Origin of the sequence: Chitinophaga sp. LS1, assembly GCF_034274695.1 — a bacterium.
Taxonomy (GTDB): Bacteria; Bacteroidota; Bacteroidia; order Chitinophagales; family Chitinophagaceae; genus Chitinophaga.
Genome location: NZ_CP128362.1, coordinates 519,042 through 634,384 on the forward strand (window position 1 = coordinate 519,042; position 115,343 = coordinate 634,384).

At 42.2% G+C, this 115,343-nt stretch carries 80 protein-coding genes, 1 tRNA gene and 1 pseudogene (1 of these 82 only partly in view); 25 read left to right on the forward strand and 57 right to left on the reverse strand.

All coding sequences use genetic code 11. The features are described 5' to 3' along the window. Positions 1–984 precede the first annotated feature (984 nt). From QQL36_RS02240 to QQL36_RS02255, 4 genes and pseudogenes are all read left to right on the forward strand, one after another. A complete protein-coding gene (locus QQL36_RS02240; protein ID WP_321568749.1) occupies positions 985–1,461 on the forward strand; it encodes a hypothetical protein in 477 nt (158 codons plus the stop codon). Between the two features lie 1,068 nt (positions 1,462–2,529). After that, positions 2,530–4,230 carry a group II intron reverse transcriptase/maturase gene (gene ltrA / locus QQL36_RS02245; protein WP_321568750.1) on the forward strand — a complete coding sequence of 567 codons (1,701 nt, stop codon included), beginning with the start codon at positions 2,530–2,532 and terminating at the stop codon, positions 4,228–4,230. A 150-nt stretch (positions 4,231–4,380) separates the two neighbouring features. Continuing rightward, positions 4,381–5,571: pseudogene (locus QQL36_RS02250) on the forward strand (IS701 family transposase); the annotation flags it as partial. 61 nt (positions 5,572–5,632) lie between these two features. After that, complete coding sequence (locus tag QQL36_RS02255; protein WP_321568751.1) at positions 5,633–5,911, forward strand: hypothetical protein; 279 nt, start codon at positions 5,633–5,635, stop codon at positions 5,909–5,911. 1,320 nt (positions 5,912–7,231) lie between these two features. Here QQL36_RS02255 and QQL36_RS02260 read toward each other — a convergent pair. Further along, the gene (locus QQL36_RS02260; RefSeq protein WP_321568752.1) at positions 7,232–7,447 is read right to left on the reverse strand and encodes a helix-turn-helix transcriptional regulator; all 216 of its coding nucleotides are present in this window, start codon (positions 7,445–7,447) and stop codon (positions 7,232–7,234) included. Positions 7,448–7,969: 522 nt separating this feature from the next. Between QQL36_RS02260 and QQL36_RS02265 the strand changes: the two genes are divergently transcribed. After that, positions 7,970–8,263 (forward strand): hypothetical protein, encoded by a 294-nt coding sequence (locus QQL36_RS02265; RefSeq protein ID WP_321568753.1) that lies wholly within the window; start codon positions 7,970–7,972, stop codon positions 8,261–8,263. Positions 8,264–8,640: 377 nt separating this feature from the next. Here the strand turns inward: QQL36_RS02265 and QQL36_RS02270 are convergent, their stop codons facing one another. The 9 genes from QQL36_RS02270 to QQL36_RS02310 all read right to left on the reverse strand — a co-directional run bounded on the left by QQL36_RS02270 (position 8,641) and on the right by QQL36_RS02310 (position 15,995). Then, positions 8,641–8,772 carry a hypothetical protein gene (locus QQL36_RS02270; RefSeq protein ID WP_321568754.1) on the reverse strand — a complete coding sequence of 44 codons (132 nt, stop codon included), beginning with the start codon at positions 8,770–8,772 and terminating at the stop codon, positions 8,641–8,643. A 170-nt stretch (positions 8,773–8,942) separates the two neighbouring features. Next, a complete protein-coding gene (locus QQL36_RS02275) occupies positions 8,943–10,277 on the reverse strand; it encodes a type IV secretory system conjugative DNA transfer family protein (RefSeq protein ID WP_321568755.1) in 1,335 nt (444 codons plus the stop codon). A 37-nt stretch (positions 10,278–10,314) separates the two neighbouring features. After that, positions 10,315–10,974 (reverse strand): YWFCY domain-containing protein, encoded by a 660-nt coding sequence (locus QQL36_RS02280; protein WP_321568756.1) that lies wholly within the window; start codon positions 10,972–10,974, stop codon positions 10,315–10,317. A 46-nt stretch (positions 10,975–11,020) separates the two neighbouring features. Then, positions 11,021–12,514 (reverse strand): relaxase/mobilization nuclease domain-containing protein, encoded by a 1,494-nt coding sequence (locus QQL36_RS02285; protein ID WP_321568757.1) that lies wholly within the window; start codon positions 12,512–12,514, stop codon positions 11,021–11,023. Continuing rightward, the gene (locus tag QQL36_RS02290; RefSeq protein ID WP_321568758.1) at positions 12,499–12,903 is read right to left on the reverse strand and encodes a plasmid mobilization protein; all 405 of its coding nucleotides are present in this window, start codon (positions 12,901–12,903) and stop codon (positions 12,499–12,501) included. The genes QQL36_RS02285 and QQL36_RS02290 overlap by 16 nt, the downstream gene beginning before the upstream one ends. Positions 12,904–13,799: 896 nt before the next feature. Beyond that, positions 13,800–14,021 (reverse strand): hypothetical protein, encoded by a 222-nt coding sequence (locus tag QQL36_RS02295; RefSeq protein WP_321568759.1) that lies wholly within the window; start codon positions 14,019–14,021, stop codon positions 13,800–13,802. 406 nt (positions 14,022–14,427) lie between these two features. Next, the gene (locus QQL36_RS02300) at positions 14,428–14,817 is read right to left on the reverse strand and encodes a hypothetical protein (RefSeq protein ID WP_321568760.1); all 390 of its coding nucleotides are present in this window, start codon (positions 14,815–14,817) and stop codon (positions 14,428–14,430) included. A 54-nt stretch (positions 14,818–14,871) separates the two neighbouring features. Further along, positions 14,872–15,129, reverse strand: a complete 258-nt coding sequence (locus tag QQL36_RS02305; RefSeq protein WP_321568761.1) for a hypothetical protein — start codon at positions 15,127–15,129, stop codon at positions 14,872–14,874. An 11-nt stretch (positions 15,130–15,140) separates the two neighbouring features. Beyond that, on the reverse strand, positions 15,141–15,995 hold the full coding sequence (locus QQL36_RS02310; RefSeq protein WP_321568762.1) for a DNA cytosine methyltransferase: 855 nt from the start codon (positions 15,993–15,995) through the stop codon (positions 15,141–15,143). Positions 15,996–16,726: 731 nt separating this feature from the next. On the opposite strand from QQL36_RS02310, the gene QQL36_RS02315 reads away from it, so the two are divergent. Further along, a complete protein-coding gene (locus QQL36_RS02315) occupies positions 16,727–17,410 on the forward strand; it encodes a hypothetical protein (RefSeq protein WP_321568763.1) in 684 nt (227 codons plus the stop codon). Positions 17,411–17,800: 390 nt separating this feature from the next. Here the strand turns inward: QQL36_RS02315 and QQL36_RS02320 are convergent, their stop codons facing one another. Further along, positions 17,801–18,244, reverse strand: coding sequence for a hypothetical protein (locus QQL36_RS02320; protein WP_321568764.1), 444 nt, complete (start codon positions 18,242–18,244; stop codon positions 17,801–17,803). Positions 18,245–18,383: 139 nt separating this feature from the next. Between QQL36_RS02320 and QQL36_RS02325 the strand changes: the two genes are divergently transcribed. Both QQL36_RS02325 and QQL36_RS02330 read left to right on the forward strand, forming a co-directional pair. After that, positions 18,384–18,758: a transposase gene (locus tag QQL36_RS02325; protein ID WP_321570536.1), complete on the forward strand. Its 375-nt coding sequence runs from the start codon at positions 18,384–18,386 to the stop codon at positions 18,756–18,758. Positions 18,759–18,830: 72 nt separating this feature from the next. Continuing rightward, positions 18,831–19,166 (forward strand): transposase, encoded by a 336-nt coding sequence (locus tag QQL36_RS02330; RefSeq protein WP_083730701.1) that lies wholly within the window; start codon positions 18,831–18,833, stop codon positions 19,164–19,166. 11 nt (positions 19,167–19,177) lie between these two features. Here QQL36_RS02330 and QQL36_RS02335 read toward each other — a convergent pair whose 3' ends face one another. The 6 genes from QQL36_RS02335 to QQL36_RS02360 all read right to left on the reverse strand — a co-directional run bounded on the left by QQL36_RS02335 (position 19,178) and on the right by QQL36_RS02360 (position 31,977). After that, complete coding sequence (locus QQL36_RS02335) at positions 19,178–20,134, reverse strand: RHS repeat-associated core domain-containing protein (protein ID WP_321568765.1); 957 nt, start codon at positions 20,132–20,134, stop codon at positions 19,178–19,180. A gap of 381 nt (positions 20,135–20,515) precedes the next feature. Continuing rightward, a complete protein-coding gene (locus QQL36_RS02340; protein WP_321568766.1) occupies positions 20,516–20,686 on the reverse strand; it encodes a hypothetical protein in 171 nt (56 codons plus the stop codon). 113 nt (positions 20,687–20,799) lie between these two features. Continuing rightward, a complete protein-coding gene (locus tag QQL36_RS02345) occupies positions 20,800–21,135 on the reverse strand; it encodes a hypothetical protein (protein WP_321568767.1) in 336 nt (111 codons plus the stop codon). 30 nt (positions 21,136–21,165) lie between these two features. After that, positions 21,166–25,545, reverse strand: a complete 4,380-nt coding sequence (locus tag QQL36_RS02350) for a DUF6443 domain-containing protein (protein ID WP_321568768.1) — start codon at positions 25,543–25,545, stop codon at positions 21,166–21,168. A 4-nt stretch (positions 25,546–25,549) separates the two neighbouring features. Further along, a complete protein-coding gene (locus tag QQL36_RS02355) occupies positions 25,550–30,664 on the reverse strand; it encodes a DUF5977 domain-containing protein (RefSeq protein WP_321568769.1) in 5,115 nt (1,704 codons plus the stop codon). Positions 30,665–31,521: 857 nt separating this feature from the next. Then, on the reverse strand, positions 31,522–31,977 hold the full coding sequence (locus QQL36_RS02360) for a helix-turn-helix transcriptional regulator (RefSeq protein WP_321568770.1): 456 nt from the start codon (positions 31,975–31,977) through the stop codon (positions 31,522–31,524). Between the two features lie 92 nt (positions 31,978–32,069). Between QQL36_RS02360 and QQL36_RS02365 the strand changes: the two genes are divergently transcribed. Further along, on the forward strand, positions 32,070–32,462 hold the full coding sequence (locus QQL36_RS02365) for a hypothetical protein (RefSeq protein WP_321568771.1): 393 nt from the start codon (positions 32,070–32,072) through the stop codon (positions 32,460–32,462). An 826-nt stretch (positions 32,463–33,288) separates the two neighbouring features. Here QQL36_RS02365 and QQL36_RS02370 read toward each other — a convergent pair. From QQL36_RS02370 to QQL36_RS02380, 3 genes are read right to left on the reverse strand one after another with little or no spacing between them, the layout of a single operon-like run. Next, a complete protein-coding gene (locus tag QQL36_RS02370; protein WP_321568772.1) occupies positions 33,289–33,696 on the reverse strand; it encodes a hypothetical protein in 408 nt (135 codons plus the stop codon). Beyond that, positions 33,686–34,165, reverse strand: coding sequence for a hypothetical protein (locus tag QQL36_RS02375; RefSeq protein WP_321568773.1), 480 nt, complete (start codon positions 34,163–34,165; stop codon positions 33,686–33,688). Before QQL36_RS02375 ends, QQL36_RS02370 begins: the two co-directional genes overlap by 11 nt. A gap of 24 nt (positions 34,166–34,189) precedes the next feature. Next, positions 34,190–34,642, reverse strand: a complete 453-nt coding sequence (locus QQL36_RS02380) for a hypothetical protein (RefSeq protein ID WP_321568774.1) — start codon at positions 34,640–34,642, stop codon at positions 34,190–34,192. Between the two features lie 619 nt (positions 34,643–35,261). On the opposite strand from QQL36_RS02380, the gene QQL36_RS02385 reads away from it, so the two are divergent. Further along, the gene (locus QQL36_RS02385; RefSeq protein ID WP_235643404.1) at positions 35,262–38,294 is read left to right on the forward strand and encodes a SusC/RagA family TonB-linked outer membrane protein; all 3,033 of its coding nucleotides are present in this window, start codon (positions 35,262–35,264) and stop codon (positions 38,292–38,294) included. Between the two features lie 27 nt (positions 38,295–38,321). Next, the gene (locus tag QQL36_RS02390; protein WP_083720249.1) at positions 38,322–39,959 is read left to right on the forward strand and encodes a RagB/SusD family nutrient uptake outer membrane protein; all 1,638 of its coding nucleotides are present in this window, start codon (positions 38,322–38,324) and stop codon (positions 39,957–39,959) included. 191 nt (positions 39,960–40,150) lie between these two features. Here QQL36_RS02390 and QQL36_RS02395 read toward each other — a convergent pair whose 3' ends face one another. Next, positions 40,151–42,280 (reverse strand): elongation factor G, encoded by a 2,130-nt coding sequence (locus QQL36_RS02395; protein ID WP_321568775.1) that lies wholly within the window; start codon positions 42,278–42,280, stop codon positions 40,151–40,153. Positions 42,281–42,511: 231 nt separating this feature from the next. On the opposite strand from QQL36_RS02395, the gene QQL36_RS02400 reads away from it, so the two are divergent. Further along, entirely contained in the window at positions 42,512–44,269 is a 1,758-nt protein-coding gene (locus tag QQL36_RS02400) for an ABC transporter ATP-binding protein (protein WP_321568776.1), read from the forward strand. A 722-nt stretch (positions 44,270–44,991) separates the two neighbouring features. On the opposite strand, the gene QQL36_RS02405 is transcribed toward QQL36_RS02400, so the two are convergent. Next, positions 44,992–45,399 (reverse strand): DUF983 domain-containing protein, encoded by a 408-nt coding sequence (locus QQL36_RS02405; RefSeq protein WP_083720246.1) that lies wholly within the window; start codon positions 45,397–45,399, stop codon positions 44,992–44,994. Between the two features lie 114 nt (positions 45,400–45,513). On the opposite strand from QQL36_RS02405, the gene QQL36_RS02410 reads away from it, so the two are divergent. After that, entirely contained in the window at positions 45,514–45,981 is a 468-nt protein-coding gene (locus tag QQL36_RS02410; RefSeq protein ID WP_321568777.1) for a hypothetical protein, read from the forward strand. Positions 45,982–46,169: 188 nt separating this feature from the next. Here the strand turns inward: QQL36_RS02410 and QQL36_RS02415 are convergent, their stop codons facing one another. Further along, a complete protein-coding gene (locus tag QQL36_RS02415) occupies positions 46,170–48,614 on the reverse strand; it encodes a TonB-dependent receptor (RefSeq protein ID WP_083720244.1) in 2,445 nt (814 codons plus the stop codon). An 85-nt stretch (positions 48,615–48,699) separates the two neighbouring features. After that, complete coding sequence (locus tag QQL36_RS02420) at positions 48,700–49,038, reverse strand: hypothetical protein (RefSeq protein WP_083720243.1); 339 nt, start codon at positions 49,036–49,038, stop codon at positions 48,700–48,702. 39 nt (positions 49,039–49,077) lie between these two features. Here QQL36_RS02420 and QQL36_RS02425 point away from each other — a divergent pair, with 39 nt between their 5' ends. After that, positions 49,078–49,341: a hypothetical protein gene (locus tag QQL36_RS02425; RefSeq protein ID WP_321568778.1), complete on the forward strand. Its 264-nt coding sequence runs from the start codon at positions 49,078–49,080 to the stop codon at positions 49,339–49,341. On the opposite strand, the gene QQL36_RS02430 is transcribed toward QQL36_RS02425, so the two are convergent. Both QQL36_RS02430 and QQL36_RS02435 read right to left on the reverse strand, forming a co-directional pair. Further along, the gene (locus QQL36_RS02430) at positions 49,319–50,902 is read right to left on the reverse strand and encodes a DUF1501 domain-containing protein (RefSeq protein ID WP_083720242.1); all 1,584 of its coding nucleotides are present in this window, start codon (positions 50,900–50,902) and stop codon (positions 49,319–49,321) included. The genes QQL36_RS02425 and QQL36_RS02430 overlap by 23 nt on opposite strands. Before the next feature lie 28 nt (positions 50,903–50,930). Next, complete coding sequence (locus QQL36_RS02435; RefSeq protein ID WP_083720241.1) at positions 50,931–52,574, reverse strand: DUF1800 domain-containing protein; 1,644 nt, start codon at positions 52,572–52,574, stop codon at positions 50,931–50,933. A 285-nt stretch (positions 52,575–52,859) separates the two neighbouring features. On the opposite strand from QQL36_RS02435, the gene QQL36_RS02440 reads away from it, so the two are divergent. Beyond that, the gene (locus tag QQL36_RS02440) at positions 52,860–53,369 is read left to right on the forward strand and encodes a hypothetical protein (protein ID WP_321568779.1); all 510 of its coding nucleotides are present in this window, start codon (positions 52,860–52,862) and stop codon (positions 53,367–53,369) included. A gap of 61 nt (positions 53,370–53,430) precedes the next feature. Here the strand turns inward: QQL36_RS02440 and QQL36_RS02445 are convergent, their stop codons facing one another. The 4 genes from QQL36_RS02445 to QQL36_RS02460 all read right to left on the reverse strand — a co-directional run bounded on the left by QQL36_RS02445 (position 53,431) and on the right by QQL36_RS02460 (position 55,999). Next, positions 53,431–53,838 (reverse strand): hypothetical protein, encoded by a 408-nt coding sequence (locus QQL36_RS02445; protein WP_083720239.1) that lies wholly within the window; start codon positions 53,836–53,838, stop codon positions 53,431–53,433. Next, complete coding sequence (locus QQL36_RS02450) at positions 53,835–54,395, reverse strand: DUF6934 family protein (RefSeq protein WP_321568780.1); 561 nt, start codon at positions 54,393–54,395, stop codon at positions 53,835–53,837. The genes QQL36_RS02445 and QQL36_RS02450 overlap by 4 nt, the downstream gene beginning before the upstream one ends. A gap of 499 nt (positions 54,396–54,894) precedes the next feature. Continuing rightward, entirely contained in the window at positions 54,895–55,566 is a 672-nt protein-coding gene (locus QQL36_RS02455; protein ID WP_321568781.1) for a hypothetical protein, read from the reverse strand. 360 nt (positions 55,567–55,926) lie between these two features. Next, positions 55,927–55,999 (reverse strand) — tRNA-Lys (locus QQL36_RS02460). Between the two features lie 138 nt (positions 56,000–56,137). Here QQL36_RS02460 and QQL36_RS02465 point away from each other — a divergent pair. The 4 genes from QQL36_RS02465 (at position 56,138) to QQL36_RS02480 (ending at position 60,738) form a co-directional block, all read left to right on the forward strand. After that, on the forward strand, positions 56,138–57,313 hold the full coding sequence (locus QQL36_RS02465; protein ID WP_083720236.1) for a thiolase family protein: 1,176 nt from the start codon (positions 56,138–56,140) through the stop codon (positions 57,311–57,313). A gap of 273 nt (positions 57,314–57,586) precedes the next feature. After that, the gene (locus tag QQL36_RS02470; RefSeq protein WP_321568782.1) at positions 57,587–59,170 is read left to right on the forward strand and encodes a glycoside hydrolase family 71/99-like protein; all 1,584 of its coding nucleotides are present in this window, start codon (positions 57,587–57,589) and stop codon (positions 59,168–59,170) included. Positions 59,171–59,560: 390 nt separating this feature from the next. Beyond that, positions 59,561–59,902, forward strand: a complete 342-nt coding sequence (locus QQL36_RS02475) for a hypothetical protein (protein WP_321566369.1) — start codon at positions 59,561–59,563, stop codon at positions 59,900–59,902. Further along, positions 59,818–60,738: an IS110 family transposase gene (locus tag QQL36_RS02480; RefSeq protein ID WP_321570537.1), complete on the forward strand. Its 921-nt coding sequence runs from the start codon at positions 59,818–59,820 to the stop codon at positions 60,736–60,738. Before QQL36_RS02475 ends, QQL36_RS02480 begins: the two co-directional genes overlap by 85 nt. Before the next feature lie 267 nt (positions 60,739–61,005). Here QQL36_RS02480 and QQL36_RS02485 read toward each other — a convergent pair whose 3' ends face one another. From QQL36_RS02485 to QQL36_RS02530, 10 genes are all read right to left on the reverse strand, one after another. Continuing rightward, the gene (locus QQL36_RS02485; protein WP_321568783.1) at positions 61,006–61,371 is read right to left on the reverse strand and encodes a hypothetical protein; all 366 of its coding nucleotides are present in this window, start codon (positions 61,369–61,371) and stop codon (positions 61,006–61,008) included. Between the two features lie 144 nt (positions 61,372–61,515). Further along, on the reverse strand, positions 61,516–62,676 hold the full coding sequence (locus QQL36_RS02490) for a carboxypeptidase-like regulatory domain-containing protein (RefSeq protein WP_321568784.1): 1,161 nt from the start codon (positions 62,674–62,676) through the stop codon (positions 61,516–61,518). Positions 62,677–63,055: 379 nt separating this feature from the next. Beyond that, a complete protein-coding gene (locus tag QQL36_RS02495; protein ID WP_083720232.1) occupies positions 63,056–64,735 on the reverse strand; it encodes a RagB/SusD family nutrient uptake outer membrane protein in 1,680 nt (559 codons plus the stop codon). Between the two features lie 27 nt (positions 64,736–64,762). Continuing rightward, positions 64,763–68,041 carry a SusC/RagA family TonB-linked outer membrane protein gene (locus QQL36_RS02500; protein ID WP_321568785.1) on the reverse strand — a complete coding sequence of 1,093 codons (3,279 nt, stop codon included), beginning with the start codon at positions 68,039–68,041 and terminating at the stop codon, positions 64,763–64,765. A 521-nt stretch (positions 68,042–68,562) separates the two neighbouring features. Further along, the gene (locus QQL36_RS02505; protein WP_083720230.1) at positions 68,563–69,288 is read right to left on the reverse strand and encodes a hypothetical protein; all 726 of its coding nucleotides are present in this window, start codon (positions 69,286–69,288) and stop codon (positions 68,563–68,565) included. A gap of 5 nt (positions 69,289–69,293) precedes the next feature. Further along, on the reverse strand, positions 69,294–70,571 hold the full coding sequence (locus tag QQL36_RS02510; protein WP_321568786.1) for a hypothetical protein: 1,278 nt from the start codon (positions 70,569–70,571) through the stop codon (positions 69,294–69,296). Between the two features lie 204 nt (positions 70,572–70,775). Beyond that, entirely contained in the window at positions 70,776–72,590 is a 1,815-nt protein-coding gene (locus tag QQL36_RS02515) for a beta-galactosidase family protein (RefSeq protein ID WP_321568787.1), read from the reverse strand. 168 nt (positions 72,591–72,758) lie between these two features. Further along, complete coding sequence (locus QQL36_RS02520; protein WP_321568788.1) at positions 72,759–74,420, reverse strand: RagB/SusD family nutrient uptake outer membrane protein; 1,662 nt, start codon at positions 74,418–74,420, stop codon at positions 72,759–72,761. Positions 74,421–74,438: 18 nt separating this feature from the next. After that, on the reverse strand, positions 74,439–77,537 hold the full coding sequence (locus QQL36_RS02525) for a TonB-dependent receptor (RefSeq protein WP_321568789.1): 3,099 nt from the start codon (positions 77,535–77,537) through the stop codon (positions 74,439–74,441). Positions 77,538–77,669: 132 nt separating this feature from the next. Then, entirely contained in the window at positions 77,670–81,647 is a 3,978-nt protein-coding gene (locus QQL36_RS02530) for a two-component regulator propeller domain-containing protein (protein WP_321568790.1), read from the reverse strand. A 158-nt stretch (positions 81,648–81,805) separates the two neighbouring features. Between QQL36_RS02530 and QQL36_RS02535 the strand changes: the two genes are divergently transcribed. Continuing rightward, on the forward strand, positions 81,806–82,174 hold the full coding sequence (locus tag QQL36_RS02535) for a VOC family protein (protein ID WP_321568791.1): 369 nt from the start codon (positions 81,806–81,808) through the stop codon (positions 82,172–82,174). A 95-nt stretch (positions 82,175–82,269) separates the two neighbouring features. On the opposite strand, the gene QQL36_RS02540 is transcribed toward QQL36_RS02535, so the two are convergent. Then, a complete protein-coding gene (locus tag QQL36_RS02540; RefSeq protein ID WP_083720224.1) occupies positions 82,270–82,494 on the reverse strand; it encodes a hypothetical protein in 225 nt (74 codons plus the stop codon). A gap of 222 nt (positions 82,495–82,716) precedes the next feature. Here QQL36_RS02540 and QQL36_RS02545 point away from each other — a divergent pair, with 222 nt between their 5' ends. Further along, on the forward strand, positions 82,717–82,947 hold the full coding sequence (locus QQL36_RS02545) for a helix-turn-helix transcriptional regulator (RefSeq protein WP_321568792.1): 231 nt from the start codon (positions 82,717–82,719) through the stop codon (positions 82,945–82,947). Here QQL36_RS02545 and QQL36_RS02550 read toward each other — a convergent pair. Continuing rightward, complete coding sequence (locus QQL36_RS02550; protein ID WP_083720222.1) at positions 82,937–84,211, reverse strand: MFS transporter; 1,275 nt, start codon at positions 84,209–84,211, stop codon at positions 82,937–82,939. The genes QQL36_RS02545 and QQL36_RS02550 overlap by 11 nt on opposite strands. 250 nt (positions 84,212–84,461) lie before the next feature. Here QQL36_RS02550 and QQL36_RS02555 point away from each other — a divergent pair, with 250 nt between their 5' ends. Next, the gene (locus QQL36_RS02555) at positions 84,462–84,893 is read left to right on the forward strand and encodes a MarR family winged helix-turn-helix transcriptional regulator (protein ID WP_083720221.1); all 432 of its coding nucleotides are present in this window, start codon (positions 84,462–84,464) and stop codon (positions 84,891–84,893) included. Positions 84,894–85,148: 255 nt separating this feature from the next. Beyond that, positions 85,149–86,129, forward strand: coding sequence for a tetratricopeptide repeat protein (locus QQL36_RS02560; RefSeq protein WP_321568793.1), 981 nt, complete (start codon positions 85,149–85,151; stop codon positions 86,127–86,129). A 694-nt stretch (positions 86,130–86,823) separates the two neighbouring features. Here the strand turns inward: QQL36_RS02560 and QQL36_RS02565 are convergent. From QQL36_RS02565 to QQL36_RS02580, 4 genes are all read right to left on the reverse strand, one after another. After that, positions 86,824–88,929 carry a GH92 family glycosyl hydrolase gene (locus tag QQL36_RS02565; protein ID WP_321568794.1) on the reverse strand — a complete coding sequence of 702 codons (2,106 nt, stop codon included), beginning with the start codon at positions 88,927–88,929 and terminating at the stop codon, positions 86,824–86,826. A gap of 153 nt (positions 88,930–89,082) precedes the next feature. Then, a complete protein-coding gene (locus QQL36_RS02570; RefSeq protein WP_083720341.1) occupies positions 89,083–90,003 on the reverse strand; it encodes an endonuclease/exonuclease/phosphatase family protein in 921 nt (306 codons plus the stop codon). A 25-nt stretch (positions 90,004–90,028) separates the two neighbouring features. Then, positions 90,029–91,852, reverse strand: coding sequence for a RagB/SusD family nutrient uptake outer membrane protein (locus QQL36_RS02575; protein ID WP_321568795.1), 1,824 nt, complete (start codon positions 91,850–91,852; stop codon positions 90,029–90,031). A gap of 18 nt (positions 91,853–91,870) precedes the next feature. Next, positions 91,871–95,080: a TonB-dependent receptor gene (locus QQL36_RS02580; protein ID WP_321568796.1), complete on the reverse strand. Its 3,210-nt coding sequence runs from the start codon at positions 95,078–95,080 to the stop codon at positions 91,871–91,873. A 225-nt stretch (positions 95,081–95,305) separates the two neighbouring features. Here QQL36_RS02580 and QQL36_RS02585 point away from each other — a divergent pair, with 225 nt between their 5' ends. Next, positions 95,306–97,861, forward strand: a complete 2,556-nt coding sequence (locus QQL36_RS02585; protein ID WP_321568797.1) for a hypothetical protein — start codon at positions 95,306–95,308, stop codon at positions 97,859–97,861. Between the two features lie 29 nt (positions 97,862–97,890). Continuing rightward, positions 97,891–98,994: a DNA polymerase IV gene (dinB, locus tag QQL36_RS02590; protein ID WP_321568798.1), complete on the forward strand. Its 1,104-nt coding sequence runs from the start codon at positions 97,891–97,893 to the stop codon at positions 98,992–98,994. 124 nt (positions 98,995–99,118) lie between these two features. Here the strand turns inward: dinB and QQL36_RS02595 are convergent, their stop codons facing one another. The 11 genes from QQL36_RS02595 to QQL36_RS02645 form a co-directional block, all read right to left on the reverse strand. Next, complete coding sequence (locus tag QQL36_RS02595; RefSeq protein ID WP_321568799.1) at positions 99,119–100,750, reverse strand: RagB/SusD family nutrient uptake outer membrane protein; 1,632 nt, start codon at positions 100,748–100,750, stop codon at positions 99,119–99,121. 25 nt (positions 100,751–100,775) lie between these two features. Continuing rightward, positions 100,776–103,748, reverse strand: coding sequence for a TonB-dependent receptor (locus QQL36_RS02600; protein ID WP_321568800.1), 2,973 nt, complete (start codon positions 103,746–103,748; stop codon positions 100,776–100,778). Positions 103,749–104,392: 644 nt separating this feature from the next. Beyond that, on the reverse strand, positions 104,393–104,902 hold the full coding sequence (locus tag QQL36_RS02605; protein ID WP_321568801.1) for a DinB family protein: 510 nt from the start codon (positions 104,900–104,902) through the stop codon (positions 104,393–104,395). Between the two features lie 177 nt (positions 104,903–105,079). Further along, complete coding sequence (locus QQL36_RS02610; protein ID WP_321568802.1) at positions 105,080–106,108, reverse strand: sialidase family protein; 1,029 nt, start codon at positions 106,106–106,108, stop codon at positions 105,080–105,082. Positions 106,109–106,187: 79 nt separating this feature from the next. After that, entirely contained in the window at positions 106,188–107,825 is a 1,638-nt protein-coding gene (locus QQL36_RS02615) for a SusD/RagB family nutrient-binding outer membrane lipoprotein (RefSeq protein ID WP_321568803.1), read from the reverse strand. Between the two features lie 32 nt (positions 107,826–107,857). Next, the gene (locus tag QQL36_RS02620) at positions 107,858–111,484 is read right to left on the reverse strand and encodes a SusC/RagA family TonB-linked outer membrane protein (protein ID WP_083720209.1); all 3,627 of its coding nucleotides are present in this window, start codon (positions 111,482–111,484) and stop codon (positions 107,858–107,860) included. Positions 111,485–111,778: 294 nt separating this feature from the next. Further along, positions 111,779–112,840 carry a FecR family protein gene (locus QQL36_RS02625; protein ID WP_179090950.1) on the reverse strand — a complete coding sequence of 354 codons (1,062 nt, stop codon included), beginning with the start codon at positions 112,838–112,840 and terminating at the stop codon, positions 111,779–111,781. Positions 112,841–112,934: 94 nt separating this feature from the next. Next, positions 112,935–113,564: an RNA polymerase sigma-70 factor gene (locus tag QQL36_RS02630; protein ID WP_083720207.1), complete on the reverse strand. Its 630-nt coding sequence runs from the start codon at positions 113,562–113,564 to the stop codon at positions 112,935–112,937. A 206-nt stretch (positions 113,565–113,770) separates the two neighbouring features. Further along, on the reverse strand, positions 113,771–114,268 hold the full coding sequence (locus tag QQL36_RS02635) for a ferritin (protein ID WP_083720206.1): 498 nt from the start codon (positions 114,266–114,268) through the stop codon (positions 113,771–113,773). Positions 114,269–114,298: 30 nt separating this feature from the next. Further along, positions 114,299–114,643 carry a cupin domain-containing protein gene (locus tag QQL36_RS02640; RefSeq protein ID WP_083720205.1) on the reverse strand — a complete coding sequence of 115 codons (345 nt, stop codon included), beginning with the start codon at positions 114,641–114,643 and terminating at the stop codon, positions 114,299–114,301. Positions 114,644–114,671: 28 nt separating this feature from the next. Continuing rightward, positions 114,672–115,343, reverse strand: partial view of a DUF4369 domain-containing protein gene (locus QQL36_RS02645; RefSeq protein ID WP_321568804.1) — the 3' portion only. It continues 9 nt past the right edge of the window; only the last 672 of its 681 coding nucleotides appear in the window; its start codon lies off the right edge, out of view; it ends in the stop codon at positions 114,672–114,674.

Here is a 115,343-nt window from a genome sequence, read left to right on the forward strand (position 1 = left end):
GATACGCAGACTGATAGACTAGCTCTTCCCCCTACTTCATACTGTTAAAACAGCTAGATTTCTTAATGAATACATAGATATCTGATGATTTATACATGACACCGAAAATAGATTACAAATGTACTGGATTTAAATTCAGCGATTTATATCATAACTAATTCAATAATGCACCAAAATATAATAGTATGAAAGAGAATCCATTAGAAGCTCACCGTAACTATACAATAAATAGTACCTCAGAGCTAAGGAATGAAATATGCAAATTGTTAGGTTGGTCTGACGGTCAATTTTATAAATCCTTTCATAACGGAAAGTATAAACGTTTAACTGAAATACAGCAAAGAGCGGTCTGCCTATTGATATGGGAAAAGCATATTACATTTCTAATGGAATTTATGAATCTGTATATAAAGCGATGAAAGCTAACATGATGGTCATATGTAACAAAGTATGCGCTGGATCTTCATCCAGCGCATACAAAAAACATACCTACCTGATCGTTAGATTTTCCTTACTTAAATATATGCTATAGATCTCGCAGTAATAGAATATAACACCTCGATAGTTTCCACCACCGATCTTTAAATAGATATTCAATTATAACCCACCTATATGAATGACCAGGGTCAAAAATTATTTCATTGATAAAATAATAATCAAACGGATCCAAGCACCATCAACCAGTTAATAACCAAAAAATTAAAACAACTTACACTTTAAATATTCATCAACAGCCAAAGGAACGCAAAGATGCACATCCCTTTAGCAAAATTTTAAAAAAATAAAACACTATTATATAAATAAAAGCAAGGGAAAAGCTTTGCACTATTACAGTTCCCAAGCTGGCTTTGAGCCCAATGGGGAGTTTTCGTTTCTTTTTCATATCGCGCCAGGATGGTTTCTACCTCCTGGTTTTAAATAAGCCTTAATAATTAACCTATGAAAAACCACAATTAAAATTCACAACCATTCAAACAATCTATTATGAGCAGGTTTAATGAAAATGATTATAAAGGAAATGGAGGTAATGAGTCGCAAAGAAAAGACGAAGAAAAGATTGAGGGGAAAGAGAAAAATAGAAAAAGATATAATAAGCCAATTAATCTTTTAAGTGGAAAGACGGGAGACTCACTGTATGCACTTAAAAATGAATTTGAATATCAAAAATCTCAACTAGATAAAGAGGGTAGGCAGAGAGACAGTATCTTCTATAAAATCGTCTCAGCAATAAATGACCTTCCCCGAGAACTTCGTGATGCAATCATAAAAGAATGTGGCTGGTCGGAAGCAACATATTATAATAAATTTCGCGCGGAAGTGAGTCCCGAAATTGTAAACGGATATAACGTAAAATTGGTGAGTAAAGCAGATCTGCAAAGTATTATGACGCTCTATGTAGACAGAGTAGGTGAGAAATTAAAATATCTTCAATCAGTACAACGAGACTTACTCAAATCCTGAAATATCTTTCCCTTTTAATTACAATATATGGCATCACTTGGATATTATATACGAGGAGATAAAGTACTAATAATTAAAGTACGTCTCCTTATTGGCGATGCGGCATTGCTGGATTATCATGAGACCCAATGGGGTATCTGGCTAGTCTTCAAGTACGCAATAGAACAAGAAATTAAAGATACGTTATATAAACTTCCACTAACTAATAGTAAACTTAAACTAACTCTATTCTGTCAAATTTAAAGTTCTTTGCATAACATAGTCGAAACTTTGCAGGGAAGCGGGATTTCATTAAATTTGCAACGACCAAAAAAGAAAGCCCAATCAGTAGAAACCGAACGGGCTTTAATACTAAAAATAAAAATTATGAGTCGAAAATAAACAATTTCCGGCTCATAGAGAGTCGGTTGTTTCAATTTCTTCTCCGCTTCACATTTTACTTCAAGGTGCGACCTGCTAAGGTTATAATTGAATTGTTTTATAAGGGTAAAACCTTAAGCTAAACCTTTCCCTCCACGGATAGTAGCCTATTAGAGCCTGCGAACCGGGTGACCAGATCGTGGGAAGCCTCTAAGACAATGTACCGAGCAGTTTAAACTGGCTTTAATAAGTCGTGAGAATATTTAAAGAATCGATAGACTTAATCGATGTAGGGCTAGGCTGGATGACATGCGTAAGATAACTGAACGAACGTTTGAATCATCGTGAAAAATAATGAGCCAAATAAGTTTGACAGGCTTTAACCAAAAGGTAATGATATGGGTTAAACTGCTTTTGAATCAGTTTACGTGGACAATCAACATATCCGGTGAATAGTTCGACGCTAACTCATCCTTGTTCAATTATGACAACAGGGGAACCCCGTGTACCGCTCTATAACAATAGGGCAGGCAACCTGCAAAGGAAGCTTATGGGAGGCGGGAGTAAGAACAGGCAAAAAGCGAAGGGCGTTCTGTAATGGAACGTATAGAGGTTGAAATATAACCTTACAGTGAAAACTGGCTGACGTGCCTATGGTCCGTGAAACGTAGTTAAGACAGAAGAACTTCATATTTAGAAGGCAAGCAAATGATCGTAATAAATAAAAAACCGGAAACTCCGATAAATAAAATATTTACGAATGCGGCCATCAGGTCCGCGGAAAGTTGGAACTCCATTAATTGGGGCTATATCCGCGTGATCGTCAAGAAGCTTCAGTTGAGAATTGCGAAGGCGACACTTGATAGGAAGTTCAGGAAGGTCAAAACCCTTCAATGGCTTCTCACCCATTCTTTATCTGCTAAATTATTGGCTACAAGAAAGGTTATGCAGAATAAAGGGAGTAAGACTCCTGGAATAGATGGCATCATTATTAAAACACCAGAAACCAAACTAGCCTTAGCTAAAAACCTGAAACGCAGAGGATATCAACCCTCACCTCTAAGACGCATTTATATTCCAAAGAAGGGCAACAAGAAAAAACTCAGACCTTTAGGTATTCCTACCATCACAGACAGATGCCAACAAGGCTTGCATGCACTGGCTCTAACACCTGTATCCGAGGTTACTGCAGATCTTAATAGTTATGGATTCCGACCATATAGAAGCTGCGCAGATGCTATAAGCCAGGTCTTCAATGCCTTATCAAGGAAAAATAGCTCTCCATGGATATTAGAAGGAGATATCAAAGGGTGCTTCGACCATATCAGTCATAATTGGTTACGCAATAATATATCCATGGACAAAACCATTATGAATAAATGGCTGAAGGCTGGATTTATCGATATGGGCAAACTATTCCCAACAATCGAAGGAACCCCGCAAGGCGGCCTTATTTCGCCATTAATGTGCAATATGGCACTTGATGGGATAGGTGATCTATTAAAGAATAAGTTCAACAAGCAGAAAGGCATTAATTTCATTCGCTACGCAGATGACTTCATCGTAACTTGCCGTTATAAGGAAACATTGGAGAAAGAAATCAAGCCAGCTATCACAGATTTCCTGAAACAAAGAGGATTGGAATTATCACAAGATAAAACCAGGATTACACATATCACTGAAGGCTTTGACTTTCTCGGTCAAAATGTTCGCAAATACAGCTCTGGAAATGAACTTAAACTCCTGATCAAGCCTTCAAAGAAGAATATTCATTCTTTTTTAAAGGATATCAGGAAAGTACTCCGCAAGGCACGTAGTATTACGCAATCCGAACTCATTAGGATACTAAATCCCAAAATCATAGGATGGGGAAATTACCATAAGAGTGTAGTATCTAAGGAAACGTTCACAAAGATTGACAACGAAATTTGGAAATTGACATATCAATGGGCGAAACGACGTCATTCCAAAAAGACGAAACCGTGGATTTTGCATAAGTATTTCAAAAGGTTTAAAGGAAGGAGTTTTAGATTTAGTTCGCCTGAAGTGCAGGAAAACGGAACAATACAGGAACAAAGACTCATGTTGATGTCCACCATTCCTATCCGTAGGCATGTAAAGATTCTTCAATCAGCAAATCCTTATGAGGAGAAATATGATGAATATTTTGAAAAGCGAATATCTGAAAAGTGGAAAAATAGTAGCAAAAGATTTTATATCGACCGCTATATCAATATGAATCAAAAAGGGAAATGCCTTTGTTGCTCTGAAGCCCTAATGATTAGTCAAAACTGGTGTATAAGTCTGAAAAGAAAAATCTCAAAGGGAGGAGGCCACCAATCAGATAATTTTGATGTTATTCATAAAAATGCTATGAAAAATGGCAATCTAAAAGAACTGCATAAGTGAAACCGGCCATCGTCATAAATAGGTGGCTTACAACGGGCTTGAGCCGGATGAGGCGAAAGCCTCATGTCCGGTTCTAAGGGGGCAAAAGGGTGGCAACACCCTTAGCTACCCGATAGCCAGACAAAAAATGGGACATGTAATGCGCATTCTTATTTGAAGGGCTTAATGACTTGTCGCCGACGCAATTGCCAGGTGATGGCGGAAGAACTTTCAGACGCCTCACAGCAACGCTTACATCATTTTATCACCGCTGGAAAATGGTGCTATAGAAAACTGATGGATAAGGTTACGGTTGACTTCTGGGATTTGTTAAAGGCAAATGGGCTGGAAGACGATACCTGCCTAATCATAGATGAAAGTGGTAATCCGAAAAAAGGAAAACTTTCAGCAGGTGTAAAGCGCCAATACTGTGGGCAAATAGGAAAAACAGACAACTGCCAGGTGGGTGTTTTCGGTGCATTATGTGGTGGAAGCCTAGTAAATCTTGTGCAAGCAAAACTATCATTAGGAGCCGAAGCAACTAAAATTGAGCTGGCAAAGGAAATTATAAATCACGTTGTCTTAGAATTGAAGGTAAAGGCTAAATGGGTATGTTTTGATGCCTTCTATGGCCGTGATGCACATCTATTATGTTCACTGATCAAAATGAAATTACCATTTGTAGCTGATGTTCCTGATAACCTTCAGATCTGGTTGGAGCCCTTTCAAATGAGAGTGCCAATCAAACTACCAGGAACCAGAGGGCGAAAGAATATTTATGCAAAGCCTAACCGTGATTCAGTATCCATCCGGCTGTACACGGAGAGCTTGAAAAAGAAAGACTGGACATGGATGAAGGTACGGCACCAGAGCAAAGGGAAAGTCTTGTTTGCATGGTTTCATTGCCAGGATATTTATATATACAACCCTATAACACAAAAAAGACAGTTACTTCAATTATTGATTAGAAAAGATGTTGACGGCACTATGAAATATAGTTTTTGTTACCATCCGGAGCCAACTCTAAGAACACTGGCATATATGCAATGTAAACGCTTCTTCATTGAGAAATCATTTAGAGAGGCGAAAAAAGAACTGGGATTAAATGAGTATCAGACAAGAAGTAGTGAAAGTTGGCATAAACATATGACGATGGTAATGTTAGGGCAGCTTTTTATAAATATTCAAAAAGTCGATTCCTATAATGAGGAGCTCTGGTTGACAACACAGGATTTTATATTACTTGTAAAATCTGTTCTCAAAATGACACTGAGAACCATAGAAAATATAATGGTGGCTATTCTTGCGAAACAGCCACCAGACAATAAAAAACTTAAGAAATTATTATTTATTCGAATTTGACAAAATCAAGTTAATTAACATCTATGAAAAATGCTTCAATATAGTATTATGCTTTTACCAGTTGGCAGAGGTTTTCAAAATAACAATAAATAGAGAAGGATATAAAAAAGCATATAGAATTACTGAAATTGATCTCAATGCCATTAAAGACTTCCTTCAAGTCCCTGCAAATGAATATATTGAATTACTGACAAATTTATCTGTAGATTATTGGGGTCCACCTGAAGAGAAATCTAAAGCGTCTATGATCAAACATGGTCCTAACACAATCATTCGTCTTGCGAAAGAGGTAGACCTTCTCCGGAAATGGTATAAAATACTAACAGAAAGGCAATATTAATACTGTCTTAGGTTAACACACAATCTAAAACTAGCGTAAAAGCGATAACTATGCCCTATTATAAAGAAAGAACATGTAGATAAAATTTTCCAGTTCCGGGAAAAAGGCATTACACCTGATGAATATTAAATATGGTAATGAATTGGAGAGGTTACCATGCGGGATAAAAAATTTTCAGTTTAAGTCAAAATGATAGATCAGGAATTGCGGGACTCTAGCGTCTTTTAATTAAACTTACAGATGTAATATATACAATAAGCTACCAATTTGACAAAGAGCCTCTAATTAAAAATCATTTATATCATCAAAAGGATTTCCTCTTTTTAAAGCACTATACTGATATAACTTCCTATCAGGTTTATAGGCAGGTAACTATAGAAATATTTCAAATTTACTATTCCTCATCTGCAGCAGAGAGACCTTTTAGAGGAGGACCGGTCAAAATGCCGAGACTGTAAAATTTCCTGTGTTAATGGCCTATGGTGGTGAATTATCTCAATAGGCCCCAAAACCGGTGAAGGCGCTGCTGCCGCGCTATTACCCCTTCTCCATCCCGGCAGAGTTTCAAACAATGGGGAAGGAGTTTACACAAAATATTTTACACTCCCAATACTCATTTTCCTGACGTTGACAGAAATATACAAGCCATTTTTCATTAAATTTATCGGTAGAGGTTCTTTTTTTGCATGCAGAAGCCATTCTGGGCTTACCATACCTCTTTTATCTCTATGTACGACCGTCACTCCAATGGTATGGCTAATTACACATTCTCCAAATAGGTTCATCTGTTAATCATTTCTCTGCCCTGTAGAGTATCTTTATTATACCCGCAGGATTTTACAACTTCAAAAAAAACTCGCTCTAAAGATTATTCCCTTCCTTCCACTATCTTTGTATAGTATCTAAAATACCATGGCGTCAGGCTGACTTCTGCTCCTGGCCCCGGGTCGCTATTTGCAGATCTCCCATGCTAAAGTCATAGTTCTCTCCTGTTAAACTAAACCGTATGATTTACTATTACTGAATACATCCAACTACAACTATAGAGCTTTGCAGTCTAACGCCAGCTAACCCACAGTAATAGCCGTATATTATATTTCTGTTTGTCGATTCAACAGTTTGTCCACCACTTCCTTCAGTTTCCAACTCGCGGTGGATACCCTTATTTTGGACTTACGATTCCCAATGGATAATTCGTTCAAGATTTACACTTTAATGAACTATGGAATGCATGACGCACAAAACTGGGGAAGGCGCCAATACCGCCCCGTTCCCCTTCACCATCTCCGCAGGGGTTTCAAATAATGAAGTTAACTTCCATTATTTTTCACGGGAAATCAGATCATTAGGAGCAATATCTAGCGCCCGGATCAACTTGATCAGGGTTTTCAGGCGAATATCAACCAGGCCATTTTCTATCTTACCAATCTGTTTACTATCCAGCTCAGATATCACTGCTAATTCATCAAGAGTCAGCCCTTTTTTCTTACGAGCATCCCTCAGGTTTTTTCCAAATTCTTTTAATTCGATTTCCATCCAGCAAAGGCAAAATATTTTTCTGGCACAAAAGGAGTATAATTATACTCTTTTTGAAATTTTATCAGTATATTTGTTCTCAGAATAAAACTGCTAATTGTGGATCACAGAAGTATATAATGTATTTTGGTGTTCCCACAAATATCATTGGCAATTCTGTTCAGTATCGCTGGAGAAAAGTTGGAAGATTTCAATGCGAAGTACTGAGGCAGGAACTGCCCATGCATTCTTTTGCGTGGGCTTCTTGTCCGTCATGCTTCGCGCCCACTTCCAACGGGTTCTCCAGCGTGCGGCAAGGAGTCCCACGCATTTTCTTTTACTCCTTCCCAAAAACATTCTTAACTCCGGTATAATACAAGGTCAGGTTTAATTAATCTGTTAAAATACTATTGTTAAGAATGTATTATCTGAACTAATAAACTTCTCTTCATTATTATCGGCATGACCGAATAGAAATCTTTGCCCCTTAAATTGGCATTGGGGTAATTATAAGATATTATATAACCAAGTAAACAAATGATTATGAGCGAACAACAATTTAACCTAATGAAGGTCATTTACAACGGGTTGTTTTTAGATTTTCCATTAAAATACAGGGAGGCAGCCTGTAAGGAGTTTTCGTGGAGCATTCCAACATTCTATAGAAAAATGCGGAAGTCCAGAAGAAGTTTGGAGCTTGTTGGAGGATTTAGTATCGCAGAATGGCAAATTTTAGAGCAAATTGGGCACAACGTTATTACTAATCTGACTCAGGCATACCAAACAGAAATGACTAAATACAAGCGATTACTTGATAACAATAATAGAAATATCTAATTTAGTTATGAAAGGGGCAGGAGAAGAAAATTCCAACCCCTTTCATTATTTTACAGCAAGCTCTAATGTTGGTGCATTATTAAATAAATTATATCCTTCTATGCTCCGCCATATTTCTCTAATTTTCATTCCAACTTCTTCCTGTGAGATTCGAATATATCTATAGAAATCTTTCTGACATTATGTCCGCTTATTTTCATTATCAATTCTGCCGGGGTACCAGACAGAAATTCGTTCGTACAAAAGAAGCTTTTGTACGTGTGAGAAGTAACCAAACTATATTGGGGCCTTACCGTTACGGTATTTCCCCTTTTTTATGGGGAAATTTAATCAGGCTAATGATGCACGCAACCTTTGATACCTTGGTAATACAACGATTAAAATTCTGGATTGATAACTACAGGAATATGTCCTTCAAATTTATTAATCAAGATTTCCTCAGCCTCACTCCATAGAGGAATTACAACCCAATGATCGAATTTTTCTTGTTCTTTATATATTTGATCCATTCCTGATGTCTTCGGAATTTACGACTGCAAAATCAAAGAAACTTAAGGCCGTAAGACAGCCTTAGATTTTAGAAAGTTGGGCAATTAATAAAATTTTTAACCCTTAACATAGCCTTTGAATATGATAATGTGTCTAAATTTATATCCTTAACATTTAGTTTAGTTGAAATCTAAGTTGTCTTATGACCATTATTATGCTCTGACTTTACGAAAAGCAGGTGTACCAAATCCGGATCTGATTTTATCCTCAGAATCTCACTTTCTATGATTTCGGCTACGTCATTTTTAATTCGTATATAGTTACTATCAACTTCATTATCAGCTAAATGCCTGATTATAGGCAATGGCTTATATGCAGCTTCCTCCTGCTTTATTGCTGAATGATCATTAATAATGCGAGAATGAAAGTTTTTTAACTTTACGATCTTCATTGGATCATCCGCCACTTGACCAACAAATTCACCTGAACTTAACGCAGAAATTTTACTTGGAGGGATTGCCGAATCCATTTGTGTCGATCTGCTAATACTAGTATCATTCCTGTTTATACTGATACTCTCACGTTCTTGTACAATCTTCCCAATCCGTTCGGACAACATCTTCGCGGTATCGCCAAGCACTTGACCCGAAATAATATTGCCACATACATTCATCAGAACTTCCGCCTGTTCTCTGCTATAATCCTTTTTCATCTGCGAATAATCCTGAATGCAGATTGTGTGTGAAACCAAATTTGATCTACTTACTGAAACACTATAATCCAAAGGTTGATAAATAGTGGGATATTCGTCGAAAATCAGACTAGATTTTAGCTTCCCCTTCTGATTAACCTGTTTTAACAACCGATTTGTATATAAAGACAACACTGCACCATATGTTTGTGTTTTAGATGGATTGTTCCCCACGCATACCACCTTCGGGGCCTCTGGATTATTTATGTCCAGAGTAAAATCATTCCCGCTAATCACATAATATATTGTAGGAGAACTTAACCTTGCTAATGCAATACGAGCTGAGGCAATCTGCCCTTCAAGTTGTTCAAGTGCCCTGTTCAGGTAAGCAGAAATAAAACTTTGTATCAATGATTCGCATTCCGGTTCAGTTCCCAAAACCGGAAAAAGGTCATCGTAATCTGCTGAAATTAATTCAATCACGTGAGCAAGGGTACAATACAGGCCGTTCTTGTACTTACGCAACCACCAAATGACGGCAGTAACAAAGATGACGGCACTTTCCGTGAAAAATTCGCCACTTTTTTTTACCCACTCCTTATTCAACGCCAAGAGAATACTGCGTGCTGATTCACTGGCGTCAGTAATATCAACCATCTGCGATGGTTCTAATGGATTACATCTATGTGTTCTTTGAAGATCATCAAAGTTGATTACATAAAACGACGGCTTATTTTTATACTTTTTTCTGTTCTTAAGAAATACATTATAGGCAATGCGTGTCAAATCATCAAACTTAAAATCATACACAAACATTGTGAAGCCTTTTTCCAAATGCTGTGTGATTACATGCCTGATGACGAAGTAAGTTTTACCGGATCTCTACTACCTCCCTTCGCCTGGACCCGGGCGTGCCCAGAATGAGCAACGCCCGGAAAGGATTTTGAATGTTAATCCACATCTTACGTACCTTACCTTTCAAATTGTATTCTCCAGGCAGGTTGATACTATATTCATTGTTAATCAACTCTTCTTGTTGGGGAAATGTTTCATTTGCCTCGTTGAAAATATCCTTTTTGAAATTGAGACTTATCAAACGGGATAATTTAGCTCCCCCGGAAAGCACTAACAAATAGCCAAGTATAACTATAAATACATAGCAAACCGCAACTACAGTTAAATCTGCATGCCAGTAAAACAGCAACGAACCTCCAAAGTAAAATAGTAATCCGATTGAAATATAGGCAACGATATTCTTGGGATTCAAATCCTCTTCCTTCTTACCTTTATTTCCAAAAAGGGAAATAGACAAAAGAATTAAAGAGAAAATTTTTGTATATACTGGCTTATTAAAAATGCCAGTGTCACCAATATTCATCAATACACGCTCTATAATATTGGCCGATAATCCAGCTTTTTCAAAAGCTGCGTAGCAAAATACATAGAAGTGTAAGGCCAGTAAAAAGACACTCCCCTTTCTCAAAAAGTCAATAATGCCACGTAGGCCCTGTTCATTTTCACCTGTACTCATACATATCACATTTTCAATTACACAATCAGGTGACGGTAAATTTGCCTTATCGTCTCCTATACCTTTTCTTTTTCTTTGCCTCTTTTAATAATTCTGATGAGATTCCATCATCATGAATTACCTCGAAAGCTGAATCTATCAAATTATTGAGTTGAACATTTAAGTAACTAGAAAATGCATGCATCGCCTCGATAGAAAATCTGTCAGGTAAAATCTTTGCCAAATTCCTATCTATATAGTTAGCTCTAGCTGGTGTCAATCCATTTGCAATTAGGTAATTGGTAACACGCCTATCCAACTTCCAATAGTATTCTGGTAGAATTTTAGAATGTCCCGCTAAAAAAACCGGCCCTGATTCATTATTGCCTGCATTAATATGCACTCCTGCACTTAGCCATTTACAAAGCACCCCCTTAATTCCAGGCTTATAATCAGTCTGTGAGATAATAGAATTCACGAATTGCTTATTCCAAGAAACTGCCGGAATATCTTCATCGGGCTGTAATCGGCTAAAGATTCCTTTTACGGAAAACGATCTTTCAATATCGCTACCCTTAAAAACCGTTAGTGTCAGATTGTCTACAAATGTGATTCCATAGGCAAGCCCCTCTTTATTTCGATGAATATGGACATAGATTCCATTATCACTTAGTTCTTTCAGAAATCGCTTTTCATCAACCCCTTTATTTAATACATCATCAATTATCCTGTAAATTCGCTCCCTATGTTCTGGCCTCGCCTTCTTCTTTTTAAACTGCCCTTGAAGAAAATCTAATTTTGGCTTTCCATAAATTGAACTTGATTTAATTCCTTTACCGATCAATTCTCCATTCGTTTGAATAGCGCGGTACACTAATCCGTTATGCTTTCTCATTCGACTATTTTCTTCACCCTGATCAGCAACAACATTGAATTGCCGTAATATTGAGTTGAATTCAGCCAAACTACCAAACTCGTAAAGAGAAATTACCGAACGGACTACACGAGATATTTCCTTCTTCGTCGGCTTCTCCCCATATTCAATAGCTTTAATGTCCGCCGCCTTAATTGCAATTGTTTCGTTAGATTTCTGCTCCTTGGCTTTTATTAACCCGTACTTTTCCTCTAAGTACTCTGTGGCTGGTATTGACTTTTTAATTCCAATAAAAGAGGTATCGATTGCCTTACCATCGTCTTTAATTTTAGTTGTTACAACATGCATATGCTGTATTGCAGTATCAAAGTGTTCGTACAATAGAAATGGTTGGTTACCGAAATCAATTTTTTCCATGTACTCAACAGCAAGTCTCCGCAATAATTCTGGCGATAATTTTTCCGACGGATGAAACCCAATAGAAATATGCGTACAAACATTATCTGCCCGTTGCGCTAAATCTGCTAAGTGTTGTAAACGAAATAGCTTTTCTTTGAACGAAAGGTTCGATGCTTCTTTAGCATATAAATGAGCATATAATAGTTCGGCAGCCCCCTTTGCTACCTTTTCCTCGTTATATTCGACTGCACCTCGTATTTCTTCTCCCTCAATTATCCTTGCAACCATTTCTCAGAAAATTGATCAATCCGGATCTGAATTTTTTCGATTTTTGATAAAAGTTGCGCTTGCAAATTTTCAGAAATCCCTAACCAGGTCAAATATTCTTTTGAGGGCGGAACGCTATTTAGCTTTTTTACGACTTGATTAAAATTATTTCCAAGGTAGTTAAGCTCCTGCCGCAAAGTAATCAACTCATTCATGAACTCATCCAGTGACTGGTTGCGAACCTTTACATTGACTGGCTTATTAAAAATAATGCTACGCAGGTAGTCGCTTAGTTTTCTATATGTGGTATCCTTCAGCTTTCCAAAAAGAATTTCATGTTCCTTTTCTGTTAACCTAATATTGCACCAACATGTGCGCTTGTCATGATTTTCCCTCACACTATTTTTCATTTCCATTCTCACTTTAATGAAGATTAATACTGCCGGCGCGACTTCGGAGCATAGCCCGCCAAGCGGGTTTGTGTAACAAACCCACAGCTTGCTGTGTGCAGCGGAGCAGGCACACAGGCACACTATTAGACATACAAACCATTGCCTATAAATTGGCTTCCTAATTAATAAAAAAGGAAATTTCACCTTTTCAATCCCCGATTCTGATTACTATCGTCTTTGATAATCCTTAGTGATCTTTGAGTTTGTAGCGATGTTTGAGTTTGTACAAACTGAATCAGTTCCGTAAAAGAGGGTAATAAATTTATCGAGTTTGCTTCAATACTTCCTTTTTGTCCTTCAATATTATAATCCAATCCGCGAAAATGTAAACCATTGACGCATCCGAATTCGTATTTGAAAGCTAATTGAATATCCTTTCCGTTATTTCGTCCGGACGTATGTATGCTAACCGGTGACGGATCAGCATCTCCCAAATAATATTCCCTACGACACTCATCAATGTATCCGCCATAGAAGAATTGACGCAATTGCTTTTCAGCCGTTCCGAGTTTATTATTGCAGTTAAGTTCCTCCGATAAATAGCCCTAACATTCAAACTTTTTCATCTCAAGGTAAATATCATGCTCGAATTCAAAATCCATACAACGGAAATAAAAGGTAATACAACAAATTGGCAATAAATCAAAATGGCAATCCACGTTTCTTTCTAACTGCTCCAAATGAATTCTTATTATCAAATAACCCTTTTTGTTTCTTTGCTTTGTTAATTATCCTCACAGCCCGATATGCAGAATTCAAAAGTTGTGATAATGAATTAGCAATAACCACATTATCATTTCGTAATGGTCTATTCGCAAGAAAGTGAATTAATCTGCCTCTATCATCAAGGTTATCTAATTCAGATAGTAAGATGGCGATTTAGGATGTACAAATATTTCATTGCCGGATTCGTTGAAATAAAATTCAATGCACCCAACTTGTTGTTTCTTATAACCATATTCTTTCATCGCAAAAGGAAAATAGTACGTATCCTCCACCTGCCTTAGTACTTTTAAATAAACATTTTCGCCGTTACCATCAAGCCATTTTGTACTATCCTTAATTAAATAAGCCATAATAATTAGATATTATCGTATTGATAAAATAATAAATACAATCCCAGCTCAAAAACATTTACGGCTTTCGCTTACTTTTCCCATTTGAGTTTGACTTTATTGTACGATCTGGTTTTGGCCTATTTAGACGTAAAAAAATTCGTTGATGCTTACTATAGTATTCTTTAAAAGTCGGGGTTAGTTTATAACCAGAAATTCCTTTAGTGCGAATTGCCAACCCGACGGGATCAAGATACCACAATCCAGGAACGTTTATTGTTGCCTTTAGCGCATTCTTGTCAGTTGAATTGCGTGCTAAATTTTTAATTCCATTGCAATAATTCATTTGAAACATATCCGTTTCATCATAAAGTCCCACAGATGAAAAGTCGATTTTGTTGCCTCTGTTAGATAGTTGGGTAAATTCTTAGTTTTTAGTATCAACAAAAAAGTCCACATCCAATACGGTGAGAAATGGAATTTCACGACCAATAAATTTATAATTACCAAATTCAACGTGGCCGATGTTTTTAGATTCATCTCGTTGGACTCCGGCCTCTGAATAACCTTCAGGATCAAGAATATACATTGGCGGAATCTCAATGTATGCTACTTCCATAGGCACTGAGTCTATTCCCTTAGGCAAATGGTATATATTTCTCGTATTATTATCAAATAGAAACCGACGCAATCCTGTATTGCCGTCTATTTCCATTTCTGATAAGAAAAGTTTGTTTTGCCCGTTTTCTTTTTCAGATAAACAGTTATTAACCGAATCTGGTATAAAATCTATACCTGTAATCACAATCTCACTCATAACTTATCTGTTTACTATCATTAATCGCTTCTACTGTCCAAAGAACAATGTTTGTTAAACCTTCAGTCCTTTATCATTGCCTGTTCCTTTGATTATTCGCTGTTTCTTGGAAATTTCTTCGGGCGTATATGGCTTCAACACATTACGTTTTGACATATCAGTCAAATAGAAATTGCTATACGTCTTCCCTTTATCCTGGTTTTTCATAAGCTGTTTTGCATATGCATCGGATTCAGAAATGCTGCCAACAGGATGAAATATTTCGAACTTTTCTTTCAAAAAATGCGGTTCGACATTGTAGTGTAAATACATTTTGAACAGTTTTAAGCATGATGAATAATATCTATTGCTCGGAAAATCTCATAAGCAATTGCTGGAACTATCGAATTGCCATATCCTTTTATCTCGTTTTTAACCAGCCTGGTGGAAAACCCATCATAATTCTCAATAAGTCCGGGTTTGGCAAGGATGTCTTTCTCGATCCGCTGTAGATTGAAAGTCTTGATCCGTGTAAGAAATGGCGCAGGTAAGATCTCTTCTGTTCTGCAAGTCCCGAACAGCCTCCTTTCATATCGGAAACGGTCGGAGTAGGCCAAAAACCAGATCCTATCTCGTCGGTGCCACGCACCAACGGCACAAGCTGGAATAATAATCGGCTGGACAGAATATCCCATTCTTTCAAAATCTTTGCAGATGGTTTCAATAATAAATTCTTCTTCGACTGTATAAGTTTTATCTTCTTCCCATAAAGAGGCTTGATCTGCCAGGCTAGTTGATAGACTGGATTGTACCATACTGGTGATTCCAACAACATTTTCACCAACAACCCAAGTGGGTCTGACCTCATTAATAATTCTGAGCATCTGCGGCCAGAGGTAACGGTTATCGCTGCTCCCTCTCCTTTTCCCGGCTGCTGAAAAAGGTTGACAGGGCCATCCACCGGAAATAACATCAATTGCTCCATAGTATTTTTTTGCATTTACCCTCCTTATATCGCAATATCTTACGCTACTTGGAAACCGCCTTCTAAGTACCTCCTGACAGAATGAATCTATTTCAATCTGAAAAACGTTTTCCCAATTTAAATAACTCGCTGCTAAGTCAAATCCGCCCACTCCCGAGAAGATACTCCCATGTTTCATTTTCACATTTTCATTTTCACATCTTCGTATGCCCATGCGTCGCATTGGCTGCCGCCAATGGAGTTTTTTTTAGCCATCCCTGCAAGAATAGCTAAGTCAGGAATCAGAGCGTTTATTTGACAGGGAAAAGGTATCCTGCCACTTTGGCACCGCAACTAGTCTTGTTTTTTAAAGGAATTGAATTCCTAAAACTCACGATCCAGTTGTAGGCAAGCACCTTCCAGTTTCTAAATTGCTCGCCCTTCTCATTACTCCATCTTTTTGATTCATAGAATAAATAGAATGCATCAGAATGTTTCTCAGACAGATTGAGTAACCGGAAGTAGATATAAACCTCATTTCGTGCTGGTGGGGTAAATTGATTACACTTTGTCATAAATGTCATTTTGCTATACCAAAGGTGGTGTAACAAAAAGGCGATTCTATACACCAAACATACAGGTGTACATTTTAAAATTGTCTTTTACGGAAGTAAGAATGCATATTCGTGATTGAAAAGGGGCTATGAGAACTTCTGTGAAATATTAGCAATTGTACATAATACTAAACAAGGTTTTGAAAGAAAAGGAAACTCTGTTTAATGACGAAACGGATAAATGGTTATTTGATCTGGATGCTCCGGTAGATATATGCCTTAATTTTTTACAAGATGGTAAAAAATTTTGAAGGGGTGGTCGCACCGGCTTGTGGAAACAGCCAGTATTTTTTTATATTTAGGTAGCCAATCCTGAATGTTTATCATGAATTACCTAAATTTCTTTCCATGTTTGCTGCAACTTAACCTCAACGATCCAAAGCTGTGGGAGGGGATAAAGATCACCGACTGGATCAGTGCCATGGGCGTGGTCATCGGTGTGCCTGTAGCTATTGTCAGTATCTTTAAGCTGTTCCAAAAGAATAAGGAGCATGAGCAGCAAATCGCATCTTTTACTTCCATGGTAATATCGCTTGATAAACAGGCCGCCGAATTACTGGAACAAAACAAGTTGTTGCAGCAGGATCTGCAACTCCGGGAGAACATCGCCAAAGCCAGCGTAAAACCTGAGCTATTCCTGGTTGAAGAGGAGAGTTATCTCTGCAAAGAAGGAGTTAGGATTTTTGTTCGTAATACCGGACAGCAGGCTTATTTCGAAGGTTTCGATCAGCCGGTGAACTTTGATAATTTTGAATGGCGTGTCCAGCCCAATTTACATGAACCTATTCGCCAAGGCGAGGAATGCCACTTCTTTGCCGCTTATCTTCCATTGGAGCAGAAACTACTGGAACCGCATAGTGACGATCTGGAACAGTATGACCTAATTAAACTTGCCGCACCTGTTCCCGAGGATTTGATCAGCGTTCGCCTGAACTTTAGAGACAGCTTAGGATACCGTCATGCCTATCGTATCTACCGCGATACGAAAGCTCTAAATAGCATGGCCAATCTGAAAATGCACCCTATATTATCGTAATAGCTAACCTGCCATAAAGTGTAATACCTGGTAAAATCCATGATAAGGTTTACCCTTTTCAATACACAGAATATAAGTTCGTTTATTTTTGTCTTTCACCTCCAATCTGGTAAAATCATTTTTATCCATTATCCGATTCTTATACTCCTCTTGCAGAGCAAATGACACGTTAGCAATATCATTATTAAAAATGATTTCATTTGATGAAGTGGCAATCTTCTTATTTGTCAACAATACCCACTCATCATCATTCTTATAATAGATTAGTAAGCCTTTTTCGTCATCGGCTAAAGAAGATAGTATATGTTTGTATTGGGAGCTGTTACTTTCATCTATAATTTTTGTGAATAGTCCTTCTCCTCCTTTCCTTTTTTAATATAATATTAGAACTCATATTTGTATCTGATTTACACACTCAATAAAGTCCTTCTTAAATTTCTCTTTATCAAAATCAGGAATTTCTAAAACATCAATTGCTACAATGGAATTAATAAGTTCGGTTTTAATTCGTTTGATTAATTCATCTCCTTGTGCATTTAATATACTTTGGAAATCAGCAATGAATTCGTACTCAACATTCCTTTCAATTATTGACTCAGGAAGTCCTTTAGTTTTAATAATTTTGGGCCCCAGGACATAACTAGGTTTTCTTAATTTCAAGATCTTTAAGCTTTTAGGGTTCATACATATAAACCCAATAACTAAATTTAATACACCACTACCATAATCTCTTTCCTTAAGAAAGGAACAAATTTTTTCATTAAAAATTGATATAACACTTAGGTTCGGGCCGACTTCGGGACTAATCATTTCACCTATATAAAAATTTTCCATTTGTTTTAAAGAAGTTATGGAAGTTGTTTAAACTTATTTAGGTAAAAAAAGAAGAGTCCCAGGAATTGTAGATTTTTGTTTTTGCGAAAAAAAAGGAACTACTCTGGGACTCATAGACGAAGATAAAATAAGAGAATGGATATTACCACATTTAAGTAAGGGAAAGCGAGGTTTTAAGCCGAGAATATGTCTGGTAAAAGTGGTACAGCTAATCTTAAAGCGTATGAAAACTGGGTGCCAATGGCGGGAACTAAGTGTTCGGGAGTACATTGAAGATCCCAAAGTAAGCTGGCAGCATATATATTACTATTTCAATAAATGGAGTAAAGATGAATCATTCAAGGCAGCCTGGAAAGCGCTATTGTCAAGCCACAAACAGCTCCTGGACTTATCGTGCGCCCAACTTGATGGTAGTCATACACCGGCTAAACGGGGAGGAGAACAGGTGGGATACCAGGGCAGAAAGGCCTGTAAGACAACTAACAGTTTGTATTTGAGCGATAACAATGGCTAAATACTGTCGGTAGGTAGTCCGCAAAGTGGGGAACATAATGATTTGTATGAGATCAGTAGCATTTTTGAAAAAATGATCAGTTTATTGGAGGAAGCGGGTATTAACAGTAGCGGCGTTTTTTTGAATGCAGATCCTGGTTTTGACAGTGAGGAGCTACGGAAGGCTTGTGATATAAAAGAAATAGAGCTAAATGTGAAACCCAATAAGCGTAACGGCAAAACCGCCAGTGAGGAGTATAGATATTTTGATGACCAATTGTACAAAAGGAGAACAAAAATTGAGCATGCCAATGCCTGGTTAGACGCGTTTAAAGCTCTATCTGTTCGCTATGAAACAAAAGTATTCACATGGATGGGGTTACATTGGCTTGCTCTTATTACATTATTCTGTCGAAAATTAAAAGTTTAAACAACTTCGTTTTATAATTTTAATTTCTCCGCAAATTTAATTTGCATCTGATTTCCAGGCACTTCATTATATTGTCTAACTCCTGGCCCAATTCTCTGTAAATCACTAAAAGAATATCTATCACTTGATGTCGTCTCCCCAATCTTCCATATCTGACCCGCATGTAAAAACACTGGCACTCCTGTTCTTACATTTGGATACACTCCATCCATCGTAGCTCTTAATGTATATTGCCAACCATCCGGACCAAATGGTTTTGCCAAAATGCCCCTCAGCTCTTTCAACTCTTTTTTAATTAAGTCCGCATTACTATACAGAAAAAAGCCAGTTGAACCAATCCAAACAGGTGGAATCGCAAGATCATCCCATACTCCAATACCTGTCGCATCATCACTTGCTAGAGCCACTGTTGTTGACATTGCAACTTGAAAAGCACTAAAGTTCCATTGGGATTTTGACTCCTTTTTTTTGGATATTGAATATTTGCCTTTTGTCGGAGGATCTTCTTCGTTTGCTACCTGAGACGCTTCTCCCTCACTATAATCTCCGTTTTGAAGTTTATATATCGCCCAGTTAAAAAATACAGAATTAGCTTCCTTTTCCTTTTTATCATCACTGAAGTTGTTGTATTTATCAACGGCGTCAATTGTAATATTTCCATCGGGGTCAATGAATCGAATTGGGTTAAGATTTGCATAATTATATGGCGAATACCTTCTTGATTTCTCACATAACAAGTCTACCCCTTGCCATCTGGATATCTGTACATCATACATCCTTCCACCGTAATCATACCAATCCAGTCCCTCTTCATCCAAAAATTCTTTCTGCTGTATTTCCTTGCCGTTATATTGTAGCAGATTTTTGTAGTATCCAGCTCCTTTCAACGCATTCGAACTAATCCCCGCCATCGTCAGCCCATATGGATAATAATGAGTTTCTTCCAATAATGGCCCACCATTATGCACAACCACTAAATTATCAAAATTAACATCTTCTCCACTTTCATTACTCAGTTAAATATACAAAAATCCCGTTTTCGTAATCGCAAATCTATCTACTGACAATGTCTGCAATTCATCCGGATTACCCCTGTACCGGAAGATCATATTTTCTATAATCTGCTTCTCTATATAAAATCTTATTATTTCCAGTAACTCCTGGCTGAAAAAGGACAATCATAGTAAATAATCCTTCTGACAGTATAAAAATCTGGACGTACTAAACGCGTATCCCCATCAAATTCTTTTCCATTGATAATAAACTTGTATTTAATCCTTCCAACCCCAGTTAGTCGCATTATCATATGATTGATAAGTCAACATCTGTCCGTTTACAATAGATTTATATTAACCTCCTTTGATGAAATATTCATTCTGCTCCCCTATCATCTTTGCCATCATCGCTATGGGAAAATTAGGGCTATCACTCGTGTAGGTAGTCTGGTAGAGGATCTTCCCTTCGAATGACTGGGCGAAAATAGAGAGCGAAAAAAACAGGAGGATAATGAGGAAACGCATGTAAGATAATTTTTTACAAAAAAAAGATAATAGATCAATTTTCACTACTACCTATTCAAAGGGTCCGGCTGTAAAAGCACGGACCCTTTGAATATCAATATCTAATCGAAAGATTATCTCTGAAACATTGGAGGTAATTTCTCATAATAATTTTTTTGATATTTGTCAGCTTCAATGGATACTAATCCAACCGAATATAAGAATAAATCGAATCTAAAATTAAAATCAATCTGTTTCCTTAGATATTCTTCATGCTTCAAATATAACTCTTCAGTAATAATATAACTACCAACATCGTCAAATAAAAAGCGCTGGTCCTCTGTAATATCATCTGCAAATATTTCTTCAAACTTTTTATAAGGAATATGGGAAATATTTACAAATCCCAGGACTTTGTCTTCCGTCTTCAAAAAAATTTCCAGAAGAATTTGATAATAGTACTTACTCATGACTAAATTATTAAAAAATCGACTTACAAATTAAGGAATCGGAATAACATTTCTAAGAGGAATTATCCTTGTTCCTTCCGATATGATGAAATAAACAACCAAAGCAGTACCAGTTAAGCCAGTCACCTCCGACACTTTCTGCACGAAAGCATTATCATATTGAACACCATCAATTCTCTTATAGCTTGGAATACGATTATCTTTCTGTTTACCTTCATTCTCATTGCCTGTTTCGGGATCCCAGGCGCCCTGATGCTTTCCTTTTTTATCATACACTTCTATCTCCCCATGCTGAGAATCCCATTCTCCCCACCATCCTTTAGGCGCCTTTTCGCCCAGGTCAAATGAAGGTCTTGCACCACTTTTAGGAGGCAACATTGATGAACCTGGAAATCCAGGTAACCCATCTTTTTTATACTCTTTGGGAACCGGTTTATATGAATCCTGTTGATATGGAGTTTTTTCTTTATTGCCTTCGCCTTCTGCTGGCTGCTGTTTATTATCTTTCTTTTTATTCTTATCCTTGTCCTGATTGTTATTGTTACTATTATTTTCAGCAAAAAATGCCTTTATTTCATTAGGATCGTTTGTTGATTGCCCTCCATTAGCATCTAAACTCCACATACCATCAGGGTCAACATTCCTTACCGGATTATTGAATGCGTAATTATACGGAGTATACCGTCTTCCATATTCAGATAACGGATCCATACAATCCCATCTTCCTACCTGAACATCATACATCCTTGCGCCATAATCATACCATTCAACACCTGTACCGTCAGCGAACTCATTATTCTGTTGTTCTTTTCCATTATACTTAACTTTGTTTTCGATATAGTCTTTCCCCTTTATTGCGGATGAGGAAATGCCCGCCATGGTAAGACCATACGGATAATAATGCGTCTCCTCCAATAACGGTCCTCTGTTATGGACTACCACCAGATTATCAAAATACACATTCTCCCCACTTTCATTGCTGGTATAAATATAAACAAATCCTGTTTTTTTAATAACAAACTTCTCTACCGTCAATGTTTGTAATTCATCAGGATTTCCCTGTACCTGTTTCACTCCACTATTATCATCTACCATGTTGAACAGGTCGTCAAAAAGTACATAGGAGAGATACGCCCTGGGTTTAGTGGCAAGGTTCTCATCAGCATCCTTGCTGATCAACTCTTCGTACTCACTGGATGTATATGCTGACGAAATAGCGGAATTTGTACCCGCAGCCGCATGTGTACCATCAGAGATAGTGGAAGAACTGAATGCCTGTATGAGTGCGGCTAGCATACTGCTTGTGGTAGTACTGGAGGTGCTCGCTGCCGTGCTTTTATAAAATGCTTTGACCCCCAGCTGCAGGGTATCCCCCGCCATGACCCGTAATACAATGGAAGGTCCTATTTTTTCACCACTTTCTGCATTCAGCCTGGCTACATATGCATTTGGATTGGTAGTTTCATCCGTTGGATAGCCAGCAGGAAGCGCCGTGCGGGTATTGTCTATGTTACTGAATAAAGCATTTTCAGTCGTACTGCTGGCAGTCTCCATGGTAGCGGCGTATACGCTGGTGTCTGCATTATCTCCCAATACTACCCGGACATTGCCCAGGTGATCTTTTTCAAAATAATCCCAATGATAAACGAGGGCTTTGCCGGAATCGTATTCCGGGCGAATACGGCCTTCTTCGTGAATAATATATCGTAAGGTGTCCCGTTCATACACTAATCCTTCTATGTAATCAGTCACAGTAGTTTTGACAGGAGATGTGGTACTGTCTACCACGGTTTTTTTCAGTTTCCTGCCATCTGCTGTATATAAATAATTAATTGTACCCTTGCCGCTGACCAGAATTTTTTCAGGAAGATTCAGCAGGTTATAACTGATAGAAGTGATTTGCTTATTCTGATCGGATATTAAATTGCCATTACCGTTGTATGTATAGTCGTTGCCTGTGTTTGTACCGTCATTAAAATCACCTAGTTTGGCGGTGCTTGTATTACTGGCATCTGTCACAGTCAATAGCTTATTACTATTGGCCTGGTAGGTATATGTCAGGTTATCCACATTACTGTTGGTAGTACCTATTAACCCCTGTTGTTTCATTGAGCTAATGTTACCATTTGCATCATAAGCGAGGTTGCTTACTGTAAAGTCAGCTTTGTCTGATGTCCATGCTGCTCCTGTAGTGTTTTGCTGGTTAAAGACAGCCTTTTTTAGGCGGTTGGCGCCATCATAACCAAACCCGTATGCCCTTGGTATGCCGTTGGACCTGGTTTTCCATTTGATGCCTGCAATGTTGCCATTGTATTGGCTGCTATCAAAGCCATTATCATAACTGATTTCTTCACCGAACCAGTTGTCTGTGCCGGTGGAATTGACGAATGCTTTGTTGATACCCGCTAACCAGCCTTTTATATTATAAGTATAGGTGAGGGTATCTAACTGCCCACTGGCAGCTACGCCTATTTTCCTTTGCTGCAATTGCCCCAGCTCATTATAGGTGTTCTCTGCGATCTTTTCCTCGAGGTTGGTGCTGTCATTCAGCCGCTTGACGAGTGAAATCAGGTGACCGGCTGCATCATAACCCATTTTGGTCAGTAAGGTTGTCTGAGGCGTAACAGTGCTGGAAGGGTTGGTATGCGTAAGGTAGGTGCTTAACACCTTGCCATTGTAGTCATATAGAAGGCTGGTCACATCTTTTCCACCTGTATGGTTATCTGCAATTGTCTGGATAGTCAGGGCATCATCGTCGAAGTAGTTCGTGGTGGTGAGCCATTGGTCTGTGCCTAATATGCGAACCTTTGTTCCTGTGGTGAGAGTGGCGACACGCGTACTGGAAGATGTATTGGCCTGGCTATAAGGATTGTCACCTGCTTCCGGTTTTGAAAGGCCTGTGTTCACAAGGCTATGTACACCAGTATAGTTATAATTATCATAGTAAGTGTAAGACAATGGTGAAAGTGCAGATGAAGAGATAACCGGAACGGGATTGGATGATGCAACACTGGTAATGCCATCATCATTGACGATGGAGGCTTCAACTTCAGCATTATCAGGAGTAGTGAATTCTGGATCAAAGGTAATGGAGTTGGTCGCCTGGTATGCACTGTCTGCACTGTTATAAGTAGTCACTACCAGGTCAGCAGTAAATGAAGATAGATTGATGACGGAAGTGTCATCTAAATTGGTGGTGATACTACATTGTAAATTTTCTCTGGTCAAAGCCGTTGTATAGATGGCTGTTTCGTAAGGACGATTCAGTCCATCGTAGAATGTTGTGATCCATTCAGGAGTAGATTTTTGCCTTTGTATGGAATCTTGCGTGAAGACGACTCTGTTTCGGCTATCATAAGCCATTAAAACAGCTCCTGCTCCGGGGATTTTTTTCGAAATCATGCGGCCACGTGCATCATATTGATACTGGAAGCAAAGTTCATCGGCGACGGTTGAAGTGATCTTCCAGTCAGACATGATATTTTGTACTGCCAGTGGCGGTATTACAAAACGAAGACTACCCAGATCGTCATACACATAGTAGGTGCATAACCATCCATCATGGGCTTTACCAGGACTATCGGCCAATTGTACTTTTTTGAGAATGAGTTGGCCGTCTTTGTCCTTGTATTCTATCACCTGGTGCCCTGCTTCATCGATTGAAATGTTTTTATTGAGCTGCCCGGTACTGTAAATGCCGGCAGTATCGGGAAGAGTTGCGGAACCGGAACCATAAGTAGCAGTGGTGGAACAGTTCTTTTTACTAATTGCAATTTTCCAGATCAGCACAGCATCGTCGCTGGTATTGTAATAGTACTGCATTTCTACCGGATGATTTCCGCCTGTTTGTGCCCAACTATCACCGGGGTCCCATTTCTTTAATACCCGGTTTAGTGGAGAGGCTTCATACTCAGTCTGGGTATAGTACACATGTTCATTTGCGATGCCTGGGTTGAGTGCAGTATTTTGATAAAAAGATGCTTGTGCCGCAAACGGATCTGACTTTATTTTTCCATTATGGGCACTATCCTGTTGAGGTATATAGGGCAGGTATTGATATTGTTGTCTGCCAAGTGAATCATATACTACAGCAGTGACCATGTCATTGCCGTTAGGACTGATTCTTCTGGCTACTGTTTGCATGGGTCTGCCCAACCCATCCAGATATTGAGTCATCAGCTTCACATCAGCTGTTGACCTGCTGGTATCAAATACCGCATTTGGATCTGTCGTAATCATACTGGGAATCCAGACCCGGATAGAACTTGCTTTTAAGGTATTTAGCGCAGCAGGACGCACTACAGGAGTAGCGGCAGTACGTGATGTATTGACCGGTACCTGTGCCATGCCGGGAACAATTGTTCCCAGCAGGCAGATATATAATAAATATATAAATTTTGATTGTCGCATTGATTTAGTTTTTCCAGACAAGGATGAATATTGTTGGTGTAACGCCGGTGAAAGTAGCTGTTGTACTTGCTGTAAATGTCTTTTCAACGCCATTGATACTGGCTGTACAAGATCCTGTTCCGGTTATCATTTGCATTGTAATAGTGTAAGTGACACCGGTCGCCACCGTTGTATAATAAGGCCATTCAGTCTTAGCTGTGGTATTGACAGCTGTTGCACTGGTTGAATTGTTAGTAGCTACGATGCTTAACGTGCCCGGCACTGTAGCTCCGCGTTTCGCTACGACCCCAAAATTTTTACCGGATGGTATACAGTAACCATACTGGTTAGCCGCAATCGGTCCCTGTTGATCAGCGTATGCCTGTGCCTGGGCATTTGCATCAGCCTGGGAGATTGTGGAAGTGTATAAACCTGCGGCTAACGTATAAATATAAGCTACACCCGTAGAATCCCCCGTACAGTTGGTTTTGGTATAAGACCCGGAACTGGCTCCACTGCTATATACTGTAGGTGCTACAGTGGATAAAACTACATTGATAGTAGGTGAAACTGCTGTCCATGTTTGACTACCATTGGTTGTAATCGTTTTGGTCGTACCATTTACGGTGATATATACCTGAGTTGTGGACGCCATTGTCACAGTATAAGTTGCCCCTGTTGGTATAATGGCACATGCTTTCAAGTCTTCGTCTGTAAGCGGACTAAAAGTTTTTTGATATACAACAGCACCGGTAGTAGTATTTGTGACGGTGATACTAAATGGATTCAGGCTACCAGAACCAGATTTTTTACTGAACAACAAATTGCAGGTCTGACATGTGCCATTTGTATTAGCATAGCTTTGCGCATTGGCATTAGCATATCGCAGGGCGATTGCATTGGCAGTATCCTTGCTGATTGTGGTAGAGTCATGTCTTGCAGCTACAACATAAGTTACATCGGTACCCACATATCCGGAATCACAGGCTTTGGTTTTGGTCACTTTTTGCTCATCACTGAAATAGTAACATATCCCTAATCTATTCGCCTGGGCGGTACCACTATCTTGCAATGCAGCCTTTGCCACTGCATTGGCACTATCCAGACTGACCAAAGTATAATAGGTGTTAGCCGGGATAGTAGCTGTTATCCATGAACCTTCTGCCTTGGAATCCGTACAATTTGTTTTCTGAAAACTACCGGTTTGTGCTGTATTATAGTAAACACAATTTCCTTTTAAATCTGCATAAGCCTGTCCTAATGACTGGAACTTTGCTTGCGCTTTTGCGTTGGCATCGTCCTGACTAATATAGGAAGTATCAGTTCCTCCTGCCAGTCTATATTCAATAGGATTGGATATTCCACCATTGGTACATTTAGAAGAGTAGAAGGTATCTACCAGTTGCTCACTCAGGTAATAACTACAATCGCCCATTTTATTGGCATAGCTTTGTCCATTCGCTGTAATGTCAGCCAGTGCTTTCGAATTTGCATCAGCTACACTTACACGGGAGGCATATCTGCCCGCTTCTACTGCATAATTCACGACAGAAATACTTCCGGATGAACAGGTCTTTGTAAAGTTTTGGCTCTGGTAATCATTATAATATACTGCGCCATCACACTGATCAATCTCACCTGCATAGTTGTAACAGTACATTTTCAGGATATTCCTATCCTTATTGCGAATCAGTTTCAGTCTGTTCAGACCATCAAATTCGTAATAGAGCGTATGGTTCCCTTCGTCAGACTTGCTGGTCATACCTTTAAGCGGATCGAAGGTATAAGTGCTCATCTGGGATGCTGATGGGCGTAATTTGATATCATCAAACCATACTTTCCCGCTACCATTATTTGTCAGACTGATAGTAATGTATGGGGTACCGGAAGGAACGGAGTATTCTTTTTCAATGTATACCCATTTACCAGTTTCGGACGTAGATATATTCGCTATATTGGTTGAGCCGGTGCTGGTTGCACTGGTTTTTGACAATAGATTTATAGTAGCAGAAGGGCCATTGCTGTACACCCATCCGGAGAAACGGAAGGTAGTCGTGTTTGAAAGAGATACATATAACCAGTTTGGATTGATGTATGTACTTGCACCACTAATGAGACCAGCATATTTACCAGTGTGAGAAACAGTGGCATCGCGGGTAACGCCTGTCCAGGAACTAATATCCTCAAAGCCATCATATAATACCTGATTGAGAGCAGCACCGGCAGTTTGGGAAACCGGATAGGTACCATCAGCAGTCCAGGTGTAAGCAGCCGTGATACCTTTATCATCTCTGATCTGGCGGATGTTACCATAAGGGCCATAGCTTTGGTAAGCAATGGTGGTAGCAGGCAGACTGTTGTCGTTACCTAATTGCCAGCTACTGTCCATTTTAGGCGCTATCAAACTATCATTAGTGCCCCAGCTGTTTCCAAACAGGGTATGTTTATAACTCAGTAATGTGCCATTAGTGTAGTTTCCCTGCCAGTAAGGTTGGCGGATCATGTTTCTGTATACCATGCTATTGAGAATGGATGCATTGCCATCTGTGGATGCATGTTCCCCAGGATAATACATCTTAGAGACAATCGTATCAGACTTACTATTGACTCTGGTAACAGATTTGGGGTAGTTCTTACTATTATACGTGTAATTAACTACGTTTTCAAATAGAGTTCCATTGTTATCATACTCGCGAACGGTAGTAGAAGCCAGGTTACGACCTCCGCTCTTTAAAGGAATATAGTTAAATCCAAAGCTATATATCCCAGATTCGCCTCCACACAGATCTATGTAATATATTTTGTCATACATCAGGATACCTGTATCCACTGAGAGATTAGATATACCATAAGAATTATAGGTCCATTTGATAAGGTCAAAGGTGCTATCAGCGGCATTGAACTTAAATATTTTTTCATTCGCGAGGAGATCTTCTGCTAAGGAGTTGTCTATTCTTTCTTTTCCGGCGAAAGTACCCGGGTTTCCAACAACTGTATAATCCGTTGGTAATAAGTATTGGTACATTGTTTTACCATTGGGAGTTTTATTATTGTATTCATATTTAGTTATATAGTTGTAAACAACATTTGCTCCCTGAAAATTGACAGTAGGGTAATATGACTGACCCATAAAATTGTACCTGTACCCCGCTATTGCGATACATTCTCCTGTTCCTCTGAATCTGTTTCTTTGTGTAATAACGCCTGTATAGTTTTTGTTCTTGATCTCATCAGCAGCAGTAATTAAATAGCCGCCTTCGTTTTCTGACGCACCATATTTATATACATCTTTTTTCTGTAGCGTATTGTCAATGTTGTAGGATTCAATAGATTCAATCCTGATACCTCCTCCCATGGAACTTGTTCCGCGTTGATTAAGTACGGACATGCTTAAAGTGGCCGTTATTGTGGTTGTACTATAGTCATTAATGTATAAGTACAACTTGTAAGTATGACTGGTATCGCAGATGTAGGAAGCAGCATAAGATTGTGCACTTGTATCAGTTTCGGTTTGCCAGTTAAGTACCGGCTGAGTCGTACTGGTAGTGACATCATATAAGTTGACGATCTGGGCGTAAGTTTTTGAATTAGGTGAATGTTTAGAAAGTGCAACATTTATGTCTATTGCATAATTCTTATCAGTATTGTTAGGAGGTCTTACCTGGAAGGTGATACTAGTGTCGCGCACTATTTGTTGTGTGGTGCTCTTACCTGCAAAGGTAATATCCACCAGTTTAGTTGTAGAGGAATAGGTGGTTACATCATAATATTGTGAGATACCAAAGTTATATTTTGTGTAACCTCCGGTAGGGTAAATTACTTTGTTAAGCGTTCCGGCCAGGATAGCTGTTGCCGAAGGGTTTCGGTCTGCAAACCCCAGATTACCATACGGTTGTAACGTTTCTACTTCTGGTAGTGCAGCAGGCAGCAGGGTAGCTTGATTAGCATTACCATTATAGAAACCCCACCAGTCGGCTCCATCTGAAGTAATATTAGGCAGTTTTGTATTATCATATTCAAAGCTATAACGTTCGGGTTGTTGCCCTGCCATGTCTTCTTTTGTAAAGGAGAGTAGTTTTAATCTATAATCTCCAAATGAAGGATAGCTATTACCAGTAAAGAAGTAGTCATATGCCAGCGTTACTTTTTTTACGCGCTGGTAAGTACCATTGTCCTTACTATAGACTATAATGCTGTCCAGTGCATTGTTACCATAATCAATTCGGACTGTATTGGCATAGAATTTCACTTTTCCCTGGCGGAAAGTGATTTCAGATATTTTTGGCGTATAACTATAGGAATAAGAATAGGATTTTACTGCATCATCCACCATCCAATTGCTTTCATCCGCATCTGAAGTATTCATATGATATGATCTGGTATAAGAATGTACTTCATCAGGGGATCTTTCGGCCGCCGTGCCAGTTGCATATGTAAAGGTGACGGTATCTTTTGCATCGTTGGAAATGATACTTGTCAGGTTCCAGCCTACAATATGTTGTTTTGTTCCCTGATTATCATTGAATGAATATAGCTTCTGTTCAAAGAGATAACGTGTGCCATCATCATCAGTCACCTGGTAGTTATTATTACTGGTATGTACTATGTTGACCGCCTGGTAAGGAGCTGTTACAAATTTCTTATCTCTTCTGGAGTAAAGGAACCGGCAGGATTTGCCTGGGATGCTTAAATTAAAGAAATCAGGTTGTAGATCAAAGGACGTACCCTCTTTTAAGGCAGCCATAGGCCAGTAGTCATTCATTGTCTCAATTGTGTCAATGTTATGAAAATGGTTGAACCACCCTCTTTCGGTTGTTTCATCTTCAATACCACGGATACTTCTTGAAATGTTTCCACCAGGCATACAGGTCCAACCAAGTCCTACCCAGGTAGCTTTTTGTCCGACTTTTATGCCGGAGGCGTGATAGCTAAGAGAAATAGGCACCTTAATCTTTCCGGTGTTGATTTCATAAATCGGGTAGGCAATCTGTGGTACACCGGTGAACAGACTTACGGGTGTACTGGTGTACTTGAATAATTCTGCCTGATCGGCCGGTAGCGGGACGATAGGGTTGTCTTGTGCATTGCTGGTAAGTGTTGTGATGAAGCATAGCAATAGGGGAAATAAAATCTTTTTCATTAAATGCTGATGTAATTATTGGGAATGGGTCGGGATGGTGTACAGATCATCACAGAACCAATGGTTTACGAAATGGGTATTATATGCACATAACAAAGCTATATAGGTAAAAGGTAAAAAGAACCCGGATCAACGTTAGGGTTATTTTGTAAAAGTATTCATAGTTGGAGATAAATGTTATAACACGTATGTGGTATAATTGAATGATTGACGTCTTACCGTATATATTCGATCTTCGAAATTCCAGATTACCTGTACTATGTTTGCTCCCTATGCATTGGCTATTAATAAATGAAGTTTTTTCTTATTCTGGACTAATCTAATTTAGTTAGGCTGCTTTCTTTTCCCAATATGTAGGCAAAATACTTTTAAGTTCATTTATAATCTTGAAGACGGTAGTAACCATCAACGATGGTTACTAAGAAGATATTTATTACCAGTCAACGCAGAAATCTGGGCTTTGTTTTTTAAACTAACCTCTTGTTTTCTGTTACCGCAAAACCTGCAATGCGTTTGTCTTTAAGGATAGCTTAAGTCTCGAATCTTTTAGCACTTGATATAGACAGGTTATCAGAATTAAAAAAGTCTTTTGCTGTATCTAAACACTTTGAATTTGGGAATTGGAGTGGCTAAGTCTGGTCATTCTCTGCGTTTTTAATTTTTAAAAGCGCTATATAAATTATGCAATGATATGATGGGTCAGATCAAAAGGGTCAGTATTTTAAAAAGATTAGCAGTAATGCCCTTGACTTCAAATGAGATATAGCAACCAAAATAAGATATACTTTGAGCTGAATCTTGGGATTTGAGATATAAACTTCGTATTTAATAGCAGTTCTACCGGCACATGCAAGACGTTAATTTTTTATATGCCGATCTACTTCGGAAAGTAAAAAAGATAAAATATGGCGCAGTCTACCTTTAGGTTTATGGGTTCCTTTCTCATAGTGAAAAACTGTTGATTCATTAACTCCCAAATTTTTAGCAAGATCCTCTTGGCTGAATCCATTAACATAACGATAATATTTAATCTTACCCGCGAGGCTAGAAGTATCTATTTCAAATGGAAAATAGCCTAAAAACTCTATGATTTTGGGATAGTATTTTACCGTTGGATTTGACCGGTTATTCTCCCATAATGTTACACAATCTTCAGTTACGCCTATAAAATTAGCTACCTCCTTTTGTAACATCCGCTTTTCCAACCGTTTATTAAGAATTTTCTCATTTAAAGTCCTAGGATTCTCTAAATATCTAAAATTCAACGGCTTAGGTACAATTTTGGAAAACGTGGAAAAAGGCAACGCATTCATGCCCCTGTGGATATTTTAATCATCCTGACAGGTCCTGCTCCTGCCCCGCAGGCGCTGTTCAACGCTATATGCGCAAAATCTCTGGTCCACTCATGGACAGAATAGATTTACATATAGAAGTGACACCTGTATCTCACCAGGAATTAACAAGCTTATCCACATCCGAATCCAGTAATAAAATAAGAGAAAGAGTGATCGCCGCCAGGAATATTCAAAAACAACGATTCAATAGACATAAAGGAATTTACAATAATGCACAAATGCATCCATCCTTATTAAAAAAGGTATCTCAACTGGATACCCAATGTGCTGATCTGCTCAAAAAAGCGATGCAAACGCTGAACCTTTCGGCCCGCGCTTACGACCGCATACTCAAAGTATCGCGCACCATCGCCGACCTGGCTCAAAGTGAACATATTCAATCCGATCACATTGCGGAGGCGATACAATTCAGGTCTCTTGACAGAGAGAATTACTGGATGTAAAGATCCATATACCCTTCCCAGGTAAGATAAATGAGACCTGGGTTGGTGACAAAAGAGAACCGGCACTGATAATATGTAAAGTTGGAACTTCTTCATAAAAGAAGCGTAGTAATTGAATTGCTTAGGGCATTCCTGTATTTCATCTATAAACAATAATGTATTTCCAATTTCTGCTATAGGTATATTGTAAGTCAGGAATAATGATTCACAAATTGCTTTTACATCGTCAAAGTCCTCAAAATATTTTCAATCTGTTCCTTTTTCAAGATTTAAGGAAATAAAATGGTCGTAAGAACTAGAGAAATCATTTACTAATGTAGTCTTTCCGACCTATCTAGCACCTCTGACAATCAGTGGCTTTCGAGAAGAACTAGCTTTCCAATTATGAAGATATTGTTCAAGATGCCATTTAAATGCCATACTACTTTGTTATATAACAAAGGTAAAAAATATAAATATTTGAAACAAAACAAACCAATTTTATCTTAAAATTGTAACAAAATAAACCAATTTACAAAATCAGGCCTTCTATTACATCTTAAACTTAGTATAATCATTTCATTATCAACCACCTATTAAAATGAGCTATTGTTTTCTAAATGCACATAGCGCTATTTCACGGCTACAAGTTCATCCGATCTCTTAGATCCGGTAAGAAATTTCTTCTATGAAGTTGATAGCTTATGACTATATAGTTAAAATCCTCCATCCAATAGTTCGACTTCCGTCCCCATCCCTGTACGAATAGAAAAAGGAACATCTTTCGATGTTCCTTTTTCTATTTAATATCTCAGCTTTATAAATCTTAATCCCCTTTATTACTTATTTAGTAAACCTTTAAAAGCACTAACAACTCATCCCATTCTGTCGTAGTGATCGCTTTTTTTCGAACCACTGCAAATAAATGCTCATGGTTAGATAGAGCTAAAAATTCTCCTTTTCTGACCGCTGCTATTTCACTTATGGTAAGCTTAACTTCTTTTCGCTTAAAAATAGAATTATTCACAAAAGAGAATTCTATCTTTTCTGCATCTGATTTAATAATCAGTACTTCATTCCTATTTAGATAAAAACTATAAATAATACCACCTAACACCAATATCGCGGTGATTGAATAGCTTGTAACTAAATCAACTGGAAGAAATACAAAAAGTCCAATTGCAAATAATAATCCTATGCTTACAATAATTTTAAAAAGCATATTCAAATAAACAGGCTTTAATTTAATCAACATATTTTAATGCTTTACTTTCTTGCAAATAATGAACAATAGCGTCAATTTCTTCTTTCTCCCAGCCAATATTGTACTGCTCTCTTAATTCAACAACCAGTGAGCCGTTTTTCCTAATTTGGATTGCCTGAGTAGAAACGTGACGGCCAACTGTTGTTTTTCCATATCGATAATTGATTTCTTCAAAGGAATACACTTTCCTTATTCGGATAAAAAAATAAATATAATAACCTATTTCACATAATTTCTTCTCCTCATCAAATGAAATCCGGTACACATTCCGCTCTTTTTTACTTAACATACTAAGCAACATCACTATAATGGCAACAACTTCTCCTAACAAAATATGATTCTTAAACCAGTTAGGGTTCATGACCAACACTATATGTACGAATCCAAATGCCATCACCGCCTTTAGTATTGAACTCAGCGACACAAGATTAGTTTCTTCCTTAACTTCAAAAACTTTCATCCTATTTTTTTATAAATTGTTTTATTATAATCCAAAGTGTATAAATTGACTGCCATTCGTCACCATATTACTCTTTGCTGGATCAGGTGCTTTCACACCATTACCAACTTTCACATTATTTTGTCCCCTGTTCTTTTTATCTTCATCTGACTTCACCGCGGCATTGACTGTATTGCTAATATCACCTGTATTGTAACCAGCTATGCCCGCCGCTGTGTAAATATCAAGCAATTTAGTTGGTAGCCCCCCTGCTTTCATACCTGCCCCAAAATCAGTCCACTCTCCAACTAGTCTCCCCCAGGCTGGTTTACTGGCATCTCCTTTATTTACTGCCTTATCTACTACCATTCCAGATACCTCAAAAACACCACCTGGAATGTTTCCGGAAACTTTATCCTTTTTGAACCCCTCAACCATCATTGAAATACCCAACCCTGCAGTAGGCACTCCTGTACTTACCAGATTACTTTCAGTCACCTTCCTCCACCCCGAAATAAACCACCCTTATTACAACCTGGATTACTCCAATACATTCCCCAATACCATCGACAAATCAACTATCCTCCAACTAATCCACCAAACAAACTCCTACCAAACCACCCCCACCATCCATCCTCATTATTAAGTGTTCTACCGACATTTATGTCCACCCCATTCACTACCCACCCCCAAAAATCATTTTTTTTGAAAAAAAATGCAGAATTTAAATATTCTCATTATCTTCAAACTGAATTCCATAGTTATAAGGAGATATACCGAATAGTAAAACAACCAATCAACAGTGGACGATGCGGTGGTAAACGCCTAAGCAAGCCGCAAATTAAAGAAGTGGTGTAGTAAATAACTCTGTAGAATTCCAGGTTAGGAGGGACGAATTCCTATAATCATTTATCAACAAAAAATGTGAACTGAAACTGGCCCGTATCTCACGATACCATCCAGTATGGCCTGCTATACTCACGTATGTGGCCAAACCAAAACTAAACGTGCGCACAAAACAACTATTTATAAACCTAAATACGGAAAAACTATGAAGCTGCCTGCTATTCGCAGAAATTGCAATCGATTGCAATTTAAACCAGGGACCACAATAAGAATGATGTCATTCTTATTGCTGACTGCCGGGATTCAGATCCAAGCCAGCGCATCTCCCCTCCGGATCACTCCCGGAAGCATCAATACCAACGCAAGGTTTGGCCCCCCAGTTAAAGGTAAGGTGACATCAGCTACTGGTGAACCTATGATCGGCGTGAACGTTATGGTAAAAGCTACTAAAAAAGGAACTTCCACAAACGAAAAAGGAGAATTCACTATCAACGCTTCTCCGGACGATATCCTCGTTATTACCTACATCGGATACGAAACCAAAGAAGTCAAAGTAGGTAACAATACTACGCTCAATATTGTTCTCTCTTCCGGCGCTACCCAACTAAACGATGTCGCCATCGTTGGTTATGGTAAACAAAAAAGACAGGCACTCACCAGTGCCATCACCTCCGTTAAACCAGGAGACCTCAATAGAGGCGCTATTACGGACCTCGGACAACTCCTGCAGGGTAAAGTCCCAGGCCTCAACATTACCGCCAGCGGTGACCCTAATAAGCCCGCTGCCGTTATCCTCCGTGGTGCCTCCACCCTCAACTCATCCCAGACACCTTTCTATGTAATTGATGGTGTGCCCGGTATGGATATCTCCCTCATCGCTCCCGATGATATCGCCAACATCGAAGTACTGAAAGATGCCGCCGCTACCGCTATCTATGGTAACAGAGCTTCCGCAGGCGTTATCATCGTAACCACCCGCAAAGGGAAATCCGGTAACCTACAGGTAAGCTACAATACCTATGTAGGTGCTGAAAAAATATCTAAAAACCTGGACGTGATGAGCGCCGATGAACTCCGCGCTTTCCTCACTAAAAATGGTTCCGGCTTCTCCCCTAACGATGACCTGGGTGCCCATACCAACTGGCAGAAAGAAATCGAAAGAGAAACCGCCGTGTCTCAAAATCATAACATCTCTTTCAGCGGCGGTTCTGAACATAGCAATTATATCGCTACGCTCAACTATGCCAACAAAGAAGGTATTATCAAGAAAACCTCTCTGGAACGTATGATCGCCAGATTAGCCGTTGAACAATATGCGCTGAACGATAATGTGAAATTCGGACTCAATATATCCAACTCTATCAGCAATGCGAAGGACGTTCCTTACAGAAACACCATCCTCCTGCAATCTGCTATCTATCTGCCCGTTTCTCCTGTAAAAAACACTGACGGCAGCTACTTCGAAAACTTCCAGTATAGCAACTACTTCAATCCTGTCGCTATGCTGAACAACAGCGACCTGGAAACAAAGAACAATAACTTCTCTGCCAACTTTACCACCAACGTAAAGCTGCCATGGGGATTCACATATGACCTCAGCGTGTCTTACATGAACGTATCCGCACTCTCCGGTCAGTATCTCTCCAAGTACTACACCAATGAATATAATGGTATGTACAACAACCCTGATCCAGGAACCTCCGGTCACACACAACAAACCTTCGGTACCAATGGTCAGGCTACCAGATCTTCTTATACCAACACATATAAAATTCTGGAAAGCTTCCTCTCCTGGAACAGACACTTCGGCGGCCATAACATCAACGCCGTTGCTGGTTATTCCTGGCAGAGCAACATCATCGGCGATGGCTTCTCTACTACCACTTACAACTTCGCCGTTGATAACACAAGTTTCAGAAACCTTGCACTGAGCAACCCTTACGCTTACTCTACCCACATCAACCTCGGCTCTGATGGCGTATACCAGGAAACTAAACTGATCTCTGACTTCGCACGTGTGAACTACGATTACAAAGAAAAATATTTATTACAAGCCTCCATTCGTCACGATGGTAGCTCCGTATTCGGTGCCAACAACAGATGGGGTTACTTCCCTTCTGTAGGTATCGGCTGGCGCATCGCACAGGAATCTTTCATGAAAGATCAACATCTATTTGATGACCTGAAATTAAGAGCCAGCTATGGTGTAACCGGTAACTCAAGTGGTTTTAGCGCATTCACTGCTCAATATATCATCGGTAGTAACGGTACCTTCTATTATGATGGTCAGCAACTGGCCGCTTACGGTCCTACTCAGGCTCAAAACGCTAACCTGAAATGGGAAAAAACAGCCACTACCAACATCGGTCTGGACTTCGCTATTCTGAAAAGCAGATTGACAGGCTCACTGGAAGTGTATAACAAAAACACCACCGGCATGATCTATTCTTATAGCGTAAATCCTGCCCTGGTTCCAACCGGTTCGATCGTTGCAAACGGTGGTAGCATGAATAACAAGGGTATTGAATTAAGCCTGAACGGCGCGATCATTGATCAGAAAGACTTCGGCTGGACCTCCTCCCTGAACCTCGCTACCAACAAAAACCAGATAACCAGCCTGAACAACCCACTGTTCTCAGGTGGTGACTCAGTTGCTGTCGCCTATCCTGAAGGTGCTTCTCAATCAGGTGCAAGTTTGCAATTGCTGAAAACAGGTAAACCACTGGGACAGTTCTTTACCTTCCAATATGCAGGCAAAAACACCAGCGGGATCTCTCAATACCTCAAAAGAGATGGTACCACTACCATCTCTCCAAGTAATGGTACTGACTACCACTACCTGGGCAGCGCACAGCCTAAACTGATCTACGGATGGTCCAATACCTTCAGGTACAAACACTGGGACCTGAACGTATTCGTGAGAGGTGTGTATGGCAACAAAATTTTCAATGCTACCAGGGCTGACCTGTTCCGCCCTGCCACTGCTCAATATGCGAACATCCTGGCAGATGCAAAAGATGAATCTGCAAGCGATATAAACTCTTACAGATACTCTTCCCGCTACATCGAATCAGGTAGCTACCTGCGATTCGATAACGCAACACTGGCTTATACTTTCGGAAATGTCAATCCTGCTATCAAAAAACTGAGATTGTACGTTTCCTGCAACAACCTCTTCGTCATTACTAAATATAAAGGGGTAGATCCTGAAGTAAATCAGGGAGGCATCGCACCTGGCGTAGATTATAACAACTTCTACCCAAAAACACGCACCTTCCTGATCGGTGCGAACCTGTCCCTCTAATATTTATCAATTCAACAAACGAGAAGTATGAAACGCTCAATCATAAAATATTTTCTTTCTTCAGTGCTGGTGGCTGCAAGCTTTGCCTGCCATAAGCTAGAAGTACCAGTGACTACTGAACTCACTACTGATACCTACCCACAGGACTCTGCTTCCTTCATCACCGCATCCGGCCCCGTGTATGTTGTACTGAGAGGTAACTACGGCGTTGAATGGCAAATGCAGAACTCTTTAAGTACAGACGAAACCATCATGCCCGCCCGTGGCGGTAACTGGTACGATGGTGGACAAAACGTTCAGATGCACTACCACACCTGGACCAGGGATAATGGTTATGTAAACGGGAACTGGACCTGGCTCTCCACCATCATCGGTGTAACTAACCAAACACTCGACATCCTCGGCACCACCGAAACAGATGGCGCTACTAAAAGCAGACATCTTGCCGAAATAAAAATGATCCGTGCCCTGGCTTATTTCTGGATGATGGACAACTACGGCCGTGTACCACTGGATACTGTAGCCGGTGACTATACTCCGCATGAAAATGTAGATCGCTCCGTTACTTTCAACTGGATTGAAAAAGAAATCACCAATGCACTGCCTTACCTGAGCAGGGCAACCGGTACCTCTACCTACGGCAGAGCGAACAAGTTCATGGCGTTTTCCCTGCTGGCAAAATTGTACCTGAATGCTGAATACTACACCGGCACTCAACGTTACAACGATGCAATCATTGCCTGCGACAGTGTTATTAACTCTAACCTGTACACCCTGGCCAGCAGCGGTAGCTACCTGGATATGTTCAAATACAATAACGGTCCTGCTACCCCTGAATTCATCTTCGCCGTTCCTTATGATCCTAACTTCAGCAACGGCTCATGGCCGTTCAGAGGCGTAAATATCCACAGCCGCTATGATGTGCCACGCTCTATGGGTAACGTAGCAGCAGGCGCCGGTTACAACTACTTCAGCATTCCATTCGTACCAGGTGCACCCAGAAGTACCATACCTTCCTACTATGCCTACTTTTATGATGACAATGATGTACGTAACGGTCAATGGCTGCATGGTAAACAATACAAACAGGATGGTACTCCTATCACCATCACCACTACTTATGCAGGTTATGATGCAATCACCTATGCAGGTAACACCGCTTCTTACACCTATCAGCTGGACCTGACTCCTGATGTAGTGCTGAGACAAAGTACTGACCTGTTTGATTGTGGTAATGACGAAGTAGCCTGGAACATGGGTTACCGTAATATCAAGTTCTATCCTGATGCAACATCTGCAAACCGTAACCAGAATAACGACATTCCTGTATTCAGATATGCCGACATCCTGATGATGAAAGCCGAAGCAATTCAGCGTGGTGGTAGCGCTACCAACGGTGCTTCTGCACTGAGCCTGGTAAACCAGGTAAGAGCTCAGCGTACTACCAGCGCAGCATGGACAAATATCACACTGGATTCTATCTACAATGAAAGAACCAGAGAGTTCGCAATGGAAGCATGGCATAGAAATGACATGATCCGGTTTGGTAAATTTGAAAACAGCTGGGGTTTCAAAACAGATGCTGATGTGAATCACCGTATCTTCCCGATCCCTACTAATGCAATTAAGTTGAATCCGAATCTGACACAGAATCCGGGTTATTAATAAAAGTTTGATAAAGGATAGCTGGCTCCTTTAGCTAACTGAATAAAAAGAGGGTGTATCTGAAATTAGATACACCCTCTTTTTATTCGGATACCTGATGAAGCCAGATTCCATTTTATGCGTTTCTCAGGAGTTTCATTTATTTATGATACACCTTCTTTTATTCCCCAATAAATTCAACATTTTTGTTTTTATCCCCCTACTAATTCTACACTCCTATACTCCTCCATCAGCTTCTTCTGTAATTCCCCCGGCACAGCTGCATACTCTGCAAACACCGCTTTCACCCTCGCTTTCCCCTGCGTCACATTTCGCAATGCTGCAAACAACTTATCCAATTCCGCCTGCGGCGTGCGCGCTTTAATAATCTGATATCCATTTTCAGAATCCATCCCTGTAATCAAACTTCGCCTGCTCTGCAACTCTCCCATCACATCGCCCGCCATATCATCCGGCGCAGTCGTCTCCACATCATACACAGGTTCTAATAATAACGGTGCCGCCTGGTGAAAAGCATCTTTAAACGCCATCATCCCCGCTATCTTAAATGAAATATCATTACTATCCACAGGATGCATTTTACCATCATATACACTCACTCTGATGTCCCGCACATAAGATCCTGTCAAAGGACCTTCATTCATCTTCTCCATAATCCCTTTCATAATAGAAGGTAAAAACCGTGTATCAATGGCGCCACCTACAATACAATTATTGAATACCAGCTTACCACCCCAGTTTAAATCTACCGTTTCCGTATCACGTACCGGATGTTCCTTATACGGAGGCATACCATCATAGTAAGGTTCTATTTTTATATACACCTCTGCAAACTGCCCCGAACCACCTGATTGTTTTTTATGCCTGTATGTAGACTGTGCACCCTGCCTGATCGTTTCCCTGTAAGGTATTTTCGCAGGAATAAAATCGATCGGCATTTTATAAATATGCTCCAGCCGCCATTTGGTCAATGCTAAATGTAATTCACCTTGCCCATGCAAAATCACCTGTTTCAATTCACGGTTATATTCAATTTCCAAAGTAGGGTCTTCCATATGAATTTCTGCCAGCACTTCGCTCAGTTTTTCATCATCTCCTTTATTCACAGGTTCGATCGCTACCCGCACATTTGGTGTAGGAAAATGAATCGCTTCCACCTGCACACTACCTTTCTCTCCCAATGTATGATTCGTCAAAGTATTTTTCAGTTTCAAAGTACAGCCGATATCTCCTGTACGCAGTACCTCCACATTATTGCGGTTCTTACCGTCAGCGATAAATAACTGATTCAACCGCTCTGCCGTATTCCCCTTCTCATTGTACAACTCAGCTCCCGCCTTCACTTCCCCCGACAACACTTTAAAGAACGATAGCTTTCCAATATGCGGTTCCAGCAAAGTCTTAAATACAAACAACACCGGAGGGCCTGCCGGATCACAGGCTATCGTTTCACCTTTTTCGCCTTTTTCAGGAGGCATATCCACCGCTGATGGGGCTACATTATCAATAAATCCCATCAGCCTTCCACTCCCCATATCATTCAAAGCAGATAAACAAAACAATGGAAACACATCGTGTTTCAACATCCCTATTTTCAATCCCTGCCGCAATTCATCTTCATCGAGATTTCCTTTTTCAAAATACTGTTCCATGAGGGTATCGTCATTTTCGGCGGCTTTTTCTACGAGTTCATTGTGTAGCTTTTCCGCCTGCTCCTTTTCACTCTCAGGAATGGGTAGTTTTTCTGGCTTACCACCTTTTTCCGGGAATTTGTACATCGTCATTTTCAACAGGTCGATCACGCTGTTAAAACCAGGTCCCTGGTTCACAGGGTATTGCATGACCGTAACGGCGTTTCCCAATACCCGTTTTGCGGATTCAACAGTGCGGGAAAAATTTGCCAGTTCTGCATCGAGCTGATTCACAGCCACGATAGTCGGTTTGCGGTACTTATCCACATAGTCCCAAATCAGTTCGGTACCCACTTCTACGCCGTGCTGTGCATTCAGCAGGAGGAGTGCGGTGTCACAGATGCGGATGGATGCAATTACTTCCCCGATAAAGTCTTCAAGTCCCGGGGTATCAATAATATTGATCTTGTAATCACGCCACTCTGTGTGCATACAGGTGGCGTAAACCGAGCTACCCCTGTCATGCTCTATATCATGGTAATCGGAGACCGTGTTCCCCTCTTCGACCCTGCCTCGTCGGGGAATGATGCCGGCCTCGAATAACATGGTTTCGCAAAGTGTGGTCTTACCGCTTTTCGCTGCTCCTAATAGGACAATGTTCCTGATGTGTTTCTCATCATAGGTCTTCATAACAATTTGATTAAGAAAAAATTGTGAAGTAAACGTGGAAAGCCGTTTTGGTGAATAGTGGCCGTAGCGGCGCTGCTGCCGAAGCGTTGCTGTTGATTTATAACCTTTTATAAGCTATATAAATCCCTCTCTGAGTATTAAGGTACTCAATTTTTATGACCTGTAGTATAGTCAAAGATGTTGCAACATTTATAATATCGTATATTTGCGATCTAGACTGTTCTTTGCATCATGAAATTGTTTTTACATTATCTGAAAAGATATAAATGGTTAATCGGATTGGCTTTATTATTAGCGACCATTAACCAGGTATTTTCCCTGCTTGATCCATATATTTTTGGAAAGCTGATTGATCGATTCGCGAATCACCCAAACACGACTGCTAAAGGAATACCACGCGGGCAGGGTGATTATATCAGCGGTGTTATTCTGCTACTGCTTGCTTCTATGGGTGTCGCTATGGTCTCGCGTATTGCCAAGGCCTTCCAGGATTACTTCACAAACGTGATTATCCAGAAGTTTGGCGCCAGTGTTTACACCGACGGACTGAAGCATTCCCTCCGCCTGCCATACCAGCAATTTGAAGACCAGCGTAGTGGCGAAACACTCGCTGTATTACAGAAAGTACGCACGGATAGCGAGAAGTTCATCACTGCCTTTGTGAATGTACTCTTCGTTGCCCTGGTAGGTGTCATTTTCGTGATGGTGTATGCTTACACGGTAAACAAAAGCCTGGTATTTGTATACACCGGCGGTTGTTTGCTCCTGTCCTGGCTCATGAACGTACTCAGCCGCAAGATCAAGACTATTCAGAAAACGATCGTCAAGGAAACGACCATGCTTGCAGGCGCGACCACAGAGTCCCTGCGTAACATCGAATTGGTAAAAAGCCTTGGCCTCACTAACCAGGAAATCCGTCGTCTCAATTCAACGACCATACGTATCCTCATGCTGGAACTGAAAAAGGTGCGTAGCATCAGAAGTATCAGTTTTGTACAGGGTACGTTTGTAAACTTCCTGCGCCAGGTGATCCTCTTCCTGCTCATGTACCTGATTTACGGAGGTTCCGTAACGGTAGGCCAGTTGTTCACCTTACAGCTGTATTCCTTCTTCATTTTCGGCCCTTTGCAGGAATTAGGCAATATCATCCTCGCTTACCGCGAGGCACAGGTATCTCTCCTGAACTTCCAGCGCATCCTGGAGACTCCTGTAGAAGAAACGCCCTCCAACCCTGTCAGGATCAGCAATATTGAGTCCCTCACATTTGAAAATGTAGGATTCCAGCACCTGACAGCGAGTACCAAAGCCCTCGAACAGATCAGTTTCACGGTGAAAACCGGTGAAACAGTGGCATTCGTCGGCCCTTCCGGCTCTGGCAAGACCACGCTGGTGAAATTACTTGTCGGTTTGTACAATCCTGCTGAAGGAAATCTGTACTACAACGGCATTAAAAGTTCCGGGATTGATATAGAAGAATTACGCGCACAGATCGGTTTCGTGACACAGGATACCCAGTTATTCTCAGGTACCATCCGCGAAAACCTCTTATTCGTAAATCCCCGCGCCACAGACGATGATATGCTGCGCGTGCTGAAACAGGCAAGTTGCGACACCCTGCTCGCCCGTGGTGATAATGGGCTGGATACCATGATTGGTGAAGGTGGTATGAAGGTATCAGGCGGTGAGAAACAACGTCTCTCTATTGCCCGTGCACTCCTCCGCCATCCGCGTTTGCTGGTATTTGATGAGGCGACTTCTGCGCTGGATTCTATTACTGAAGAAGCAATCTCTAATACGGTAAGAGCAATCACCGCTACCCGTGAGCATATTACTGTGATGATTGCACATAGGTTGTCCACGATTATGCATGCGGACAAGATTTTTGTGCTGGAAAAGGGGAGGATTATTGAGACGGGGAATCATATTGATCTGTTGGCTGAGAAAGGGCTGTATTATGCCATGTGGAGGCAACAGATCGGGGAAAGATAGTTTTGTCTTTTTTATAATGAAGAGGGGAAGTGATGTATCACTTTCCCTCTTTGTTTTATGATTCGATTGATCGTTTTTATGATTTGATCGATCTTTTTTATTTGCTGATTGATTTAAATAATCATTTTCTATATGTAAATACTTCTCTTCTTTTATGCTTAAATATCCGTCTTGCTCCTTCAAATACTCCGCTTCCAACAGCCGGGTTACCTCCTCCTCAATTACTCCCGCTTTCAATAATTTCGTCGCCTTCCCCGTCATCTCCCTATACACCCCATGCACCTTCTCTTCCAACTGCCTGTACACCCTGCTCGCTATCTTCGACGCCCTTCCCAACCGCGCAGCACTCCACCGCGTGCCCTCAAATGCAGGCAGCGTCATCACCTCTTCAGCCGTCAGGGAACTTTTCATTCTCATGTAATAATTCCCATTCGCTGAATAAAGTGTAATCTCTCCAAAAGTGCCCTGTAAAGGATTGGGATCAAACAATTTAGCCATACTATAAGTTAGGGATTTTCAGCGAACTGAACAAATCATTTTCCGCAGTTGCAGCAACCATTCTTCGCAGTTGCAATAACCATTCTTCAGCAATTCATTTGCTCCTTCCCCCCTCCTTCGACAGCCTTTCAATATCGTTTCTATCCCCCTTCTATATCACTCTACCGCCGCTTTACCGCCGCTTCGCCGTACATACTGCGCACTTTCATGACAATCATGACAAATCACAACTCCGCCGTATCCTCATCATAATACACAAAGAAATACAAATAAATCACCCTGCTTATCCGCATCATCCACGGCTGCAACAACACCAGCAATACCCCATTCACCCCCAGCCACCAAAACACACTGTCATCCTTCCAGGAAATCCCAACCAACACCCAGTAACAAATCAGCGTAAACACCGAAAACGCTACCCCCAAAGCATAACTCACATACCCGGTCCCAAACCAGAACCCCGTCTCCAACTCATACACCTGCCCACATACCGGACAACGTTCATTCATGTTGAAGATCTTCTTAAAACTCAAATGATACGGATTCTTATCCTTAAACATATCCCCTCTCCTGCAATGAGGGCACTTCATGGATAACATACTCAGAAAGTAGTTTGGTCTTTGATGGCTCATACCCCAAAATTACAATTATAATTTATTTATCCTTCCTCTTGTTATCCAGCCACAAACGCAATTTCCTGCTGGCCTGTATTTTGTGTTACTTTCCTCAAAACAAAATCACCCATTATGCGTCCATCAAATCTGCTCATCATCCTATCAATGGCCCTCCTCTCTGCCTGCGCCGCCGCCTCGCAGGAAGCAAGCGCCGATACCACCACTGTAAACAAAGTCATTGCCGAATCCACCCCCACTAATGCAGACATCAAAGATTCGACAAATACTACTCTCAAACCAAAATCCGGCTCCTATTCTCCTGAATGCTACAAAGCCATCACTGACATCGTCATGAGCTCCAGCTTCAAAACCGAAGCGGCAAAAAAAGAAAATATAAAAGTGAGAATAGACCGGGAAGAAGGTAGCAAACTCTTTCTACAACTCTTCGCCAGCGAAAAAGACCACGAGTCTACTTTAGCATGGCTCAGACTGGATAAGGCAAATGAAAAACTGGAAGATATTACTGTAGACCCGGCAAACCCGGTGGTATTGAGATATGACACTAAATTAATCAGTGCATTGAGACAGAACTGTCCATAAAGATGATCTGAAAAAATGGAAATACCAGTAATCCCCCTCAAACAAACAATGCATCAAACAAACAATGTCTACAAAACCAAAGCTACAATGGCAATAGCATATTTCATTATACACATTCCCCTTTTATAAAATCAGAAAGGTCGTCCACGCCCGGACGACCCTTCTTTCTCTATCTGTATACGCAACGACTATTTAAAATTCAACGGTATCGCCACTCTCACACTATAATTCCTCCCCATATTAAACACACCTGTTCTTCCTGTCACCTCATTCTCCGCCGCATATTTCAATCTGCTCAAATGATTCTGATAAGCTACATCCGTCAGATTATTTGCTGCCAAATGCAATGAGAACAATACCTTCTTATTCTTATTCACCACATCTGCACCAATCCCCGCATTCCACAATGTATATCCCGGTGTTGCTGTCTCCGTCTGATAAGCATAGTACACATTGTTCTGGTCAAACGTCCAATCCATCTGTATACCCGCATACGCATTCTGGAATATACCACCTACATGTTTGAACTTTCCTTTCAACTCTGACAACCATCTTGCCGCCGGAATATTAGGCAGATACTTTGTAGAATCTGAACCATTCGCTATTACCGCCTTCACATAGGAGAAAGTATTCTCAAAGTGCAACCAGTCTATCGGATGCGGATGTATATCAATCATCACCTCTCCTCCATACAAATTAGCTGTTGACTGCTGATACTTGAATGCCGCATACCCCTCATCATTATCAGTCGTAGGAATTGAATCCCCACCATTCACACTGCTCAGCTTACGGCTATAAATAAAGTTGGTAATGTGATTATAAAACAAGCTACCCGTCATTGACACGTGCTCTGAATTAAACTCCACGCCAATATCACCCTGTGTGCTCACCTCTGGCTTCAGCGACTCATTCCCATATTCATACTTGATCGTGCCTTCATGCACACCATTCGCGCCAATCTCTGAAATATTAGGCGCCCTGAAACCCCTTGCTACATTCGCTTTCAGCGTTACCTTATCACTCGCTGCATAACTCAGACCCGCACTACCAGAAATGTTGGAAAAATTCTTGCTCAGTGCATTGAACTTCTCTTCACCACCACTGCTTACCGGTTTACCATCTTCATCCAGCATCAAACCCTGCACACTGATATGTCTGTTGTCAAAACGCAGACCACCGCTGAATGTCAGCTTATCCCACGTCTTACTTGTCACCGCATAGATACCCGCGTCAAACAGGTTGTAACCTGGCACCAGGAACTCACTTCCTGAAAGAATATTATTATGCTGCTGCATACCGTTCACACCTATAGCAGTCTGCCATCCATTCATATCAGCAAATGAATATTTCACACCATAGTTGAACGTATTCAACTTCAGGTACAACTCAGGTTCATTCGGATTTAATACATCTCCAAACTCCTGACGTCTGTTCCACTGATAACCCAGTATCACATTCAATCTGCCACCATTGTGCATATAGAAATCGTTATCCCATACCAATTTCTGATGGTTGATCTGCTGACGTGGCAAACCGATTGTATATGATTTGAAATCCTTATCGGTAGCGACTCCTTCTCCTGCCACGCCATTATCATTGATAGGCTTGATGAACTGACCTAGTTCATTACGATCACCTTCTACCAAACCTAACTCCTGGTTAAAGGAAGTAAAGCGCAGTACAGAAGATCCCCAGTTTTTATTGAAACCAATGCTACCACCGTAGTTCGTGTTATGGAACTTAGAGTTATACACATATCCATCGTACTTATTCTTATAATCGTGTGCAAACTTCTGCGTACCATACACACTCCAGCTAAAACCATTTTGAGTTGTGCCTGCCAGATCTGCGTGATAGGCAATCATCCCATTGTTAGACAGATAATTGGCGGCTATGTTGCCTTTCACATGACCTGCCGGCTCAGGAGTTGGTGGTACGATATTGACCACCCCTGCCAGCGCATCGGAACCATATACCAGTGATGCAGGGCCTTTCAGCACTTCTATTTTACTTACATTATAATCGTCGATTTCTATACCATGCTCATCACCCCATTGCTGACCTTCCTGTCTGATACCATCGCCTATTACCACTACACGGTTGTAACCCAGACCACGGATGAACGGCTTGGATATAGCCGGACCCGTCGTCAGCTGACTTACCCCTGGTAGCTTGGCCACTGCATCAATGATATTGGTAGATATATTTGATTCCAGATAATCTTTTCTGATAATGTTCACCGGAGTCGGGTTTTGCTTTAGCGATGTCGCCTGACTCACACCTGTAACCACTACTTCATTTTCTTCAATCACTTTAGTACTCAGACCAAAGTTGATGTTGGTAGCGCCATTCACCTGAACGGTTTGCGTGAGGGTCGCATAACCAATGAAATGTACCTCTACCAGGAATTTTCCTTTTGGTAAATTTTTGATCTCGTAATGACCCTGCGCATCTGTAGAAGCCCCTACATGCAGGTCTGGCAAATAAACGGTCACTCCCGGTAATGGGGTATTATTCGATTTGTCTGTAACCGATCCACTCAGTGAGTTGCCGGCATCATCATCGGCAAAGGCAGGAGAATAAAGAGAAAGTCCTGTCAGTATACTTAATATAACAACACGCAGGTAGTGCATAAAAATAAAATAGTTTAGAATAAATGCATGAATGCATGCATAGCGATTGACATTGCGTCAATTCAATCAGATATAAAAGAGATGATTAAAGAAAAGAAACGGCAGGAGGTGCCCGGGGGGATAACATGCGGTAATCTTCCTGCGTAATTGCCGGAATAACCGGGTTAGCATAACTCCACAATACAGATTGCTCCAGCACAGCAAAGAAAGTACTGGTGTGCTGATAAGGTTCCGGCTCTATCTGCAGGAACTTACAGTGTTGGTGTTTGATAGAAAAAGCAAGTCCATCGTGCGGGATAGGCGCGTCCCTGGTATCATGGTGATCCATGAATACCTGGTGTATGAATTCCCTGGGGGTCGTATTAAAAGTAAATACGCCCAGGAGCAGGATCGCCAGTATCTTATGTAGGAACCTGTTTTTCAAAGTGAAACAAAGGTAGTGGAATTCCTAATAAATGCAACAATGTTGTTAAATATAATGATGAGTGGTGAAAAAGATAAGGGACGTATGTCGCCATACGTCCCTTATTATATATTAAATATTATTGGCTATACCTTCACTTTCAGTATAGATCTCACTTCCTGGTACACCATTATTGGCTATACCTTCACTTTCAGCATAGATCTCACTTCCTGGTTACTCCATTATTGGCTATACCTTCATTTTCAGCATAGATCTCACTTCCTTGTTACTCCATTATCGGCTACACCTTCACTTTCAGCATAGATCTCACTTCCTGGTACACCCCATTCTGCAAACGGGCATAGAAGATACCAGCTGCCAGCTTTTTGCTGTCAAACACCGTTGTATACTCCCCTCCTGCCAACACATTATTCACTGGCACCGCCACCAAACGACCCATGGTATCAAAGATCTGGATCATAGTATGCCCGCCACGTGTTTTGTACTTCAGGGTTGTTGTATCTACAAACGGGTTAGGATAGTTGGTTATCAACCCCTTACTACCGTTATTCACATCGTCGATACCTGTAATAGTACCACAGGCTATACCGCTTACAATTGGCAAGCGCTGGTAATCCTTGAACAAAATAGACTGCAACGTCGTATTATCTACACAGAACCATTGTTCCAGCAGACTCGCATATACTGACCGGAAATCATACTGCATCGGGGTATTATCCGCCACCGACCCGCTATCCGGAATATCCGGCGAAGTCCCCAGGATCCCCTGCTGTACATAATCACCAAATACAATCATCGGCGCAGCAGCACCGTGATCCGTACCCATACTGCTGTTTGATTTGATACGACGGCCAAATTCAGAGAAGGTCATACCCACCACTCTGCGGGACGCTTTCAGTTTGGTCAGGTCATCCATAAATGCCTTGATTCCTTCTGACAGTTCCTGCAATAGTTCTGCGTGATAACCGGTGGTGTTATCTCCCCCCTGTGTCTGGCTGGCGTGGGTATCAAAAAAGCCCATGCTCACCATGTACATTCTGGTCTTCAGACCACCTGCCACCAGTCTGGCCACGATCTTCAGCTGTCTGCCCAGTTGCGTATCAGGATATGCACTTTGAGAAGTGACATTCTGCGCCGCTTTCTTGATAGCATCAGAGAACTTATTTGTCTGCTTGGCGATCAGGCGTATATAAGCCAGTTCTACCCCTGCATGCGTATCCGGAACCGGGTCCGTTACGTCATCTAACAGGTTATAAAAGTCCGTCGCACTGGAAATCGCAATCCCCGTATTGGTATTCGCCCCCTGGAAAGCAGGAGATACGATAGAACCAATCTGGATCGCCAGCGGATCAGGATTATCATCATTCGGGTAACCATCAGGATAACCCGGGTATTGTGTATCAAGATAACGACCTCCCCATCCGGTTTCGACAATCTCATTCGCATCAGAACCAGATACCCAGATATCGGTAGCGCGGAAGTGAGAGTAGTTTGGTGAAGGATAGCCTACGCTCTGGATGATGCAGACCTTCCCTTCTTCATATAACTGCTGCACCCCGGTCATAGCAGGATGTAGCCCTGTTTTTACATTATTCACCAGTGGTAACAGCTTACCCTGGGGGATGGCGATATTTGGACGAATAGCCTGGTATTTATCATAGAGATCGATAGGCACGACCATGTTCAGGCCATCGTTCCCACCGACCAGCTGGATCATAACCAGAACGTGATCGTTGTCCGCCGAAGCACTTTCAAGTGCCGACAATAATGAGGAAGAGCCAAAAGCCTTTACAGCAAACCCGTTGATGAAGGTTGGCAGAATAGCGGCTGGCGCGGTATATTTAAGAAAATCTCTACGTTTCATATTGATAGAGTATAGGTCTTTCTAAAGATCAGGATAGTTGATATTCGGATAGGTTCATCAGGTATTTGTACAGCGTACGCAGGCGGCTTTCAACGACTGTGCGCAATGCGGTATCGGTAGGATAGGCTACCCAGGCATTCCAGGCATCTGTCCAGTAGTAGTCGCTGTCAGGGTTCTGGCCACTGAGCAGGATGGTGTTTTTAAACCATGCCTTGGTGGTGTCAGATACACCTATACGGTACAAAATATCCAGAGAGTCAGAGATCAGTTGTTTTGGATCGGAAGGATTGGAGAGTCTTTGTGCAAAGGCCATCACATCGATCGCCACACCTGCATAACCACCTTCGCTAATCATGGCATCGGTGATCTGGTTACGCTTAGGCAGGGTATCGGTGTTGATCCACATCTCATGGTATTGAGGTTCCTGGTAGTAAGGCTGCCAACCGGCTACCTGTGGTGGTTCGCCAATGTCCTGCAGCATGCTGGCTGCGTGAGAGCGTAGCCTGTCCCAGGAGTCGTAGGCATCCATATAGGCAGTAGGGAAGGTAACGCCGAATTCGCGCACCATACCTACGTTGTGATCGATCGGACTTTTGATGAGTGCTGACATATTCAGCGGATCGAAGAAGTGCTCACTCTTGAAGAGGGCCCTGAGTACTGGCAGCAGATCGTAGTTATTATTTCTGAAAATGTCTGCCAGTGGGGTGATCACATTTGTCTCTACCGCATCGTCGATGAGGTAGTATACAAACCAGCGGTATAATTTGCGAACGATAAATTTCGCGCATTCCGGCTGGGCAAAGATGATGGTCAGCAGGTCATCGAGTTCAGTCGCGCCATCCTGACCGGTTTTGCCGGTGATCTTTTTATTGCTGTAAAAGTCGGAGAATTCTTTGTTTTCGATATCGTGCTCGGTACTCTCAAAGTACGTAGTGATGGTATTGGCATTGATGCGGAAACCAGTAAGCACGCGGGCGGTAGCACGCACGTCTTCTTCGGTGTAGTGGCTATCGGGGCCTTTACCAACGGTGAACAATTCATGGAGTTCACGTGCATAGTTTTCATCCGCGCCCGCTTTGGAGTTGAGGTATCCGTTCAGATATCTCAGCATGGCAGGGTCGAGGGTGATTGCTTTCGTGAGTGTTTTGAAATTGCCCACAGCGTTTGCACGCAGGGTGGTGTTGTACTTGTAGATGTAGCGGGAGTCGTGGGTCATATCCATTTCAGTCACGAAGTGGTTATGCCAGAAGAGCGTCATTTTCTCCTGTATGCTACGGCCTTGATTGATCATGACACCAAGCCACCAGGCTTTGTAGGAGTTCCAGCGTTTGCCATCTTCATCATCGGAGGAAGGTGGGGGTGAGTACACCCAGGTTTCGCCGGGAAGTATGCCATGTTCATCCTCGCCATAGATGTTGACAGGTTGAGTAGTAACGGCGGTGACGGTGGTGAGCAGGGCTTCCACGGCCTGGTCCATGCCGAGACTTTTCACCCATGCAATATCTTCAGGAGTGGCGCCAAACATGGTACGTTTGAGCAGGTGCACTGCCTGGGCGGTATCGAAAGTGCCGGTGTATGCGGAAATACCTGAATCCGTACGCGAACCGGTGGTAGTCGCTTTCACTGCTGGCTGTCGTTTTGCTGATAGCGAAAGGAATTGTCTGCGATCCATAAGGTAATTGATATGGTTATATGGTATTAGGGATGAGTTTTAAAATATAGGCTTTTACACGGTACCTGAATAAGGGTACAAGTTAGTAAAAATTTTAATGAATGGAAGGAAAATTGTGGATTTGTTTATGGATTATTTCAACCTTCAATTCAATATGATATTATGCTTATCATTTTGAAATTCATTTAATTTCAAAATGACAGAACTTTTGTCAGCCCTTGTTTACAAAGGAAAAACCGCCTATATTCATTTAGACCAAAACAATTAAAAGACATTAATCTCAGGATGATGATTGAGCTCAACGATGATAATTCAGTTTCTAATTACTTTAAATCTGCCAGGTTAGGTATTAATAGTATTGCAACATTATTCGATCGGCATGAGAAGGAGATTCCGGTTTATGATGAGCATGTTCAGTTAGCGGATCTGGTATCCAACCCCGAGGCAGTGCTACCTGTTTACACATTGACTGGGAATATTTTTAAAAGAGGGGAATTGTATATCTACATGAAAGATAATAGTTTACTTCCTGCATGGGATAAGCATGACCTGATTTTATTGAAGAGTGTTGACCAGGCGGTACTGGTAGCTGGTGATAAGTATTATTTCGTGCTGGAAGATAAGAGGGAATTAGCGGGTGTTTTAACACATGATGAGACTCATTTTATTATCACACCTGATAATGAGGAGTATGATAAGGAATGGTTGAAACCCAGTGCTGTTCTAAAGATGTACAAAATTATGGGCGGGTTAAAAAAGGAAGAGGCGCTCAGGGAGCGGGAGAAAAAGGGATAAGCCACCCCTGAAGATTCAGGGATGGGGTGCTGGAAAAACCATATTTGAAGTCAATGAGCAATTATTCAAATTCTACTCCTAACTCTTTCCAGTATTCTTCACATTCTTTCAATTCTCTTTCCCTGATTTCTTCTTCGGTTGGAAGAGGTTTTGTTCGACCTCCAAACCTGGGTACAAATGGCCATTCTTCCAGCAATTTCACATCTGCCGGATTATTTGGATCAAAAGACCTTCTCAACCAATAACCAGGTCCCACCTCTTTCATCCGATTTCCATATGCAAACCTATATCCCGTTGAAGCACTAACCGGCGTGCCTTTTCTGGACATTTCACTCAAATATTTCAATTCCGCACTCATTTCTTCTGCCTGCTCTTTCGTCTTAATAATTTCATGCAGGGAATTAGGTACGTAGTACCTTTTATTCTCGATAGTTGGGCGCTTAGGCTTTTTTACCCGTATTCTAATCATTTATGTATTTTTTCAAAAGTGAAATAATTAAACATCGTTTCTAACTCTCTATTTTTTTCTAATTCTTCTTTATCTAACTTCTCGAACAGAGTTTCTATATCCCTGAAATCAAATGGGTTTTCATAAAATCCTGTTCCTTTCCTTTTTACCCTCACGTAATATTTAATACCATACATCACAAATCGCTCACTCAAATAATCATAATTCTGCTTAATCATCCGGAAGTAGTAGTAAGCCCTGGAATTGGTTGATCCATCTAAACCAACCATGCGATAAGGATTTCTATCTAAATACCCTTTTGCAAAATTCAAAATGGTCGAAAACGCCATGGAATAATCAGCATGATTTATACTCTCCATATCTTTTATTCGCCCCTTTCTATCCACCGGGCCAAATGCCAGATTATACGTATCATTAAATAGTTCCTGCGGCTTATCGTCTATTTGCATTTTGATCCTCTTTTTTCTTCCACTCCTCAAAACCGTATAAAAAAATCCCTCATTCCCTTTCTCAACATCAACCTGATATACCCTATCAAAATCAAGCTTAACAAACATTGAATGCTATTTTAAAATGGATTAACAATACGCTCCCCTCCCGCACTTCCATGCGCTCAATTTCTTCCTCATAAAGTATATCTTATCTAATATCGAATAGTACTACCTGTGGCGAATAATACTACCCTAAATGGCTAATTGATTTTCCGGTTTTTCAATTGATAATAAAAACACCCATCCCCTCTAAAACACAATAGCCGCGAAGGATCTACCGACCCTCGCAGCTATACCATAAATGTACAGAGATAAACAATTACCTCCCTACTATTTTCCATTCATTTTAAAAATGAACAAACTCAAATGAATAAACTCATCTCCCGCTCTTTCTCATTCACTGCCACCTCCTCCCCGCCATCACTCATTTTGATGAGGTATTAACGCTAATCAGAAATTTTATAAAAGAACAAGAATTTTAAGCTAAATCCAATTGACTCAAAATGCAATAAAACAATGTGTTCTAAATAACAAAGCTTGCATCGCACTGCCAGATTCGAAATTGTTAATCCAGTTTCTTTATGCTCACATCTGTAAAATAGCCAAGCGTTTCCGGACCAATCCAAAGGCCTACGCTTCCACGCAGATCTTTGCCCTGCTTCAGGTCATTGACAATCAAAGTAGGCTGTTCTGCACCGTTGATATAGAACCTGGCCGTTTCATCTTTTACTTCAATTTTCACCCTGATCCATTCAGCCGGCATCATATCAGCATAAGCCTCGTATTTTTCAGGTGTTTCTGCTCGCGATCTCTCCCAGGGATAGCCCGGCAACGAAACATACTGAGTCGAATGATTCCTCCGTACCTGATCATTTGCCCGGCCGTTGGTTGGACGAATGTAAAACAGCTCCATTTTGGAGGTATCCTTACTCACCCGAAAGGCAATGCCAACAAACCCACGTGCGCCTTCTCCGGCATTCATCTGTGGTTGTCCTGAAATTGTTGCTTCAATGATACCATTATGAAAATCGATATTTTTGAGCAATGCAAATGTCTTTTCGTTAATGGCGGTCTTCGGCATTTGTAAAGCCAGCGCGTTTTTACCTTTATAATCTGACTGCGCAACAGTTACCTGGTAAGGAATGACATTATTAGGAGCCAGAGAAATATTCTGCGCTTGAGACGATGCAAATAAAAACGCACTCATTCCCAAAGTAATCAATAAAACTTTTCTCATTGGAACTGATTTTAGTAGATATTTCAATGCTATTATTTTCATTTGAACAGTAAAGTTCAGCAAACTATTCAAAGCAAAAACCAATCTTTCTTCATTGGCTGTCAGACAGTCTTTTTGCTGATAACTTCTTTAAAAAACATGCCTCCTTTCTTAAAGGACTTACTTTTTGGGTGTAATTTCCAGTGATGATACCCCCCTCGTACCGGGTGATGGTATGCCCACTAAGAAGAGCCCCAAAAAAAAGAGCGTTTTAAGATTTTAAAGATATGATATAGTGTTGATTGAAGACAGCCAGAAAACAGAAAAGCCGCGTAAATCATGTGATTTATGCGGCTTTGATACTGCTTGATGCTTTTGTTGTGACCCCGCTCGGGCTCGAACCGAGGACCCAAAGATTAAGAGTCTTTTGCTCTACCAACTGAGCTACGGAGTCATCTCTTATCACCACATATCGTGTGGTTGGGGTTGCAAAACTACAACCTTTATTAATATTTCACAAAAATAATTTAACTTAAATTTCTTTAATTTTTAAAAACCTCCGGATATACCCCCGGTTAAAATATACTCAGTTATGGAAACAGCATACATTGTAGCCGGATACAGAACCGCTGTGGGAAAGGCTAAACGTGGCGGATTCCGCTTCTATCGCCCCGACGATCTCGCCGTAGATGTCATAACAGGTTTGTTAAAAAGCGTCCCCCAGCTTGACCCAAAGCGCGTCGATGACCTTATCGTAGGGAACGCCGTCCCCGAAGCTGAACAAGGTCTCCAGATAGGCAGAATGATCTCCGTCAGAGCCCTCGGCATCGAAGTACCCGGCGTAACCGTAAACAGATACTGCGCCTCCGGCCTTGAAACCATCGCCATCGCTACCGCCAAAATTCAATCCGGTATGGCCCACTGCATCATCGCCGGTGGCACCGAAAGTATGAGCCTGGTACCCGTAGCCGGCTGGAAAACAGTGCCGAATTTTAAAGTCGCCAGCACCACGCCAGAATACTACCTCGGCATGGGCCTCACCGCCGAAGCCGTGGCCAAAGAATACAACATCTCCCGCGAAGACCAGGACCTCTTCGCCCTCAACTCTCATCAAAAAGCCATCAAGGCTATCCAGAACGGCTACTTTAAAGAAGGGATCCTCCCCATCAACATAGATGAAGTATATGTTGATGAGAAAGGTCGCAAACAACAACGCTCCTACACCGTCGATACCGACGAAGGTCCCCGTGCCGATACATCTGCCGAAGCCCTCGCCAAACTAAAACCCGTTTTTGCCGCTGGTGGCAGCGTCACCGCCGGCAACTCCTCTCAGACCTCCGACGGCGCCGCCTTCGTAATCGTCATGAGCGAAACCATGGTCAAAGAATTGGGATTGACTCCCATCGGTCGCCTCGTTGGTTGCGCTTCCGCAGGTGTACACCCACGCATTATGGGCATCGGCCCCGTTGCTGCCATTCCGAAAGTTTTGCAACAAACTGGAAAGACCCTGAACGATATCAACCTCGTTGAACTGAATGAAGCCTTTGCCTCTCAATCTGTAGCCGTGATCCGCGAACTGGGCATCGACCCCGATATCGTTAATATCAATGGCGGCGCCATCGCCCTGGGCCATCCCCTTGGCTGTACCGGTGCCAAACTCACTGTTCAAATCCTCAGTGACCTGAAACGACTCAATCAAAAATATGGCATCGTCACCGCCTGCGTAGGTGGTGGTCAGGGAATAGCCGGTGTCATCGAAAGATTATAAAAAACTTATAAAAATCAATCTCAAAAGATCACAAATCATTATCAAAAGATCACAAAAACCCGCATCGAAAAATTACAAAAAAGGGAAATGCCTCCTGAATCAAGGAGGCATTCCCCTTTTTACATCTATATCCCAAAACCAATAAATAATTGATTCTCAATCCCACTAATTATATTTCTTCTATATTCCCCCCATACTCTTCCCCCCGCAATACCTTCCTCCCTACTTTTACGTTTTAAGAATACTCAATCAATAACCATTTAAAAAATCTCCATGAAACCACTTACCTGGCTCTGTTGCTGTGCCCTATTGCTATTCGCATGTAATAAACAAAAGGAAGCCAAATTGTCTTTAAACACTGAAACTATAGCTGCCACCCCCGTCAGCAAAACCACTAGCAAAAAGATCTTTATCCACTACATGCCCTGGTTCGAAACACCCGATTCCAAAGGCACCTGGGGATACCACTGGAAAATGAACACCCAAAACCCGGACATCATCACCAATGGTAAAAGACAAATCGCTACTTACTATTACCCTAAAACCGGTCCTTATTATTCCAGCGATCCGGCCATTATCGAGTACCAACTCCTCCTCATGAAATACGCCGGTGCCGATGGCGTCTTCATCGACTGGCCAGGTACCAGAGCGCTCTACGACTACCCTGACAACCTCGCCAATTCCAATGCCCTCATCAACAAACTGAATGCTGTCGGTCTGCAATTCGGTATCGTCGAAGAAGACAGGAACTGGGATGCCGGCAATACCTCCGGTGCCCATGGCGATTTTGTCTACATGCAAAACAACTACTTCAATCAATCCAATTACCTCACTACCAATGGTACCCCGGTCGTGCTCAACTTCGGTCCCATCACCTTTCATCAATCCTCCCAATGGGATGCAATCTTAAATGGTATCAGCCCGAAACCCAAAGTACTTCCGCTCTTTGGCTTTACGTCCGAAGTCGGATCCAACAATGCCGGTGGTGAATTCCCCTGGATCTACCAGGATCATCCCACTGTTGTGAATAACTACTATGCTCAGGCTGCGAACTTCGCACTATCTGTGGGGGTAGTTTATCCTGGCTTCAATACGTTCTATGCCGCCGGTGGTGCCGATGGCCCTACCTGGCAGATCGCCTATAACGGTACCAGCACCTTCTCTACCATGCTGGATAAGGCCCTTGCCTCTTCTGTGAGCATTATTCAATTTGCTACCTGGAATGACTATGGTGAAGGGACCATGATCGAACCTACTGAAGAATTCGGCTACTCTTTCCTCACTACCATGCAAACAAAACTGGGCGTTCCATATGGACAGCATGAACTGGAAGTCATTTATCAATTGTACCAGGCTCGCAAATCTTATGCTGGCAATACTACCATTCAGGCGCAACTGGACCAGGTATTCACCTACCTCGCCAATCAACAGGTGGCACAAGCCGAAACTTTGCTCAACAACCTTGGTGGTAACAATAACACCACAGGTGTGTATATCAAAAACAAATGGCTGAGCACCTACCTCTATGAAGATAATGGTCAGGTGAAATACAGCTCTTCCAATTCCGGTAACCAATATAAATGGGTACAGGAAACGGTGAATGGACACATCCGTTTCAAAAACCTTTCTACTGGCCACTACCTGAATATTGAACACCTCTATTCTTATGTGGAAAGTGCTGATGTACCCAATACATATTATAGCAGCTACTGGGTGCTGGAAAGTTATAATGGATATACCAGGTTGAAAAATGAATGGCAAAGCACTTATGTAAATCTTGAAAATCAAAGCGGATTGGCCCAGTGCACAACAGTGCCGGACTACTTTGAAAGTAGCCAATGGACACTCCAACAATAAAAACAATAAAATAATAAATTCTATACCGGCCCTTTTCAAACCTCCGCCCCAAAGCAAAAGCCTGAAAAGGGCCGGTGCTTTTATGAGCATCAACTCTTCCTTACAACAATTAGCTGGTGATACCGCTGCGGCTTTTGCCGGAATGATAGTCGTGCAGAAAACAAAGACAAGTGCTTAAGGGACTACCTATCTCCATTAAGCACCCAAATAAAAGGGGGCAGTATCATTAATAAATGAAACTAATATGGCTCCATCAGGTATCCGAATCAAAACCTTCATGAAAGAGGGAATTCATCAACGGGGAATGAAAACCATTTTCAGAAAAAACCCTCATGAACCGGGTTCACAAACGACTATGAAAATGGTGGTACCTTCGACAAAAGTACTACCATGGAACAATCACATATCAGTTTTGAACAGGTTGTGAGTCGCGGCTGTGGCCTCGATGTTCACCAGGAGAATGTAGTAGCCACCATCAGAGGAAATGGGTTGGAAGAACAAACCCGCACTTTTAGCACTTTCACAAGTTCACTTAGGGACCTGGTAGCTTGGCTTGAAGAATCCGGCATTACACATGTCGCAATGGAGAGCACGGGGTTTACTGGAAGCCTGTTTTTAATATACTGGAACCTCACTTTGAACTTATTCTGGTCAATGCCCGGCATATTAAATATGTGCCGGGGCATAAGACCGATCGCAATGACAGTGCCTGGATTGCAAAATTATTGCTAAGCGGGCTACTAAAGGGAAGTTTTATTCCACCGCAATACACTCGCGAATTACGGGAATTGTACCGATACAAACGTAAAGTAATAGGACAGCGGTCCAGTGAATATAACCGGTTACAGAACATTTTAGAGACAGCCAATATCAAATTGAGCACTGTAGTCAGTGATGTATTCGGTGTAAGTGGCTGGTCAATGATCACTGCCATTATTGAAGGAGAACAGGATCCTATGATATTGGCCAATTTGGCAAAAGGTAGGCTCAAAATCAAAAAACAAGAGCTTATTCTTGCATTAGAAGGCCATCTCAATGAGCATCACCGTTTTATGCTCAGCCTGTCTAAAACTGTTATTTTACAGCTAAATGACCTACTTGGTCAGGTGGATAACCGTATAGATCAGTACTTAAAAAAATGGGAGGAAGAAGTAAAATTACTTCAGACTATTCCCGGAGTACAAAAACAAACAGCTACCGCCATCTTAGCCGAAATAGGTACAGATATGCATGCGTTCCCTAATCAGCATCATTTGGCTAGTTGGTGTGGTTTATGTCCTGGTAATAATGAAAGTGCCGGAAAAAAGAAAAGTGAAAGAATCAATCATGGCAACAGATCCCTTAAAACCGCACTCGTGGAAGCAGCATGGGCTGCAGCACATACGAAAGATACTTATCTGAAAAGAAAATATTATACTTTGAGTATACGAAGAGGCAAAAAACGAGCACTTATTGCAATTTCACACAAAATCCTAATTGCCGCTTATTTTATACTCAAAAATAGAGTGCCATATATGGAACCTGATAATCAGGAGTGGCTAAAAAAGAAAGCAGGCGCAGATAAATAATTATCTCAGACGCCTGCGCGAGCTTGAGGCATTACCCCCATCTCAATAAGATTACTAAGTTACAAAAATCGACCTTTTATTGGTGCTTTTTCAGCCTGTAGAAAAAACTGATTTAAGACTCTAAGTACAAACGATTGTTGCTATAAGCACGAAAAGAAAATTTTAATCCTATAGAGTCATATCAAATTATGGCCTGGACGAACTATTTTCAAAGAAAAGAGGGTGTATCTGAAATTAGATACACCCCCTTTTTGTTAGCAGAAAAAACTATTCTACCCAGTAAGTTAAAGTCACCACAATATACCCATCACTACCTACCTGACTATCACTCAGCGTAACAGTCTGCGATACTACACCATCCCAGTTACCCGGATTAGCGCCGAACTGATAAGTACCTGCTGGCAGGTCATAAATCTCGTAACCTTCACGCGCAGCATTGTAAGTAACGCCGGTGGACTGATTGATGGCCCAAAAACCATACAGACCAGTACTACCTGTGTATGGATTACCGTAAATGTCTACCAGTTCAATACGTACATTGTAAGTAGTAGCTACCGCTGGCTTTGGTGTTGCAGCAAAAGTGTTCGCAAAAAATAAAATTGACAGAAGACTGCAAATGAGTGAGAACCTCATGGGCTAAAACAAATTTAAATTGAGGGAATTGACATATCAGCCGTAAGGTATAATAATTTGATAAAAATTATACATTAAGATAATGTTACAAAAAATGCTGTCAAAGGCAGCACTTATATGTTAATGGCCTGCGGAAAACTCTAATTATTTCCTGGATGTCGATACATAATCATACGGCACCTGATCCGCCAGCTTCTCAAATCCCCAATACCCACTAAACAACATCGCCAACGGATCTACACAAACCCCCTCCTTACTAAACGTACAATCCGGTTGAAAAAACCGTATCATCGACTCCTGCTGCCGTGGCAACCTACCCATCATTCTTGCATATTTATTCGCCTCCAGCTCCTTCATATAACTTACCATCAGCATATTCTCACAATGCAATACATACTTATCCTCCAGGGAATCAGAAGGCTTCATTAAATCAACTGGCTTTAACGCTATCGGTATCCTGTAATTCACATAATTGCTATCATCAGAATACGCATCCCTGTTCAACATGATCTTCCCATTTTTCACAATCGTATCATGCACATACCCCCGCTGCCGTGGCCGCCTTACAATCTCATTCACCACAAAACCTTCTTCCTCCGTATTTCCTTCAATCAAGGACCTGAAGAAATGTAATGAAGATCCATGAAACACCGTCTCCCTATTCGCCAGCCACTGCCGCATCTGCGCCTTCTTCTTCGTCGTCATACTCTCATAAAAAGCATATCCATAATAAGAGATCGTATGATCCCTGTCTGAATTCACATATTGCTTCAGCATAAAACGGATCTTATACCCCAATGCCGCATTATTAATAACCAGGTAATCTTCCGTACTCGCCTTCAATGCCTGCTCCGCATTATTATACCCAATATCCAGAATTTCATCATTGGTGATCACACAATTCTTTGCAAAATCCGTCTTCCCAATAAATGTTTCTTTGAACGTTTTAATATACGCCTCCCGCTTAGGATCACGCTTCACCTCAAATGCCTTCAGCACCGTCGCCTTTGGTTGCAGGGTGATCTTTATATTCACATCCTCTGTATTAATATCCAGGTAATTCGATGCCGTCTCATACCCCACATAAGAAGCAATCAACTCATACCGACCCGCTACAATCCCTCCAATACTAAAACTCCCCTTCTCCGTCGTCGTACCACCCTTGCTCGTATTATTGATAAATACCGTTGCAAAACCCAGTGGCTTGCCATCCGTAGCTGACACCACTGTACCTGTAATTTTGACCTGTGCAAAAATGACCTCCGTCAGTGTGATCAAATAACCGAGGATTAAAAATCGTTTCATGGGAGCGAAATAACATCGAAGCACGATTGCCATTTTGTTAATATCGATGTACTGGCAGGATGTGCAGACAAAACACACATTTTTAAATAAAAATATTCATGAAAGAGGGAATTTACCAACCTGAATAAAATCCATTTTCTGAAAAAAATATCATAAACAGACAAAATTCGCCAACCTGAATAAAACCCATTTCCTCAAAAAACATTCATAAACAGACAAAATTTACCAACCTGAATAAAACCCATTTCCTCAAAAAAAAAGGGTGTATCAAAAGTTTGATACACCCTCCTTTAATTCGGATACCTGATGGAGCCAGATTCCATTTTATGCCATTCTCAGGAGGTTCATTTTTTTATGATCCACCCTCTTTTCAATATTATCAATAGTTAGGATTTTTCGTCTCCGCACTCCCCTCTCCTCCCGGATTCAGATCCGCCTCATCCGCCGGCACATCCCAGTAATCCATGAAGTTGAAATTGATTGTCACATTACTATTCAGTTTCCCGGCTGCCGTCAGGAAGTTATTCCCATAACTACCCCCGCCTGATCCAATATCATAAGACCATCCCCAACGACGCATATCATAGAATGACAACCCTCTGAATACCAATGACACTCTCCTTTCCATCACCAGCTCCTGCATCGCATTTACTGCTGTCAATCCCGTGCCGGTCACAGCTGTCACACCCGCACCCTGGTAACTTCTCACTGCATCTACATATGCTAATCCGGCATCCGTATTTCCCAAGCGGATATTCGCCTCTGCCAGCATCAACGCATTTTCTTCGTAACTACCTGCTATAAATTGTTCATAACCACCTATCTCAGTACTCCCATACACATACACACCTGATGTGCCATTACCACCATCTAAAATACTCCACCTCGTACCAAATGATAAATCATCCAGGTATTTGGTTGCCGTATCAAAATTGTTTGCCACGCGCTTATCACCAGTATGGAAGTTCTGCATAAAGCGCTCTCCCAATCTGAATGTAGTCGATGTATTCACACCCGTGGTTAACACAGACACTGTACCACCGGATGCGGAGAAGAAACCATTCGCTGCAGCACTTCTGCCCGTGAATACATAGTCTCCATTCTTGATACCACTTGTCGCCAGGGTCAATACTTCATTCCAGTCTGCCGTCGTCATCGGTGTCGTTGAAGTCGTAGTGATCGATGCACTCAGGTCCTTATTCACAAAAGGCGCCAGTTTATTCACCAGCAGGTTTCTCGCCAGCAAGGTATTGATGTTCCTCACCCACATATCAGTTGTCAACACCCCACCATTACCTACCTGGCAAAAAGAAGGAATCAGCTGTCCCAACACCGTACTATAATCTGTAGTACTCGTGATGCCTGTCTGCAACAGACTCGCTGCTTCGTTAAGGTAATCATTGGACAATGCAATGATACTATCCTTAATCAGGTATTTGTTAGACGTACCACCAAATGTATCGATCCTTAATCCTGAATAATACAAAGAACCGATCTGTGAATACGCAAATCCTTTCCACCAGTAACACCATGCCTTGATCGTATTGGAACGCGTAGTAGCATCGCCACTGAATGTAATTCCATCTACCAGACTCAATACCTGGTTCAGTGTATTGTTCATCGCATACATATTCAACCACTGATAGTAAGTAGGGTTATAACCCGACCCTGTTTGTGCACGGGTATTATTCGCACGCATCAGACTTACATTCGCAATACCTGTTTCTGTCTTGGTACCGTCGTCGAGTATAAAGTATTCAGGAATGCTTATGGTACTTATCAACTGGTTCGATGCCTGTGCACCCACCACATCACCTAACAACTCCGCATAACCAAAAGGCAATGAAAAATAACTATCGCCCAACCAGTCGTCACCCGTCTTAAAACCGTTGACGTACACACCACCTGTAGCCAGTGAGATCAGGCCGGATTCAGTATTCACATTCCCATCCACGGTAGGCAGGTTCGGATTTCCTACATTCAGTTCTTTCTTGCAGGACAGTGTTCCTAATAATAGCAAACTGCAAACAAGAGATAAGATATATTTATTATTACTCATGATGATGTTCCCTTTTAAAATAAAAATTTAGAATCCTACATTTAAACCTACCTGATATGATCTCATGTTAGGAATGGTACTGTGGTCAATCCCTCTGTCGAACGATGAGTTAGCCGCGCCTGAACTGATTTCAGGATCAAAGCCGGTATATTTCGTCACCGTCAGCAGGTTCCTGCCTGTGAATACCACCTGCAGTTTGTTGAACTTTTGTGTATGAAGGATTCTTGCCAGATCAAATCCTAAGGAGACATTTCTCAGACGCAGGAAAGAAGCATCTTCATAAAAATAATCCTTGGTCGCATTGTTACCCGGTCCATACAGACTACCCCATGAACTGGAATACGCACTACCATAGTAAGCAGTGTAAGCAGCTTTTCTGCCATTGATAGTAACCGGTTTTGCGAAGTCGCCATCTATACCATCACGATACATCCACTCTTTGGTCTGGTTGTACAGATGACTACCATAAACCCAGTCAAACTGGAAGGAGAGAGTGATGAAATTCTTATAGGTGAACTGGTTGATAAATGATGCATTGAATTTAGGATTCGGGTCACCAAATGCCGTGGCACTTTCTTCGAACTGTATGGATCTGGTAGCAGTATCTACCACACGACCTTCTACAATTTCATACTTGCCTTTATCAGCATCTGCAAAATACTTGGAACCATCTCCCTTCACAGCATCCTTACTCCTCAAAGCCTTGTAACCATAGATCTGTCCGATCTTCTGACCAGCTGTCAGTGTCAGTGCCGTACTACCTGCAGAAGATGTTAAGATGATATCTGCCCCACCACGTATCTTGTCAATCCTGGATGTTTGCTTACCAAAGTTGGTAGTGAAATCCCATCCAAAATTCCTTGATTTATACACAGGAATATTCACCTGGAACTGTATCCCTTTTGACGACATATCGATGGCATTTGTCAACACAGAAGTACTACCAGTAGATAGCGCAGAGCTTACTTTGTAGATCACATTTTCTGCTTTCCGCGTCCAGTAAGAAAATGATCCATTCAAAGAGCCTAACCAGTCACCATTCAATAACGTCACAGAGAAATCGGTACCAATTTCAAGCTCTTTAGAGACCTCTACTTTCAGGTCAGGATTCTGTGAAGTGGCAGGATTGGAATAATACAAAGAAGATCCCAATGTACCCTGGTTCAATGTAGGATACCTGTCAAAAACACCCGGTTGTGTTCCCGCTTCGCCATACGCAGCGCGGATCTTGAAGTAAGGTACCACATGTTCCAGTCCTTTCCAGAAATTAAAGGAAGAAGGCAATACATAACCGTTTGTATGCGGGAAAGTAAATGGTTTAGACCCGCTACCAAATGCGGAAGACCAGTCGCTTCTAAATCCACCGGATATACCACCCCAATCGCCAATATCAAATTTCTGATCAATGAGATAACCAAAGGTCACGAAAGTTTCCTGGTAATCTCCGTTGGTAGGCTCGGTGGTAGAAGAAGAAGTAGGTGCTATATAAACGGCGGACGCAGAGGCGAGATTAATAGGAGAAGTGGTAGGCAAGCCTAAACCATATATATCATATTCCCTGTACTTTCTCTGGCGGTAATCATACGATGCGAGCGTAGTTGTTTGAATGGGAAGGTTCCAGCCAAAGTCTTTTTTGAAATCAGTCCTGAAGTAAGCACTTCCGATGAAGTTCTGGAACGTAGTCGTATAGTTCCACTGATCAATTTCACCAGTACGGTCTGTAGCAAAGTAAGAGGCTTTTGTATCCCAATACTCTGCATTTGCATTACCCGTCTGGTTAAAGTAGGTCCATGTTGCGCGTTCTGTTCTGTAGTTGATACCATACTTCGCATCTACCTCCAGGAAGTGATTGATCCGGTAGTTGGCATTCAGGCTTTGTACGATATCAATTTTATTATCCAGCCCATCTGCATACTCCTGTACATAGTATGGGTTAAAGGCATTGATACTTAAGAAATCGGCAGTCTGAAAGGCAGGAGAATGTCCATCTGCCATCTTCCATTTTAAACTGAAGAAAGGAGAAGTATTCAGGAAGCTATAGATGTTACCGACATTCCCTGCCATGTTACCTCTACCGTAGAGATAACCACCTGGGGCCCCGAGGCCCGGTGTCAGTGTATTTTTGGTGTAGATAACCTGGGTGGTAGAGCGGAGATGAAAACCTTTGAATACCTCAGTGCCTATGTTGGCCGTGAGGTTCGTGCGGTCTACATAACCATTGTGCATAACAGGACTCAAAGTATGATTATTGGCGAATGCCATATTGAAATCTGTCTTATCTGTACCCCCTGAAAGGTTGATCGCATTGTTCCAGGTACTACCTGTTAAGAACATCTCTTTGAAGTGATCATAGTATTTCAGGTTCATGTTGTACGACTTATTTGCAACGTTGTTGGGATTCAACATCGCATAACGGGTAGCACCACCATAAGTATAACTGATACCTGAATAGTCGCCATACTGATCAAGGGCCAGAATATTGCCACTGGCATCTACCACATTGTTATTACCATCAGTGAGCCAGGGATGTTTGCTGGCTTTGGTTACACCACCACTGTTGATGTAATTATTAATGGAGTAACTGGTGCTATAGTTCACTTCCAGACGACCGGATTTACCCTTTTTAGTAAAGAGCTGAATAGCACCATTCGCACCCTGTGCACCATACAGCGCAGCAGAAGCAGCACCTTGTACCACTTCGACTCTTTCTACGTTGGCAAGATCGAGACTATTAAAATCAGTTGCAGCTACCTGCACACCATCTAACATGATGAGGGGTTTAGTACCACCCTGAATGGTGTTCACACCTCTGAGGAGGATGTTCACCGGGTCACTGGGGTTACCACTTACAGTAGAAATCTGCGCACCGGGTATTTTACCAACCAGTGCCTGGTCCACACTGGTGGAAGCACCCATCAGCTTATCACCCGAAACAGATTCTACGGATATACCCAGCCTTCTCTTGCTGGTAGGGGTTCCTGTCCCGGTGACAACAAATTCAGTCAAAATCTTTTTGTCATTCCCCAATTGTACACTGATGGGTAAACCATCTACAGTGACTTCTTTTGTTTCATATCCAACTGCTGTGATGATAAGCTTCTGACCTTTGGAAGCCATAATGGTGAAAGCGCCACTAATGTCGGCTACTGTACCTCCACCCCCTTTAATTTTGATAGTAGCACCAGGAATAGCTTGCCCCGATTCATCTTTAATAATACCGGTGACCTTGGTTGATTGTGCAAATAATGAAAACGTATAGACATGGCACATCAGTACCATTAGGCATAGAAGACCCTTGATTCTCATAATTGTGATTTAAAATGACAGTAGATAACCTTGTGATCAAATATTAGCTACGCACGGGTTGCTGGCATCGCCCACCATAGCAGTCTTTTCATTGTTTCGTTATTTTAAGTAATAGTAAACCTGCATGCCGGAATGGCAACGGCATGCGCTACAGCACAAGAAAAGGGTTATTACGTTAATTAATCTTACGGTAAACGGTTCGTCTTTTCGGTCCTGCCATTTGGTTGAAATGGCTCGTTCATCTGGTTAGAATTAAGTTAAATAGTTTTACTGTAAAAGCAAATCTCTTACAGAGGTAATCAATAGATGTCCATCACAATGTCAGCCTATAAATATTGATTAGATTTTGGTTATTTGGATTTTGATTTTGGTTGTTATGTTAAATATAGAGACTTGGATGATAATTTCATAATTTTTATAACAAAAAATGTAAATAATGTAATATAGAATTATTTATAATATATTTAAAAGTACCGCAAGTATTGAGGTTCAGAAAATTGTAAAGGGGGGACGCGCCCCCCTTACAGTGTGATGCCCATCATCACGGTAACTCTGTTAAAAGTATAATCTGTGGTGGTAAAGGTGCCTAATGGCCTTTGCGTCTGCCAATCCAACACTGCAGTCTTTGTTTTGAATGCTGCATGCGCATAACCTGCTGATAAATGAAATGAACTATTATATCTCCACCTGAATTTATATCCCAATCCCGCATGTATATAAGTGCCGGCTACGTTCTGATCCGGTTCTCTGGAATTTTGTAGCGACCACTGTTTACGTGTTAACCATGGAATGGCTTTGCCCGCACCTGCATAAGAAAAGAAAGTTCGCTCCTCCTTACTGAAATCATAACGAAGATCTCCGAATACCGGTACTGACCTTGCCTGATAATCATCTAACCCAATCCCCACACCTATCTGGTATTGATAGGCAAACCTATATCCTGCAATGCATCTCCACACAGATCCCTTCTTATCAGAAAATTGTAACCCTGCTTCATCTATATTATAAAAACCATTAGGCGCTATTTTAGGATATACCTTCTCCTGCTTCACACTATCCATCTCTGCACGATTAAACACTAACGTATCTTTTACCCTGTTCTCTATTTTCAATACCCCATTCTCTGTCGAAAAGATATGCCCCCTGATCACACTGCCATTCTTAAAATATAGTACATCCAGCTTTCGCTGCGCAGTCAATCCCTGCATAGCCAACAGCCCTGCACATAACAACAGTATATATTTCATAGTAATTATTTAATGACGATGCCAATCTTACTTAACAAGGTAGGTTTACTTAAATTAGAATAATCGTACTGGTACAAACCATCTTTGGCTGTTACCAACAGTATATGATTGTTTGGGATCACATCATAGGCTTCTATGTCTTTCACGGTTTGCTTCGTCTCTACATTCAATGGATCAGTGGCATCCATAAAGTGTAAGCCATTTGTACCTTCACATACAAACAGGTTGTTGCCATCAATACCTAATCCATAAGGCCCTGTCATGACATAGCTTTTCAACAATTGCGGGTTTTTCACATCTGCTATATTAATTACGTCCAGTTGATTCTGATTACCCGCGCAGGTTGTACCGGATCTTAATGTCACATACGCCGTTTTCCCTTCTACCACTACAGGATCACAGGATTGAATGTGTGAGAAAGTACCTGCAGCTACCGGCATTTCAGGATTGCTCACATCATAAATGAGCATGCCGGTGGTGCTGCCAATAAAGATGTAATGATCGTATGGGAAAATAGTTTCGATATTAGCAAAAACAGTAAAGTTGTTTTTCTTCACAGGTTCATTGGCCTGTTGTACATTAAAGACCTGGATACCGTAATAATCCACTGTATACAGGGTATTATTCATCAGCCCAAAACGTGCGGTAGAACCAGCTTTGCCGGTAGCAGAAGGTACAGATACATTTGAGCTGTTCGAAACAGTGACACTGTTGGCCGCACTATTATATACATAAACACCATTCCAGCTGGCTAAATTACAGGTATTTGAAAGCACGGTATCTCTTATTTCGAAACTGGTGATTATCCCTCTCAGTGTATCGGCAATGATACCATATTCATATTGCCGCTGGGGGAATACATTGTTCAGTCTTTTTGTCTGGCGGATGTTGTGAGGATCGCTGATGTCCAGCGCCACAAGGTCGATGTAACTGTCCACATACATCACATTCCCTTTTACAGCCAGGTCTACATTGCCGGGGATGTTGATAAATGCGATTTTTTGTGGGGAAGATGGGTTGGTGTTGTCGATGACGTGGATACCTTTGTTCAGCTCGTTCAGGAAGATGTAGTTGCCGTAGAGATAGATTTTACCTGGTGATACAATTTCGTGTGGAGATTCGCTACGGATAGAAGATCTAAGGGAATCGAGACTGGCGTAAACAGGTGTGTATATTTTTGAAGGAATGTTGTTGGTACATTTATCCTTCAAACAGCTGCTTAGCATAAACAAATACACGGCCAGCAGCGCTGTCGGAAACAGTCTGGTTGATGCTACATACATGGGAAATAGGTTTTCATTAGAACGAGACGACTGTTCCAAAAGTTACAACTTACGAAAAGCTGCTTCGGCCGGAGGCCGAAGCAGCTTTTCGTGCGGGCGATTATTACCGACCGGCGAAAAGCCGGTCGGTAATAATCGCATCTAAATAAATCTAAAAGCAAAAAGCCCTCCCAAATGGGAGGGCCTACTCATCGTTCTACGTTTTTATCTTACCTCATCCAAAATAGCATGATCTATCCCCCTCACGACCTGTATCTCCGGCTTTATCAACTCCAACACCGCAATACTATTCTCCCCTTTTTTCAACCACTCCGCCGGCACAAACACCGTCTGCTGTGGCCCCACTTCCCAGTACCTTCCTAAATTATGCCCATTCACCCACACCACACCTTTACCCCACTGGCTCATATCCAGGTAAGTATCACCTACCGCATCCAGTTTAAAACCACCCTCTCTCAGCACCGGCTCATTCACCCCAACTTTTCCCGCCTTCACTACCGGCACATTACTAAACGGCAAAGAATACATCTCCCATCCTTTCAACTCCTTTCCACCAAATACCACGCTCTCTGTAATCCCTTTCTTATTCTGCAATAAATAAGGTCCAAAATTGATCCTCCCTAAGTTCTCCACCAGGATCTCCAGTCGCACTTTCCCTTTCGGTAATGTCACCTGCAAACTATCCTGCTTCAACCTTCTATCCAGCGTACCCACTCTCTTTCCATTCACATACACAATCCCATAATCCCTCAATGCATTGATCTTCAGCACACCCGCTTTACCACCATCCACCGTCGTTCTATATAAAACAAATCCATAGGCCTGTTTCAAATCTTCAAAAGTCAGTGGGGTCGCATGCTTCACTGCCGCCGGCAATAAACTGAATACCCCAGTCGCCTGTGTTAATGTAACAGCAGGAATAGTGATCACACCTCTCTTCGCCGGCACGGCTGGCAATGTCTGCCCCGGTTGCAAATGCTTTGCTATCACCGCACGGAACTGCATGTATTTTTCCGTCGCATTACCTGCCTCATCCAATGGCGCATCGTAATCGTAACTACTTATCTGCGGCTCATAAGGATCCTTATCATTCGCATTTGCCCCATTCATAAATCCACGCGTTGTACCACCATGGAACATATACATGTTAATAGAAATACCCGCACTCAACACACTATCCAATCTACCCAGGTATTGCTGATACGGTACGGTGTGATGTTTTGTACCCCACCAGTCAAACCATGCAGGATACCATTCAGCAATATAAAAAGGCCCTTTTCCGCCATGATTTTCGCGTATCAGTTTCTTTACCTTCACTGGGTTATCCTGCCCATTAATAGCCGGTAATAAGCCCGGTAAATGCCCGTTTTTAATCGCTGCTTCCGGATCGCAGGTAAACAGCAATCCATCAAAACCTGCATCGACAAACATCTTCCTGTTTATATCCAGGTACTCCTTATCATCTGAATAAGAACCATACTCATTTTCAATCTGCACCATCAGTATATTCCCGCCATGATTCACCTGCAATGGCGCCAACTGCTTGCCCACCGCATGGATATAATTGCGGTAAGCCTCCAGGTAACGCGGATCTTTACTCCTCACTACCAATCCTTTCTCATTCTGCAACCAATAAGGGTAGCCACCAAACTCCCACTCCGCACACACATAAGGACTTGGCCGCAGTACCACATACATCCCCTCCTCCTTCGCAATCTTCACAAACTCCGCAATATCATTATTGCCCGAAAACTCATAATGCCCCTTCTCCGGCTCATGCACATTCCAGAATACATAGGTACCAATGGTATTCAAACCCATTGACTTTGCCATTTGAATTCTGGCACGCCATGCCTCACGAGGTACCCGGGGATAATGAATCTCACCCGAAATCATCTGAAAAGGATGCCCGTCCAGCAAAAAGGTACTGTCTCCCAACGCAAAGGTGTGTTGAGATTGCCCCATCCCCTGCATCCATAAAGCCATTAGGGCGATGATCGCTACGCTTATTTTTTTCATCCTGTCTAAGTTTATTATAACGCTATCATGATAATGCTACTATAAGGCCGCTAAAAGGCCATTATAAGGTTACCAAAAGGTCACTTCATTATCCCTGGGATATTGAGGTGACCTTTTGATGCTCTTTTGGTGAACTTTTGGCGCCCTGTTGGCACCGGCATCACACTATTAGTACCCCGTATTCTGCGTCAACTGACCATTAGACGCCAATATCTCAGATCTTGGAATTGGCAGCCAATAGTTCTTGTCAGCAAATAAACGTCCGGCCAGCGCTGTCTTCCTGGTATATGTATATACCCCGTTTGACTTCGTGATCGTCATACCATATGCCGGCACATTCTCAGTCGTAGATGCAATTTTCCATCTTCTCACATCATAAAAACGATGCTCTTCAAATGCCAGCTCTACCTGTCTTTCTCTCTGAATAGCCGTTCTCATTTCATCCTGTGTCAAACCTGTCGTCAATGCAGGTTGATTGACACTGCTACGCTGACGAACCTGGTTCACTGCTGCATATACTGATGCATCTGGTCCCGCTGCTTCATTCTGTGCTTCTGCATAGTTCAGCAGGATCTCTGCATAGCGGAAATAAATCCATGGTTGTAATCCTGCCACATTCCATGGGTTGTCGATCGGATTCGTATCGTCCATGAACTTCTTCAGGTAATAACCTGTCTTGGATGTATTCCAGTTCGAATTACCATCCTGACTATCTTTACCTCCTGGTGTGAATGTTTCGATCGTACTGTTTCTATAGGTCGCACCATTGTACAGAATAGAAGCATAGAAACGCGCATCCCTGTTAGCATAGGGGTTTGATGCATCATAACCGGAGCTCGCATCGGTAATAGGAAGACCATTATTCATTTCATACGCATCTACTATATTCTGCAATGGTGTATTACCCGCCCATCCGCCATAACCATTTGGTCCGTTGGCAATTTCTAAACAGGTATGTCTTGCACCAATTACATATAGTCTTTCGAAAATGATCTCTTTACTCGCTGAGTTCTTAAACAATCCTCCATAGTCTGCATCAATTGAATACTGGCCCAGATCCATCACCGCTTTTGCAGCGGCTGCTGCATCTGCCCAGGTTCCTGCATTGTAAAGCGGACTCGCTGCATACAGTGTCAGCCTTGATTTCAGTGCCAGTGCCGCACCTTTGGTAGCACGACCCAATTCCCATGAGTCATCATTTGCTGATGGTAAATAATAAGCTGCTGAATCCATTTCCTTTATCGCATAATCCATAGATGTCTGCAAAGATGCACGGGTATACAAAGCTGGATCTGCCAGATTATCCTCCAGGTTATACACACTATCACCCACCATCACTACACCACCATAGTTGCGGATCAGATCCTGGTAACGGAACCCACGGATAAAGTGTAATTCACCTCTCAGCTTATTCCGCAATCCCTCACTCATTGGCACTACTGCGATGTTGTTCAGGGCATAGTTTACCTCCCTGATGCTACGATAACTTCTAGCCCAGAGTGTACCGGTAATACCTGTGTTTTCTGGTGCCAGCAAACCCTGTTGCACCAACCAGGTATTATCATCATTATTATAAATAGATTCATCTGATAGTGAGCACCACATCGCGTATTCAAATCCTCTTCCAAAACCCGGAGGCGTACCCTCCGCTTCTTTATCCTGGAGCTTTACACCCATGTATCGGTTAATCACATAGTCTTCAAACAAAAGCGAGTCGGACAACACTGCCACGTCAGACACACGGTCCGTAGGCACGATATCCAGGTAATTCTTCTTGCAGGACACAAATCCTATTGCCAGAAGGTATAAAAAATATTGAATCTTTCTCATGACCGTAATTTTTCAGAATTAAAACTTAACATTCAGCCCCAGGTTCACAATACGCTGTTGCGGATAGAACTGTCCGCTGCTGCTGTTTCCTTCCGGATCGTAATCTTTCACTTTTGTAATCGTGAACAGGTTGTAAGCGCTGGCATACACACGGAGTGAACTGATCTTTGCCCTGTTCAGCAACGTTGCATTGATCGTATACCCCAACTCTACGTTCTTCAAACGGAGAAAGGATGCATTGTTCAGCCAGAAATTGTTCGCATACAAACCACCATTTACGGAAGATGATGCACGGGTATCTACTCTTGGATAAGTTCCATCTGTATGGGTTGGGCTCCAACGGTTATCTGCCCAGCTGCTGTAGAAGTTTCCGATTGTACCTGATTCAGGCAGTACATACTGACTTACATGTGTCTGCCCTGCAAATACAACTGATGCATCGAAACCTTTGTATGCTCCATTCAACAGAATACCATATGTGATTTCAGGAATGTTGCCATACTTTGTTCTTGTCTGGTCATCAGCTGTGATCTCACCATCGTTGTTGTAATCCTGGTAGATCAGATCACCCAGTTGTGCATTGGCCAGGTGTGGATATTTATCCAGATCTTCCTGTGTTCTGAATATACCAATCGCATTATACAATAAAGAGGTGTTCATCGGATGACCGGTTTGACGCTGGTAATCGAGTGTACCAGACGCTTCGTCGATGTAGATGATCTTGCTCTTTGCATATGTGATGTTGGTATTGATACCATAACGGAAGCCACCTTTAGTCACATTGTTGTATCCCAGTGTAGCTTCAATACCATTACTGTTTACCTTACCAATGTTCTCTGCAGGCACCAGCGGATCGGAACCATAAGGGTTTACGATGCCTGAAGTACCAGGAATAGAAGCATTGCGCTGGGTGAGGATATCAGAACGTTTCTGCTGGAAGTAAATAAACTCCACGTTGAAATGATCCAGGAATATTGCATTCAGACCTACGTCCAGTTTCTTCGCTACTTCCCAGGTGATATTCTGGTTAGCCAGTTTAGTGAGGTCAATACCCGCATGTACCGCATCACCGATTACATACTGACTGTTGAATGAGTAGTTGTCAAAGTACTGGAACAGGGAGATATTATCATTACCCAATGAACCATAAGATCCACGGAGTTTCAGGTCATTGATGAACTTCACACCCTTAAACCATGGCTCCTGTGAAATGCGGTAACCAGCAGAGATAGATGGGAAGAAACCATACTGATGCCCGCTTGGGAATGCGGAGGATCCATCCACACGTGCCTGCGCTTCTACCAGGTATTTCTCCTGGTAGTTGTACGCCAGTTTACCGAAATAACTCTTACGGGTAAAGTTATAGCTGTTACCAGAGTTATTTTTGTCTTCACTGGCAGGACCACCCTGTGACAGTTCCGGTGTAGTGGAAGATGGGAAGTTCATGCGGTAAGCACCCAGTGAATCCTGAGATGTTTTACTTTGCTCATAAGCGACAAACGCTGCGATGTTGTGTTTTCCAAACTGATGTGCATAGTTCAGTTTGATGTTGGACACCATCATGGTTCTGTTTAATTGTCCTTCTGACAAAGTTGCTAACCCGTTTGAACCACCTACGATTGTCTTATCGTAAGCACCGGTCGTTGAATTGTAGTTGTATACGGAATAAGGTTTGCTGAACGTCTTGATAAAGCTCCAGGATTTGTCGATAGAATAAAATCCATCCAGTGACAACCCTTCTACTCCTGGAATCTGGTATGCACCTTTCAGTATACCATTAAATACCTGTGTAGGGTTGCGGCTGGTTCCACCTATGCTGGTGCCTATCAGTGCAGGGTTACTCCCTTCTATACCATAAGTAGGTAATCCATTAGGGTAGTAAGGTGCGATGGTAGGATAAGCCCTGTAAATAGCGCGGAAGATGTCGCCGGCACTGGTTACAGGGTAGTTACGATCTTCCTCTCTGCCGCTGAGGTACAGACTTACTTTCAGTCTTTTAGTTACATCCGCATCGATGTTGGAACGGAAGTTATACTGATTGTACTTTGTCGCACCATTTTTATATAAACCATCCTGGCTGATCGTACCGAGAGATGCATAATATCTTACATCAGTCGTACCACCGCTTACTGCCAGGTTATGCTGCTGCTGTGTCGCTGATTTTTTCAGCACCACTTTCTGCCAGTCAGTATTAGGGTAGTTCAGCGGATCAGAACCATCTCTGTATTTCTGGATCTCTTCGTCCGTATAATACTGGTTCATGCCACCTGCCGGATCGGTGTAATACGCAATCTCATTCTGGATCGCAGCAAAGGTGGGTGCATCCGCCATTTTTGGCAAACGGGTAGGGGAAGAAAAACCCTGGTTAAAGGTGTAATTGATCACCGGCTTACCGGTTTTACCTCTCTTGGTGGTTACGAGGATCACACCATTCGCTGCACGGCTACCATATACTGCAGCAGAAGCGTCTTTCAGTACGCTGATGCTTTCAATATCGTTAGGGTCCAGTCTTGATAATCCACCAATCTGACCTGGTACACCATCTACCACTACAAGTACATCGTTGTTACCGGTGGTACCCAGACCTCTGATGTAAATGTTGGAGTTGTCATAACCCGGTTCACCAGCACGGTTGTTGGCGATCACACCAGAGAAACGACCTGCGAGTGAGTTGGATACGTTCGGTTGCGGACTTCTTACAATGTCCGCACCTTTTACGACGGAGATAGATCCGGTCAGGGTCTCCTTTTTCTGGGTACCATAACCTACTACTACCACTTCGCCCACAGTCTGCGAGTTTTCACTCAGCGTTGCATTCACGGAAGGCCCTGCAACGGCGATAGACTGAGCAGCGTAAGACATGTGATTGAATACAAGGGTATCTCCCTGTTTTGCAGTGACGGTATAGTGACCATTGATGTCGGTCACAGCTCCCTGGTTAGTCCCTTTAACTTTCACTGTTACACCCGGAACTGGTTGTCCCCCGGACACCACTTTACCGGAAATTTTGCCCTCCTGGGCCTGTGCAATAAATACAGGGAACATGAATACTAAAAGCAATGACAGTCGCAGAAACAAGGGCAACTGCCGCACGTGCCTGTGCAAGACTTTTTTCATAACGGAATTCTGTTTGGATGAGTAAACGGTTGATTATCAGTTTTTCATTGATCAAGACAAGGGCAAATTAGGGACTTTACCCCCCTTGGGAAGGGGGGTAAATCATTTAAAAAAGGGGGTAAATTCGTTCAATTACCCCTCTTTTACGATAGTAAGGTCCTGGTTAAAAGAGTGGCGATACTTCTTTACATATTCGGATGGGTTCATGCCAAAGAGCTTTACAAATTGCTCTCTGAAGTACTTCACATCGCCAATGCCTACCTCAAAAGCTGCCTGATTGATGGTATAATCTTCCTTTATCATCAGCATCGCCGCTTTGCGAAGTCGAATAGAACGGATAAAGGCATTGATCGTCTGCCCGGAAATGGATTTTACCTTTTTGTATAAGCTGGAATGACTCATACCGATAGCCTGCGTGAAGGTTTTGATAGAGAAATCTTCATTTCCCAGGTTGGATTCTATAATACTGATACAATTATTGAGGAAGTCCCGGTAGGCAGCGGGAACTTTGACTGTACTTTTTTGTAAGGTGATGCTGTCCAGGAAGTATTGGCGAAGCAGGTTCCTGTTTTTCAGAAGGGTCTGCACCTTGGCCAGCAACAGGTCTTTATCAAATGGTTTGGTGATGTAATCGTCCGCCCCTTCTTCTATCCCTTTGATTTTCAGGTCATGGGCAGAGGTCAGGAGGATCACGGGGATGTGGCTCAGGGCTTCTGTATTTTTGATTTTGGTACAGAGTTCCAATCCATCCATACCCGGCATTTGTACATCACTGATCACAAGATCCGGGAGTTGCTCCTGCACCATGGCAAATCCGTCATCCCCGTTTTCTGCTTCATATATTATATAATGGTCAGAAAATAACTGCCGGAGGTACGCCCGGATGTCAGCATTGTCATCAATGCAAAGTAGGGATCTTTTCTCTGTGACCATTTCTTCAGGCAGGAGTTTTTCTTCTTTTTTCACAGGTACAGTCGTTTCTTCCATCAGTTCCTGCAAAATGGCGGAGCGCTCATTGGTGGCAAAGTCATACCCGGTGAGATGACCGAGACCCTTGCGCAAACGAATGACGAAAGTAGTGCCTTCCTGCTGGCGGCTATGGTAAGTAATACTACCATGATGACTTTCAATAAAATGCTTCACGAGATAAAGGCCGATCCCGAAACCTGTCTGACGCCCACCTACCCTGCTGAATTTATCAAAAATGCGGTTACCGGTAGTAATAGGAATACCACAACCGGAATCCTGTATGGAAATTTCCACTTCTGTGAATAACTCACGAATTTTAAAGACCACCTTTCCACCATCAGGGGTAAATTTGAAAGCATTGGACAATAAATTGAATAAGGCCACCTCCATCTTCTCATCATCTACATACATTTCGATCGGACATTGTCCGCCTTCGAACTGGTAGTCGATATTTTTGAGTCTTGCCTGCTGAGAGAAACACAAAAAAGCTTCTTTGCATAGCTCCACCATATCCAGTCTATTGATTTTCAATGTATCTCCACCTGAATCAGCTTTTCTGAACAGGAGTAACTGATCCACTAAACTGAGTAGTCTGCGTGCATTTCTATAGACAATACTGAGTTCCGGGTCCTGGGTATATGCTTTAAGAGGATTGATAATCAAGCTCAAAGGTGTCCTAAATTCATGTGAAATATGAGTAAAGAAAGATAACTTCTTCTCATTCAGCTCTTTTTCTTTCTCATTTTCCAGGTGCGCAAGCCGAATTTCGTAATCAAGGCGTTCCTGTCTGGAGCGATAACGCATAAAAACATATAACAGACCTCCTATTGCCACAGTATATAATAAGTATGCCCACCAGCTTCTGTACCAGGGTGGCAATACAATAATGCGGATCGTGCTGATCTCTGGCCCCCAAAGACCTTCGGCACTGGTGGCTTTGATTTTAAAAATATACGTGCCTTCCTGCAGACGGGTATAATTTGCGGTGCGTGCTTCACCGACATAGTTCCATTGTTTATCCCAGCCTTCCAGTCGGTAGGCATAATTGATCTTGTCCGGAGAAGTATATTCCAGGGCGACGAAGTCCAGGGAAATAGCTGCTTTGTCGTAAGGGATCTTTAATTCCTCTACATTTTCAAGCGCGCTTTTGGAAATATATTTGCCTTCCTGTTCAACAGGGGTATTGCTAATTCTGATACCAGTGAGGAATACCGGCGGCAAAGTAGTCTGGTCGTAAATACTATCCGGGAAAAAGACATTGAAGCCTTTGATACCCCCGAACATACACTCACCGGTGCTGAGTTTCAGTGCCGCATTGTAGCTGAACTGGTTACTTTGCAGACCATCAGATTGTGAGAAACTACGACAGATTTTTGTCTGCGGGTTAAATCTGGCCAGACCATTGAAAGTACTGAGCCATAGATCGCCGCTGTTATCTTCGATGATTCGCAGGATAGCGTTGCTGGGTAAACCATCTGTTTCTGTATAGCGAATAAAACGGCCTGTTTGTTTATTGAATTGTAATAAGCCACCACCATCGGTGCCTACCCAGAAGTTGCCATGTTTATCCTCGTGAATACTGCGTACGGTGTAACCAATGTGGAAAACCTTGTGTTGTTTGTGTGCCCTGTCTATGGAGATCAGGTCCTGGTAGTTACCACCCCACAGATGTCCCTGGGCATCTTCGGCCAGGCATTGGATGTTGATAAGGGTATTGTCAAAGAGTTCGAACTGGTTGGTCGTTCTGTTGAAAGTATAGAGGGTACCATTATTGGTGGTACTGGCCCATATCTGTTTCTGTGCATCTTCGTATACAACCCATACATTGTTTTCAGTAGTATTGGTAGTGGGGTTGTTGCAATGAAAATGCTCGAAGGCGTTACTGCCTTTTTTATACCTGTTGATGCCGCCGAACCAGGTGGACACCCAGATATCATCCTGCGCATCACGAAGAATGCAGGTGATAAAGTTGCTACTGATAGCGTTGGGTTTGGTAGCGTCGGCAGTGAAAGCAGTGAATTGATTATGGGGTCTGTCCCAGTGCTTGAGACCTCCGCCATCAGTGCCGATCCAGATATCGCTATTCACTCCTTCGCAGAAGGAAAGGATAAAGTTGCACACCGTGTTTTCCCCATTGAAACGATGGAGTTCGAATGGATTACGCCGAGGGGCGACAATGCTGATTCCACCTCTTAAAGTGCCGATCCACATACGACCTTCTCTGTCTTCATATACAGCATATACCGCATTACTGTTCAATTGACACTTATTGATATTTTCACGGGAAGAGACGATGAAGACACCTGCCCCGTCAGAGGCTACCCAGATCCTGCCGGTTTTGTCTATGCAGAGGCCTACGACTTTGTTGTGGGTCTGGATGTAATTTTCGGAGAAGGAATTATTAGTAAGGTTGTATCGGAACAAGCCATTATCAGTACCTAACCATAGGCCACCTTGCTGATCGCTACGAAGACAGTTTGCCTGGCGGATGCTCTGATTGATGATTTGCAGGGATCGTGTTTGTGGATTGTATTTGCAAAGGCCAATGTCTTGTACAAATACAAAAGCAATATTGTGGTCAAAGTCGATACCGGTCACTTCGTAATTGGTGAGGGTAGTGGTATTTTGAATGATGGGTACCTGGATACCGGCGTATACATTTTCATGAAATAATAAGAGGCCGTCACGTTCCGTACCTGCTAAGACGGTTTTTCCACTATCGCCGGCGCGGATAATGTGGATAACGCCGATTTCAGGGCGGGGAGTGGGGCTTTTATAAGGGGTAAAACGGGCGGTGGTAAATTGCTCATTGACGGGGTTGAATACACTAATACCTTTGCGGCCTCCGAGCCAGATACGGTGGAGGTAGTCGCCTTCGATCGTGAAATTCCCATTGTCATTGAGGGAAGTGGAGTCGCCGATTTTATTGCGGAAGATGCGGAATTTGTAGCCGTCGAAGCGGTTGAGACCATCGTAGGTACAGATCCACATAAAGCCTTTGTAGTCCTGATATACGTTCATGACGGCGTTATTGGATAAGCCGTTTTCAATACCGAGGTTTTTTATAGGTTCGTCGTTGGCATACAGCGTAATGTATAAAAAGCAGCAACAGAACGGCAGTAGCATCCGGAACAATTTCATAACGTGCGCGTTTTGGTGGAATGTAAAGTATAAAAAGTTTTTAAATAATACCAGGTAAAAATCGGCTGCCTCCGGCAGCCGATTTTTACCTGCCCGGTCCATGAATTTGGGCAGCAGGAAGCTGCCCAAATTCATGGACTTATTTTTATCTTTATGCTATGATCTCCTGCAACCTCATCGTCATTCGTACCAACAAACTACACGAACAGGCTCAGTTTTACACCGCCCTCGGATTTGAATTCGAATACCACCAACATGGAAACGGCCCTATGCACTACGCCAGCAAAGGCACCACTCCCACTTTAGAAATCTACCCGCTCTTAAAATCTCAAACTATTCCGGACGCAAGCACCCGCCTCGGCTTCTCAGTTGAGAACCCCGATATCATAGTGCAATCCATATTATCATTAGGAGGAAATTTGGTGACGCCAGGAGCAGACACCCCCTGGGGCTATACCGCCGTCATTGCAGATCTCGACGGCAGAAAAATAGAATTAGTTAAGTCTACCTCTTCTGCTTTTAAGTAGAAAAATTGAATGAGCCCCACTCTCTAAATAGAAAAATTGAATGAGTCTAATCTACCTATTCCACTTTCAAAACAAAAAAACTAAACTGGCCCAGCCTACCTCTCCCGCTCACTAAGCGGGAAATAATGTGATACCGCCCAGATTATTTTACCCAATGCGTCCTCAGGTAAATCCGGCTTTGTCTCAAATGTAGGCTCCTGACCTTTGTGTCTTAACAATAAAAACTCATCTTCCTTGAAGCGTATACGCATATGCGAAGTGCCCCGCAACTTACGCATATAAATAACAGCGCTATCAATCGTGATTTTGCGTCCGGTCATAATATTATCACATTAAAGATATAGGAATGGGGTGTCATTTAGAACCTGTAAGTGTCATTTTGGTTTTAACATGTCTGAATTGATCGGGCTACTATTAAAATGTTGTAGCTCCCTCGAAAATTCACCCTAAAATATCGTCGAATGTAAATCTTTTTCTCAAATCTTGGGCGATCACCCAATAATTATTTTACTCATTTAACCCAACTTGGACGCCACAAGAAAATGGCTCCAGAACAGGTAAAAATATTAATCGTATTCGGCAACAACCTCCGGCAACTCCGGAAGGATAAGCAGCTTACGTTACTTGACCTGGAAGTGAGCAGTGGCGTGAATCAGGGAGATATTTCAAGAATCGAAAACGGAAAGAAAAATCTAAGCTTTACAACATTGTTTAAATTGGCGAAAGGATTGGATATGCATCCGTCACAGTTGTTACATCCTATCAATGCCTGAATCGCAATGGGTTCATTGACCTCATCCACTCTCCATCATGCAGTTTCCGCTGATGCAATATAAATCCAATCACAATCAATATCCCTGCTACACCCTCTGCAAATACCACTGCACTCACGCCTAATCTTTCCGCCAAACTCCCCATTATCAAACTACCAATCGGCAATACACCCTGATACGCCATGATGTAATAACTCAATGTCCTTGCTCTCATTTCTGAAGATGCATGTGTCTGCAAATATGTATTGATCGCTGAGTTCTGTACCATCAAACCCGCACCTGTAAAACCTGTCGCAATCAATGCCAGCCAGATCTGAGAAGAGAATCCTAAACACACGACAGCAACTGCAAATAAAATACTGGAAATAATAGTCAACTGATTCAGATCCTTACCCGGTCTTAACATCGCCATATACACAGCTCCAAACAATGCACCTAAACCCGCTGCACTTTCAAACCAGCTAAATGTTGTGGCATTACCATGAAATACATCTTTTGCAATCGCAGGTAATAATGTAGTATATGGAATCACCAGCAGACTGGATGCTGCCAGCATCAATATCAATGAAGACAAATCAGGCGATTCACGCAAATAATCATATCCCTTCTTCAAATCAGCCCAGATATTTTCTTCTGATTTCTCCTGCTGTTTAATTTTCAGTTTCATCTGCAACAAACAACCAATTACAAAGAAGAAACTCAAAAAGTTAATCAGGAAACAAATGTCCTCACCAAAAGCACTCAGAATAAAACCGGCAAATGCTGGTCCTACTAACCTCGCTGCATTAAATGCAGAAGAGTTCAATGCAATGGCATTGGGCAAATCCTCCTTATCATCTACCAGGTCTACCATCAGTGACTGACGTGCCGTGGTATCGAATGTATTTATTATCCCCTGCGCCAGACTCAGGGTCGCAATCATCATAATATTATAATAGCTCAACCAGACAATCAGCGCCAGAATCCCTGCCTGTACCATCAGTCCGATCTGGGTAATGAACACAATTTTGTATTTATCATGCCTGTCTATAAAGCTCCCTGCATAAGGAGCAAGCACGAGAGAAGGAATTAAACTTAAGAAGGTAACCAATCCAAGTAAAAAGGTAGAGCCCGTGATCCGGTATACTAACCAGCTGATGGCAACCCTTTGCATCCAGGTACCGATGAGGGAAACGGATTGACCTGTGAAGTGTAATCTGAAGTTCTTGTGTTTTAGTGAACGAAATATAGATGAATTGCTTAAAAATGACCTTACTATCCTCATATGCTAAACTAAATTGATAAAGTTACTTTACAAAATTACAACTTTTTAAGGAATTCTATTTCATGAAAAAGTTAAAAACAAATCGTAAATAATAGCTAAATCGCTTCAAATAAGGTCTAAAATCACTAAAAATGAATCTAAAACGATTGAAACAGAAGGATTTCTTCCATTCCCCGTAAATAACGAAGGTCTTAAGATGTAAGATACCTGCCCAGCTGGAAATTCAAAAAAACTAAAGTACCTTTGCCAAATGTCTAAAACCTATGAGGTAGCTGCCTCCTTGCGCAGCACCGTCACTCGCCTCACCAGGCAACTGCGAAAACAAAACATCTCCTCCGCATTCTCCAATGCCGAGCTCCTCACCATGGGCTTATTGGACCAACACGGTAGCATGCTCCCATCTGCCCTCGCAGACCTGGAACGCATCTCTGCTCAGGCTATTTCACAGATTATCAATAGATTAGTTGAAACAGGCGTCGTAGCACGCACCTCCGACGAGTCAGATAAAAGAAAAGTCCTCATCTCCCTCACTGCAAGCGGTAAACAATACCTCGACGAAAACCGCCGGATTAAGGAAGAATGGCTCGTAAAAGCAATGGACAACCTCTTCTCCACAGAAGAGCTTGTACTCATCGAAGCATTCCTCCCGCTCCTCCAGCGATTAGCCGAATACAACGGATAACGACCACTTAATAAGCAGCCCTATCCAAAAATAAAATTATAAATGTCCCATACGTTATAATATACTTATATTTGTATAATCAATAGTTTAAATCAGAAATTACAGGCAATCAGATACTTTAGTGTCTAAATTGACATGGGCATAAGTCAGCAAATGTCAGATTGTAGTAATACAATGTTATTCCATCTGTTTCCAGGAACCCCTGTACAGAAGATTAGCTTGATTATTTATCCGATCCTAGATCCTATGATGACTATGAAACATTTATTTACAATTCTTCTATTATGCTCTTTGTCCACCACTTCCATTCTGGCCCAGAATTACAAACAGGAGTTCGAAAAATTATGTGAACAGGGGGATACGGCGAAACAAAAGAAATTGTTAGAAAAGTGGGAAAAAAGCCGTCCAAACGATGCAGAATTGTATATTGCCTATTTCAATTTCTACGTAAGCAGAAGTAAAACTGAAATTGTTACCAAAGTAAGCCACCCCGACGCTGATACAAAACCCAAAGCCAAAAAGCAAACAGGATATACCAGCGAAATCGGTTACAGGGCTGACCCCCTCGGTAAAGGTTTCAAATACATCAACGCCGGCATCGCCAAATACCCCGACCGCCTCGATATGCGCTTCGGTAAAGTATATATGCTGGGCGAAACGTATAAATATGCTGCCCTCACGCAGGAACTGGTCAATGTATTAAATTACTCCACCACCATCCAGAACAAATGGAAATGGACTGACAACAAATTGCTGGACAAACCTGAAGATTTCATGCTCAGCGCTATCCAGGAATACGTAGCCACCATCTACAACTCCGGCAAAAGCCAGGCTGATAACATGAAGGAAATCGCCGAAACCGTACTGAAATACTATCCTAAACATGTGGAAAGTCTGTCAGATCTCGGTATCGTCTATACCATGAAAGGAGATCTCAATATGGCACTGAGATACTTCCTGAAGGCAACTGCAATAGAGCCGAAAGACTTTATCGTACTCAACAACATCGCGAACATCTACAATAAAAAGAAAGATACCACCAATGCCGTGAAGTACTACGAACAGGCATTGAAATTTGGGGACACAGAAGCAAAAGAACTCGCTGGTAAAGAACTGAAAAGATTAGCGAGAAAACCAGCTGCTACTAATACTGCTGCAAAAGCAAAAACAACTGCTCCAGCAAAAAAATCAGCCGCCACCTCCACAAACAAAAAGGCCCCTAAGAAAAAATCTTAAGGACCTTTAAATGTGGTTTACACGACGTTCTTTTACTTGATCGATTGTAAAAGATTGCAGAACTCTAACTTCTGATCCGATGTAAGGAAAGAGTTAGCTATTGTTTCATTGATTAAATCGCTGGTTAAAGAGAATTCATCATAAAGATCATTTTGTTCGACACCGTACTTTTTAGCAGTCGAAAATCTTACGGCCATTAAGATCTCTTTTGAGGGAACCTTTTTTTCTACCAGCAACGGTCTGATGGAATACAACATTTCGTTATTGGCAATCTCTAACTTCTTAATGTAGTCAGTCTTGCCATGTCGGGAAAAGAAATGTCGTGTCATTAAAAAAACAATCAAGGAAGCTAAAATTCCAAAGACTGCTACGTAGACAGTGCTATCTTGTAAGTGTATCATAGGTAAACTAAAAATGAGCGTATAAATACATTCAAAATATACGCAATGTATGGGGGATTAGTTTGATAAAACCTGAGCAACAAACGAGATTTATATTGTGATTTTTATTATTACGTAACAAGTACCTGGGTATCAACATGATTCCAGAAGGATAGTATTTTTTTACTTTCTGGCGCCTGAGTACTGGTACTTAAAAACTACAGGGAAGTTCCACCCCCCTTCGGTGAAACCTCCCTGTAGGACATGGCCCGACGGGCAGCCTGGAAATGCAAGCTGAAATTTAGAAATGTAAGCTAGAAATGCGGTTTATCCCCCATCTCTAATTCCAATACTCCACCAGCCATCAACTCCTCATGGGTGAAAAACAAATCCTTCCGCTCATTCCCATTCATCTTCACCCCCTGTACATATTTGTTCACCACTGAACAATTATGTGCCACCATTGTAAAATCCTTCCCGTTCTCCAAATGCACCACCACTTTACTAAATACAGGACTACCTATCGTATACACAGGCTCACCCGCCGTGACAGGATAAAAACCCATCGATGAAAACACCACAAATGCACTCATTCCACCCCCATCTTCATCTCCCGGTATCCCAAACTCATTGTCTTTGAACCATATATCCAGCAATGACCGTATCATCCTTTGCGTTTTCCACCCCTTTCCTATATAATTATATAAGTAAGGAATATGAAATCCCGGCTCATTCCCCATCGAAAACTGCCCTACCAACCCCGTCGCATCCGGAAACTTCGCCCAGAACTGGTATCGCTGTCTGCCCAGATCAGCATGAAACAATGTATCCAGCCTTCGCTCAAATCCCTGCTTCCCTCCCATCATCTCAATCAATGCAGGAATATTAAATGCTACCTGCCACTGATACGTCCAACCATTATTCTCATCATAATAATCCCTGCCCCCAGATCCTCCATCCCATCCCGGATCTATATCTATCCACTCACCCTGTTCATCCTTCGGCATGAAAAATCCTTTCTCCCCATTCCACAAATTCAAATAAGCCCTTGACCGCACATTAAAAAACGCCGCATCATCGGCATGCTTCAATTCTTTCGCCAGTTCACCCAATGCCCAGTCGTCATAACTATGCCCTAACGTTACCGCCACTGCCTGTCTTTTTTCAAATGTATCTACAGCTGCCACTGTTTCCTTCGCACCCGGCTTTAATGCCGGATAATAACCATGCTGCGCATAAAATATATCCAACGGCGTTAGCCCTCCATTTCTCCACGGCAACATCGTCGCCTGCAATGCATTTTTCTTCATCCCCTCATATGCTTTCTCCATATCCGGAATATGCAACCCTTTTCTATATGCATCCAAAAACACTATCGTAGAATGAAACCCATTCATACATGGATGATCCCCATATACTCTCGGAAACGTAGGCATCCACCCACCCTGCTCATACATCCGTACATAAGATGCTAACATATCTTCTTCCTGGTGCGGATGCAATATCATTCTCAATGGATGCATCGCCTGGTAAGTATCCCACGTTGCATCATCCACATAAAATGGCCGCACATCTGCATGCACCTGTTTATCAAAACCACTGTAATAAGCACCTTCTTCACTGATATTCACCATGCGCTCATGACACCTGTACAACGCTGTAAAAAACGATCGCCGCTGTGCTGCTGTACCACCTTCTACACTGATCTGATTCATCACACGGTGCCATGCTGCCTCCGCCGTTTTTTTGATTTCATTAAATCCTTTCCCGGCCAACTCCTGTTCAAAGCTCACTTTCGCAGCAGCTACACTGATATAAGAAATGGCATATCGCAATGACACAATACTATCTTTAAAAGTTAAAGAAGCATCATAAGGCGTGTCAAACTGCCCATATAAATACACTTTTGTATCACCATGATATAAACTCGTTCCCATAATCTCTCCATTGCCATTCAGTACCCAGTTATCTACAGGCGATAACAATACGCGATGCACAGCATGTGCAGGATACGTAAACCTGTACATACCGCATTTTCGACCGGGTGCATATTCTACCTGTATCTGATCTTCGACCAGCCAGTTACGATAATACCATGGATGAATCTCTTCCTGCTCATGATCATACAGCTGTTTCCTTTCCCATCCCGTACTATCTGTCACAGGTTTTATACAAAATACTTCTCCTGCATTATGCCCTACTACCTGTAAGGGAAATGCTGTGATCTGATCATCGGTATAATCCTTTCGGATAGGATACACCCTGATCATCTGGTTAGGTCGATGCAATTGTGGTTTAGTAGTTTGTAATAACGGCGAGATATTACCAATCGTTGGGTCTATATATTGTTCATTTCCTGCAGGCGCTGCCGGGCGGCAACAACACAGCAGTAATAGTGGAATAAGTACAGCAGGTCGCACAAAATTTTTATTGATTTAATAAGACAAAAAAAAAAGGGTAACTAAAAAATTAATAAACCTCCTCAGAATTGCTTAAAGGACTGGCACCCGAATAAAATGAGGCCGTATCTTATTGTTGATACGGCCTCTGGGTTTCCGCAGGATAGTATAAAATTATTTTAAGCTAATTACCGCCATTACAGGAAAGTGATCTGATGGCTCTCTCGCAGTATACTTCTCCAAACCCACTTCTTTCGGGAAGTTGCCGGAATCAGTCTTTGATGCATCTGCATCTTTACTGCGATAAGTATCTGTCAGAATACCATACTTCTGCACTTTGAACTGTTTGGTCAGGAAGATGTGATCGATACGGCTGTCAGTCTTACTATTAGGTTTGAAAGCATTGAACGTACCATTCAGCGCATAGCGTAAAGCAGTGGTTTCATATGCATCTTTCAGTAAGCCTGAAGTATTGATCAGCTGATAAGATTCACTGTTTTGATCTACGTTGAAATCACCTGTCAGGATAGTCGGTGTATTACCCGCCATTGTCTTAATCTTCGACATCACCAGCTTTGCACTCTCTGCTCTCGCTACTACACCAATGTGATCCATGTGCAGGTTGAAGAAGAAGAAAGTAAAACCGGTTTTGATTTCCCTGAATTTACCCCATGAGCAAATTCTTGGCAACACAGCATCCCATCCTTTGTTAGGCTTGTCTGTCACTGTAGACATCCAGAAATCTCCCTTTTCCAGCAGTTTAAATTTCGCGGTATTATAGAAGATAGCAGAATGTTCTCCTTTATCTTTTCCATCATCACGACCTACACCGATGTAAGCATAACCGGGCAAACTGTCTTTGATATTTTCCAGCTGATCTTTCAGACACTCCTGTGTACCGAAGATATCAAACCCATGAAAACGAATCAACGACGTGATCACCGGATACCGTTGTTGCCATCCATCGCCGCGCTCTACATCACCATTATCACGGTTGTTGTTGCGCATGTTGTAAGTGCCTACCGTAAATTGCTGTGCCATCACAGCGGTGGTCATTACGGCAAAGCCAACCATCATTAAGAACCATTTTTTCATCTGCATCTATTTTATGAAATAATAATTACAAATTCTCCCATCCTACATTCTGCACCAGCTTGGTGTTCAGCTGCAGTTCTGTGTATGGTAATGGGTACAGGTAGCGGAAGTCTGCCCAGGTGACTCTGGAAATGTTATCCAGCCACTTGATCTCTCCATACGTACCATGAGATAACTGTGTAGGATTCGTTACCCCGTTCACGGTAGGCGCTACGCTAATGTAGGTCACACCACTCACCTGTGTAGCAGGCAATGTCTGGTAGAAACATACATCGTTCACCCCATCCCCGTTCAGGTCCATTGGCACATCCAGCGCTGGTACATACATACCATTCCATTGCTGTACCAGCAGTTCACCATCATTCCATCTTACCAGGTCATAGAAACGGAAACCTTCCAGCACCAGCTCTATACCACGCTCTCTTCTGATCTCCAGGATAGAAGGATCGGTAGGATCACCACCTTTGTTAAAATAGTTAGTAACTAAATACTGATCTGCCACGGTTGGTTTTGTAGCAATACCACTGGTAATACCAGCTCTCGCTCTCAGCGCACCTACTGTACCTGCCCAATCGGCATCAGTCAGTGTACCAAGTTCAGCTTTGGCTTCCGCATAGTTCAACAGTATTTCTGCATAACGCATGATACAAATGGAATTCGTATTGTTGGACCCTCCGTCATAATAGGTATCATCCAGACACCATTTTTTAGGCATATACCCGGTGTAAGTATAAGAAAATACCGGCGGAGCAGCAACAGTTTTTCCATTATCGGTACGGGTGTAACTTCCCATGCGAATAGTCTGTGACAAACGCAGGTCTCTGTTCTTCGTTTCTTCTACAAATGGTTTGGTTTCATAACCGCTCACACTGGTGAAAGGCGTTCCATCAATGTTCAGGTAAGTGTTGATAAACTTACGTGTTAAACTCAGGCGCACACCATATGTAGCACTGGTGTAATACCAGTTTGCATCGTTGAAGACAGCCAGGGTGCTGCTGGCTACGTTAGACAACATTACTTCTGTCGTAACAGGCGATGCACTGATGAACAGCTGACGGTAAGATCCACTGGTGCCTCCTGCCTGGTTCAGGCTAAAACCACCCTGATCCATCACTACCTTAGCCGCATCTGCCGCTGCCTGTAATAAAGCCGGCGCATCTGCTGTCAGCCCCAGGGAAGTATGGTATTTTCTGAAAGTACCTTCAAAAAGACATACACGTGATTTCAATGCATATGCTGTATACTTCGTGATCTGGCTGGCTGTTGCATCAGTATTCAGCGAGATATGCGCGGCTGCATAATCCAGGTCAGCAATGATAGAATCCATCACCAGTTTACGGCTGTCGCGTGCTGCATACAGTGAACTGTCTGCAATACCCAATGGGGTACCGATCCAGGGCACATCACCATAACGTTTTACTTTATCAAAGTAGAACCAGGCACGGAAAAAACGTGCCAGACCACTATAGTTTTCACGAATCGTCTGCCCTACTGCAGGGTTGGTATTGTTCGCGAGGAAATAGTTGATGTTACGCAGCTTGGTCCATTTCCAGTTGTCAATTTCTGCCTGTACACGGGAGTTGTAAGCACCGTCACGAAGAAAATCAGGAACGGCATTCACCGCACTGTAATCGGCCATCGCATCGCCTCTGAACACATCGCCCATAGCAGGCAGTACATCGTAAAATGAGTTGGCGTATAATTTCAGACCGGCTTCGTTTCCGAAGATCGCATCTCTGTCTGCAGTGGATACAGGACGCTGTTCCAGTTCTTTCGAACAGCTGCCTGCCAGTACCCACAACACCAGCGCCATCGAGGTCCATTTCAACCGGGTAATATATTGTTGCATGTTGCTTTTTTTAATTTTTTACAGGGTAATGTTTAAACCTAATGTGAAGCTCTTCAGAATCGGATAGTTGTTACCGTTACCCGCGTTGTCTGTAGGATTCGGGTTGGTGATCATGTCGGAACGACCAATGCTTTCTACATCCAGATCTTTGGTAACCTTGTACAGCGGAGACCAGGAGAACAGGTTCTCTGCTGACAGGTATATTTTTGCACTCTGCAGTTTTGCTCTTGACACAAGTGTCTTTGGCAGACTATAACCCACCTGTATATTCTTCATACGCAGGTATCTTACATTCTGCAGGTACTTCGTCTGCTTAGCATACAGTTCACCTGAACCATTCTGTGCTACATAACCACGATAGCGTGGGAAGTAAGTATTTGGATTCTCTGCTGACCAGATCTTGCCTACCTGTGATTTAGGCATGTAGTTGTAAGGTCTGTTGTACTGACCCCAGAATACATCGTTCTCGTTACCAGGCCACCAGTCTTGTTTTCCTACACCCTGGAAGAATACTCCAAAGAAGAAATTGTTCCAGTCTGCATTCACACTTACACCATAAGTATAGCGTGGAGTAGAGTTACCAATCACTTTCATATCACCAGGATTACCTTTAGTGTTTGTACCATTGTTGATCACACCATCCCCATTCAGGTCTTTGAATTTGATATCACCCGGTAGCCACTGACCACTGGTTGATGCTTTGAACAGCGCCTGTGTGGTGGCAGCCTTACCTACATTGTCCGCAGTCCAGTAACCGTCGTTTTCATAACCCCAGATCTCACCATACTTCTGACCAGCGTAGTAGTCAGTCAGCTTATTGTTAGTGTTATTGTATTTAGTGATCGTTGCAGAATAGTCAGCGAGATTAGCTGTAACTGAATAGTGAAGTGGTTTCTCTGCTACATTGAATTGATCTCTCCAGGTCAGGGAAATTTCCCATCCTTTCGTTTTCAGGTCAGCATAGTTACCTTTTGGAACATCTGTACCGAATACAGCAGGCAGTGTCTGCCCTACGGTAAACATGTCGGTCGTTACACGGGTATACATATCACCGCTGAAGGTCAGGTGATCATTCAGTGCAGACAAATCCAGACCAATGTTGCGGGTGGTAGATGTTTCCCATGTCAGCCCATTCGGAATCACAGAAGGCTGACCGGTTTGCTGAGGTCGTACGCCATTGATGACACGACCACTCTGTGTGATTGCGAATTTTTCCTGGAATGCATAAGAGTTGATGTTACCATTACCCAGTGAGCCCCATGAACCACGCACTTTCAGGTCCGAGATCGCTTTCGCAGGTACTTTCCAGAATGCTTCTTTAGACACTCTCCAACCACCGGATACAGATGGGAAGAATGCATAACGCTGGTTGGCAGGGAACTTGGAACTACCATCGTAACGACCATTTACCTCTAACAGGTAACGCTCTTTGAAGGCATAGTTCAAACGGAAGAACTCACCCTGGATCGCCCATTTCTCATAACCACCGGCAGTAGAGATATTGCTACCCAGTGCCAGGTTCATATCATTTGCATCGCTATAGATCAGACCATTCCTGGTGAGGGAGAAACCGCTACCGGTAGACTGTTCATAGTTGAAACCCGCCATTGCCTTGAAGTAATGGTTAGTACCGATGTTAGTTTCGTACTCTGCATACAGGTTGGTAGCGAGGTATTTGGTAGATGAATCGGAATTCATCAGGTCATTATAGCCAGTACCTACATAAGCAGTTACACCAGGTGCAGCGCTGTAAGGAACCTGTACTCGTCTTCTCTTCTGATCGTCAGTGATGTTCTGCCAGGTTATGTTACCGATGATGCGCAGTTTGTTTTTATATACATTGGCAGTAAAACCAGTGGTATTTCTGAACATCTGGCGATACAGGTTGATGCCGTTCTTACCATAATAGAAGTCACCTACTGTATAAGCAGCTGAATAGGTCAGGGTACCATCCGGGTTCAGCAGCATGGAAGTAGGGTGTGCCTCATCCGCCATGTTTCTGAAGATACCGCCTCCTTCACCTACGTTCAGTGGGTTGTGGTAAGAGCGGTTGGCATATTCTGTATTATTATATATCTGCAACCATGGGGTCAGTTGGATTGTACCCTTGGCACGCATGTTATACATTTTGTAATCGTCAGAATTAAAACGGAAGAGACCGTCCTGACCATAATAACGACCGGTAATATAATAAGAAGCCTTACCGCTGCTACCAGAAACAGAGAGATTCTGGTCCATTGCGGCAGTGTGGTTCTTATATAATAAATCATACCAGTCAGTATTACCATAATATACATAGTTACCATTCCCGTCCAGCTCTGTTTTAGACAGGGCAGGATTGTCGTTATGTTCTTTCAACGCTGCCAGGTAAGCGGCAGAGAACTTCTGGGTTTTGTTGATATTCTGAGGAGTCTGTGCATAATCGTTCCATGCAGACCATGCATCGCTGAAGCCAGTTGCATATTGGTATCCGTTAGATACCATATCAGGTACAGTAGTAGGTTTTTTGCTGGAATAGTTGGAAGAGTAGGTCACGGTCACCTTATCTTTAGAAGGTGTTTTGGTGGTGATAAGCACAACCCCGAAGGCAGCTCTTGCACCATATACCGCTGCGGAAGATGCATCTTTCAGCACACTGATGCTGGCTACATCAGATGGGTTCAGCATGCTTGGGTCGCCTTCCACCCCATCGATCAGTACCAGTGCATTACCACCCTGGCCTATAGAGGTTGTACCACGGATATTGTAAGTTGGCGACTGGATAGGTTTACCATCGCCCATAGTCAGGTTCAGGTTAGGGATTACACCTTGCAGCCCCTGGCTGAGGTTTGGAATAGGACGGTTTTCCAGCACCTTGCCAGTTACCTGTGTTACAGCACCTGTCAGGTTTACTTTTTTCTGTGTACCATATCCCACTACAACTACGTCATTGAGGGAAGATACATTACTTTTCATCGCTACACGAACATCACCCTGTGCAGGTACCTGTACGGTGTCGGACAAAAAGCCGATTGAACTGATCACCAAAGTAGGATTTTCTGTTGCATTCAGACTGAATTGACCTTTCTCGTCAGTACCAGCTCCGATAGCAGTGCCCAGTACTTTTACTGTTGCACCAATAATCGGTTGCCCGCTTTCGTCAGTCACCCGGCCTTTCACGATACGCGACTGTGCATATGTGTTCAGCACGCAACATGTAAATAGAAGGATGCATAACCATCTTTTCATGAGGAGTATTTTTTTTGTACTGCAAAAGAAGAATTCAGAGGTGAACAGGGCGGTTAATTAGAGATTAACGCGGGTATTAATCAATAAAAAATTATGATTCTCCGGATTAATTAATTATTTTCAGTTAACGCATCGGGATATTTAAAGTTAACTTAACGTTCCTTTTGCGTTTAATAGACAACCAAAAAGTAATTTGCCACGTTATTTAAAAAAGCCAATCGGAGTATGCCAGGGCTTACCTCTTCTGATGTAGTAAAGAACCATCTATTTATTACTACTATTCTGTTGTTACTGTTCGCATTATTTCCATGTGGAATACGTGCGCAGAACGTTTATGGGCTTGAGTTTGCAGGTAAAAAAATTGCACAGGAGTTACGCACTTCATTGAATCTTTTTCCAGACGAACCGCTTACTGTAAAGGACGATTGTGACCTATCATTTGATCTCTCATTTGCACCGGGATATGATTCTTATTTCGGCTACATTTTTAGAATCACAAATGAACTGGGACAAAATACAGACCTTATATATAGTAACCAGACGCAGTCTATAAATCTCGTATCCGGCGATGAATACACAGGTATTCTTTTCAAATTCCCACCATCAGAAGTGGCAGGAAAATGGTACCACCTGCAGTTTTCATTCAACCAGGCTACGCGTATTACGACATTAAAAATTAACGGCCAACTGGCGGGAAGCACGACTATGCCTGCTCCTTTAGGAAACCAGTTACGCATCTTCTTTGGTGCAAACCATTATAAACAATGCAATACATTTGACCTCCCTACTATGCGACTGCGCGACGTACAGATTGCACAGTCCGGCAAAACCCAATACCACTGGCCATTACGACAGCATGATGGAGAACAGGAGTTTGATCTGATCTGTCATAGCAAAGCAGTGATCGAACATCCTATCTGGCTTGCAAAAGCATATAGTGAATGGAATACACGGCAAACAATTACTGTAAATGGTAACGCAGGCGTAACATTCGATAAAGAAAATGGTATATTATATATAACAGGTAGTGATTCCCTCTATCAGTTCACCTGTAATGGAAATAAACTCAGTGTAGTACCACTGGCGCAATCCAGAATATTGCCAGCTGGCAATGTGACAGAATTTGATACGAAGCGGCATCAACTCCTGAATTACTTTGTAGATGACCAACAAGTAGCCCGGTATGATAATACACAACATACATGGAGCAAACCTGTTGAAGGAAATAAAGTAACAGGATTCTGGCAGCACAATCATTTTTATTCACCCTACGATAGCAGCTTATACGTATTTGGTGGTTATGGACATTATCACTACACAGCCGAAGTACAAAAGTATAGCACCGCAGATGATCAGTGGAAAACAGTCGCTGCAAAGGGCGATAAATTTGCACCAAGATATATGGCAGCACTGGGCGCTACTGAAAATGGCGATTCGGCTTATATACTCGGTGGACACGGCAGTGCTACAGGCGATCAGCTGTTGAACCCTGAAAATTTTTACGACCTTTTACTATTCGATGTAAAGAACCATACCTTCAAAAAGATCTATGCGCTGGATAAACCAGATGTGCCCATGGCCTTTGGGAATACGATGGTGATAGATACAAAAGAACGTGCCTATTATGCACTGTCTTATGCGAATGACAGGATGGAGTCCGCGTTACAATTAATTAAAGGCTCTCTGGATAAACCTGAATATGAGAAACTGGGCAATGAATTGCCTTACCAGTTTTATGATATTAAATCCAGCGCAGCCTTATATTATTATGCAAAAGGACAGGAATTAATCGCCGTCAGCTTATACAATCCAGAGAATAACGTTACCACAATAAAGATTCACACAATACTTTTTCCACCTGCATTATTGATGCCTGACAAAGGTGTGGGAGAAAAGAATTATCAATACCTGTTATGGGGGCTGGTAGTATTAAGCAGTTTATTAACCGGGTTATTACTGAGAAGAAAGAAACGAGAACAAACCGCACCCCTGATCACTATTTATCATTTACCGGAGCCTCCCCAAAAAGCCCCGCTATTCAGGGTGATTGAACTCCCTGCACCTGTTGAAAATAAAAACGCATCGATTTATTTATTCGGACATTTCACCATCATTGATAAAGAAGGGAATGATATCAGCAAATTATTCAGTCCACTGGTGAAAGAATTGTTCTTATTAATATTCCTCCATTCCTCATTCGGCAGAAAAGGTATTTCTTCCGAAAAGATTAATGAAATACTCTGGACAGGGCGATCAGTAAAAGATGCAAAGAATAACCGGTCCGTGAATATGGTGAAGCTGAAAAACATACTTGAGAAACTTGGCGACTATAGTTTAGCGAAGGAAAACGGGAAATGGAAATTAACATTTGAGGAAGGTGTATATGTGGATATCCGGCATTGCCACCAGTTAATGGAAGAGCACCATATCGCACAACTGGTGCAGGTATGTGGCAGAGGAGGCTTACTGATGGAGACAGATTATAGCTGGCTGGATAAATTTAAATCGGACCTGAGTACAGAACTGCTTAATATTTTTACCAGGTACCTGGATGAGCATGCAGAACAGTTACACCCGGAAGAGATCATACAGACCTGCGACACTATGCTGCATTTTGATTCCCTCTGTGAAGAGGCGGTGATGTACAAATGCAGGGCGCTGGTAGCTATGCACCAGCATGCGACAGCGAGGAGCTTGTTCCGGACTTTCAAAAACGAATATGAGCAGTTATATGGGGAGCCATTTGAAAAAGATTATATGGCGGTGATGGTAAATGATTAATGTATCTTTGCACTTTACAGACAGGTGCCATGGAACAGGAAGCAAATAAAAAAAGAAAGATCATTCATATCGATATGGATGCTTTCTATGCTTCCGTAGAGCAGCGGGATCATCCTGAATACCGCGGCAAACCTGTTATCGTAGGAGGCTCCCCCAATAGCCGCGGGGTAGTTGCCACAGCCTCTTACGAAGCCCGTAAATTCGGCGTCCGTTCTGCCATGTCTTCGAGAAGAGCGGTACAACTTTGTCCGGAAGGGATTTTTGTTTATCCAAGATTTGATGTGTATAAAGAAGTGTCCAGGCATATCCGGGAAATTTTCAGCCGGTATACAGACCTGATAGAACCTTTGTCATTAGATGAGGCCTATCTGGATGTGAGTGTGGATAAACAGGGGATTGGGTCAGCGATTGAGATTGCCAGACTCATCAAACAGGCTATTAAAGATGAGCTGCACCTCACAGCATCCGCCGGCGTATCTATCAATAAATTCGTGGCTAAGATTGCATCAGACATGAATAAACCGGATGGCTTAACTTTTATCGGACCTTCACAGATCAATAACTTCATGGAACAATTACCTGTTGAAAAGTTTCATGGAGTAGGGAAAGTGACAGCAGAGAAAATGAAGAAAATGGGATTGCATACCGGTGCAGATCTGAAACGATTATCAGAGAATGAAATCAAGCAGTATTTCGGAAAACCGGGAGCGTTTTATTTCAGGATTGTAAGAGGGATCGATGAAAGAGAAGTACAACCACACAGAGAAACGAAATCAGCAGGCGCAGAAGACACTTTTCCGGTCGATTTAACAGAGGTGGAAGAGATGAACAGGGAGTTGGAAAGAATCGGAACACTGGTCACTACGCGGCTTAAAAGGCACAATTTAAAAGGGCGTACCATTACGCTAAAAGTAAAGTACAGCGATTTTAAGCAAATAACCCGTAATCAGTCATTGTCATTTGCAACAGACGATCTTGAGATTATTGTAAGAACAGCACAACAACTATTAGCAGCAGTAGATCACGAGGACAAACCAATTCGCCTGTTAGGCATCTCTCTTTCAAACTTCGGAGAAATAATACATATCAATGGAAATAGCAGCAATAGCACGCAGCTATCATTATTCGATTAAAAAACCAACCTTCTGTTTTTTACCTCCGGCAAAAAACAGAAGGTTGGTTACCCTCCAAATTAAAAAGGTTTTGCCTCTGGCAAAACCTTTTTAATTTGACTATTAAATTTAGATACCGATCTGATTAGTTCGGATATCCATCATTCTGTTTCAGATTCGCATTCAACTGCAACTGCGTCCTTGGAATCGGGAACAACTCTCTGTAACTATCAGAAGCCACGTGATCCCACCATGTACCTGTCGTATACTTACCAAAACGAATCAGCTCCTGCCTTCTATACCCTTCAAAAACAAACTCCCGGCCCAATTCAGCCAGCAATTCATCTAATGTGAGTGTAGCAACAGTATACTGATGCGCAGGCCAATCCGCCGCACTATAAGCACGTTGTTTAATCGTATTCACCAGATCAACTGCCTCCTGTGTAGCCACCCCACCATTCTTACGCATAATCGCCTCGGCCTTCACTAAATATATCCATGACAAACGATATACCGCCCAGTCACAACTACGATAACTTGGATCACTCAATGGACCGAGCCTGTATTTGTTAAAACGCACGCCACTGTTCTCTTCACCCTGTGTCATATCTGAAACAGTGCTACCCTGTGCATTCTTCCGGATGTTATCCACAAATACCAGCTGCTGACCATCATACTCATTACCACCACTACAAATCACCGGATCAGTACCATTAGATCCATATTTCCACTGTGGGCCTGCAAGTATCCACTCGCTCTTACGCTTATCAGCATCATCAAATGTAGTATACACACCAGGTATCATTACTACCCCATCATTCCCATTGATCGGGTTACCATTGATCTGGCTCTGGTTAAAGTGATAGAAATCACCAGGCCACTGTGGTGCAAAGTTTGAAACGATATAATCGTAAGCAATAGAGAAGATAATTTCTTTTGACAGATCGTTAGCTGGTTTATAAGTATCTGTCAGATTCGTATCCAGTGCCAGTGCACCGTTCATACCACCAGCAGTATTATTTATGAGCGCATCGCAGGCTGCAATACAATCATCCCAGCGTGCAGTACCATACCACTTTTCAGCATTCAGGTACAATTCAGCCAGCATGGCATAACCACCTGCTCTGGACATACGACCCAGCAATGCTTTTGACAGCACAGGGCTCTTATCAAGATTGTCTTTGATCTCCTGCTCGATGAAAGAAAAAACCTCCGCACGAGGCTTTGTTTCAGGACTGACAGGATCACCCACTTTAGTCACGATTGGAATATTGCCATAAATATCCATCAGACGCAGATAGTGGAAAGCACGTAGCAAACGCAGCTCACCAGTAAAACCATCTTTCTCTTCCTGTGTAAGCCCCATTGAACTTGCATCACGACCATCGATATTACCAATGGCGTCATTACAGAAACCCAGACCTGTCCACAACAGGTTCCAGCAGTTCAGTACTGTAGATTCATCCACTGTCCAGGTATGGTAGTGCAGACGGATCCACTGACCATTATCGTAACCATGACGACCTTTCTGTGGCCATGCCAGCTGATCGGCAGAGAGCTCGCTCAAACGCCACCAGCCACTCTGGCCAGGGGTGATCCATGCATTCGCGTGTGTGTAGGGTCTGAGTACGGCAGACACTACTTCGTTCTTGTTATTATAGAAGTTGTTAGTGAGCAGTGTATCGTATGCTTTTTCATCCAGGTTAGTACAGCTGTTTGCCAGTACCGGAAGTAAAGCTAAACTTGTATATACAGCTATCTTTTTAAATCGTTTCATTCGACAAGTTTTAAATGGGTACATGTTAGAATCCTACATTCAATCCAAACATAAAGCCGCGGGTGCCCATATATGGAGTACGGCTATCTGAAGCATTCAGGGCATCAACGCCTGGTGTCAGACCTGTATCTCTTACGTAGTCAGGATCGTTACCTGTATACTTCGTGATAATAAAGAGGTTAGATGCAGTCAGGTACAATCTCAGGCTCTGGATCGTCTTTTTGCTCTTGAATGGAACAGTATAACCCAGGGTTAACTCATCCAGTTTCATGAAATTACCTTTCTCTATGTAATAGTCAGAATACTGATAACCGCCAGTGATCTTACCATTCTTGGTAAATGCTGTTTTCAGCACATTGCTGGGCAATGAAGCTTTTGAACCGTAGAACATTTCCATGGTGTTCAGGATATTGTAACCAAACTTGCCTCGCAGGAACGCTCTCAGATCAAAGTTCTTGTACTTGAAAGTGTTGGTGATACCCAGGTATACTTTAGGCACCGCATTCCCAATCACAGCAAAGTCTTTTTCACTATCCAGCTGGTCAGCAGAAGCTTTGGTACCATCTGCTTTGTAGAACAGCCAGTCACCGGAATCAGTCAGACCAGCAAAACGCTTACCGTAGAAGTTACCGATACGGTCACCTTCGTAAGTACGGATCGCATTACCCAGCGCACCATAACCACCAATATCAGCATAAGACTGGTATTTGATTGTATACAGTTCATTAGAATAACGGTCCAGTATATTTTTCGAATTGCTGAATGCTAAGTCTACTGTCCAGGAGAAATCCTTTGTTCTGACAGGTACGCCACTAAGGGTGATTTCCACACCTTTGGAAGATACCTGGCCTACGTTTGCATAGATGCTACTGGTCACAAAAGGAGGAAGCTGGGTCGTTACGTTTTCCAGCAGATCTTTGGTGATACGTTTGTACACATCGATCGCACCGGAGAGGCGGCCTTTGAAGAAACTGAAGTCAACACCTACGTTGTATTCAGATTTCCTTTCCCATTTCAGATCCGGGTTAGGATTTTTGTTAGGACCATAAGTCTGGCGCCATACCCCATCCGGATTCAGATAGTTACCACCGGTACCTAGTGTCACCAGTGAGCTGTAGTTGTTGATACCAGAGTTACCGGTTACACCATAACCAGCTCTCAGTTTCAGGTCGTCCAGGAAAGTAGCACCCTGCATGAAAGGTTCATCACGCATGTTCCAACCCAAAGACAACGCCGGGAAATTACCCCATTTGTTGTTCGCACCGAAACGGGAAGAACCTTCATGACGCAGAATCACGCTGGCCATGTATTTATCTTTGTAGTTATAGTTCACTCTACCAAAGAATGCGATGAGCTTATTATCATTTTTATAGCTGCTCATGCTTGCTTTACCAGTCAGGAGCTGGTTACCCGCACCCAGATTATTTTCCTCGAAGATGTCATTTACGAAGCCGTAGTTACTGGCATCAAAATATTGTTCTACTTCATAACGGTAGCTATAACCACCAATAGCGGTGAAGTTATGGTCCTTGTTAACAGTGATATTATATTCCAGTGTGGGTTCTACAGCATATTTAAGGTTCAGGAAAGAAGACTGCCATGCATAGCCGGAGGAATCATAGTTTTCAACAGACAGCTCAGATAGCAGGTCCGCATAACCACCTTCAGAATAGCTATCGCGGGTTACAGAACCAAAAATGGATGCTTTCAGCCCCTTCACGATATCGAGGGATACCTTCGCATCGCCTGAAGTAGTTTGCTGCTGGCGAATGTCAGTTTGCTGGTGCAATCTGGCCAGTTCGTTGGTACTGGTTTGCTCAAAATACCAGGAGCCATCAGGGTTGTATGGAGAATAAGTAGGGTTAAAAGTATAATACCCCTGCAGGTTACCACCATCTGTCAGCAGGTTCGATTTATTGAAGTTGGTAGCGAGGTTGAACTGGGAAGTCAACCGATCATTCAAACCTTTGGAGGTGATGCTCAGACGACCACCATATTGCTGACGTTCATTTTCCTTCAGGATACCTTCCTGATTCAGGTAATACACACTTGCACGATAGTTGGACTGTTCACCACCACCAGAAAATGCCAGGTTATGGTTTTGCGTTAAGTTGTCGTGATTTACCAGCAGGTCTACGAAATCAGTTCTGTAACCTTTGTCAATAGCATTGATTTCACCATCAGCAATCTTCGCTGCATATTCATCAGCAGTGAGGAATTTAGGAATACGTGATTTGAATTCTTTGCGGAAGTAGTTGTTGTAAGTCACGCGGGCAGGGCCTTTCACACCTTTCTTGGTAGTCACGATGATTACACCACCATTCGCCTGTGTACCATAGATTGCAGCAGCAGAACCATCTTTCAGTACAGAGATAGATGCGATATCATCTTGTTGCAGCAGATCCAGGTTACCACCGGGAATACCATCGACTACGATCAGTGGCGACATACTACCGGTTAACGAAGTTACACCGCGCAACTGGATAGCAGGACTGGTATTGGGGTTAGAACCACCAGTCCGGGTGATCTGCAGACCAGCTACTTTACCTTGTACAAGGTCCAGCGCATTGCGGGCACCACTCTGACGGAAGTCAGTCGGTTCAATGGAAGTAATAGCCGAAGTAACTTCCTGCTTCTTCTGCGTACCGTAACCCACTACTACCACGTCTTTGAGCGAAGTAACATCCGCAGCTAAACTAATATTGACAGTATTGGAAGCTCCTAACGGAAATTCTTCCGTTTTGTAACCTACAAAAGTAAATACAAGGGTAATGGTACCACTGGGAACATTTAGGGAATAAGAACCGTCAACCTTGGTCTGGGTGCCGATTGTAGCACCCTTTACCTGTACGGTCACACCGGGTAAGGGACTGTGTCCGCTTGCATCCAAAACCTTACCGGAAATGGTGCGGGACTGGGAAAATGCGAGCATAGAAAGGAATAACATCCATATACTATGCAGGCATATCCGAGAAAGAAAAACGAGTCTTCTCTTCATATACTTTGATTTTGGTATTAAGCAGAATTATTAAGCGTATCCTTTTAAAGTTGGCACATACTTCCCCCGCTCGCAGCAACTTGTTTTTGCAGCGATAGCAATTGATTATTTTAAAAATGACAATACGTTCACCGTGCGATGAAAAAAAGCTTTTCAGCGCATGCAGTTACAATCAGAATGACACACGAATGTCGCTTGTGCACTGCTGGAATTGGCAGTGGATAATGCTTTTGGTTTAGTTCAACAACTCAAAAACAATAGTCACTTTGCACTACGGTCTTTCAATCCACACATAATTTTTTGAAAAATAAACTGGCAGGTATTACGCAGATTCAATCATCATCTCCATTTTAGATTTTAGTTCGGTTAAAATGACTGATTAAAAACAATGTAACTCCAGGTTCAATAACGTCGATTATACAATGCTGTCTACTAATTTTGTCTGTTACCAGCGACTCTCTCAATGCTACATCAGTTCTCGTTTCAGAGTTTTCGATTTAGCTACCGGTAGTAAAAATAGAGAAGTTTTTCACAATCCAAAACTGATAAGCCGGGTTTTAAATTGTGTTAACAATGTTTAAAATTCATTAACAATTAGATGCTTAGCGATGAAGCACACTTTTTTCATAATACAACCATCGCCGTTAGGAATGATATTTTAATACTTTTATAGTAACGAGTAACTGGCCGGTATGGCGCATGGTGTGTTCTGCGGAGTGAAATAATAAACCACCGAGTGTAGTGGGAATTTGTTTTCTACCGATGCCGCGGGGTACAGCAAGGGCATATTCTTCAGTGGATTGTAGCTTGGCGAGACTAATGGTGATTTGCGCGTCGAGGGCTGCGAGTAATGAATGAATCGTAATATGTGGTTGCTTTTTGCCTTCGGCAGCGAGTGCGGTGAGTTGGTCTTCGGTCAGGGATTTGGATTCGGCATAAGTAAAAAGGCGGTCAAGTACGCCGCTGATGTGTTGGAGGTGGAAGGCGACAGAAGCGCAATCGAAGGGGGTATTCCAGATTTTGGATTCAGGGAAGTCTTTGAGGTGAGCATGGATTTCTTCCTGGGCCTGCAGGAGGGCGTGGGCAATGGGTTGGAGGAGGGTGGGGATGCCTGCAATGGGGCCGCGCATCCATACTTCTAGTTGCTGACTCATGAGTTGATTCTGTTTTACCTGAACAAGTATACAAAAAATAACCAGATGGATTTTGCCTGAGATTTCATGAATTATCCTGGCTTTGTGATTTTGCCTCCGGCAAAATCACAAAGCCAGAAACGAACCTTTTAAGTTTTGCCTTCGGCAAAACTTAAAAGGTTCGTTCATTTAAACTACTCAAAGCTTTATCACCACATGCTTTATATTCTTCCTATCATACGTATAACTAATATGTATCTCCCCATTCTTCCCCTCTATCACCGCCGGATAACTAAACTCCCCCTTCTCATGCTTCTCCAGCTCATACACATCTTCCCAATGCTCCCCATCCTTCGACACGCCTACCCTCAACTCATTCCTCCCATCAGACCAATCCTTCCCACTCACCGCCGGATTATAAATCAACACATGCACCCCACTCTTCGTCGTCACCGCATCAATCCCACTATTCGGATTCAACATATCCTGTTTCCTCAACTTTGACCATGTCATCCCATTATCTGCAGACCAACTCTCCACAATCGCATTCTGCCTGCTCCTACACAGCATTTGCAGCTTATTTCCGGGATGAAAAAGAATTGTAGGCTGTATCACGCCAAACGTATCACAATCTATATTTACCCGCTTCCAGTTCTTTCCATACACATCTGAAAATTCCACATGCACATTCCACACCTTCTCATCCAGACTCTCCGTACTGGAAGGATGCAACAACAACCCATTAGCCAACAACACCGGTTTATTCCTGATCGGCCCTAAAATACTATCCGGCAGTGGCACCGCCTTAGACCAGGTCTTCCCATTATTCTTAGAAGTCTTCATTAATCCCCACCATTCGCGTGGATTAGGTCCTACTTTATAAAACAGCAGCAATTCTCCTTTCTTATTCGTATACAACACCGGGTTCCAGGCCGGATACCGGGTAGTATCATTCACGACCCCATCTGCCACCACCACTGGTGCTGACCATTTTCCACCGGAATATATAGCAGTATAAATACATACATCCTTCGCACTCTCCCGGCTCCCGCCAAACCACGACATCATTAGCCTGCCATCTGCCAGTTCTGTCATTGTAGAAGCATGGGCAGCGGGCACCGGCGGTTTATCCATCACCATTTCCGCTCTTACCAGTGTAGCCTTGTGCTGTGCCATCAAAGGCAATAACCCACTCAATAATAAACATGACAATAATCCTTTCTTCATATCATTTATTTAAAAACAGGAAGGCCACAAAGATAAAAATCCTTGTGGCCTTCCACCATCTAAATTATAAGTATGTTTATTAGTTTACATCCCAGAAAATTTTTGCGGTTCTGGTATCATTTGCCTGAACATCTGCATAACTTGTATTATATGCCTTCTCACTCGCAGGATAAGTAAACCTGTTTGGAGGAGTAGGATATATAGAAGAAGTTGATTGCCAGATGGTGATCTGTGGATATTTGGTTCTACGATATTCAGCCCATGCCTGTCCACACTGTGTAAATCCAAATGCCAGCCATTTCTGTGTCCAGATCTTACCCAGTTTTTCCTGTGAAGTACCTGAATAAGCAATCGCTGTTTTAGCCATGAATACATCTACCTCAGCAGTAGAAGGCTGTGTTACAGATTCATACTGGGTAGTATTGGTTGAGTGCAGGTAATATTGGAACGCAATGGATTGACGTATCGCCAATTCATAACTCGCTGCCGCAGTACCGCCAGTCAGACCCCAACGTTCGAAAGCTTCAGCTTTCAGGAAGTTGGTCTCAGCAGCACTCATCATAACACCTGGCAGGTGAGAGTTGAAACGGTATGTAGTGGAGTCAATGGTGGAGTAGTTGTTAATACTGTCACCCTGCATCGTTGAAGTCCACTGTTGTGACATGGCTTTGTAAGTTGCATTCGGAACAAATACGCTATTTACAGTAGCCCCAAATTTATCAAACATCAGTGGAATACGTGGGTCATCCACAGGCAACATCACCGTATTCAGCATATAGTCCGGCGCTGCCTGCGCACTGATTTCGGTAAAGGCACTATTCAGATTGTTCGTATAGGTCGTCAACTGGAATAACAACATATCCGTGTTGTAAGGACTATAGGTATCACCTACCCCATCCCCATCCATCAATGGATACTGCAATGGGCTGGATAAAATTTCCTGGATCTCAGTCTTCGCTCTTGCCTCATCATAATAAGACTGACGCAGGAGATAACGGAGACGCAGGGAGTTAATATAACGACGCCATTTAGACAGGCTACCGTGACCCACATAATCCTGGTTAGCGAAAGCGGATGCAGCAACAGTATTGAGCGTAGCAGCTGCAAACCAGTCTGCCATTTCTTTCAACTGAGTTAATACGGTATCGTATACTGCAATCTGTGAATCGAATTTAGGATTGGAGATCGTAGCAGTAGCATCCAGGCTACCTGCCTCAGAGTAAGGAATATCTCCGAACATATCTACCATCTGTGCTGCCTGATCCAACAGCAATACCCTTCCTGCCATCATAAACACCTCCATGTTAGGGCGTTCATCTACAGGCAATTCCTTGTACAGCCGCTGCATAGTGCGGTATTGTGCCATTGGCCCACTACCACTACCTGCATCATTCGCATTGCTACCCTGGTTATTAGGTGTATAGAAATCATTCCAGCGATCCTCAATATAGTCATCGTTCTGGGAATAGGTTGTCAGCTCATTTAAAAACGCGGTCATCTGACAATACTTACCCATCTGGTTAAGCTGTAAAGTACGAAGGTCCCAGTACATAGGCCGAATGCGGTTATTATCCAGGATAGAGGAAAATAACTTCTCAATAGTAGGATCAGTCGTTTTATCGGGATTTGTATAATAGTCTTCAAGTTGCTTCTTACAACCAGTCATCCCAATGGCCAGTGTAATAATACAACTTATATGTAAAAAGTATTTCTTCATGATCATGTCTGTTTGTTAGGTCTTCAGAATAGTTAGAAACTTGCATTTAAACTAAAACCAATACTACGTGTAGCACCGGTAGAGCCTTCATCAACACCCTGGTTTAACCAGCTTTGACCTACAGGAGCCTCAGGGTCAATGTTCTTCAGCGTTCTGTAGAAGTAAAACAGGTTTCTACCGATCAAAGACAAACGAATATTCTGCATGTGTAATTTCTGAGCAGTACCTCTTGACAAGGCGTAACTCAATGACACTTCTCTGAATTTAATATAATTGTTCTTGATCACTGCCGGACCGTTATAACCATTTGCTGAAGCGTCAAATACAGTCAGGTAATAGTTAGCTGCTTCTACTATCATATCGTTATCTGAACCATCGGATTCCTTCTTACCAGGCAGTATTATACCATCATGGTATACTTTACCATATGGAGAAACCGCATTGTGGCTCGCCAGTCTGGTAGCTACACCCTGTTCGTTCACATAGTATGGAAGACCACCATTTGCTTCATCTCTATATTTCATGGTAGACTTGAACATACCAGCATTGGTGCCATATTTCTGTGGCATGGACAAAATCTCACCACCAAAACGGTAGTCGATGGTGATATCAAGTGTCAGCGCTTTGTAGCTGAAGGTATTAGACCAACCACCCACTACTTTAGGAAGAATATTACCGGCTTTTTCATATTTTGACTTGTCTACATAGTAGAAACCACTAGAGTTCACAAGCTTATTACCCTTCTCGTCTTTTGCGTAAGGATACATATAGATGTTACCGATAGTCTGCCCTTTTTCTGCTACGATTTCCACGGAGTTGGCATCACCACCCTTAAATACGATCTGGTTTACACCTTCAGACAGGCTCACCACCTTAGAGTTGTTGAATGCAAAGTTAATGCGGGTGTTCCAGCTTAATTTTGGACGTTTCAGCGGGGTTGCATTGAAAGCGATTTCAAGACCTTTACTATTCAATTCACCGACGTTGGTAATACGTGTCAATGCACCATTGGATACCGGTGTAGACAAACGCATCAGCAGGTCTTTAACTTTACTGTTATAAACAGAGATGTCTATACCAATTCTGCTTTGCAGCATTTTGGTTTCGAGACCAAACTCCATTTCAGTTTTCTTTTCAGACTTCAGGTTCGCATTACCATATGCATTTTGTGCAGTCAGTACAGGCACAGAACCGGTAGTAGTAGCAATCGGTTTCTGAGTATATACGATATTTGATTCATATGGAGGAGGCGCATTACCAACCATACCATAAGATGCACGCAGCTTACCATAGTTTAACCATTTGGGCATTTCAAAAGCCTCTGAGAAGATGAATGAAGAGTTCGCAGAAGGGTAGAAATAATGGTTATTAGCAATAGGCAGCGTAGAAGAATATTCCTGACGGGCAGTACCTTCCAGGAACACAAAGTTTTTATAACTTAAGTTCATGATACCCAGGTAAGCGTATTTCAATAGCTTACTACGTGCCTCGGAAGTAGTCTGTGCATTGTAAGAGTTATTCAAAGAGAACCAGTTAGCAGTTACCAGACCACCACTGGTATTGGAAGACTGATCTGTAAAGCTCTCCTGACGGCTCTGGAAACCACCGCTGACGCTATAACCAAATACTTTATTCTGGTCATTTGCATAGGTGGCTAAGAAGTCCGTATATACAATAGAATAACGGTTTTTGGTAACAGAATATTTACCGGTACTGCTGGTCGTATTGAAAGAGATAGGATATTCGTTATATTCTTTGGCTTCTGTATTGATGCTGGTAAAGTCATTACCAACCCTGGTACGGAGTTTCAACCCCTTTGCCAGATCGATATTAAGTGTTATGCTGGACAATAAACGATCCTGATTTTCCACTTCATTATTCCTCAACTGGTACCAAAGGAAGTTCAGCAATTCAGGACGGATGTTGAACACCAATGCTTCATCCGGGTTTAATTGAGTATTATTATAAGGCACCCATTTGTAACCTTTGGACGTTTTGTACTTATCGAATACAACAGCCATATCTTCAGAACGGCCGAAGAAACCATCAAAGGAGTTGAAGAGGCGGTTCATCAGACGGGCTCTGTTTGTCACAGTCGTATTCACATAACCACCTACCACATCTAAGCTTACTTTACTATGCAGCTTGATAGTACTGTTCAGGTTGAAGGTATTTTTACCCTGGTTGGTACCGATCTGGATACCTTTATAATCACCGCGTGTATAACTGAAACGATAATTTGCTTTTTCGTTCATATTCGAAAGGGATACATTCAAATTTGAATTGTATCCCTTCTGAAACATTTGTTTATAGTTGTTTGGCTGAGGTGAATAGGGATGCATAGAACCATCCCACCATGGCACCATCTCACCAGTCATTTTAGGACCGAACTGGCCATATGCCCTGAAGAAAGGTCGGACCACTCCATTAGTACCATAAGGTACCCAACCATCTTCATTCGCACCCAACGAAACGTTGCTCGCTCTGTCATAACCAGGACCGTAAGTGTTCTGGTACTGAGGCGCATTTGCAATTGTTTCTCTTGTAGTATTGAAGTTTACATCAACACCAAGCCCTCTGCCTTTCTGGCCTTTCTTGGTAGTGATTACAACCACACCACTTGACGCATCAGAACCATATAAGGCTGTCGCACTCGCGCCTTTCAATACGGTCAGATTTTCGATGTCAGTAGGGTTAATATCCAGGATACCATTACCACGGATACGTGGGTCATCCCAATAACCACCAGAGTTACCACCTACACCACCGGATTCGTTATTATTTCTGATCTGCACACCATCCACCACATACAGCGGCTGAGTACTATAGTTCAGTGAGTTTACACCACGAATCTGAACGTTAACGGCACTGGTAGCACCACCTGGCGCTGTGGTGATTTTCACACCCGCCGCCTTACCATATAAGGCGGAAGCGAAGTTGGTGTTACCAGATGCGTTAATTTGTTCGGAAGTAATAGTAGAAACTGAGTAACCAAGCGCTTTTTCTTCTCTCTTGATACCCAGTGCCGTTACTACAAATTCGTTGATCATCTTATCTGCAGGTTGCAACGTGATAGTCAACGCAGTCTTTCCGTTCACAGGAACTTCCTGTGTTTTGAAACCTACGTAAGATACCACCAGGATTGCATCGTCAGGTACACTTAATGTAAAACCACCATTTTCATCTGTAGCTACCCCATCCGAAGTTCCTTTGATTTTCACTGAAGCACCAATCAAAGCTTCACCTGTCTGATCCAGTACCTTACCGGTGATCTTCACAGTTGTGATTCTCTCACCCATAGGCACAATCACAATCAGGTTGTTAGCCAGCTCCTGATAGGTATATCCTGATTTGTCCAGGATCATATCCATCACGGTGGAGATTTGTGCATCTTTCACAGATATATCCACTTTGCTTTTGTTAGGGATATTTCTGTTGCTGAACATAAAGCGGTAATCGCTCTGGTGTTCGATAATAGAAAGTACCTCCTTAAATTCAACAGAGCGGAGGTTCAGTGTAATCGTTTTTGAGGAAAGAACATTTGCAACTACATGCAGATTCAGGAAAAGGATGAACCCTAACGTTAGTTGTAAAATCAGCAATGGCCTTAAAAGCCCGTAAGGGATCTTGACGCCCTTAGGGCGTACATAAAAACTCATAACTTAGATGTTAAAGGTGATAAAAGTGTTAAAACGGCAGTACTCGTGCGAAAAGGCCCGCAGTTTTATTGGAATAAGTCATCTTTCAGCGGGGTTTATTTAAATGATCCCCGCATTTATTCAGTAGTAATCGCTTTCTTTTCCCATAGACAAAATTTTAGTTGTTATTACTTTGCTTTTGGTGAAATGAAAGGGCGATTCCATAGGTATTACACATCATAGGCATCGGCATAGGGTCCTCATCTCACCTTTCACTACTTATGAAAGGAATTTCTTGATTTACCTGGTTCTTCTTTAATATATTACGATCGTTGAATCTTCAATCTTATAGTTGAAGTTCTCTGTCAGGTGCAATGCATTCAATGCTTCTGCAATTGTCTCCCCTTCTAAAACACCTGTAAACCGCAACTGTCTGTAGCCAACCCGGTTGAAATGGATACTGATATTGTAATAGCGTTCCATTCTCTTGGCCAGCGTACCAAAGTCTTCGTCCTGGAATACCAATTTGTTCTGTAACCAGCTGGTTTCCATCACTACCGATGAATCTTTTCTGTCATTCAGGTAAGTCATGGATGTTACGCTAGGTACATTTGGTACTAAATCTTTTATGCTGACAGCTTTCCTCCTTGTAGAGTCAAAGTTGGTCAGCACCAGTTTCTGAGAAGGTTTCAATATTATTTTCTCAGATGGATTGTCAGTCACGGTAACCTCTATCGCCCCTGTAATCAGCGTAGCTTCAGAAGAAGCTTCGTCTGGATAAGATTTTACGTTGAAAGCAGTACCCAGTACCTTGATATCCATTTTGGAAGTATGGATGATAAAAGGTTTTTGTGGATCTGCATGTACGTCAAAGAATGCCTCCCCTGTCAGGTATACTTCCCTGTTTTTAGTCGCAAAGTCTTCGCTATATTCAAGTTTACTGTCCGCATTGAGTGTCACTCTTGTACCATCTTCCATTATAAAAGTGGATTTCTGCCCTTTGGCAGTCACTTTTTGCATCATGGAGCCGCGCTGATATATATAATAAAAGCCGCCAGCTGTAATAAGGAGTGCCAGTGATGCTGCAGCTGCTACCCAGCGCATACGGCCTGTATTTTGTACAGGCTTCATCAGCGGCGCCATGACCGGCGTACCTGCTTCTTTTTCCAACTCATTTATCTTCGTCTGCACATTTTCAAAAAGCCTGCGCCCGTCTATATAATCAGTTTGATTCTGAGCCCAGTAGGTACGGAACATGTCATACTGCTTTGCTGAAGCAGTATCCTCATGCATGATATGTTGTAGTTCCTGGCCTTCTTGAGGTGTGATGTCACCAACCAGGTCCTTTATAACCATTTCAAAAAAACGATCGCTCATTGTCCGTTGGAATAACCCTTTGTATATAGGACAATTTTTTAATGGTAATATGCGTACAAGCTTTAAAAAAAATTTTAACATATAATTCCAAGTCCTAATTACCCATAAATATGAATAAAACTAATATAGCACTAATGAGATTGTCTGTCGCCTGTCGGTTTACCTTCTTCAAATATGGATCCATCGCCTTACTCATCTTCTTCATAGCCCGAAGCATCTGAGTGTGTACTGTACGATGTGAAATGTTGAGAATCTCTGCTACCTCCTTGTATTTCATACCATTTTCCTTGATAAGCCGGAATATGATACCACATTGACGGGGAAGTGTACTTATCGCCTGATCCATTCTGAAAATCAGCTCTTTCTTCTCCAGTTCCAACTCCGGCGAGGCTTCATTGATCAGCACTCCGCCTCCGTCATGGTCCTCAATATTGACTACCTGTATACTGGAAAAACGTTTATTATAGTTCAGGGCCTGGTTTTTTACAGCAATAAACAGATAGGTTTCGGGCTTTTCTACCGCCTGCATCTGAACCCTGTCCATCCAGCATTTCACAAAAACATCCGATACTATCTCTTCAGCAACCTGGTGATAATGAACGTACAGCTTGCAAAATTTAATGAGTCGCGGGTTTAATGCGTGAAATAAACCCTCAAATGACCGGGCATCACTCACCTTCGTGAAGCGCTCCCATAGATCATTTATATTAACCTCTTTTTGCATTCTAACTTTTCATTATATTTCGGACAGCAATGTAGTAAAAGTATATGGCAAATAAAAATAATAAATCTTTCTGAATTAATTATTTATAATATATATTATTACCGATACATTAATATTTAGGGGTATCAGATTAGCACAAAAAAAGAGGGGGAAGCAGTCCTTACCCGGACTACTTCCCCCTTCTATATCAAGGAGTTATATTTTCCCTATTCCTGCTCCATCGTCATTATGTCACGATCGAACAAATAGAGACCACTTTTGTCATCTCCAATCAGTTCCAGCTTATCATTACACTCACGGGCCAGTCTTTCCTCTTCAATCTGCTCATTTACATACCACTGCAGGAAGTTGTGCGTAGCATAATCTTTCTCCTGTAATGACATGTCTACCAGCTCATTAATCCCCTCACTCACCTTCACCTCATGGGCAAACAACTCTTCAAAAGCCTTCTTCAATGATGGGAAGGTCAGCACCGGCTGAGCCAATGCAGGTACGAGGGCAAAACCACCCCGCTCATTTATATAATGGATCAGTTTCAGCATGTGCATTCTCTCTTCGTCACTGTGCTTAAAGAAGAATTTTGTTACTCCCTTCAGACCAGGCTGAATGTCTGCCCAGCTACCCATGGCGAGGTAAGCCTGTGACGACTGCGCCTCCATTAAAACCTGCTTGTTCAGCGCTTCCTGCATTCTTTGTGACAACATAATATTCGCTTTTTGTTGATAATTAATTGATTATCTATGTAAAAAGTCTTCTCTCATGGGATTGAAGACGTCAATAAGTACTCCTTCTTCTTTGCAAACCACGCCATGGATGGCTCCAGACGGTACTGAAAATACATCCCCTGTCTGCAATATTTTCTTGTGGCCGGCAATCTCCACCTCAAACGATCCCTTTTCCACATACGACATCTGTAAATGTGGGTGCGCGTGTAACGTACCTACTGCACCGGTTTCGAAAGCCACTTTTACGATCATGAGCTGTTCACTGTATGCCATGACCTTTCTCTTGACTCCGGGATCCGTTGGCTCCCATACAATATCAGCATCTAATTTATAAAAAACAGACAAGTCCGCCATTTGTTGCTTGTTAAGGAATCAAATATAATTATTTCAGGAGCTTTCTAAACGCTTTTCCCTGCGTACTTGATTTTATCGCCGGCGATAACAATTGATATAATGAATCTGCTTTCGTATCCGGCACCCCATTCGCATACCACTGCAATGCTACTATACTGATGATGGAATTGGGATGTGTAGCGGCAAAACTAAGGTACACCTGCTTTTCGTCCTTTCGGGTGATTGTGTATTCATCAGCAATGGATGACTGAAATGCAGGAAGGTGCCTGGCTTCCAGCGGAGCGGATGTATAATCGCGATAAATGCTCTTTTGCTTTTCCCGGATCGGTTTGAGCCGGGCCTGTAACGCCTGGTATTCCTGATTTACAGCACCAGCGGTAAATGTAGCTGTTATCAGAGAATCTTTACCAGTGAGTTCCATCGTCCCTTTTTCTATGTAAAAGAGAATGGCATCCAGTGGCAGAGCAGCCATATTTTGTGGGGTCGTCAGTATCAACAACGCATCAGAAACATCGCTGATGGTGCCTTTGAATTCAAATTTCCCATCCTGCAAATGTACGCTGTCACTGATTTCCTTTCCATTGGAAAGATAGGTCAGCAATAATTGACAGTCAGGTCCGAGATGACCAATCTGTCCTTTCAGTACAAAGGGAGTTTGCTGGGCGGCTACTGTGAGGGGAAACAGTAGGGCAAAGAGTAG

Excerpts from the sequence above, each read along its gene's own strand:
- QQL36_RS02355 (WP_321568769.1), bottom strand. The coding sequence starts at position 30,664 with ATGAAAAAGATTTTATTTCCCCTATTGCTATGCTTCATCACAACACTT.
- QQL36_RS02630 (WP_083720207.1), bottom strand. The coding sequence starts at position 113,564 with ATGCAAAAAGAGGTTAATATAAATGATCTATGGGAGCGCTTCACGAAG.
- QQL36_RS02240 (WP_321568749.1), top strand. The coding sequence starts at position 985 with ATGAGCAGGTTTAATGAAAATGATTATAAAGGAAATGGAGGTAATGAG.
- QQL36_RS02295 (WP_321568759.1), bottom strand. The coding sequence starts at position 14,021 with ATGGCTTATTTAATTAAGGATAGTACAAAATGGCTTGATGGTAACGGC.
- QQL36_RS02550 (WP_083720222.1), bottom strand. The coding sequence starts at position 84,211 with ATGAGGATAGTAAGGTCATTTTTAAGCAATTCATCTATATTTCGTTCA.
- QQL36_RS02600 (WP_321568800.1), bottom strand. The coding sequence starts at position 103,748 with ATGAAGAGAAGACTCGTTTTTCTTTCTCGGATATGCCTGCATAGTATA.
- QQL36_RS02595 (WP_321568799.1), bottom strand. The coding sequence starts at position 100,750 with ATGAAACGATTTAAAAAGATAGCTGTATATACAAGTTTAGCTTTACTT.
- QQL36_RS02615 (WP_321568803.1), bottom strand. The coding sequence starts at position 107,825 with ATGAAGAAATACTTTTTACATATAAGTTGTATTATTACACTGGCCATT.
- QQL36_RS02555 (WP_083720221.1), top strand. The coding sequence starts at position 84,462 with ATGTCTAAAACCTATGAGGTAGCTGCCTCCTTGCGCAGCACCGTCACT.
- QQL36_RS02495 (WP_083720232.1), bottom strand. The coding sequence starts at position 64,735 with ATGAGTAATAATAAATATATCTTATCTCTTGTTTGCAGTTTGCTATTA.
- QQL36_RS02370 (WP_321568772.1), bottom strand. The coding sequence starts at position 33,696 with ATGTTGATTAAATTAAAGCCTGTTTATTTGAATATGCTTTTTAAAATT.
- QQL36_RS02395 (WP_321568775.1), bottom strand. The coding sequence starts at position 42,280 with ATGAAGACCTATGATGAGAAACACATCAGGAACATTGTCCTATTAGGA.
- QQL36_RS02485 (WP_321568783.1), bottom strand. The coding sequence starts at position 61,371 with ATGAGGTTCTCACTCATTTGCAGTCTTCTGTCAATTTTATTTTTTGCG.
- QQL36_RS02320 (WP_321568764.1), bottom strand. The coding sequence starts at position 18,244 with ATGGAAAATTTTTATATAGGTGAAATGATTAGTCCCGAAGTCGGCCCG.
- QQL36_RS02575 (WP_321568795.1), bottom strand. The coding sequence starts at position 91,852 with ATGCAACAATATATTACCCGGTTGAAATGGACCTCGATGGCGCTGGTG.
- QQL36_RS02375 (WP_321568773.1), bottom strand. The coding sequence starts at position 34,165 with ATGAAAGTTTTTGAAGTTAAGGAAGAAACTAATCTTGTGTCGCTGAGT.
- QQL36_RS02310 (WP_321568762.1), bottom strand. The coding sequence starts at position 15,995 with ATGGGCATACGAAGATGTGAAAATGAAAATGTGAAAATGAAACATGGG.
- QQL36_RS02525 (WP_321568789.1), bottom strand. The coding sequence starts at position 77,537 with ATGAAAAAAGTCTTGCACAGGCACGTGCGGCAGTTGCCCTTGTTTCTG.
- QQL36_RS02490 (WP_321568784.1), bottom strand. The coding sequence starts at position 62,676 with ATGAAACGATTTTTAATCCTCGGTTATTTGATCACACTGACGGAGGTC.
- QQL36_RS02510 (WP_321568786.1), bottom strand. The coding sequence starts at position 70,571 with ATGTATGTAGCATCAACCAGACTGTTTCCGACAGCGCTGCTGGCCGTG.
- QQL36_RS02540 (WP_083720224.1), bottom strand. The coding sequence starts at position 82,494 with ATGACCGGACGCAAAATCACGATTGATAGCGCTGTTATTTATATGCGT.
- QQL36_RS02640 (WP_083720205.1), bottom strand. The coding sequence starts at position 114,643 with ATGGCGGACTTGTCTGTTTTTTATAAATTAGATGCTGATATTGTATGG.
- QQL36_RS02360 (WP_321568770.1), bottom strand. The coding sequence starts at position 31,977 with ATGAATGCGTTGCCTTTTTCCACGTTTTCCAAAATTGTACCTAAGCCG.
- QQL36_RS02430 (WP_083720242.1), bottom strand. The coding sequence starts at position 50,902 with ATGAAACGTAGAGATTTTCTTAAATATACCGCGCCAGCCGCTATTCTG.
- QQL36_RS02545 (WP_321568792.1), top strand. The coding sequence starts at position 82,717 with ATGGCTCCAGAACAGGTAAAAATATTAATCGTATTCGGCAACAACCTC.
- QQL36_RS02405 (WP_083720246.1), bottom strand. The coding sequence starts at position 45,399 with ATGAGCCATCAAAGACCAAACTACTTTCTGAGTATGTTATCCATGAAG.
- QQL36_RS02625 (WP_179090950.1), bottom strand. The coding sequence starts at position 112,840 with ATGAGCGATCGTTTTTTTGAAATGGTTATAAAGGACCTGGTTGGTGAC.
- QQL36_RS02415 (WP_083720244.1), bottom strand. The coding sequence starts at position 48,614 with ATGCACTACCTGCGTGTTGTTATATTAAGTATACTGACAGGACTTTCT.
- QQL36_RS02340 (WP_321568766.1), bottom strand. The coding sequence starts at position 20,686 with ATGCGTTTCCTCATTATCCTCCTGTTTTTTTCGCTCTCTATTTTCGCC.
- QQL36_RS02570 (WP_083720341.1), bottom strand. The coding sequence starts at position 90,003 with ATGAAAAAATGGTTCTTAATGATGGTTGGCTTTGCCGTAATGACCACC.
- QQL36_RS02400 (WP_321568776.1), top strand. The coding sequence starts at position 42,512 with ATGAAATTGTTTTTACATTATCTGAAAAGATATAAATGGTTAATCGGA.
- QQL36_RS02515 (WP_321568787.1), bottom strand. The coding sequence starts at position 72,590 with ATGAAAAAAATAAGCGTAGCGATCATCGCCCTAATGGCTTTATGGATG.
- QQL36_RS02305 (WP_321568761.1), bottom strand. The coding sequence starts at position 15,129 with ATGTATTTACACTACAATGTCGAACCGCATTTTTTGAAAGAAAAGTTC.
- QQL36_RS02300 (WP_321568760.1), bottom strand. The coding sequence starts at position 14,817 with ATGAGTGAGATTGTGATTACAGGTATAGATTTTATACCAGATTCGGTT.
- QQL36_RS02560 (WP_321568793.1), top strand. The coding sequence starts at position 85,149 with ATGAAACATTTATTTACAATTCTTCTATTATGCTCTTTGTCCACCACT.
- QQL36_RS02585 (WP_321568797.1), top strand. The coding sequence starts at position 95,306 with ATGCCAGGGCTTACCTCTTCTGATGTAGTAAAGAACCATCTATTTATT.
- QQL36_RS02425 (WP_321568778.1), top strand. The coding sequence starts at position 49,078 with ATGTTGTTAAATATAATGATGAGTGGTGAAAAAGATAAGGGACGTATG.
- QQL36_RS02290 (WP_321568758.1), bottom strand. The coding sequence starts at position 12,903 with ATGAAAAATAGTGTGAGGGAAAATCATGACAAGCGCACATGTTGGTGC.
- QQL36_RS02535 (WP_321568791.1), top strand. The coding sequence starts at position 81,806 with ATGATCTCCTGCAACCTCATCGTCATTCGTACCAACAAACTACACGAA.
- QQL36_RS02530 (WP_321568790.1), bottom strand. The coding sequence starts at position 81,647 with ATGAAATTGTTCCGGATGCTACTGCCGTTCTGTTGCTGCTTTTTATAC.
- QQL36_RS02440 (WP_321568779.1), top strand. The coding sequence starts at position 52,860 with ATGATGATTGAGCTCAACGATGATAATTCAGTTTCTAATTACTTTAAA.
- QQL36_RS02605 (WP_321568801.1), bottom strand. The coding sequence starts at position 104,902 with ATGAGTCAGCAACTAGAAGTATGGATGCGCGGCCCCATTGCAGGCATC.
- QQL36_RS02445 (WP_083720239.1), bottom strand. The coding sequence starts at position 53,838 with ATGATTAGAATACGGGTAAAAAAGCCTAAGCGCCCAACTATCGAGAAT.
- QQL36_RS02635 (WP_083720206.1), bottom strand. The coding sequence starts at position 114,268 with ATGTTGTCACAAAGAATGCAGGAAGCGCTGAACAAGCAGGTTTTAATG.
- QQL36_RS02285 (WP_321568757.1), bottom strand. The coding sequence starts at position 12,514 with ATGGTTGCAAGGATAATTGAGGGAGAAGAAATACGAGGTGCAGTCGAA.
- QQL36_RS02350 (WP_321568768.1), bottom strand. The coding sequence starts at position 25,545 with ATGCGACAATCAAAATTTATATATTTATTATATATCTGCCTGCTGGGA.
- QQL36_RS02465 (WP_083720236.1), top strand. The coding sequence starts at position 56,138 with ATGGAAACAGCATACATTGTAGCCGGATACAGAACCGCTGTGGGAAAG.
- QQL36_RS02470 (WP_321568782.1), top strand. The coding sequence starts at position 57,587 with ATGAAACCACTTACCTGGCTCTGTTGCTGTGCCCTATTGCTATTCGCA.
- QQL36_RS02330 (WP_083730701.1), top strand. The coding sequence starts at position 18,831 with ATGATCAGTTTATTGGAGGAAGCGGGTATTAACAGTAGCGGCGTTTTT.
- QQL36_RS02520 (WP_321568788.1), bottom strand. The coding sequence starts at position 74,420 with ATGAGAAAGATTCAATATTTTTTATACCTTCTGGCAATAGGATTTGTG.
- QQL36_RS02270 (WP_321568754.1), bottom strand. The coding sequence starts at position 8,772 with ATGGATCAAATATATAAAGAACAAGAAAAATTCGATCATTGGGTTGTA.
- QQL36_RS02365 (WP_321568771.1), top strand. The coding sequence starts at position 32,070 with ATGGACAGAATAGATTTACATATAGAAGTGACACCTGTATCTCACCAG.
- ltrA (WP_321568750.1), top strand. The coding sequence starts at position 2,530 with ATGATCGTAATAAATAAAAAACCGGAAACTCCGATAAATAAAATATTT.
- QQL36_RS02410 (WP_321568777.1), top strand. The coding sequence starts at position 45,514 with ATGCGTCCATCAAATCTGCTCATCATCCTATCAATGGCCCTCCTCTCT.
- QQL36_RS02620 (WP_083720209.1), bottom strand. The coding sequence starts at position 111,484 with ATGAGTTTTTATGTACGCCCTAAGGGCGTCAAGATCCCTTACGGGCTT.
- QQL36_RS02505 (WP_083720230.1), bottom strand. The coding sequence starts at position 69,288 with ATGAAATATATACTGTTGTTATGTGCAGGGCTGTTGGCTATGCAGGGA.
- dinB (WP_321568798.1), top strand. The coding sequence starts at position 97,891 with ATGGAACAGGAAGCAAATAAAAAAAGAAAGATCATTCATATCGATATG.
- QQL36_RS02265 (WP_321568753.1), top strand. The coding sequence starts at position 7,970 with ATGAGCGAACAACAATTTAACCTAATGAAGGTCATTTACAACGGGTTG.
- QQL36_RS02260 (WP_321568752.1), bottom strand. The coding sequence starts at position 7,447 with ATGGAAATCGAATTAAAAGAATTTGGAAAAAACCTGAGGGATGCTCGT.
- QQL36_RS02345 (WP_321568767.1), bottom strand. The coding sequence starts at position 21,135 with ATGAGTAAGTACTATTATCAAATTCTTCTGGAAATTTTTTTGAAGACG.
- QQL36_RS02580 (WP_321568796.1), bottom strand. The coding sequence starts at position 95,080 with ATGAAAAGATGGTTATGCATCCTTCTATTTACATGTTGCGTGCTGAAC.
- QQL36_RS02385 (WP_235643404.1), top strand. The coding sequence starts at position 35,262 with ATGATGTCATTCTTATTGCTGACTGCCGGGATTCAGATCCAAGCCAGC.
- QQL36_RS02280 (WP_321568756.1), bottom strand. The coding sequence starts at position 10,974 with ATGAGTACAGGTGAAAATGAACAGGGCCTACGTGGCATTATTGACTTT.
- QQL36_RS02435 (WP_083720241.1), bottom strand. The coding sequence starts at position 52,574 with ATGGATCGCAGACAATTCCTTTCGCTATCAGCAAAACGACAGCCAGCA.
- QQL36_RS02390 (WP_083720249.1), top strand. The coding sequence starts at position 38,322 with ATGAAACGCTCAATCATAAAATATTTTCTTTCTTCAGTGCTGGTGGCT.
- QQL36_RS02455 (WP_321568781.1), bottom strand. The coding sequence starts at position 55,566 with ATGAGAAAAGTTTTATTGATTACTTTGGGAATGAGTGCGTTTTTATTT.
- QQL36_RS02610 (WP_321568802.1), bottom strand. The coding sequence starts at position 106,108 with ATGAAGAAAGGATTATTGTCATGTTTATTATTGAGTGGGTTATTGCCT.
- QQL36_RS02450 (WP_321568780.1), bottom strand. The coding sequence starts at position 54,395 with ATGTTTGTTAAGCTTGATTTTGATAGGGTATATCAGGTTGATGTTGAG.
- QQL36_RS02500 (WP_321568785.1), bottom strand. The coding sequence starts at position 68,041 with ATGAGAATCAAGGGTCTTCTATGCCTAATGGTACTGATGTGCCATGTC.
- QQL36_RS02475 (WP_321566369.1), top strand. The coding sequence starts at position 59,561 with ATGGAACAATCACATATCAGTTTTGAACAGGTTGTGAGTCGCGGCTGT.